Source organism: Rhizobium sp. SG741 (assembly GCF_012275435.1).
Classification (GTDB): domain Bacteria; phylum Pseudomonadota; class Alphaproteobacteria; order Rhizobiales; family Rhizobiaceae; genus Rhizobium; species Rhizobium lusitanum.
Genome location: NZ_JAAZQP010000001.1, coordinates 224590 through 339043, shown reverse-complemented (window position 1 = coordinate 339043; position 114454 = coordinate 224590). Strand labels below are relative to the sequence as shown.

Sequence of the window (114454 nt, the reverse complement as noted above, 5' to 3'; positions counted from 1 at the left end):
CGCGGTATATTCAAACGTCATCATGCCCCCGTGCGGGTGGCACAAGCGCTTGTGGCCGGCCAGCGGCCGCTGCACCTCCTGCCTGGGCCACCAGGCGCGAAACTCCGGGCTATCTCGCATCAAGGTCGTTACCAGCCGCTCGAAATCAGGATCGCCGGCATAGCGGGCGCTATCGGCACGGAACATCGCCAGAGAGGTCGCCGCAACGCTCTCCCAATCGACCAGAAGCTGCCGATGCGTGGGATCGGTGAATACGCGATGTATTGTATTACGGGCATCGCCCTGCAACAGGCCATAATCCCCGAAAATTGCCACAGCAGCCGAATTCCAGGCCAGCACGTCCCAGCGTCGGCCGAGGATATAGGCCGGCTGGCCGCTCAGGCTTGCCAGCATCCGCCGCAAAGATTCGGGAACTTGTTCCGGTCCCTGCGATATCGTCTCTGTCGGCGGTCGATCGCTCAAGGCAAAGAGATGCCGCCGCTCGGCAGCATCAAGCCTCAAAGCGTCGGCGAGCGCCGACAGCACTTCCGCCGATGCGCGTACGTCCCGCCCCTGCTCCAGCCAGGTGTACCAGGTGGCCCCGACGCCGGCGAGAAGCGCCACCTCCTCCCGCCTGAGCCCCGGCGTCCGCCGGCGGAACCCGCCCGGCAGCCCGACGCCGGCCGGCGTCAGCTTCTCCCGGCGCGAGCGCAGGAAAGCACCGAATTCGCGGCGTCTGGCGGTGAGAACCGCCTCGTTCTGATGGATGTTCATCCATGCATCATAGCAGGATCGATACTAGGATAAAGCCGGAACTGTTTATCGCCTTCTCAAGCTGTCAAATATCGTCGCGGAAACGAAATGGAGGCGCCGGCGATGGACATGAGCGACAAGACGATACTGATCACCGGCTCGACTGATGGCGTCGGCAGGCGGGTCGCAGAACGGCTAGCCCTGACGGGCGCGATGGTGCTGGTGCACGGCCGCGACAAGCCGCGCGCAGAGCATCTGCTGTCCACCATTCGCGATGCGGGCGGCAAGGCGGCCTTCTACCCGGCCGACCTTTCGTCGCTGGATGATGTGCGCAGTCTGGCGGATGCGATCGAACGCGACCACACTCGGCTCGACGTTCTGATCAGCAATGCCGGCATCGGCACCGGCGGCGGTAACGCAAAACGCGAGCTCAGCCGCGACGGGCATGAACTGCGCTTTGCGGTGAACTATCTCGCCGGCTTCCTGCTGACACGCCGCTTGTTGCCGCTGTTGAAGGCAAGCGGCCATGCACGCATCGTCAATGTATCCTCCGCAGGACAGCAACCGATAGACTTCCGTGACGTCATGCTGACCCGCGACTACAGCGGCGCGCGTGCCTATTGCCAGAGCAAATTGGCGCAGGTCATGTTCACCCTCGACCTTGCCGAGGAACTGGCCGGCTCGGGCGTTACCGCCAATTGCCTGCACCCGGCAACCTATATGGATACCACCATGGTGCGACAGGCCGGCGCAGCGCCGATCAGCACCGTCGATCAAGGTGCGGACGCCATTCTCAATCTCGTTGCCGGTTCCGACACCGAAGGCTCCTCCGGTCTCTATTACGATGGGCGACGGCCCTCCCGCGCCAATGCCCAAGCCTATGATGCAAGCGCCCGCGAGCGCCTGCGCACCCTCAGCCGGGATCTTACCGGCCTCGCCTGACCTCATCAATTCCATCATCCACATTCAAAAAAGGAAACACGACATGTCACACCAACATGCTGTCATTATCGGCGGCTCGTCCGGTATCGGCCTTGCAACCGCAGCCGATCTTCTCGAAAAGGGCTATCGCGTCACGATCACGGGTCGCGACGAGACCAAACTGCAGACGGCGGCGCAAAGCCTTGCGGGCGAGGTCGCGACCATCGTCATGGATGCCGCTGATCTCGACACTCTTCCCGAAGCCTTCAAGACGATCGGCCCTCTCGATCATCTCGTTCTGGCGCTCGGCGGCGGCAATGGCGGCGGCCCCTTCGCCATGGTCGATCTCGCCGACCTCAGGAAGGGCTTCGAGCAAAAGACATTGGCACATTTTGCCTGCGCTCAGGCCTGCCTTCCCTTTCTTTCGAAGGAAGGCAGCATCACCTTCGTCTCGGCCGTCTCTGCTCAAGCCGCCCTGCCAGGCACGGCTGGACTCGGCGCCGTCAACGCCGCCATTGCCGCGCTTGCGCCCATTCTGGCGGTCGAGCTGAAACCGATCCGGGTGAATTGCGTTTCCCCCGGCGTCGTCGACACGCCCTGGTGGGATTTCATCGGCGAAGATCAGAAGGTGCCGGTTTTTGCCGGCTTTGCCGCGCGCGCCCCGGTTGGGCGCATCGGTCGCCCCGAGGACATTGCCCAGGCCATCGCCTTTCTGATCGGCAACGGTTTCACAACCGGCCACACATTGATCTGCGACGGCGGAATTCGCCTCGGCCAATGATGCCAATCGCGCCATTGTCGATGCCGATCGGCAATGGCCCTCTCATTCCCGACCGACATCCGCCTGAAGCCGTGTCAGGATCTCGATCAGCTTCGGCGCCATGTCGCGGATTTCGACAAGGTGGATGGCGCTCAGGCGGTGGAGGACATCCTCGGATTTTTGCGTCAATTGCAGCGTCTGGCGTCGCTTGTCCGCAGGATCGGTATTCCTCGTGGCATAGCCGGCGTCGATCAGGCGGCCGACCAGTTCGGTGGCGGTATGAGGGGCGATCAGCAGCCGCTCGGCCAGCATGCCGATAGTCATCGCCTCGCCTGAGCGGCTCCCCTTGATGGCAAGCAATGCCTGGTGCTGCTGTGGCGGCAGGCCGGCCTCATGCGCTGCGGACGTGCTGAAATCCGTGAATTTGCGCAGTGTATAACGCAAGGTGGCCAAGGCTTCGTAATCCGCCTGCGACAAGGTCTTTTCCAAACTCTGCACCATCAAATCGTCCTTTTTTGCCGCAGCCGGCGATCTCAGTTGATTTATATCGCATTACGATATATTTGCCATCTCGATCCAGGGAAGCGGCTGAATGATGGCCGTGCACGCTTAGCACAGAAGGCAGCCAATGCAGGACACCGGCACTTTGCAAAATCACAGTCACGATTTCTCCGGAGGAGCCTCCCGCAAGGACAATGGCGATTTCACCACCGATAAGCGCGTCCTGCTGCTGGTGGCCATGGCGGTGGTGGTCGGCACTGGCGGCGCCCTTGCCGCCTGGGCGCTGATCAATCTCATCGCACTTGTCAGCAATGCCGTCTGGCTGTTCAAGATCAGCACGGAGCCATTATCCTTCACCACGGTGGCGCGCTCGCCCTGGATGGTGGCGGCACCCATCCTCGGTGGCCTCGTCATCGGACTGATGGCGCGCTATGGCTCGGAGACGATCCGCGGCCATGGAATTCCGGAAGCCATCGAGGCCATCCTGATCGGCGGCAGCCGAATGTCGCCGAAAGTGGCGGTGCTCAAGCCGCTGTCATCCGCCATCTCCATCGGCTCCGGCGGCCCCTTTGGCGCGGAAGGTCCGATCATCATGACCGGCGGCGCCATCGGCTCGCTCTTCGCCCAGCTGTTCCATCTCAGCGCCGCCGAACGGAAGACGTTGCTTGTCGCCGGCGCCGCTTCAGGCATGACGGCCATCTTCGGAACACCCATCGCCGCCGTGATGCTCGCCGTCGAGCTGCTATTGTTCGAGTGGAAACCGCGCAGCTTCATTCCCGTCGTCGTCGCCGCCTGTGTCTCGATCATCTGGCGTCCGATGCTGATCAGCAGCGGTGCATTGTTTCCGGCGCATTTCGAGATGGCGCTTTCATGGTGGAGCATTCTGTTCGCCGTAGGCCTCGGCATCATCTCCGGCTTGCAGTCCGGCCTGCTGACGACCCTGCTTTATCGGATAGAGGATGCATTCGAGAAACTGCCGATCCATTGGATGTGGTGGCCTGCCCTCGGAGGCTTGGTGGTCGGCCTTGGCGGATTGGTCGAGCCTCGCGCACTCGGCGTCGGCTATGACATCATCGCCGATCTGCTGCACAGCCGCATCTCCGCGGGCGCCGTCCTGGCGATCCTCCTGGTCAAGGCTGGCATCTGGCTGGTTGCTCTTTCCTCGGGCACGTCGGGCGGCGTATTGGCGCCGCTCCTCATTCTCGGCGGCGCGCTCGGCTGGCTGGTGGGTCTCGTCCTGCCGGGCGATCCCGGCTTCTGGGCGTTGCTGGGCATGGCGGCGATGATGGGCGGCACCATGCGTGCGCCGCTGACAGGCACCTTCTTCGCCGTCGAACTAACAGGAGACATGAACGCGCTGGTGCCTCTGCTTGCGGCCACGGTCGCGGCCTATGCCGTCACCGTTCTGCTGTTGCGCCGTTCCATTCTGACAGAGAAGATCGCCCGGCGCGGCCAGCACATCACCCGCGAATACGGCATCGACCCGTTCGAGCTGACGCGTGCCGCCGACATCATGATGTCCAAGGTGGATACCATGCCCGCGACCATCCGCCTGTCCGAAGCTTTGGCTCAGATGACCGAGCGACCGGATGCGCATCGTTTCTATCCCGTCGTCGAGAGCGACGGGCGCTTGGTCGGCATGATCTCGCGCGCCGATGCCCTTCGTTGGCAGAACCGACCGGAACTGGGTGAACAGTCACTTTATGACATGATCTCGGACAGCTCCATTCCGGTGGTGCATGCCGAAGACACGGTCGGTCGCGTTGCCGACGTGATGATACAGGCCGATACCGGGCGCGTTCCCGTTGTGGAAGCGCAAACCGGGAGGCTTGTAGGTCTCATCACCCGGAAGGATCTGTTGCGGCTGCGCAGCGCGGGAAATCGCGCAGAGCTCGAACGCGGAGCCTTTCTGCGTTCAAGAAGCTAAGGGAGGAGGAATGGCGTCGGCGGGGCACCAGAACCTCGCGGCGCCTTCTTTCGCTGACTGCAGAAAATTAAGAGCGATCCACGACGACCGATGGATGTTTACGATCCTGGGTGCCTACAAACGTAGGTGGGCGCCGTGTGTCTAAGCCCAGGGGCCTAGCCAGGGACAGCTCCCTTTGGATCGAGTATGGCCCCAGGGATTGTGGTTCCTGTCGGGAAGCGCAGACCGCACGTCCTATATAAGGCGGATTCCTGCATCGCACCAGTGGGTGTGAGCAGGCGGTTCGAGAAATATGATACTCAATTCGGCTCGGCGCTCGACCGGACCAGCAGTTTTTCGGTGATACCCTGAATCCGCGTCGTCACCTCGTCGATGACAGTGGCCAGCGTTTCATCGGCGCGGGTACTGGCGGCAAGCACGGTGTCGCGGTTGTTGCGCAGGTTCTCAAGTTCGGCTTCCAATGTAGAGACGCGGCGCGTCAGCTCCGACACCTCATCCATGATCATGATGCCTGCCATGACGGTCAGGCGCAGATCGCCAATCTCGCCGAACTGGCTCTTCAAATGCAGAACATAGCGGTCGAAACGATTGGCGAGATCCGTCAGATGCTCTTCCTGCCCCTCTTCGCAGGCCATCCGGTAGGCTTTGCCGTCGATCGTTACCGTTACCTGTGCCATTCGACTTTCCGATCATTGCCGCTGGTGGCGACGGCTGCGCCCCGTGAAGGATCAGCGGTCCAGCACGGCTCTTATGGTTTCCATCGCCGTAACAAGTCGGCGCGACACTTCGCGATTGACCTCCTCGAGCCGGTTCGCGCGGAACTCGGCCTGGTCCAGCTCCTGGGCGAGACGCGAGCGATCGGCATGGACCCGTCGGACCTCGCCTTCTATGTCGCTTTGCGCCCGCTCCCGTTCGAAACGTCCGTCGACAGCGCTTTCCAAAGTCGAAAGCGCCTGGCGCAACTGGGCGAGCGCCGCATCCACCGTTTTGCCTGAAGGTGTCATGCCTTTCGATACTCCGCGCAAGGCCCGAATCAAAACATCCGGCCACTTGTCTGATTTCGCAACAATATTCAACTTGGCGACTGCACGTCAATAAAGGCAGCCCTGCGGCAGGGGGCCTAATCTGTGGATGACTGACCCGTTTGCCGACGATACAGGCTTTGTCGCACGATTGTCGTCTTTTGTAAAAGTGAACGGGCAAATGTCAAAAAAGTGCGGCAGCCGCCCCGGATTGGGGCCTCGATTTATTGACTTGCTCGTCCCAACTGCTATGTCTCAGCCGCCTGAGGTGACGCTGAAAATGGAGTTCGGAGGAACGTCTCCCTTTCGCCCGCCTTTCAACCGGTGGCCTCCCTCCCAAGCGTGCGGCCATCCCCGAACCCGGAACATTGCGGAAAAACCCATGATCTCTCGCGAACAACACGACCGGATGGCAAATGCGATCCGTTTCCTTGCCATGGATGCTGTCGAGAAGGCCAATTCCGGTCACCCCGGTTTGCCGATGGGGATGGCGGATGTCGCCACCGTTCTCTTTAGCAAATATCTGCGCTTCGATCCGAAGAACCCCCATTGGCCGGACCGCGACCGCTTCGTCCTGTCGGCTGGCCACGGCTCGATGCTGCTCTACTCGGTTCTTTATCTGACCGGCTATCCTGACATGACGGTCGAGGAGCTGCAGCGTTTCCGCCAGCTCGGCTCCAAGACGGCCGGCCATCCGGAATATGGCCACGCCACCGGCATCGAAACCACCACCGGCCCCCTCGGCCAGGGCATTGCCAATGCCGTCGGCATGGCGATCGCCGAGCGCAAGCTGCGCGAAGAATTCGGCTCGGAGCTGCAGGATCACTATACCTATGCCATGTGCGGCGACGGCTGCCTGATGGAAGGTATCAGCCATGAGGCGATTGCGCTCGCTGGCCATTTGAAGCTCAACAAGCTCATCCTGTTCTGGGACAACAACTCCATCACCATCGACGGCGCCATCTCGCTTTCGGATTCGACCGATCAGGTCGCCCGCTTCAAGGCCGTTCACTGGAACACCATCGAAGTCGACGGTCACGACCAGGCCGCCATCAGTGCCGCTATCGAAGCCGCCCACAAGTCCGACCGCCCGACGTTCATCGCCTGCAAGACCATCATCGGCTTCGGCGCCCCGAACAAGCAGGGCACCCACAAGGTCCACGGCTCGCCGCTCGGCGCCGAGGAAATCGCCGCGACCCGCGTCGCGCTGAACTGGCCCTATGAGCCCTTCGTCATCCCGAACGACATTCTCGGTGAATGGCGCGCCGCCGGCGAGCGCTCGGTCGGCACCCGCGAAGCCTGGGAAGGCCGCCTTGCCGGTGCGGAAGCGGGCAAGAAGGCTGAATTTACCCGCCGCTTCGCGCATGAACTGCCCGCCGGCTTCGACGCCGCCATCAGCGATTACAAGAAGAAGCTTGCCGAAACCAAGCCGACACTTGCAACCCGCAAGGCATCGGAAGACGCGCTCGAAGTCATCAACGGCTTCATTCCGGAAACGCTTGGCGGCTCCGCCGACCTGACGCCGTCGAACAACACCAAGACCAGCCAGATGAAGTCGATCACCCCGACCGATTTCTCCGGCCGTTACATGCACTGGGGCATCCGCGAGCACGGCATGGCCGCCGCGATGAACGGCATTGCGCTGCATGGCGGTCTGATCCCCTACAGCGGCGGCTTCATGATCTTCTCGGATTATTGCCGCCCGCCGCTGCGCCTCGCTGCCCTGATGGGTATCCGCGCCATCCACGTCCTGACGCATGATTCCATCGGCGTCGGCGAAGACGGCCCGACCCACCAGCCGGTCGAACAGGTCGCCAGCCTGCGCGCCATCCCGAACTTCCAGCTGTTCCGCCCGGCGGACGCAACCGAAACGGCGGAATGCTGGCAGATCGCCATCAAGACGACCAACCGTCCGTCCGGTCTCGCGCTGACCCGCCAGAACCTTTTGGCGGCACGCACGGAATACAGCGAAAAGAACCTTTGCGAACTGGGTGCCTACACGCTGGCCGGTAACGCCGACGCCAAGGTGACGATCTTCGCTTCGGGTTCCGAAGTCGAACTCGCGGTCGCAGCCCGCACGGTCCTCGAAGGCAAGGGCGTCTCCACCCGCGTCGTTTCCGTTCCCTGCACCGAACTCTTCTTCGAACAGCCGGATGCCTACCGCAAGGAAGTGCTCGGCAACTCGCCGGTCAAGATCGCCGTCGAAGCCGGTGTTCGCGAAGGCTGGGACGCATTCATCGGTCCGGAAGGCGCCTTCATCGGCATGAAGAGCTTCGGCGCTTCCGCTCCTTACAAGGATGTCTACAAGCATTTCGGCATCACGACGGAAGCTGTGGTTGCTGCCGCCGAGGCAAAGCTTTCCTGAGGGCGCTGACAAGCGCTCTCAAATCCAATAGATAAACACCCTGAGTGAACGGGAGTGAATTTCAAATGACTGTAAAAGTAGCCATCAACGGCTTTGGCCGTATCGGCCGCAACGTACTGCGCGCCATCGTCGAATCCGGCCGCACCGATATCGAAGTCGTTGCCATCAACGACCTCGGCCCGGTCGAGACCAATGCCCACCTTCTGCGTTACGATTCGATCCATGGCCGTTTCCCGGCCGAGGTGAAGGTCGAGGGCGACACGATCATCGTTGGCGGCGGCAAGCCGATCAAGGTCACGGCGATCAAGGATCCGGCAACGCTGCCGCACCGCGACCTCGGCGTCGATATCGCAATGGAATGCACGGGCATCTTCACTGCCCGCGACAAGGCCGCCGCTCACCTGACGGCCGGTGCCAAGCGCGTCATCGTTTCGGCTCCTGCCGACGGCGCCGACCTGACCGTCGTTTTCGGCGTCAACCACGACCAGCTCACCAAGGAGCACCTGGTCATCTCCAACGCGTCCTGCACCACGAACTGCTTGGTGCCGGTCGTCAAGGTCCTCGACGACGCCATCGGTATCGATCATGGCTTCATGACGACCATCCACTCCTACACCGGCGACCAGCCGACGCTCGACACCATGCACAAGGACCTGTACCGCGCCCGCGCCGCAGCCCTGTCCATGATCCCGACCTCGACGGGCGCCGCAAAGGCTGTTGGTCTCGTTCTGCCGCACCTGAAGGGCAAGCTCGACGGCACGTCGATCCGTGTTCCGACCCCGAACGTTTCGGTTGTCGACTTCAAGTTCGTGTCCAAGAAGGCAACGACGGTCGGTGAAATCAACGAAGCCATCAAGGCTGCGTCGAACGGCAAGCTGAAGGGTATCCTCGGTTACACCGACGAGCCGCTGGTTTCCCGCGACTTCAACCATGATAGCCATTCGTCGATCTTCGCGACCGACCAGACCAAGGTTCTGGAAGGCAACTTCGTGCGCGTCCTGTCCTGGTACGACAACGAATGGGGCTTCTCCAGCCGCATGTCCGACACGGCCGTTGCGTTTGCCAAGCTGATCTGATCGTGCCCTTCCGCCCTCTCCTTCCGACGACAGTCCGCTGGCGTCCGATCGAAGGAGACGGGCTGGAACACGTGACGGTTGCTCCGATCAACGACACAGCCACTGGCGCGACCATTCGCGCCAGTGGCGTCATTATCGGCGGTCGCGGCGGTTCGCCCTACGGCGTCTTCTATCGTATCGACTGCGCGGCCAACTGGGCTGTTCTATCCTTTAGCGTCGAAACCACGGAGGGCCGGCGCCTTGCCCTGCTTTCCGACGGCGAGGGCCATTGGCGCACCGAAGACGGCCTTTCCTTGCCGCAATTCGACGGCTGTATCGACATCGACCTCTATGGTTCGCCCTTCACCAACAGCCTGCCGATCCGCCGGCTCGGGCTGACGCCGGAAGACGGAACGGCGAAGCTTTCCATGCTCTACATCCCCTTCGACAGTTTCGAGCCCGTACGCGACGGCCAGTACTACACCTGCATCGTGCCGGGAGCGCTCTATCGCTACGCCGCCGAGGACAGGGCCTTCACCGTCGACCTGCCCGTCGACGCGGACGGCCTGGTGATCGACTATCCGATCTATTTCAAGCGTGTCGACCTCTGATCCGCAGCCGCGATCGATCCGCGCATCTTCTTAAAAACATTTCGGATTTTTTCGCCTCCTGCCCTGCTATGGTCCAGATTTACCAATAAATTTCTGAACGGAATTCCCCCAGGGCGTTCCAAAGCCGCACGGCCGTTCTGGCGGTGCGCCTCACACCATGATGTCGCAGCCATCGGAGCGGATCTATATCCCAAGACCCTCCCCGAAAGGCATCCGTGTTTGCAAAATTGCATGGCGCGATAGCATGATGGACGATGGGGGAATTTTGAACGATCCGGGCTTTTGGTCCCAGCAGAGGCGCACTGGAAGGGGAAGAACAAGGTGGAGGCATTTTACGTCATCGTGCTGGTCAGCACGGTCCTGATCCTGATCGCGGCTTTCTCGAGCCTGCTCGCCTTCCGCTTCGGCGCCCCACTGCTGTTGCTGTTCCTGATGATCGGGCTTGCCGCCGGCACGGATGGGCTGGGCATCGAATTCTCCAACAATTATCTCGCCTATATCCTCGGCTCGCTTGCGCTTGCCATCATCCTCTTCGATTCCGGCTACGGCACACCGATCCAGGCGTTCAAGCTCGCAGCCGCGCCGGCGTTGACCATCGCCTCCGTCGGCGTACTCGTGACCGCAGGCCTGTTTGCCTTTGCCTCCACCTGGCTTCTCGGCTTTACCTGGCTGCAGGGCCTGCTGCTCGGTTCGATCGTCGCCTCCACCGACGCCGCTGCCGTCTTCTTCCTGCTGCGCATCGGCGGCATCAATATCCGCGACAAGGTGCGCTCCACGCTGGAAGTCGAATCCGGCACCAACGATCCGATGGCCATTTTCCTGACGCTGGCGCTGGTCGAGTTGCTGGCGAGCGGTGAAGGCTATGGCGGTATCAACCTTGCCATGCTGGGGGCGTTCATCCAGCAGATGGGGCTTGGCGTCATCCTCGGCCTGCTCGGCGGCATGATGATCGTACTCATCGTCAGCCGCCTCGAGACCGATCGCGGCCTGACGCCGATCTTCGTGCTGGCGCTGGCGCTCCTCGTCTTCTCCTTTACCGGCGCCGTCGGCGGCAGCGGCTTCCTGGCCGTCTATGTCGCGGGCATCTATGCCGGCAATCGCAAGATGCCCGCCTCGGCCTCCATCAAGCGTTTCCAGGACGGCATGACCTGGCTGGCGCAGATCATCATGTTCCTCGTCCTTGGCCTGCTCGCCACGCCATCGCAATTTCCCGCAATCGCCATCCCCTCGGTGGCGCTGGCCCTGTTCCTCATCTTCGTCGCTCGGCCGATCGCCGTCTGGCTCTGCCTGCTGCCCTTCGATTATACCCAGCGCGAGACCGGCTTCGTCGCCTGGGTCGGCCTGCGTGGCGCCGTCTCCATCCTGCTTGCGATCATACCGATCCTCGGCAATCTCGAGGCAGGCCAGACCTATTTCAACGTGGCTTTCATCGTCGTTCTGGTGTCGCTGCTCGTCCAGGGCTGGACCATCAAGCCCATGGCGCGCAAACTCGGCCTCATCGTGCCGCCTCGCATCGGCGCGATCGACAAGGTCGAGGTCGACCTGCCGGGTACGGCCAGTCACGAGCTGCTTTCCTATCGCGTCGTCAAGGACAGCCCGGTTCTGCGCGGCGAGCGCATTCCGCGCTGGGCCATGCCTTCGCTCGTCGTGCGCGACGGCAAGTCGATGCGCTATCAATATGCCGGCCGCCTGCGCGAAAACGATGTCATCTATCTCTTCATCGCGCCCAGCTATTCGCGCCTGCTCGACCGCCTCTTCGCCAGCCGCGCGGCGGTCGATCCTGATGATGCCGAATTCTTCGGTGCCTTCTCGATCTCGCCGCTGCGCCCCGCCGCCGATCTCGACGCCGCCTATGGGCCGGGGCTGCTCAGCGAACAGGAAAAGGGCCTCACGATTGCCGAACTCATGCGTCAGCGCCTTGGCGGCAAGGCCGATTATGCCGACCGGGTGCGTCTCGGCGAAATCATCCTCATCGTTCGCGATCTCGATGAGAACGACCATATCCAATCCGTCGGGATGTCGTTGGAAGCCTTGGAACCGCCGGTCATCCTGCCGATTTTCATCAATCTGCACGATATTCTGAACGGCATTCGCAGCTTTATGCGCAGACGTCGCGAACGTGTGGGAGAGGCCGTTTCAACCGATTCCAATACCGGCAAAAACGACCCCTGACCGCCTTGCGTCTCCGATCATCCGTAGTATGGTCGGCGCACTTCACGCTACCAACAACATTGGATCCTCCCCATGGCAGCCTTCAAGACCCTCGACAATCTCACCGACATCACCGGCAAGCGCGTGCTCGTGCGCGTCGACTTGAATGTGCCGGTCAAGGACGGCAAGGTCACCGATGCGACCCGCATCGAGCGCGTCGCGCCGACGATTCTCGAATTGTCGGAAAAGGGTGCCAAGGTGATCCTGCTCGCCCATTTCGGCCGCCCGAAGGATGGCCCGTCGCCGGACCTTTCCCTTGGCCTCATCATCCCTGCGGTCGAGGAAGTCCTCGACCACGCTGTTCTCTTCGCCTCCGATTGCATCGGCGCGCCGGCTGCCGACGCGATCGCCAAGATGAACAATGGCGACATCCTGTTGCTGGAAAATACCCGCTTCCATAAGGAGGAAGAGAAGAACGACGCGGCCTTTACCAAGGCGCTTGCCGCCAATGGCGACATCTACGTCAACGATGCCTTCTCCGCTGCCCACCGTGCCCACTCCTCGACCGAAGGTCTCGCCCATCTCCTGCCCGCCTATGCCGGCCGCACCATGCAGGCCGAGCTTGAAGCCCTGGAAAAGGGCCTTGGCAACCCGGTCCGCCCCGTCGTCGCCATCGTCGGCGGCGCCAAGGTCTCGACCAAGATCGATCTGTTGATGAACCTCGTGAAGAGGGTCGATGCGCTGGTGATCGGTGGGGGCATGGCCAATACGTTCCTTGCCGCCCGCGGCACGAATGTCGGCAAGTCGCTTTGCGAGCATGACCTCGCCAACACCGCCAAGCAGATCATGATCGAAGCCGCCACGTCCGGCTGCGCGATCGTCCTGCCGGAAGACGGCGTCGTCGCCCGCGAGTTCAAGGCAGGTGCCGACAACGAGGTCGTCGCCATCGAAGCCATCCCGGCTGACGCCATGGTGCTCGATGTCGGCCCGAAGTCGGTTGAGGCAATCAAGAGCTGGATCGGCCGCGCCACGACGCTGGTCTGGAACGGCCCGCTCGGCGCCTTCGAAATCGCCCCCTTCGATGCCGCAACCGTCGCGGCCGCCAAATACGCCGCCGAATGCACCAAGGCCGGCAAGCTGACCTCCGTCGCCGGCGGTGGCGACACGGTTTCCGCGCTCAATCACGCGGGCGTTGCCGATGATTTCACCTACGTCTCGACCGCAGGCGGCGCCTTCCTCGAATGGATGGAGGGCAAGGTTCTGCCCGGCGTCGCCGTTCTCCAGACGGCTAAGTAAGCGCGTTCGCACAAACGAGTGAAGAGAGCCGCGAAGGCGAAGGCTTTCGCGGCTTTCCTGTGAGTGCTAAGATAGGCTCCGAAACTTTCAAACGGTTGAAATCATTTCAATCGTTTCAATTAGTTAGCCAGCCATTTCCCTCCTTCTATACTTCTGTTATCGCCGATCTATATTGATCTTGTCGCCGACTGAAATCGCCTTGGAGAAACAAAATGAGCGAACGAATTGAAGACATTGCCGTGAAGATGGTTGCCGGTGGCAAGGGTCTCCTGGCGGCGGATGAATCTACCGCCACCAACAAGAAGCGCTTCGACACCATCTCTCTCGTTTCCACGGAAGAGAGCCGCCGCGACTATCGCGAGATGCTCTTCCGCTCCGACGAAGCGATGAAGAAGTACATTTCCGGCGTCATCCTCTATGAGGAAACCCTCTTCCAGAAAGCTGCGAACGGCACGCCTTTCGTCGATGTCATCAGGGCCGCAGACAGCATTCCCGGCATCAAGGTCGATATCGGCGCCAAGCCGCTGGCCGGCTTTCCCGGCGAAACCGTCACCGAGGGCCTCGACGGCCTCGCCGATCGCCTGGCGAAATATTATGACGCCGGCGCCCGCTTCGCCAAATGGCGCGGCGTGATCGCCATTTCCGACACGCTTCCGACCTTTGGCGCCGTCAAGGCGAATGCCCATGCGCTCGCCCGCTATGCCGCCCTTTGCCAGCAGGCGAAGATCGTTCCGATCGTCGAGCCGGAAGTGCTGATGGACGGCGAGCCCGGCACACAGAGCCTCGACCGCAGTGAAGAAGTCACTCGCTGGACGCTGCAGATCGTCTTCCAGGAGCTCGCGGAAGCGCGCATCAAGCTCGAAGGCATGATCCTGAAGCCAAGCATGGTCATCGACGGCAAGAAGGTCCGCAAGGCCTCCGTCGAGCAGGTTGCCGAGCGCACCGTCAAGGTGCTGAAGGAAACCGTGCCTTCGGCCGTTCCCGGCATCGCCTTCCTCTCCGGCGGCCAGTCGACCGAGGAAGCGACCGCCCATCTATCCGCCATCAACTCTGGCTACGATCTGCCCTGGCAGGTGACCTTCTCCTATGGCCGCGCACTGCAGGACGCAGCGCTGAAGGCATGGGGCGGCAAGGCAGAAAATGTCGCCGCCGGCCAGCGCGCCTTCACCCACCGCGCCGAGATGAACTATCTCGCCGCCAAGGGCAGCTGGACGAAGGATCGCGAACAGGCTGCCTGATTTCGGCGAGTACCCGAACGAATCAAAAGCCCCGGTCACGACGTGACCGGGGCTTTTTTGCTTTCGCACAATAGCCAACCGAATGCTCAGAACAGACCAAGTCACATCTGCCGCAATGACAAGAATAGGTTCGCTGTGATATCGGAAAATAACCGTGTCAAACGGCTGTAACGAAAGACCGGCACTAGGTTGCCCCGCTTATAATCAACGGGCTTAATAGAGGGGTTGCCATATGCTTGCCTGGCGCGGTTTTGTTGCTGTTCTTGCCGTCGCCTTAGTAGCCCAAATAGACATTGCTCGTGCCCAGCAGTTGCAGACGGCTGTTCCCGTCTTTTCCCCGACCGGACCAGACGCAGTGGCCTACGGTGAGAAACTCGGTTATCCCGTCGGTCTGCCACTTAGCGAACAACGCAACATGATCGGCAACTTCAGTCACGCCGATCAGCTCGCGCCGACACACACGATCGCCGCCGCCGAGCATCCGCTACCGCTGCTACGCGCCCCTTCCGAGATTTCGGTCAAGTTCACATTCGGCGCCGAAGCCGCCACCTTGTCGAAATATCTCGACACCAATCCGACGACGGGATTGCTGATTGCCCACAACGACACGATTCTGTTCGAACATTATCAATACGGCCGCACCGATCACGATCGCCTTGTCTCCCAATCCATGGCGAAAACATTGACCGGCATGATGATCGGGATCGCGATTTCCGAGGGTGCCATTCACTCCGTTGACGACACCGTGCAGACCTATGTGCCGGAGTTGAAGGGCACCGAGATGGGTAGCACGCCGATCCGCGCCTTGCTTCATATGGCCTCTGGCATTGCCTTCACGGAAAACTTCGGCAATCCCGACGACAACGTTCGGCTCAGCAATTCATTGCTCGGCCCGAAAAAGCTCGACCCCTATGCGGCCGTGTCGCGATTTAACAAGCGTGTCGCCGCTCCCGACACCGTCTGGCACTACAGCAATCTTGATACGGAAGGGCTGAGCCTGGTCCTGACCCACGCCACCCATATGACAATGTCGAACTATCTCCAGTCCCGGATATGGCAGCCGATGGGCGCGGAAGCCAGCGCGAATTGGCAGGTTGACAGCACCGGCCAGGAAGTCGGCTACTGCTGCTTTAGCGCGACGCTTCGCGACTATGCCCGCTTTGGCATGCTGCTTGCCCATGACGGTGCCTTGAACGGCCGACAGATCATACCGCGCCAGTGGCTGCTCGATGCAACGCAGCCGGTTACGCAAGGCTCGTTCCTTGCGGTCAATCATGAGACGAACCCCTGGGGCTACGGTTATCAAGTCTGGCTTATGCCCGGTCCGCGCCGTACGTTTTTTCTGGACGGCAAAGCAGGTCAGCGCATCCTCGTCGATCCAACAACACATCTGGTACTTGTCCATACCGCGGTACGCGCGAAACCGGCCGATGCAGGCGGTGCCGAACTGGTCGAACTCTGGTCTAGCGTGCTCAAGCAGTTCCAGGGCAATTGAGGCGTCCATGCATGCCGCATCCTTGCATGGTGTAGGGTAAGGACCAATTCCCGCAGAAGAGGCCGATAGTGAACTTGTCATGGGCACAAGTTCGCGCCTTCAGCCATGATTGGGCAGCGGCTATATCCCTGGCAGTCCTATCAAAGCATCGGGAGCCGCCATGAACACCGTCGCCTATGTCACCGTCGATGTCTTCACGTCGGAGCGTTTCGTCGGCAATCCACTGGCCGTCATTCCCGACGCGCGCGGCCTCAGCGGCGATGCGATGCAGAAAATCGCGACCGAATTCAACTATTCGGAAACGACCTTCGTGCTGCCGCCGGAAAATCCCGATCATACGGCGCGCGTCCGCATCTTCACGCCGACAGCCGAAATTCCCTTTGCCGGTCACCCCAATGTCGGCACCGCCTTCGTCCTCGGCCGGCAGCGGGAGATCTTCGGAAAGCCCGTTGGCGACGGCTTGACCTTCGAGGAGGACGCCGGTCTCGTGGAGGTAACCCTGCTGCGTAGCGGCGATGACGTCACAGGTGCGAGCATACGCGCGCCGGGCAGCCTCAAGATCGGCGAGACGATCGCCGACGAGCTGATTGCGCGCTGCGTGCAGATCGAGCCGCTGTCGATCCGCAGGACATCGCACGCGCCGATATTTGCCTCCGTCGGCCTGCCCTTCGCCTTTGCCGAATTGGATAGCCTCGAAACACTCGGCAAGGCACGCCCGAATGCCGCTGTTTTCGCCGAGGCGGCCGCGCTGCACAAGGAAGACAAGACCGGATTCTCGCTCTTCCTCTATACGCGATCGGCCGAGAACCCGTGGCACATCCGCGCTCGCATGTTTGCGCCGCTTGACAATGTCATCGAGGACCCTGCAACCGGCAGCGCCTCCGCAGCCCTCGGCGCCTATCTGACCTCGCTGCTGCCGGCGCGCGATGCCGAGGTGAAAATCACCATCGAACAGGGTGTGGAGATGGGCCGGCGCAGTCTGATCGGCGTCGACGTCAGGAAATCTGACGGCATGGTAAATGATGTCTTTCTGTCGGGCAGCTGCGTCAAGATCATGCGCGGCGAAATCCTGCTCTGAAGAGAGGCACATCTGAGCTCGAAAGCCGATATCCGAGCCTGAAGGGCCTTAAAACGTCTCGTTGATGATCAGCGCAACTGTCCAGACGGCGAAGGCGATGATGGCGATCTTCCAGAAATCGACCCGGCGCCTGAGGCCCGGCAGTCCCAGTGGCTTGATGACCTGCACCGCCATGGCGAGCAGCAGCAGCACCGCGATGACTTTTGTCACGCTATTTTTCCCCGTTTGCGCAAGAGTGCGCATAACCGCGACCAAAAACCGCTGCGCAGTTTTCTTGATCATGCTCTAACGTCATAGGACGGACATCTTTCCGCGCCAACAGACTGTTTCTACACGCCGATAGCGGCAATCCGGGACACAATCAATAGCGAAGACGGACAGGAGGGTATTCCTGTCTTATCGGTTCCTTAAACGGATCCGCATGAAGGTGGGGAGCATGAAAAGAAACATTTTGCCCGTATTGGCCCTGCTGTTCGGCACGCTCTTCCTGTTTACGGGAAACGGCCTGCATAGCCTGCTGCTGCCGGTACGCGGCACGGCCGAAGGCTACGCGACCACGACGCTCGGCCTGCTCGGCACGACCTGGGCCACCGGTTTCGTGCTGGGCTGCCTGACCGCGCCGAAGGTGGTCCGGCGCATCGGTCATGTCCGCGCCTTTTCGGGCTTCATCTCCGTCATCGCCATCATCGCGCTTCTGACCGGCATCGTCGTCGATGCGACCTGGTGGGTGGCACTGCGCGCCGTCACCGGCTTCTGCACCGCCGGCACCTCGATGATCATCGAAAGCTGGCTCAACGAGCGGGCGACCAACGAGAGCCGCGGCGCGATCTTTTCGCTCTATATCGGCATCACGCTGATCGGCGCGGTCGCCGGCCAGATGATGGTGCCCTTCGCCGACATCCATACGCCCATTCTCTTCATGATGTGCGGCATCTGCTATTGCATCGCCATGCTGCCGACCACGCTGTCGACCGCCGCCTCGCCGCAGCCGCTGAAAGCCGTCAGCCTCGACCTGAAGGCGCTCTACCGCAATTCGCCGGTGGCCTCGCTCGGCATCCTGCTTGTTGGTATCGCCAACGGTGCCTACGGCACGCTCGGCGCCGTCTTCGGCGCCAATGCCGGCCTTTCGGATCGTGACATCGCGATTATGATGAGTTCGACTATCTTTGCCGGCGCCGTGATGCAGTTTCCGGCCGGACGTCTTTCCGACCGCATCGACCGCCGCTACGTGCTGGCGGGCATGGCCGCCATCGCGGCCCTCGACGGCCTGCTGCTCTTCCTGCTGAAACCGAGCAGCCCCTACTTCCTCATCGGCATGGTGGTGGTCTACGGCGCGGTCGCCAACACGCTCTATCCGATCACCGTCGCCCACGCCAACGACTTCGCCGCGCCGGAGGACTTCGTCAAGGTTTCCGGCGGCCTGTTGCTGCTCTATGGAATCGGCACCATCATCGGCCCGACGATCGGCGGACCGGTCATGTCCTCCGTTGGCCCCTACTCCCTCTTCTTCCTGACAGCCGTCGCCCACCTGCTCATAACAGCCTATTCCATCTTCCGCAGCCGCCGCCGCGCCGCCAGACCCGCGGGCGATCGCGACGCCTACACGACGATGCCATCCGCCAACGCCCAGATGATCACGCCGGAGAGCATGTCACTCGCGCGAAGCGAGACTTCAAAAAAGGACGATATAACTGTAAATTACGGCACCTGATCCCTTTGCGGGAAAAGGAGGAGCCAAAATGAGCATTTTCGACGATGACCATCCGCAGAAACCGTCAGTCCACGAGATCGGCAGCGATCTGTCGCTGCTGTCTGTCGACGAGCTGAAAAATCGCATAGCACTCCTGCAGAGCGAAATCGCCCGGCTGGAGGAGGAAATTGCCACCAAGGCATCCGGCCGCAAGGCGGCGGAGAATCTCTTTCGTTTCTGAAGCCCCGGCAGCGCAAAATCGAGGCGGCAAGATTTTGATCGCGATATGCTCAACAAAATATTAAGCTTTACGACTTATTACTATGATCATCCAGATTCGCTCTGGACTCAGACAGTTTCTCCACTTGGCGAATTGGTCTGATTTTTCTCCCTGTTTTACCTTGAGAGCCGCTTTTGCGGCTCTTCTTTTTTGCCATGTATCGGCCTCTTCGACGAAACTGTGGAGATTAACCCTTTCTTAAGAATCGCCTTGCGAATTTCAGTTAAAACCACCATCTTGAAGTCATAAAAGCAGATGCGGAAAGCTCTTAGGGACTTTACCGGCTTTTCCTGAACAAAAGTGTTGCGTGAAGCAGGGATTTATTCGATGTCGGAACTTGGGTTGAACACGATCAGCTTCGCTGGCCATGCCGCATCTTCGGCACAGTTCAGGGCGCTGTATGCCGAGGGCATGTCGCTGGTCGAGGAAACCGCCGGCTATCTGGACGGTCAGGGCCGGGCCGCCTCCAAGGTTCTGCCGCGCATGGCCTCCGTGCTCTATGCCGCAGAATCCATGCGGCTGACCACCCGCCTCATGCAGATGGCCTCCTGGCTGCTGCTGCAGCGCGCCGTCAACAATGGCGAAATGTCACGAGATCAGGTGCTGGCCGAGAAGAACAAGGTTCGCCTCGACGGCTTCAACGTGGACCGCACCGCACCCGGCTGGAACGACCTGCCGGAATCCTTCCGCGACCTCGTGGAGCGCTCCCTTCGCCTGCAGAACCGCGTCGCCCTGCTCGACCGCGAGATCTACCGCCCGACCGAAGCCCCGATCGTTCCGGACAACCAGAATAGCGTCAAGGCACAGCTTACCCTGCTGCAGACCGCTTTCGGAAACAATTGAACCCATCGAGATATCGGTGACAGATTTGAACCGGTCGCGCCATGCGCGGCCGGTTTTGTTTGACCTGATCCCAAGACGCCCCACCTCAAGCCCAAGCAGCGAAATGGTTGCACTTGACGGATTCGTTGAAGCGTCTGTAAAAATGGCGGTGTGTTCCTCTCACACATGGAGAGGTTCGCAAGCCGAAATCAATCTGGAGGCCCCAATGCGCCGACTCACTTCTCACGAAAATCACATCCGAAATTCTGAGAAGTTGATGACTCATGCGCACTTTGAATTTGGGCATACTTGCCCACGTAGATGCAGGCAAAACTAGCCTTACAGAGCGACTCCTTTTTGACATTGGCGTAATCGATAAACTCGGCAGCGTCGACGGCGGCAATACCCAGACCGACAGTCTCGAACTCGAACGGCAACGTGGCATCACCATTGCGGCCGCAGTGGTGTCGTTTACGCTCGGCGACTTGGTCGTAAATCTAATTGACACGCCCGGTCACCCCGACTTCATCGCCGAGGTTGAGCGTGTCCTGCAATTGCTGGATGCGGCAGTGGTCGTTGTTTCGGCCGTTGAGGGTGTGCAACCCCAGACCCGCGTGCTGGTCCGGGCATTGCGACACCTTGGGGTCCCATTCCTGTTCTTCGTCAATAAGGTCGATCGCCTTGGTGCACGTTACGCCGAAGTCCTTGACGACATTTCGAGCCAATTGTCGGTACGCCCCGTCGCAATGTCGACCATCACCAATGCTGGCAGCAAGCTCGCCGAGGTCGAGGCTACCGATATCGAGCAGGAACCCCATTTATCGGCCCTTTGCGAAGCACTCGCAGCCAGCGACGAAGCCATAATAGACGATTATGTTCTATCGCCTGGCCGGCTGACCGCCCAAAGGCTTAGATGTGCTTTGGCGGATCAGGTCACGAGAGGTTTGGTGCATCCGGCTTTTGCCGGAATGGCAATGAGCGGTGTTGGGATTCCCGCTCTGATTTCGGCCATAGAGAGCTTGTTGCCAAGCCGCCAGCCAGATCCGAATGGACCGGTCAACGGCAAGATCTTCAAGATCGAACGGGGATGGGGCGGAGAAAAACTGGCCTATGTATGCGTGACATCAGGCACGATAGCGGTACGAGATTACCTCTGCCTGCCAAAAGGCCCGGCAAAGGTAAATAGCATCCAGGTTTTCAGCGAAGGCCGGATCGACAAAGTCGCGCATGTAGGTGCGGGACGGATTGCGAGGATTGGCGGTCTGGCCAGCGCTCGGATCGGCGACGGGATTGGCCGCCAAAGCTCTTCACACGGCAACCTATATTTTTCGCCCCCTACCCTGGAAACTCGGGTCCGTCCATCGCGCCCCGCCGAGAATGCGGCGTTGTGGCTGGCGCTTGCTCAACTGTCCGATCAGGACCCGCTCATCAACCTGCGCACCAACGAAGACGCGACCGAGATATACGTCTCGCTCTATGGAGAGGTACAAAAGGAAGTCATCCAGGTAACCCTGGCAGCCGACTTTGGGCTTGACGCTGTATTCGAGGAAAGCACGATCATTTATGCCGAAAGGCTGCTCGGAACCGGGAGCGGGATTGAAATCATATTCAAGGAGCCCAATCCTTTCCTTGCGACGATTGGATTGCGTGTCGAACCACGGCCACAAGGAGCCGGCAACAGCTTCACCCTGGAAGTGGATGTGGGGCAAATGCCCGCGAGCTTCTATCGAGCTGTTGAAGAGACGGTCTTCGATACGCTCAAGGAGGGCATCTTCGGTTGGCAGATCATCGATTGCCATGTCGCCATGACCGCGGCGCGCCAAAGCTCGCCGGCGACCACAGCCGCCGACTTTCGCAAGCTGACGCCATTGGTATTGGCAACCGCCCTCACCTCCGCACGGACAGTCGTGTGCGAACCGGTCGACCGTTTTCATCTCGAAGTGCCCACAGCCACGTTGACCGGGATACTCACCTTGCTTGCGAAATCCGGCGCATCGACGACGGAGTCAGTGATTGCAGCCGGCACAGCCCGGCTCGAAGGCACGGCAGCGTCCGCGATGATCCAGGGCATTCAAAAGCAGCTTCCAGGACTATCGAGCGGAACAGGTATTTTGGATCACTCGTTCGACCACTATGCTCCAACCGCAGGCCCATCGCGTCTGCGCCAACGTTCGGGTGCCAATCCATTCGATCGCGCCAACTACCTGGAGCGGATACGATGATCCGCCGTGAAAACGAAGGCAGGCTGAACCACGCAACAAAAAAGCCCGGCAAAACCGGGCTCTTTCAAAACAACAAATCGCGAAGCGATTAGATGCCAAGACCGCCGAAGCGCTTGTTGAACTTCGAAACGCGGCCGGCGCGGTCAACCATCTGCTGGTTGCCACCCGTCCAGGCCGGATGGGACTTGCTGTCGATTTCGAGATTCATGACAGCGCCTTCAGAACCCCAGGTCGAGCGGGTTTCATATTCGGTGCCGTCGGTCATGACCACTTTGATCGTGTGGTAGTCGGGATGGATGTTTGCCTTCATAACAATCTTCCTGTCATGGCAGGGTCCATTTGTCGCAAGGCATTGCGGCAACCGAACCGATTGAATAAATGAAGCCGCAGTCCGGTTAGGCCACGGCTTCCAATTAAGATGGCGTGCCTATACATGAAGGCTGCAGGGATAACAAGGGGCGAAAACGTCAAGTCCCTTGCTGATACGGGGATTGGAGACGACTTGTCGGAAATTGGCCAGGCAGACAAAAAAACCAACAGGTCTATCCGACCCCTTGGACGACTGGCGCCCTATCTCAGGCGATATCGGGGCATGGTGGCCGGAGCGCTCGTCGCTCTTGTCGTTGCCGCCGTTACGTCGCTCGCTCTGCCGATCGCCGTGCGGCGCGTGATCGATCACGGCTTCGATCAGATCGACCGCGGCCTCATCGACAGCTATTTCATCGCGATCATGGCCATGGCCCTGTTGCTCGCCGCGGCGAGCGCCCTGCGCTACTATTTCGTCATTTCGATCGGCGAGCGCATCGTCTCCGACATGCGCCGCGAAGTCTTCGATCACGTGACGCGGCTGTCGCCCTCCTTCTTCGACGTCAACCAGTCGGGCGAGATCGTCTCGCGGCTGACGGCCGATACGACGCAGATCAAGTCGGCCGTCGGCTCGACGGCCTCGGCGGCGCTGCGCAACCTCATCCTCTGTCTCGGCGCCATGGTGATGATGATCTTCACCAGCCCGAAGCTTTCGAGCATCGTGCTGATCGCGATCCCCCTCATCGTGCTGCCGCTTGTCAGTTTCGGCCGTTCCGTGCGCAAACGCTCGCGCGCTGCGCAGGATAGGCTGGCCAATGCATCGGCCTATGCCAACGAAACCATCGCCGCCAGCCGCACCATACAGGCCTATAACGGCGAAGAGGCAGCCTCCCGGCGCTACGGCGCGGCGGTCGAGGACGCCTATCAGGCGGCGCGTGCGGCGATCAAATCCCGCTCGCTGCTGACAGGTTTTGCCATCGCCATGGTCTTCGGCAGCATCGTTGCCGTTCTCCGGGTCGGCGCGCAGAACGTGCTCGATGGCACGATGTCGGCGGGAACGCTCGGCCAGTTCCTGCTCTATTCCGTGATTGCCGGCTCCTCGCTCGGTTCGCTGTCGGAAGTCTGGGGCGAGCTGTCGCAGGCGGCAGGTGCTGCCGACCGCCTTGGCGAGCTTCTTGCCGAAGTTTCGCCGATCGCCGCACCGGCCGATCCCCAGCCTCTGCCGCAACCGCCACAGGGCCGGGTGGAGTTCTCGGACGTTCACTTCTCCTATCCGTCAAGGCCGAATAGATCGGCGCTGCACGGACTGTCCTTCTCGGTCACATCAGGCGAAACCGTGGCGATCGTCGGCGCATCAGGGGCCGGCAAGAGCACCATCTTCTCGCTGCTGCTGCGCTTTTACGATCCACAGCAGGGCAGCGTCGCCGTCGACGGCGTGGATATCGGCCGCGTTCCGCCGGAGGCATTGCGCGAACGTATCGCCATCGTCCCCCAGGACACGACGATCTTCGCCAGCTCGATCCACGACAATATCGCCTTCGGACGCCCTGGCGCCTCTCGAGACGAAGTGCACGCCGCCGCCATCGCCGCTCAGGCGGACGAATTCATTTCACGCCTGGAGCAGGGTTACGATACGCAGGTGGGCGAGCGCGGCGTCACGCTTTCCGGCGGCCAGCGCCAGCGCATCGCCATTGCCCGCGCCATCTTGAAGAATGCACCGGTTCTCTTGCTCGATGAAGCGACCTCCGCGCTCGATGCCGAGAGCGAAACGCTGGTGCAGAAGGCGCTGGAAGGCCTCATGGAAACGCGCACCACCCTCGTCATCGCCCATCGCCTGGCAACCGTCCTGAAGGCCGATCGCATTCTCGTGCTGGATCAGGGCCGCATCGTCGAGGAGGGCACGCATCAGAGCCTGATCCGCCACGGCGGCATCTATGCGAAGCTCGCACGCCTGCAATTCGATGCCGGGATCGAGGAGCGCATGCTCGTCGCGAAATAGCGCGAACCGGGTTAAGTCGCCCCGCATACAACCTTATGGAAATAACTTTCAAGTTGAGCTAGATTTTCAACGTTATCCCGCGCTGACGCGATTCTAGGAGACGAGAACCATGTATAAATTTGAAGTCTACAAGGACAAGGCCGGCGAGTTTCGCTTCCGCTTCAAAGCCTCGAACGGCGAAACCATGTTCGGGTCCGAAGGCTACAAGGCGAAGGCTTCAGCCCTGCATGCCATCGAATCGATCAAGGCACATGTCGGCGGCGCCGTCATCGACGACCAGACCACCGCTACCGCCTAAGACTTCGCGTCAAGCGCTTGCTGTAAAGACCGGCCGGTCGCCGTTTGGCGTGCCGGCCGTTTTTTTGTTCGACAATAAATTTCGAGAACCCCTTCACGCCTGTCGAATTCGCCGCTGCTCGCGGCTCATTGTATCGAAGCGGCAGAAAGTCGCTTCGCCGGCAGCGCCGCATATTCTACAATTGAATTTTCAGATGCAGCGTCTGCCCGGCACCATCAACAGAGCAAATGGGAGTTGTCTCATGCAATACGCTTTGATCATCCGTGAATCGGCCGAGGACTTTAAGCGCCGCGAGGATCCAGCCTACAAGAACGGCTGGATTGCCTACACTCAGGCACTTGTCCAGGCCGGCATCATGACCGGCGGCGCAGGGTTGACCGCGCCGGAAACAGCGACGGTCGTCCGCCGCCGCGGCGAAGACCACGATGTGCAGGACGGCCCCTTCCCCGAGGGCAAGGAGCAGCTCGGCGGCTTCTACCTGATCGACGTGCCGGATCTCGATGCCGCGCTGGAATGGGCCGTGCGGGTGCCGGTCTCCCAGCAGGGCTCGGTCGAAGTGCGGCCGCGCTTGCAGATGTAATCGTCATGACCTCAGAGGCCCGACGCGCTGCCGAACAGGCGGCGCGTCAATCCTACGGCAAGCTGATTGCTTTTCTCGCCGCGCGCTTCCGCGATGTGCCGGCGGCGGAAGATGCCTTGTCCGACGCGATCACGGCAGCGCTGGCTACCTGGCCGGAACGCGGCATCCCCGACAATCCCGAAGCTTGGCTGCTGGTTTCGGCGAAGCGTAACCTGCTTCGCCGGATCAGGCACGAGAACGTCAAGACCGCCGCCCGTGAGAGGATCATGATGGCCTTCGACGAGGCGGAGGAGCGCATGAATGCCGACAATCCGATATTTCCGGATGAGCGATTGAAGCTCCTCTTCGTCTGCACCCATCCGGCTCTGGATCGATCCGCTCATACGCCGCTGATGCTGCAAACCGTGCTTGCCATCGACGCCGCAACCATCGCCAAGGCTTTCCTCGTCTCGCCGCAGGCCATGAGCCAACGGCTGGTGCGGGCGAAGATCAAGATCCGCGACGCCAATATCCCTTTTGTCGTTCCGGACCGATCCCTGTTGCCAGATCGATTGGAAAGCGTGCTCTCGGCGATCTATGCCGCCTACGGGCTCGGCTGGGACGGGGTTGACGGCGAGACCGGCAAGCAGGGCCATCTCGCCGATGAAGCCATCTGGCTCGGCCGTACGCTGCTGGCGACCCTGCCGGAGGAGCCGGAAGCAGCAGGCCTCTTGTCGCTGATGCTCTACAGCGAATCCCGCCGCGGGGCCCGCCGCGATGTGAATGGGCAGTATGTTCCTCTCGACCAACAGAATACCGCCCTCTGGGATGCCGAAATGATCGTCGAGGCCGACAAGCTGCTGCGACTGGCCGGTACATTCGACCGTCTCGGTCCATTCCAGTGCCAGGCCGCAATTCAATCCGTACACGCCGACCGACGACGCTCCGGCGTGACCGACTGGACGGTACTTGCCAAGCTCTATGACGCGCTTGTGCTCATGAAGCCGACAGCCGGCGCTCGGGTCAGCCACGCAGCAGTGACAGGCAGAGTACAAGGCCCGGCTGCCGGACTGGCTCTGCTGAACCGGATAGCCGAGCGCGACATCGTCAACTATCAGCCTTACTGGGCCGTGCGTGCGCATCTGCTGACCGAGACCGGGGAAACGGCAAGCGCCTCCAGCGCGTATCGCACTGCGATCGGCCTAAGCGACAGCGAAGCCGTGCGGCAGTTTCTCCAAACACGCCTCGATGCCGTCGTGCCACCGGGGCGCTGACGGCTACTTCTCCGTCAGCTTCAACTCGATGCGCCGGTTGGTAGCGCGGGCGTCCGGCGTGTCGCCGGGAGCGATCGGCTGGAATTCGCCGAAGCCGGCCGCGACGAGCCTGTCGGCGGGGACGCCCTGTGCGATCAGGAACTTGACCACGGCGATGGCGCGCGCGGATGACAGCGCCCAGTTATCCGCATAGCGGCCGCTGCCCGAGAGCGGCACGTTGTCGGTATGGCCGTCGACACGCAGCACCCAATTGATCTCCGGCGGGATTTCCTTCGCCAAGTCAATAAGCGCGGCCGCAAGCTTGGCCATCTCCACCTGCCCGGCCGGATTGAGATCCGCCGCACCCGACGGGAACAACACTTCGGACTGGAACACGAAGCGGTCGCCGACGATGCGGATGTTGTCGCGGTCGGAAAGGATTTCACGCAACCGGCCGAAGAAATCGGAGCGATAGCGGTTCAGCTCCTGCACGCGCTGCGCCAGCGCCACGTTCAATCGCCGCCCGAGATCGGCAATCTTGACCTGCGACGACTGATCCTTGGACTCGGACGCCTGAAGCGCCGCCTCCACCGCGGCGATCTGGCTGCGGAGAGCGGCAATCTGCTGATTGAGGAGATCGACCTGGCTCAGCGCCCTGACGCTTGCCTGCTTCTGCTCGTCGAGCTGCTGCGTGAGCGTGCCGACACGCGTCTCGGCCGCCTGACTATTGCCGGAACCGGCGGCGAGCAAGGCCTGCAGGCGCGAGCGCTCACTCTCCGCTGACGAAAGGGATGCCTGCAGGTTGGCGACCGAATCCTCGAGGTCCTGCTTGCCGTTCTTTTCCAACGCCAGTTGCTCGACCAGATCGTTAATACGACTGTTGAGGCGATTGAGCACCTCGTCGCGACCCGATATTTCGCGGCTCAGAATGAATTGGCCGACGACGAAGACCGTGAGCAGGAACATGATGGCCATCAGCAGCGTCGACAGCGCGTCGACAAATCCAGGCCAATAATCGACCGATCTCTGATGGCGTCGGTTGCGGGCGAGCGCCATGGTCTACTTGCTCCCGGTCTTCTCGACATGGCCGATACGATCGGCAAGGCGATCGAGCGTCCGGCGCATCGATTTCGCCTCTTCCTGCTGCGCCTCGATCCAGTCGCGCAGCATCTGCTGCTCGTTGCGCATGTTCTTGACCAGGCCCTGAATGCCCTCGGCGAGGTTCGCCATCGCCGTTACCGAACGCTGGCCACCGCCCTCTTCGGCGATCTTGCGCAGATAATCCGACAGCGCCCGCACATCCTCCGAGGAGGCGCCGGCTGCACCTTCGATAACAGGCGCCATATCGGAACCGACATCGGTGACGGAAGAAAGCCAATTTTCAAGTTCGGTATAAAAGCGGTTTTGCGCGCGGCCGGCCTGGAGGTCGAGAAAGCCGAGGATCAGCGATCCGGAAAGGCCGAGCAGCGAAGACGAGAAGGCCGTGCCCATGCCCACCAGCGGGCCGGACAGGCCGGTCTTCAACGCACCAAGAATATCGCCGCTGTTGCCCGAACCGACGTCGAGACTCTGGATAACATCGTTGATCGAGCCGATCGTGCCGATCAGACCCCAGAATGTGCCGAGCAGGCCGAGAAAGACAAGCAGGCCGATGAGATAACGCGAGGTATCACGCGATTCGTCGAGGCGCGTTGCAATGGAGTCGAGAATGGAGCGCAAGGTCGCGGTCGACAGCTGCATCGCGCGGCGATTGCCGAGCAGCGCCCGCATCGGCGCCAGAAGTCGAGGGCTGCGACCGACCTTGTCGGCGGCATTGCCGACGGCGCGGAAATGATTGAACCAGCGAACCTCTGGTCTCAGCATCAACACATGATTGAAGACAAGCAGGATGCCGACCGCCAGAACACCCAGAATGAGGCCGTTGAGGCCGGGATTATGCAGGAAGGCGACCTGGGCCTGCCGAAACAGGATGGCGACGATAAAACCGACGATGATCAGGAAAAGAATCATCGTCCAGAAGAAGGCCATGGGGCTTGAGAGCTTGTAGGCGTAGCCGCCCGACACGTTGTCGGTCGATCCAAGATCCGCCAGTTTCACATTTTCCATCACACGCTCCGCCGCATTTTCCGCAGGCGGAGACTAGAGCAACATTGTGCCGAATTGAAGAGACGGAAAGCACAAAACAGCCCGTTGGCAACAGACTGTTTCACCGCATGAAAGATGAAGAAAGACGAACTTACTTCGTCGGGATCGGCCGCTTGACGACTTCGGCGAGCGCCTTCTGGATATGCTCGTTGCCGCAGATGATCGAGCTCGTGCCGAGCATATCGGTGCCGCCATCGAAATCGGAGACGAAACCGCCGGCTTCACGGATCAGCAGAATGCCGGCAGCCATGTCCCAGGCAGACAAGCCAACTTCCCAGAAACCGTCGAAGCGGCCGGCCGCCACATAGGCGAGATCGAGCGCTGCCGAGCCGATGCGACGGATGCCGGCGACTTCACCCATGACATGGCGCAACTCGACGAGGAACTTGCCGTGATTGCCGCGACCGAGATGCGGAACGCCGCAGCCGATGACGCAATCAGACAGCACGCGGCGCGAGGCGACACGCAAGCGGCGATCGTTGAGGAAAGCGCCACCGCCGCGCTCTGCGGTGTAGAGCTCGTCCGTCGCCGGATTGAAGATGACGCCGGCCACGATCTCGCCGTTACGCTCAAGGGCGATCGATACCGAGAACATCGGAATGCCATGCAGAAAGTTGGTGGTGCCATCGAGCGGATCGACTATCCAGCGATGCGCGCCGTCGGTGCCCTTGATCTCCTCGTCTTCTTCGCCGAGGAAACCGTAGGTCGGTCGCGCCTTCATCAGCTCATCGCGGATGATCTTCTGCGCCTTGAGATCGGCCTGACTGACGAAATCGCCTGGTCCCTTCACCGAAACCTGCAGGTTCTGCACTTCGCCGAAATCGCGGCTGAGTGACTTGCCTGCCTTGAGGGCAGCCTGAACCATGACATTGAGAAGAGCAGAACGGGCCATCGGATTTCCTTGGATAATGCAGAAGGTGCTGACCGGACCCGAAAATCAGGCCCCGGCGGAGCGGGAGCGTCAGCGCACATAAAAGATTGGCGGCCTCAAGACCATAAAATCGGGGGAATTTCAAGTGGCGAGGCTATGGCGCATGCAAACAGGCGCCGGGCGCCGCCGAATAAGACCGGATTCGGGCCTTCCACTACCGCGCCCGGCGAAATCTATTGGCGGCGTCGATCGCCGCCTTCTGCTGAAAATCCTCGATGCCCTGGTAGAAATCCTCAAGCTCCGGATCCTTCAGGCCGGCGCGGCGGGAAATGACATACCAGGTCGCCGCGGCCACCGGATCCTGCTTCGTACCGATGGCATTGATATAGAGATGAGCCAGCTTGTTCTGCGCGACGACATTGCCGCGATAGGCAGCAACACGCATCCAGTTGAAACCGTTTTCGAGATCCTGCTTGCCGCCCGTACCGTTGATCAGCCAGATGCCCATATCGAGCTGGGCGGTATCGAAGCCGGCATTGGCTGCGCGCGAAAGCCACTCCCGGGCCTGCCCCTTCTTTTCCGGCGGCAGGTCGGGCATATTGAGATAGAGCTGCGAAACTGCGTATTGCGCGTCGGCGATGCCCTGCTCGGCGGACTTCTCATAATAGGGAAGCGCCAGTTGCAGGCCCTTGATTCCGGGGTTTTCGGCCGTCAAAGTCTGCGCCCAGTTGAATTCGGCGGAGGCCTGCCCCGCCTCGGCCGCCTTCTTCATCCACTCATCCGCCTTCTTCTGGTCGCGCGGCACATCGCGCCCTTCCATCAGGATCAGTGCGTATTTGAACATCGATGTCTCATCGCCGCCCGCGGCAGCCTTGCTGTACCAGAAGGCGGCGTCCTTCGCATCGCGCTTGACGCCCAGTCCCTGCGACATCAGTTCGGCAATCAGGGTCTGCGCGGCGGGATCGCCCAACTGCGCTCGCGGCAGGGCCTTCTGGAATGCGGTCAGATAGTAGCCGCGCTGGAACGCGCCGTAGGCATCGTCGACCTTGCCCTTGAAAGGCTTCTCCGGCGGCAGATCGGGCAGATTTGCGCCCATGCGGTCGAACACGCCAACACCCTCGGACGGCTTGACATCACCATTGGCTTTTGGCTCGGCACCCGGCTGGATCTTCTCGGTCTTGAACGTACCGGCTCCGGCATCCATGGGCCGCGTCACGATGCTGTCGTTTCGTTGCGGAGCGGCATCGTCCGGTACAGCCGAACCATCATCGGACTGTCCGTTGTCATCGACCCGCGCACCCTTGTCTGCCGGCGCCGTGACGCCGGGCAAAGAGGTATCCCCGTTTCCCGATTGCGCTGCAGCCAGCAATGGAAATGCCGCGAGCCCTACGGCGAGCGCGGCAAGAAAGACTTGATGGCGGAATCGAGGCTCAAACGACATGAATCGCTATCAATCCTCAAACCGTGGCGCTTTTTCGTCGAGCAGCGCATTCACTTCAGCGACGATTGAGGGGGCAGCAGCGGGATCGGCAAAAACCGCTTCGCGCAGCGCCACGAATTCGGCGCCGGTCAAAGCCACCTCAAGCGCCGATTTCGCATCGGTGCCCCCCATGACGATGCACGGAATCTCGATCATCGACGCCCACCATTCGCCGAGCGCGAGATTTTTCGGATGCGCCTCAGGCTTGATGTCGCCGTCGAGCTTGCCGAAGAAGATATAGTCGGGGCGCAGTTCGCCGACCTCCAGCGCGTGGTGCCTGTCCGCCGCATTGCCGGCGCCGACGATGAGCTTCGGCACGAATTTCTCCACGGCATCCGTAAGCTCCGCGACGTTGCCTGTGATATGCAGCCCGTCGGCCTTGACCCGGCCGGCCACGCGGCTATCGCCGGCGATCAGCGCCGCGCCACCCGCCGCCTGCACGATCGGCACCAGCTTTTCCGCGTGTTTCTGGAAAACGCCGTCATCCAACCCGTATTGAGGGATGATCACCGACGCCACGTCCCCGCCCCTGAGTGCATCGGCCACAACCTTTGCCTGCTCTTCGATATCGGCAATATCGGGAACGATGAGAACGAGGCGGCAGCGATCTTCGGGCGCGGTCATGCGAGCTTCCATGGTTTCGGGTTTCATCGTCAGTGATAACGCACCCGGTTCGATAGTCGTGAGTAAATCCGTTAGCCCGGTCTGACAAGGGGCCGCGGTCGAAACTGGCGGTCTGCGGAAGATGCCATGCGTAATTAGCCGCTTGCGACAGCCGCTTTCTCGCACGACACACACATTCTATCATGCAACGCACAATTGACTTGCCGCCCCTTGGTGTTTGACGTAGCTTTTCGGCATGTCGACCATGGACCCCTTCGCTGCCATCGCGGATCCGAACCGGCGCTATCTGCTGGAGGAGTTGCGTCGCGCACCCAAAACGGTCAACGAGCTGGCGCAGGGCCTGCCGATCAGCCGCCCGGCGGTTTCCCAACATCTCAAGGCGCTTCTCGACAGCAATCTCGTTTCCGTGACCAATGAGGGCACGAAACGCATATACGCCGTCAATAGCCGCGGCTTTGACAAGCTCAATCTATGGCTGGATCAATTCTGGGCCTGAAAGCTGACCCCGGCGACTTTGCGATCGACCGGAAAATTGCGCCAACCCTACACCTAACGCTATGACGCTGGCGCATCCGCTTTTGCCGGTAGTGTTCATCGACCTTGGCCGGGCAATCGCTTCGGGATCTTACGATCCCCCTGTCTTACCCACCAAGATCGATGCTTTTAATCCTTGGAGTTTTGCGTCAGTGAACTGACGAACGTAGACGTTGGATTTCGTCCTTAACACGCAGCTTCCTGCGTTTGATATCGGCTATTTCGGTATCATTGATAGAGGGAGATGTTCGTGCCACATGTAGCTCCTCCTCGAGAGCGACATGCTTCTTTTCGAGCGATTCAAGATGAGCTTGAACAGTCATATGACCCTTCCTTCCTCTTTAAGAGCTCTGACCATCCATTCGCCAGAGCTCTAGGTGTCAACCCCATCACTGTGCCATATTATCGAACCCATGTCGAAGGCGAAAACGTGGCTTATGGGCGGCAAATTCGTGATGAAGGATAACTTCCCGTTATCGCTATTTGGTGATAGGAGCTTGCGGAATTCATGAGGCGGAGCGAATGCGATTCCGCGAGGTGCTGGGGAAATAAGCATGCCCGATCAGGAACAGGCAGAAATCAGGCTGGTCGTGGCGCGACTGCGTCAGGAACACGAGGATTTTGATGTCGCCATCAACGCCATGATCCAGACGGGCTGCGACGCCCTTCGTATCCAGCGCATGAAAAAGAAGAAGCTCGTCATCAAGGACAAGCTGACCAAGCTGGAAGACCAGATCATTCCCGACATCATAGCTTGAGGAGCACAAAGCGACGATGATGACCGAAAGACCGCCTGTCGCCATCATCATGGGAAGCCAGTCAGACTGGGAAACCATGAAGAATGCCGCAGACACTCTGGAAGCCTTGGAGATCACCTATGATGCGCGCATCATCTCCGCGCACCGAACGCCGGACAGGCTGGTGAGTTTTGCCAAGGGTGCGAAGGACGAAGGCTTCAAGGTCATCATTGCCGGCGCCGGTGGCGCGGCTCATCTTCCGGGCATGGCCGCTTCGATGACGCCGCTGCCGGTCTTCGGCGTGCCCGTACAATCGCGCGCTCTGTCCGGCCAGGACAGCCTCCTTTCCATCGTACAGATGCCGGCCGGCATTCCCGTTGGAACGCTGGCGATCGGCAAGGCCGGCGCGGTCAACGCCGCCTTGCTTGCTGCTGCCGTACTGGCGCTCGGTGACGAAGAGATCGCCGATCGCCTTGATGAATGGCGCGCCCGCCAGAGCGCTGCCGTTGCCGAATATCCGATGGACGACCTATGACCGCAAAGACGATCGGCATCATTGGCGGCGGCCAGCTCGGCCGTATGCTGGCCATGGCGGCAGCACGCCTGAATTTCCGCACTATCATTCTCGAACCGCAGGCAGACTGCCCGGCAGCACAGGTCTCCAACGAACAGATCGTTGCCGCCTACGACGATCCGGCGGCACTCTTGGAACTGGCAAAGCGCTGCGACGTCGTGACCTATGAGTTCGAAAACGTTCCGGTCACCGCCGCAGAGAAGCTTGCGCAAGAGGTCCCCGTCTATCCGCCGCCGAAGGCGCTGGAGATGGCGCAGGACAGGTTGACCGAGAAGCGGTTCATCAATGGCTGTGGCATTCCGACCGCACGCTTCCATGCCGTCGACAGCCAGGCCGATCTCGAAGCGGCACTTGCCGACTTCGGCGGTCAGGGTGTGCTGAAGACCCGCCGCCTCGGTTATGACGGCAAGGGCCAGCGTGTCTATCGCTCCGCCGCCGACAGCGCCGAAGGCGGCTATTCGGCGCTCGGCAGCGTGCCACTCATTCTCGAAAGCTTCGTCTCCTTCGAGCGCGAGATTTCCATCATCGCCGCGCGCGGCCTCGACGGTGCGGTTGCGTGCTACGACCCGGCCGAAAACGTCCATCGCGACGGCATCCTCCATACCTCCACGCTGCCCGCTGGTATTTCCGACGCGACGGCAGCCGCGGCACGTGAAGCGGCCGAGAAGATTTTGACGGCACTCGGCTATGTCGGCGTTATCGGCATCGAGTTCTTCGCACTTGCCGACGGCAGCCTGATTGCCAATGAGATGGCGCCGCGCGTCCACAATTCCGGCCACTGGACGGAGGCGGCCTGCGTCATCTCGCAATTCGAGCAGCATATCCGCGCCGTCACCGGCCTCCCGCTCGGCAACCCCGTCCGCCATTCCGATTGCGTGATGACGAATCTGATCGGCGACGACATCCTTTCGGTCCCCGATTGGCTGCGCCGTGACGATGTGCTAGTGCATCTCTATGGCAAGACCGAGTCGCGTCCCGGGCGCAAAATGGGCCATGTGACGCAGCTTCACCGCTAACAACGCAGGGAAAAAGCCCTGACGTGGTTGACAGGGCCCAGGCGACAAGGTATTTGCTCCCCACCCTAAAGAGCGCGCCCTGAGCGCGCTTTTGATTGTTAAAAGACACGGGCGAATGTGACATTCCCCCTCGAACATCGCGGATCAGAAAAATGAAGATCAAGAATTCGCTCAAGTCGCTCAAGGCGCGCCACCGTGACAACCGTCTCGTTCGCCGCAAGGGCCGCATGTACATCATCAACAAGCTGAACCCGCGCTTCAAGGCTCGTCAGGGCTGATAAAGCGCGCGGCCTGATCCCTATGGATCCGGCGCTCAGTTTTAGTTGATCGCATCAAATTTGTTTTGATCTTCGACATTGGCGGGCTACTATGCCCGCCATGCGCGTTTTTGCTTTGTCATATCTAGCCCTGCCTATCCTCCTTGTCCTGAGTGCTGCCGCGCCACATGTGGCGATGGCTGACGATTCGAGTATCGTCGAAAGGAAGGATCCCGGTGATTCCTCAGGCAGCCTCTCGCCGAAACAGCGGCTCGACAATCTCTTCACGGCGTTGAAGCGCCAGCGCGATCCCGATCAGGCAAGCCTTATTGCAGATCAGATCAATACGGAGTTGAGCGATTCCGGTAGCGCGACGATCAATCTCCTGATGCAATGGGCCGACAAGGCCATTCAGGAAAAGCGCAATGCTGCGGCGATGGACTTCCTCGATCAGGTGATCGCGCTGAAGCCCGACTATGTCGAAGGTTGGAATCGCCGCGCGACTCTCAACTACGCCATCGGCGACTACCGCAAGTCGATGGAGGACATCAACCAGGTTCTGCGGATAGAGCCGCGCCATTTCGGCGCGCTGGCTGGCATGGCGGCCATCCTGAGCGAACGTGGCAATGACGAGCTGACCCTGAAGGCTTGGGAACGCTTCCTTGAGATATATCCAGCCAATCGATCCGCGCAGGAACAGGCCGGCAAGCTATCGGAAAAGATTGCCGGCAGCCGGACTTGAGGCGTAGGATGCGGCCGTACCCGTCGCCCGGATGACGCTCGAAAGAGAATGAAAAGCCGCGGGTTTGCGCTAGATTAGTGGCTTTCGATATTTGATGCGTGCCGCAATGATCGATTCTCTGTTTGCCACCGTTGCTGTGTTTCTTGTCTTGGGCGCCGGCTTCTCCGCCTACAAGACGCGTGCCATCGAGCGAGCCTATCCCAATATCGGCGAGCTTACGGATGTTGGCGGCTACCGCTTGAATGCCCTGCATGTGCCGCGCCCGGCCACATCGGATCTGCCGCCGCTGGTTTTCATCCATGGCGCCAGCGGAAACTTGCGCGACCAGTTCGAAGCTTTTGCCGCGCCACTCAAGGGCCGTGCGGAAATGCTGTTCGTCGACCGGCCCGGCCATGGCTATTCCGAGCGTGGGACTGCCGAAAACGCCCTGCCCTCCGGCCAGGCCGATGCTATCGCCAGGCTCATGGACAAACGCGGCATCAAGAGCGCCATCATCATCGGCCATTCCTTCGGCGGCGCGATCGCCGCCGCTTTCGCCATGCGACACCCGGAGAAGACCGAGGGCCTGCTCTTCCTGGCGCCCGCGACTCATCCATGGCCAGGCGGCGTCGACTGGTACTATACCCTCGCCGCCATGCCCTTCTTAGGTTGGCTCTTCACGCACATGTTCGTCATCCCGATTGGCCTGCGCCGTGTCGAGAACGGCACGCTCAGCGTCTTCCACCCGAATGAGCGGCCGGCCGACTATATAGCGAAGACCGCGCCAGAACTGGTGCTGCGCCCGCAAACCTTCCGCAACAACGCGGCCGACGTCGTCAATCTCTTCGGCTATGTCTCCGCCCACGCATCGCGTTATCGCGAGATCAAGGCGCCCACGATCATCATCACCGGTGATAGCGACGATATCGTCCTGGAGAAGCTGCATTCGCGTGGCCTGGCGCGCGATATCCCTGGCTCCGAGCTCATCACCATCCGCAATCTCGGCCATAAACCCGATTACGTGACGACGGATGTCGCGATCGCCGCCATGGAGCAGCTGGCAGGTCAGCCGCGCGACCTGCAGAGATTGGCGGCGCAGGCGGAAATCCGCATCGCCCGCCTCAAGAGCGAGCCTACCCCACCGTCTCAGGCCGTGACGACATCGTAACCGGCGCATCCGCGAAGGTTCGACCCTGCGGCGTGGCTTCAACCGTTTGCCGCACCGCCTGCAGGATGATCGACGCCAATCGATCCGTCGCCGGGCTTGCCTCCGCCTCGGCACGATGCAGCACGAGATCGAGCTTGGGCAGCAGAGGCAAACCGGCCTCGCCTGGGGACAGTTGCCTTACCTTGTCGGGCAGGCCGAGTGGCGTGCGTATCGTCAGGCCGAGGCCGGCCGCCGTTGCCGCCCAAAGCCCTCCGAGGCTCGGGCTGACAAAGGAAATCCGCCAGCCGATGCCGGCACGGTCAAGCATTTTCGTGGCGATGGATCGCAAGAGACAGGGCGCCTCGAGCGATGCAAGGGGCAGAGGTTCGCCGCTGCCGGCGTGCCAATGCACGGCACCATGCACCGGACCGACCCAGCACATTGGCACTTCGGCAATGCGATCCGAATGCGCGGTGCGAAAGCCGTCACTCCATGCAAGCGCCAGATCGAGCTTGCCGGATGTCACCCGTTCGACGAGTTCCGCATTGCGCACCACCCGCGCCTCGATACGCACCTTCGGATGGGCGCGTGCAAAGCGGCCAAGCACATCAGGCAGCAGGGTTTCGCCGAAATCCTCCTGCAGGCCGAGCCGCACCCAGCCCTCCAGTTCAGCGCCGTGGATCGCCGTCGCGGCCTCGTCGTTCAGGTCCAGCAACCGTCGTGCATAGGCAAGCATGGTCTCGCCGGCCTCGGTCAGCGCCAGCCCGCGCCCGGCCTTGCGAAAGATCGGCGTGCCAGCCTGCTCCTCCAGTTTCTTGAGCTGGGCGCTGATCGCCGACGTCGAGCGGCCAAGGCGGTCTGCCGCCTTGGCGAAGCTGCCTAGCTCCATGCCAGTGACGAAGCTGCGCAGGACGTCGAGGTCGAAGATGATCTTCCGCATGGCTAATCGTCCATATTTTTGGGATCATAAGTCCTAAATTATCTGATTTTAAGGATGATTATCTAATGGCATTCTGTGCTCGTCAAGTGACACAGAAACAGGAGCATCCATCCCATGCCTTTCACCCGCATCACCCTCCTCCGCGGCAAGTCGCCCGAATATCTGAAGGCCCTGTCCGATAATTTTCACCGCGCCATGGTCGAAACCTTCGACGTACCGCTCGCGGATCGCTTCCAGGCAATCCATCAGCTGGAGCCACACGAGCTGGTCTTCGACCGGACCTATCTCGTCAACGGCCAGCGCTCGGCCGATTACATCTTTTTCGATATAACCATCGGCAAGCCGCGCAGCACGGAGGTCAAGAAGGCTTTCTATCGCCGGCTCGTCGAGCTTCTCGGCGACGCACCAGGTGTTCGCCCCGAGGACGTCATGATTGCCGTGACATCCACGACGCGCGAGGATCTGTCCTTTGCTGATGGCATCGCGCAGATGATCGAGCAGGTCTGACAACGATGGACCAGACGACGCCTAGCCAATCGCCCGCAATCCATCGCGCCGGCACGGTCGTGCAACGCTCGCCGGATGGCATTGCCAGCGCCCCCTTCTGGGTGGAAATGCTGGTCGAAAACAGCGAGGACGGCGGCCTGACCGCGATGCGCTGCACCATCGAACCCGGCGTTATGACCCGCTGGCATATGCACCCGCACGGACAGATCCTTTACGTTCTGTCCGGCGTCGGGATCGCCGAACGCCATGGCGGTCCCGCTGAGGAACTGCGCGCCGGCGATTGCATCACCTTCTCGCCGAACGAACGCCATCGGCACGGTGCGGCACCGGAAAGCACCTTCGCCTATATCAGCATCCAGGCGGCGCAGGATGGTAGCGCCGTGACCTGGCTGGAGGAATGACGATGATCGCCATGCAATACAACTTCTCCCTGCCCGCGGATTACGACATGGCGATCATCGACCGCCGTATCCGCGACAAAGGCCCCGTGCTCGACAACCTGCCGGGCCTGAAATTCAAGGCCTATCTCGCCGCCAGGAGAGGCGATGCGGTAACGGCGAGCCGGGAAAATCTCTATGCGCCCTTCTATGTCTGGCAAGAAGAAGAGGGTCTGAGCGACTTCATCTGCGGCCCCGGCTTCGTGGCCGTGAGCGAGAGTTTCGGCCGGCCGCAGGTAAACACCTGGGTCGTCTGGCGCGCCGATACGTCATCGGACATCCGCAGTGCCCGCTTCGCCAAGCGCGAGGTGGTCGCAATCGAACCGCACGTGCCGCTTGCCGAGCTTCGCCAGCAAGAGAGTGATGCGGCCTCTGTGGCGATATCGCTGGGAAACGCCCTCGCCTCGGTCGTCGCCTTCGAGCCGACACATTGGACGCTGGTGCGCTTCCGGCTGCTGGCCGAGCCACCCGCGGAGGCATCGCGACCGGGCGTCCAGGCCTATAATGTCGGCCATCTTTCCCTGCCAAGCGCGAGCTGAAGTGTCACGGAGACAATCTCCCTGTTCCAAAGGGAAGCGGGGAGCTTTATGGATGGCGGGTCTTTCTTACAGCAGAAGAGTGATCCCTCCATGGTCGATATTGCAATGATCGAAGCCGCCCGCGTTCGTCTCGGCGGCCGCGCCCGGCGCACGCCGCTTCTCTCCTCGCCCTTCCTCGACGAGATCGCCGGACGCCGACTGTTCGTGAAGGCGGAATGCCTGCAGCATTCCGAATCCTTCAAGTTTCGTGGCGGCTGGTCGGCGGTATCTGCACTGGAGCCATCGGTGCGCGCCAGGGGCGTCATCGCCTTCTCGTCCGGCAACCATGCCCAGGGCGTGGCGCTAGCCGCACGGCTGCACGGCATTCCCGCCGTCATCGTCATGCCGGCGGATGCTCCCAGGCTGAAGATCGCCAATACCCGTGCCTTCGGCGCCGAAGTCGTACTCTATGATCGGATCAAGGAAGACCGGGACGAAATCGGCGCACGCCTCTCCAAGGAGCGCGGCCTGACGTTGATCAAGCCCTTCGACGAACCGCAGGTCATCGCCGGCCAGGGAACGACCGGTCTCGAAATCGCCGAGCAGGCCGCCGAGGAAGGCATCGAGGTCGCGAGCGTGCTCGTCCCTTGCGGCGGCGGCGGTTTGACGTCGGGTATCGCGCTGGCACTCGAATCCCGCGCGCCAAGATTCAAGGTCCGCCCCTGCGAACCGGAGAATTTCGATGATACCACCCGCTCGCTGGCATCGGGCAAAATCGAGCGCAATGCCGCGCTGCAAGGCTCGATCTGCGACGCCATCATCACGCCGCAGCCGGGCAATATCACCTTTCCGATCCTGAAGCGCCTCTGCGGCGCCGGCCTTGTCGTCACGGACGAAGAAGCGCAAAAGGCCATGGCGCTTGCTTTCACACGCCTGAAGATCGTCGTGGAGCCAGGCGGCGCCGTCGCGCTGGCCGCTGCCCTCTTCCACGGCAAGGACATTGATGGCGATGTCGTAATCGCCGTCACCTCGGGCGGCAATGTCGATACCGAGGTGTTCGAGGCGGCCTTGAGCCTTCAGTGACTCAATTAGTAGCGCGGCGATAAAGCGCCAGCGAACCGGCCAAAGCCAGAAGCGCGCCGCCACAGGCGCGCTCGAGCCACTTCGCTCCCTCCGACTTCAGCACCCGTACGGCCTGCGAGCCGAAAACTGCATAGCCGAACATGATTGCGAAATCGAGCGCGGCGAAGATGGCGCCAAGGATCATATACTGCTGCATCTGCGGCGCAGCGGGATCGATGAATTGCGGCAGGAAGGCCGAGAAGAACAGATAACCCTTGGGATTGGTCACCGCGACCATGAAGCTCTTCATGCCGATCGCAAAGGCCGTTCCTCTCGGCTGGTTTGCACTTGCCTGCAAGGTCCCGTCGATCGTCCCCTTCGAGCGAAGCATCATGATGCCGAGAAAGGCGAGATAGGCCGCGCCGACCCATTTCAGGGCCGAAAACCAAAACTCCGAGGCCGCAAGCAATGCACCGAGGCCTACGGCAACGGCGCTGATCAGAACCGCGTCGGAAAGCACGGCACCGACCATGCCCGGCAAGGCGCGTCGCACCCCAAACCGGGTGCCGTTCGTCAGCGCCAGAAGCACGGTCGGGCCTGGCGTCGCGATACCGATGAAGGAGACGGCGGCGAAGGCTAGCAGCGTGGTGAGATGCATGATCTCCTCCTCTTTAAGAGGGGAAGGTTGCATGTGGTGCGGCCCTTATCAAGGGGTTGCTTGAAAGAGACTTTCAGTCTGCCGCGCCTGCAACTGCACGCTCCACAAACTCGGCTACCGACGGCGGTGGCCTTCAGCTCGTTAACTACTCCACCAATCCCGCATCCTTGGCAGCCAGCGCGCCGATCGCCGACCAGTCGAGCTCCTCGCCGCCATGGGCAAGCAAGGTCAGGAACCGGTCGCGCAGCAGGCTCGCAAGCGGCAGCGGCACATTCAGCGCCTCGCCGGCGGCCAATGCCAGCCGGATATCCTTCTGGCCGAGCGGCGCGGCGAAGCCGGCGGGCTTGAACTTGCGGTCGGCAATCAGCCCGCCATAGGTCTTGTAGACAGGCGCGTTAAACAGCGTCGACGTCAGCAGATCGAGGTAGGCATGCCTGTCGACGCCACCCTTCTCGACCAGCGCCATGGCCTCCCCAAGCGACTCGATGACCGAGGCGATGAGGAAATTGCCGCTGAGCTTGACGAGATTGGCAGCCTTCGGCTCTTCGCCAAGAACGAAGGTGCGCTGACCGATGGCCTCGAAAAGCGGCGTGACCGCCTCTATGGCATCGGCTGAGCCGGCGGCGGTAACAAACAATTTCGCCGCGGCTGCAGCTTCCGGCCTGCCGAAAACCGGCGCGGCAACAAAGCGCTGACCGGCAGCGGCATGTTCTTTCGTCAGCCGCTCGGACATGCCGACGCTGATCGTGCTTGCGGAGATATGGACGGCTCCCTTGCCCAGGTTCGCCAACACGCCACCATCGCCATGAACGACGGCCGAGAGCGCATCGTCATGGGCAAGCATCGTAAAGACGGCTTCACCGCTACAGGCATCCGCGACCGTCGCAGCGACCTTCGCGCCTTCCCCGGCCAAAGCCTCGGCCTTGTCCCGCGAGCGGTTATAAACCGTCACCTCATGGCCAGCCGTCAAAAGATTGGCTGCCATGGCGCTGCCCATCTGCCCTAATCCGATAAATCCGACTTTCATTGGCATATCTCCTTATCAATCTGCCTGCCTTGGGGTGATTGCAGGCAATTTGGCTTAAAGAAAAAACCCGCCGTCTTGCGACAGCGGGTTTCGGATGTTTCAGGTGCTGCCGTGATCGGATGCCGGCGATCACACGCCGGACTGGCCGTCCGAACCGATATAGGCAATGCGTAGCATGTTGGTGGCGCCGGGCGTGCCGAGCGGCACGCCGGCCGAAATAATGATGCGGTCGCCAGGCTTGCCGAAGCCTTCTTCGGCAACGATGCGGCAGGCATTGTTGACCATATCGTCGAGATCGGTCGCGTCATGGGTGACGACGCAGTGCATGCCCCAGACCACGGAGAGGCGGCGGGCAGTCTGGATGATCGGCGACAGCGCCAGGATCGGAACCTGCGGGCGCTCGCGCGAGGCGCGCAAACCGGTGGTGCCGGACGACGTGTAACAGACGATGGCGGCGAGCTTCAGCGTTTCGGCGATCTGGCGGGCGGCGAGCGAGATCGCATCGGCGCCGGTCGCTTCCGGCTGGGCGCGCTGGGCGTAGATGATACCCGGATAATGCGGTTCGCGCTCGATGGTGCGGGCGATGGAGGCCATCGTCGTCACGGCTTCGACAGGATAATCGCCGGATGCGGATTCGGCCGAGAGCATGACGGCATCGGCACCTTCGAAGACGGCCGTTGCAACGTCGGATACTTCGGCGCGGGTCGGAACCGGCGAGGAGATCATGGATTCCAGCATCTGCGTCGCGACGACCACGGGTTTGCCGGAGCGCCGGCAGGCGCGGATGAGTTGCTTCTGGATGCCCGGAACGGCTTCGAGCGGCATTTCGACGCCAAGGTCGCCGCGTGCCACCATCAGTGCGTCCGAAAGCTCGATGATTTCCTCGATGCGCTCGACAGCCTGCGGCTTTTCGATCTTCGACATCAGGCCGACGCGGCCATGCGAGATCTTGCGCACTTCCGTCAGGTCTTCCGGGCGTTGGATGAACGACAAGGCAACCCAGTCGACTTCGTTGGTGGCGAGAACAGCGTCGAGGTCGATACGGTCCTTCTCGGTCAGAGCGCCAACGCCAAGCAGCGTATCGGGCAGGCTGACGCCCTTGCGGTCGGAAATCTTCGTGCCGGAAATGACGGTCGTGACGATGCTCTTGCCGTCGCATTTTTCAGCGCGCAGCGCCAGCTTGCCGTCGTCGATCAGCAGGCGATGGCCGGGCTGGACCGATTCCAGGATTTCCGGGTGTGGAAGGAATACGCGAGTGTTGTCACCGGGCGTATCCTGATTGTCGAGCGTGAAGGTCTGGCCGGGCGTGAGGTCGACCTTGCCATCAGCAAACTTGCCGACGCGCAGCTTGGGACCCTGCAAGTCAGCAAGAATGCCGATCGGACGGCCGCAACGGCTCTCTACGGCGCGAATGCGCTGGATCAGCATGCGCATCACGTCATGGCTCGCATGGCTCATGTTGATACGGAATAGATCTGCGCCTGCCTCATGAAGCTTCTGGATCATCTCCTCGGAAGAAGAGGCCGGACCGAGCGTGGCGAGGATTTTGACTTTTCGGTTGCGTCTCATCAGTTCTGGCTTTCTTGGCTGCCCGGGGGCTCGGAGAGCTGAACCATCCAGCTCGCCTGGCGTCCCGTGTCGTATTCCTTGAATCCCATCTTCTGGTAGCCACGAGCGTAGCAGTCCTTCACGCCTGGGATTTTAAATTCATTTTCCGCTACGCACATTTCGACGTCGCCAACCCAGCGACCGCCGCGAGCCGCGTCTTCTGCGTAGAGGTAATAATAGCGGGATTGAAGCGGTCCTTCGACCAAGGTGGCGCAGGTGGTTGCCGGAACCTGCCACCATCCCTCGGTCACCCAGCCCTCCTTCGCGCGATAACCGATCGCCACACCCACGAGATTCTGCGTACCATTACAAACGCGGAAGTCTGCATGAGCCGCACTCGGCATAAAGAAAAACGGCGCGGCGACGGCGAGGATGAGAAACGCGATTCGGGCGAGCGGCCCTGACCGCTTAACGAAACGTGGCGCTACTTGGCTGGACACGGCTTCCAATTGGCTCCCGGTTATTCGTTGTTGCGTCTTCTTGCGCCGCCATCCCATGAATGTCAACGCAACTCTAATCGATTATATTTTCTTCACGGGATGGTGACGGCACCCTGCGCCCTCTTCATCCGATCGAAGCCGCGAACCTTGCACCTTCCATCCGCGCATGCAATCAAACAAAGAGTTGAAAATATAATAAACGACAATCTTCATGACCGATTTCAAGTCTTTTGAATTCATATCCGGCAATCGTGACAAAGGCATGGTCATTCTCGGCGATCATGCCATGCGGCATCTGCCCGCGCGCTATGGCCGGCTGGGATTGCCGGAAACCGCGTTTTCCCGACACATAGCCTATGACATCGGCATCGAGGGTCTTTGCCGTCATCTCTGTCAAAGGCTGGACGTACCGGGCGTCCTCGGCGGCTTTTCCCGCCTGCTGATCGATCCGAACCGCGGTGAGGACGACCCGACCCTGATCATGAAAATCTCCGACGGCGCGATCATTCCAGGCAATCATCCGATCACGGACGAAGAATGGAACTACCGCATCGAGGCTTTCCATCGGCCCTATCACCGCGCCGTCGACGAGACGATCACGTCGGTGGCCGAGGCGACCGGCAAGGCACCGCTGGTGCTGTCGATGCATTCCTTCACACCCGCCTGGAAGGGCGTCGCGAGACCCTGGCATGCGAGCGTGCTCTGGGACAGCGACGATCGCGCCGTCACCCCGCTTCTTGCAAAGCTCGGCGCCGATACCAATCTCGTTATTGGCGACAACGAACCCTACGACGGCGCATTGCGGAACGATACCATGTTCCGCCATTGCATGATGACCGGTATTCCGCATGCTTTGCTGGAGGTCCGCCAGGATCTGATCGGCGATGAGGCCGGTATCGTCGAATGGGCCGATCGGCTGGCACGGATCTTTGCCGAGATGAATGCCGATCCGGCGCTGCACGAATACAAGCGATATCAGTCGCGCACTGGTCCTTACGAGGCATGACGCAGCGAGCGAATCGAGGAGAAAAGAGATGAGCGCACTCACCAAGGAACAGCAGACGGAACTCGAAGCCGCCGCCTTCCGCCACCTCGTGGCGCACTTACGCGAACGCAGCGACGTTCAGAATATCGACCTGATGAACCTCGCCGGCTTCTGCCGCAATTGCCTCTCCAACTGGTACCGCGAAGCGGCCGAAGAAGCGGGCCTTCCCGTCAGCAAGGACGAGTCGCGCGAGATGGTCTACGGCATGCCTTATGAGGACTGGAAAAAGCTGCATCAAAACGAAGCCTCGGCTGTGCAAAAATCAGCTTTTGAGCAGAACAAGCCGAAAGAATAACGCCGCTTTGGCCAAGACGGCTTGACCTTCAGCTCCATTCGCGGCAGTTCAACTGCCCTATCGAATTCGAAATCCCGCGCAAGCCCTGAAGCGAAGTGCCCTATCGGTGACCTACCGATCCCATTCGCGACCGGCTTCGAGCGACCCTTTAGGACCCTTTAGGAGAAGTGCATGGAAGAGAACAGCGTCGAGAACGTGGCCGCGGCGGAACTGCGTCAATTCATCGAACGGATCGAACGCCTGGAAGAAGAAAAGGCCGCGATCGGCTCGGACATCAAGGATGTGATGGGCGAAGCCAAGGGACGCGGTTACGACACCAAGGCGATCCGCACCATCATCCGCCTTCGCAAGAAGGACGCGAACGAGCGGCTGGAGGAAGAATCGATCCTGCAGACCTACATGGCCGCACTCGGCATGGAATAATCAGGGCTGGTTTCAGCCTGGTGATATGATTTTGGAGCCGGCTTGCCGGCTCCAATGCTTTTTAGGCATACAGATCGCGAAATACGGCATCACTGCGCAAAAAGACGGTCGATCAGCGCGGCAGTGCTTCCCTGCCAAAGATCGCCCTTGCCGGTTCCGGCCCAGAGGGACAGGAAGTCGGCCGATCCTTTCGCCGTCGATGCGCCCCTAATATCCCGCGTGAACTTGTTCTGCGCCGGAAAGGGGAGAATGGCTGCGGCCTTCGTCTCCATTTCATTCATGAAGCGATTTTCAAGGCCGCGGGCAAAACGACCGGAAAAGGCGCGTGTCGTCCGCGTCCTGCGCTCCGATGTTTCCAGAAGTCTGGCGCGATAGGGCGCCGATGTTCCGGCTTCCGTGCAGGTAAGGAAGGCAGTGCCCATCTGCACCGCTTGCGCCCCCGCCTGCAGGGCCACGCGGATATCGCCCGCCGTCATGATGCCGCCGGCTGCGATCAGCGGCACGCGGATCTTTCCGACGTTTTGTGCCAGAAGGTCGCGAAGCCCGATTTCCGGGTCCGGGGCATGCGCATCGAATATGCCCCGATGTCCACCGGCCTCGAAGCCCTGCAGCGTGATCGCGTCGACGCCGCTGTCTTCGAGCGCCCTCGCCTCCGCGAGCGTCGTCGCAGTGCCAATCAGCGGAATCCCGGCCTTCCTTGCCTCCCGGACATGATCGGCAGATAGCAATCCGAAGACGAAGCTGAAACATGCAGGCTTTACCCGCAGCACGGCTTCGAACTGCGCGTCGAAATCCTCTTCGTAAGGGGCGCTAAGCTGCGGCGCAGGCAGCTCCAGCTCCGCGCGATAGTGCGCCGTCGCAGCTGCCGCTCGCTCGACCTGATCCGCGCCGACTTCGGGTATTGAATGAGGAATGAACAGGTTGATGGCGAACGGCTTGTCGGTTTGCTGGCGCACCTGGGCGGCAAATGCCTCGATGGCTGCCGCGTTGTAATAAGCGCCTCCCATGGCCCCAAGCGCGCCCGCAGCGGACGCGGCCGCGACGAGTTCCGGCGACGAAGGACCGCCCGCCATCGGCGCGACGATCAGCGGATGCTTCAATCCGAGTTTGTGAAAAAGATTGCTGTCCATAGGAGCAGACATGTCCATCTTCCTTTCAGCTATGCCCGTTTGAGTCTCAATCCAACATAGGCATCGCGCGGCGGTTTGTTAGGAGCGGCCAAGCACCGCGATGCGGGCCTCGAGCACGGACATCATATCGAGCCGGCCGTTGCCGAGCTCGACACTTGCCACCACAGCCGCGCCTGCTGCCCGCAGCGGATCGGCCGCCGCCGGCGAGCGGTTCCACACGGCGAGCCTCGTCCCGGCCCCTGCAAGATTGAGTGCCATCGGCTGGCCCATGACGCCGAGACCGACAAAGCCGCTCCCCTCGCCTCGCTCGGCGCCGGGATGTTCGCTTTTCGTTGGTCACCGTAGCGACTCCGATGTTTCGGGTGACTATGCGGTCTCACATGTCAGGGCTCGGCGGAATTCCTTCTCCCGCCGAGTATCGATCCAGGGCCTGCTCAGAGCTCGGCACGGATCATGCGGCTACTCCGGCAGCTCAGAACAGCCGGTCCAGCCACTCATGCTTGTCAGGCGCCCGACCGAACTGGATGTCCGTCAGTGCCGCCTTCAGGCGCAGCGTTACAGGGCCGGCATTGCCGTCGCCGATGGTGAAGCCGTGACTGCGGCCCTTCAGCTTGCCGATCGGCGTCACCACCGCTGCAGTACCGCAGGCAAAGGCTTCGCGCAGGCGCCCGCTCTCGGCATCCGCCTGCCATTGATCGATGGCATAAGGCTCCTCGCGAACGGTCAGGCCCATGTCGCGACTGAGCTTGATCAGCGAGTCGCGCGTGATGCCCGGCAGGATCGTGCCGGTCAGCGGCGGCGTCTGCAGCGAACCATCGTCGAAGACGAAGAAGATGTTCATGCCGCCGAGCTCTTCGATCCAGCGCTTTTCGACAGCATCGAGGAAGACGACCTGCTCGCACCCTTCACGCTGGCCTTCGGCGAGCGCGGAAAGGCTTGCGGCGTAGTTGCCGCCGCACTTGGCAGCACCGGTGCCGCCGGGGGCCGCACGGGTGAAATTCTCGGAAAGCCAAAGCGTGACAGCCGACGCGCCGCCCTTGAAATAAGAGGCGACCGGGGAGGCAATGACGCAATAGAGATAGTCGGTCGCGGGCCTTGTGCCGAGCGCGGCCTCCGAGCCGATCATGAATGGCCGGAGATAGAGCGACGCGCCCTCGGCGGTCGGGATCCAGTCACGATCGATCTTGACCAGTTCACGCACGGATTCGACGAACAGATCCTCGGGCAAGGTCGGCATGGCCAGCCGCTCGGCCGAATTGTGGAAACGTCGCGCGTTGGCGCTGGGGCGGAAAAGTGCCGCTCCGCCATCGGGCAGATGGTAGGCCTTCATGCCTTCGAAGATTTCCTGCGCATAGTGAAGCACCACGGTCGCGGGATCGAGAGCCAGCGCCTTGCGCGGCTCGATCTTGGCGCTGTGCCAACCGCGATCCTGCGAATAGCGGATCGTCGCCATGTGATCGGTGAATATGCGCCCAAAGCCCGGATTCTGCAGCAGGGTCTCCCGCTCGCTAGCCGTTGCTGGGCTTGGATTTTTCTGAATGTCGAACGTTAATGCGTCGCCGTTACTCATGGCTCCTCCAATGCTTCATTTGTCGCGACTTTCGCCGCCCATCTCCCGAGAGAAAACCTAAACCAAATCGGGTGGTATTTGATTGCGTTTACGCCTGTTGCCGCGCAAGTTTAAGAGCGCTTCGCATAAATTTGCGAGACGAATCGTTATTTTTCGCTCCGAAGCACCTTACCCCTTCTATCAAGCGGGGATCACAATGCTTTCGCGACCGCTTCGGCCGCGACAACCCCACTTTCATAGGCGCCGTGCGCGGTCGAATATCGCGTCCGCGAGCAGGCCTCCCCTGCGAAGAACAGACGATCGTTGCAGGGCGCGGCCAGAACGCCGCGCAGATCCGAAGCACCGGGTGTCGCATAGGAATAGGAACCGCCGACAAAGGGTTCGCTCGCCCAGGCTGACATGACGAGAGGCGATAGTTTGGCACCGACATCCGCGCCGAAAACGCGCTTCAACTGCTCCACCGAGAAGGCGAAGGCGGCTTCCATGCCCTCTCGTTCGAGATCAAGCGCGAGATCGGCGGCAAAATAGGCTTCGATGACAGGCGCGCCGAACGGCCTCAACTGATAAGCACCCGTGCGCCGGCTCTCCCGCGACCCCATGACATGCGTATCCTCCGGAAACATGCCAGGTTCGGACACATGGATGAAAAGCTTGTCCGCCAATCCGAGAGGCAGGCGCGAGGCCGCTTCGATCTTCTCCGGAAGCGGCGGCCAGAAATCGATCCGCTCGGCGGCAAGGATATTGGTGGAGACGGCCACGATAGCAGCCCTCGCCTTCAGCTCGCCCTTGCCCGTCGAAAGCACGACATGGCCACCGCCGCTGTGGTCGATACGGCTGACTTCTACGCCGAAAATGGTCGGCACGGGTAGTCCATAGGTGGCCACAAGCGTGCCGTAGCCCTGCCGCACGCGCCAATCGGGGCCGGGGCCGGGATCGTAGCGTCCGAGATCGATCACCGAAGACTTGGGCAGTTCCGCCCCGGTCATAAACGCGCCGACCGCATAAAGCCGCTCGATCCACGGATCATCAGGCGCGAGCATGGTCGAGAGATCCGCGTCGGCAACGCCTTTATAGGCATCGACCCGTTCGAAGAATTCGGCAACGGCCTCTGCCGCTGCCTTCACCCCTGGCTCCTTGCCTTCCAGCTGCCGGCTACCGTCGCTCCAGGGTGCGGGCGTGCGATCGACCGTCAGGCCGATCTCCTCGGTAATCTTTGTCCAGGGATTGGTACGCGCGCCGTGCAGCCAGCCGCAGCCGAGATCGAGCCCTGCTCCTTCAGCGCCGAAGGGATGGATCGTTCGCGCGCGACCGCCGACACGATCGGAGGCTTCGAGCAGCAGGACCGAAAGGTCGGGGCGAAGCGATTGCAGCCGCCGGGCAGCTCCCACGCCGGCGGCGCCTGCGCCGATAATGGCAACGTCGACATCGCCACCCCGCCAGGATTCGATGGGCATTCCATTTCCTTTTCGCACAATCACCAGAAGGCGAACCGGCTGCAGAACGATGCACGACGCAGAGCCCCGCCCGTTAGTCGGCTCAGACTTTCCAACCAATCTGTAGCTGACCTTCGCGCGGCATGTAAACGGGCACTGCAGCAGCCATACCAAATTGCCGCATTGAGCTGCGGCGGCGAATGTCGTAGGTGCTTTGGAAAATGATGGGGAGAACCGTGCGGAAGCGAAGCTTTGGGACAACGCAATGGCTGGTGCGTATTCTTTGCGCCGTCGCATTGCTGTCCGTCGGCTTCGCCCATCGTCCGGCTGCTTCCAGCACCGCGGAACCGAGCCCCGTCGAGCTTGCCCAACACCGCCTGCCTGACGGTACCCTGCCCGTCCTCTGCGTCACCGAAAAGACGCCTGACGGCAAGGAGCATAGCAAGGCCTATATGCCGGGATGCGAGGCATGCCGCATTTCCGCCGCCGCCCTGCTTCCCACGCCGCCGACCGATATCTGCGAACATCTCGCCTTCGTCAGAGAAGATGTCGTTGTCCCCAGAAACGAGGCGTTCCGCCGGCAACTCTATCCGCCGAATAGCGGCCCACGCGCTCCCCCTGCTCTCCAAGCCCTTGCCTGAGCCTGCGTTGCGGCCAATGCCGTAACGCTTGTCGTCAACGGCGGCCGAACCACGCACGAGAGCTGCTCGTGCCGGCTGCGGGTGAGATGTCCCCTTGCAGATGTCCCGAAACACGACGGATCTCTTCATTGTCCGCTCCGCAAGCGACATCGGCGCAGGCCACCGCTCCCGCAGACAGGCATCCTTCTCGAAAGGGATCATTCCGTGCCGCCGGATCTTCGGAGAGTTCCTCATGTCTGCCTTCACCGCGGCCGAGCCCGCCCCAACCACATCGGACCATATCTCGCTCTATCGAGCGATCTGGCGCTGGCATTTCTTCGCCGGTCTGCTCGTCATTCCCTTCCTGCTCAACCTGGCGATCACCGGGTCCATCTATCTCTTCAAGGATCAGATCGCAGACACCTTCTATGCCCATCGCAACATCGTTGCCGATACAGGCCCGATGCTGCCGCCGCAAAAGATCGTCGATGCGGCGCTGGCCGCAATGCCGGACGCCACGGCGACATCCTATCGCGAAGCTGCGGCGGGAGATCGATCCGCCGTGGTGACCGTATCGAAAGGCGGCCAATCGACGCTCGTCTACGTCAATCCGCACAATGGCGACGTGCTCGGCTCGGTCGGCTCGAAAGAGGAATTCAGCTGGGTCGTCAAACGCATCCATAGCCTCGAATATTTCGGGACATGGACCAACCGCATCATCGAAATCGTCGGTGGCTTCGCGCTGATCCTCGTCGTGACGGGCATCTATCTCTGGTGGCCGCGTCGCCAGACAGGCGGCGTCCTCACGGTTCGCGGCACGCCGTCCCGCCGCGTCTTCTGGCGCGATCTCCATGCCGTCACCGGCGCGATCGCCGGCATCGTCATCTTCTTCCTCGCCTTCAGCGGCATGCCCTGGTCGGGCTACTGGGGTGCCAATGTCAATGCGTGGCTGACGTCCAACGATCTCGGCTATCCCGCTTCCCTCTGGGACGACGTGCCAAAATCGACGAAGGTTACGCAGGATGTGGTCAACCGCCCCGGCTGGATTGTCGAGAATGCCCCCGTGCCGCTCTCCGGCGTGGCAGCGGCGTCAAAGTCGATCGGGCTGGACAAGGCTGTGGAGATCGCCCGGGGACTGGGCATAGCGCCCGGCTTCAGCATGGCCCTGCCCTCCGACGAAACCGGCGTCTTCACCGCCTCGATCTTCCCCAAAGATCTTTCGAAGGAACGTACCGTTCATATCGACCAATATTCCGGCAAGCCGCTGGTCGATCTTTCCTTCGATCAATATCCGGCGCTCGGCAAGGCAATCGAATGGGGCATCAACGTCCATCAGGGACAGGAATGGGGCCTCTTCAACCAGCTGCTCATGCTGGCGACCTGCATTGCCATTGTTCTCAGCTGTGTGACCGCAGTCGTGATGTGGTGGAAACGCCGGCCCGCCGGTCGTCTCGGCGTACCGCCCATGCCGCCCCAGAGGTCCGTCTACATCGGATTGTGGCTGATCGCGATCGCCTTCGGCGCCGCCTTTCCGCTGACGGGTCTCGCCGTCGTCGCCATGCTGCTGGCCGATCAGACCGTCATCCGCTTTGTGCCGCCGCTGAAACGCTTTTTCTCATGAAAGGCTGCGCGGCAGGGCCTGCCGCGTGACAGCATTCAAATCCCAGGAGGAAACCGATCATGACTCGATTTACCAGCCATTTCGTCGCCGCCAGCCTCTGCCTTGCCGCTCCCGGATTGGCTTTCGCCTCGGAGGTAACGCTTAGAAATCTCAAGATCGCCGCTGCCTATGTGCGAGCCATGGTGCCGGGCGCCGAGGTCGGCGGCGGCTACGTGAGCATCACCAATTCCGGCAGAACCGACGACCGGCTGATCGCAGCCAGCTCGTCGAGAGCTGTCAAAGTCGAGGTCCATGAGATGAAGATGGACAAAGACGTCATGGTCATGCGCCAGCTTGCCGGCGGTCTGCCGCTGCCCGCCGGCAAGACCGTCGACCTGAAGCCCGGCAGCTATCACCTCATGTTCATGGATGTCATCGATCCGTTCAAACAGGGCGAGACGATCAGAGCGAGATTGACCTTCGAAAAAGCCGGCTCCATCGATGTCGATTTCCCTGTGGGTTCGGCGGTCGCCAGCAAGGCGGACAACGGAGGCGAGCATGCCAACGCAGCTGAATGAACGGCGTGGCGGCAGCCGCGCCTCTCTTCGCGCCAAAGAGGAAAAGGCGATGTTCACGAAGGAATGGTCGGTCCCCGCGATCCTGACGGTCTTCCTGCTGAGCGTCTGCGGCTTGATCGCCTACTTCACGTGGAGCCTGATGCCACCGACGAAGGCGGCTGAGGACCATATCGGCGGCGCCTTCAACCTCATCGACGACCGGGGCCAGCCCGTTACCGCACAGGCGCTCAAGGGCCATCCATCGCTCATCTACTTCGGCTACACCCATTGCCCGGACGTCTGCCCGACCACGCTGTTCGAGATGGCCGGCTGGCTGAAGACGCTCGGCCCGGAAGCCGACAAGCTGAAAGCCTATTTCTTCTCCGTGGATCCTCAGCGCGACACGCCGGAGGTCATGCACAAATACACCGGCAATTTCACCGATCGCATCATCGGCGTCACCGGCGACCCGACGGAAATGCAGAAAGCCATCAAGGACTGGCGCATCTATGCCAAAAAGGTGCCTTCGCCCGATGGCGACTACACGATGGATCACACCGCCTCGGTCCTCCTCGTCGATGCCGACGGCAGTCTGCGCGGCCTGATCGCCTACGGAGAGGACAAGGACGTCGCTCTGCAAAAAATCCGCAACCTTCTGAAATGAGCGGCCGCAAGCCGCTCCGCACATTCCCCTAGGCAGCAATCCGAACGGGATATTCCAGGCGACATCAGCCGCCGCCAGAACCTGCCGCGGCCCCTCTGCGGCGCCTCAATGCAAAAGGAAGACCGACATGCACCGGATGAAGAAGCTTCTCCTCATTGCGGCCACGGCCAGCATCGCTCTCGCAGGCCACGCTTTCGCGCACGCCCATCTCAAGTCCTCCGTTCCCGCCGCTGACAGCACCGTCAAGCAGGCACCTTCGGAACTCGACCTCACCTTCAGCGAAGGCTTGAACCTGAAGTTCAGCGGCGTGACCGTGACCGGCCCGGACAAGACGGTCGTCAAGACCGGCGCTGCCACGCTGATGGATGGCGACGCGACGCTGATGGTGCCGGTGAGCGACAAGCTTTCCTCCGGCAAATACACCGTGCAATGGCACGCGCTGTCGACGGATGGTCACAAGACCAACGGCAGCTACAGCTTCACCATAACGCCGTGATCCATTATCCCCGGAGCGATTTGACAGCCCGCTCCGGGGACGAAAGCCAGACACGGCAAATGGACATGATAGACGTTGCCAACTATCCGAACACGCATTTCCTGACGAAATGCAGCCAGCTGTCGTTGCGCCGAACGGTCACCCGCGGCAGGCCGAACGGATCGTCGCTCGGACGCGCCCTGCCTCGCCGCGTCGTGGTCGCCGCATTATAGCCCGCCTCATAGGTCAGCACCCGATCAAGCGGCGTCTCGTCGCCATAGGGAAAGCAGAAGGACGAGACGCCCTCGTCAAGCAGATCCTCAAGCAAACCGCGCGAATGCGAAATCTGGCGACGCGCCTCCTCCATCGGCAATTGCGGAAGATGGACGTGGTCAAGCGTGTGCGAGCCTACTTCGTGCCCGAGACTGCTCCACCGGCGCAGTTGCTCAATCGACATGCAAGGGGCAGGCGCCACGCCAAGCGGCGCGTCCCAGGTATTGCCGCCGCCGATCTGGTTCACGACCACGAAATTCGTGGCAGTGAAGCCGAACTCCTGCAGCACCGGCAGGGCATTCTCATAGACGTTCAGGTAGCTGTCATCGAAGGTGATTGCGGCAACCTTGCCGGCCTTCGCTCCCGTAATGTAAGGCAGCGCCTCACGCAGCGACAATCCCTGAATTCCAAGCCTTTTCAGCCATTCCATCTGGCGATGGAAAGCTTCCGGATGGACGACCATGCTTCTGAACGGCGCCTTGCGCGAAGGCGGCACCGCAATCTGATGATAAGCGAGGATTGGAACGGCCAAGTTGATCTTCTCAGATGGAGCGGCGCGAACGCAGCGCAATTCTTGCACGATATAGCGGCCGCAGCACCTCCCTGGAAAGCCTCTCCATCAACGTCTTGCGGCTCTTGATAGTGCTTCCGCCAAGCTGCGAGGATATCTCATGCACACCACCAGGCAAAACCGCAAGCGGCGATATCTGCGTGAACCAGCTCATCTGCACGGTCGTATCAACCGGCCGGTCGAAATGGGTGGTAGCGCTGAGCAGACGAATAGCCGCATCACGGCTCACAAGCTGCGCCACCATGCCCAGACCGATACGATCGGGCTGGATGACGCTGGTCTGGCCCTGGCTCAGAATGCACTTGCCATGTTCCTTGCCCATCCGGAAAGGGAAGCGGACGAACGCACGCGGCTTGAGACAAGCCTTGGCGGCTGCAAAGGCGGCATGAAAGGAGTCATCGATGTCCACATCGTCTTCGAAGATCAGGCCGGCATCGATGCCCTGCTCGACAATGGCAGTCCATGCCTTCCGATGCGACAGGAAGCATGCGATCTCGCCGATGCTCAGGGCAAAGGGATAATACGGCTTGTGCAGTCGCCGACGATATACCCGCTCTATCTCGGCGTCGGTCAAGGCGCTACCGTCGACCGCCTCTATGATTTCGCTCGGAACCGGAAGCTTCGCCGCGAGGCTTTCGACCTGTGGCATGCGGTCGCGAGCGCGATCAAGATGGATGATGAAGCCGCGGATGACCGGTTGGTTCGGCTCATCCATGATGGCGCCAACCGGATTGGAAACGTGATCGAAGTCGAATCCCGCATGAGATCTTTCGAGCGGCATCGCCGAAGACGGGCTGAATTCGTGAGTTTGCATAAGAGATACCTCGGTGTCGTCTGTCACGAGGCTGTAGCAATCGTGAATGAGCGCGGGCTTAGGCAAACCTGAGGCCAAACTGAAAACTATTATTTTCAATCATTTGCATGGTGAAGGCGCCGCTAGACGAGCAGGCTCACACGGCCGCTTGCGATCCTGTCTTCGACCCAGCTGCGTTCGTTGAGCCAGGCATGGCGTTTCCATCCCTCCCAGCTGAATCCGCACAGTTTCACGTCCCATTCGCGGGCGGGCAACAGCGAAAGAACATATCGGATGCCAAAGAAGCCGGTGCTGGGGAAAACCTCGCACATCCTGCGTTCCGGCACGCCGAGCTCCGAGCAGCCGTCGATGTAGAACTGGGGTGGCATTACCCGAATCTCCTTGCCGGCGGCGCCGACCAATTCGATCGTTCGCATCGTCCAGTCGCTGCGCCTGCCCTTCAGGCGCGAGAGGAAATTAGGCTTTGGGTGATATTTGCGGATGATCTCGGGATGATAGGCAAGCACGACCTCTTTCGCGGCCTTGAATGTGGCGCTTGCCAGAAAATTCGGATCGGTCAGTCGACGCTGCATCGGCTTGCTCGAGGCCGCGAGCATGAGAATATCCGTGCGCGAGCCGCTCATGCCGATAGACGCCTTGGGCTCGTTGAAGCGCATTGCAAATTGCGCACTGTCCACAATCTCAGACAGGTCGCGAGTAAGCTCGCCATTGCCGACGATGATTGCCGTCTTTCGGTTCAATTGTGAATATCCAGCCCTTTTCAGCCTGTCGGCCTAACCTCGCCGAATGACGCGAAACTGAGCAGTGGATGACGCGGGAATGAATAAACTCTGACACGAACCTGAAAATCGACGTACTGTCACCCGCGGGCAACAGCGGCGTTGACTGCAGCTATCTCATCGATAGGTCGGCGCGGGATTGCCCAGCCGATGCCTTGCGTATCGACGGTCCTCGATCTGATGTCATGCTTGAGATGGAATGGAAGCCGAACAGGCTTCCAAGATCGCTGAGCGGAGAGACCTTCGCCTACTCGACCGAGTTGAACTTCTTCACCTGAAGGAAGTTCACAGCCGAACCGCTGAAGCGTTCCGGATCGATGGAAGCCGTCTGCACCTTGAAGCCATCGGTATAGACAGCCGTCGGCTGGGCGCGAAGGGTCGGGCTCACGAAACGCGGCGCCTTGACCGGGCGGTTGATGATTTCGACGCGGGCCTTGGCAATCGCCCACTGGGAAATCATCTTCTCGGTCAGCTTCGGTTCAGTCGTCACCGTGGCCCGGCCGGCATCAGCTTCGGCTGCGTCCTGCTTGTTCGGACGGCCTCCCTTGGCCGCGATACCGACGGCAATCGCGCGCTCCTGCGGCACCGGTTCGAAGCTGTCATTGAAGCGACGGCTGCTGGCCTTGACCTCATTCTGGATCGGCGCCAGCGCGGCCACCTGCATCGGCATGCGTTGCGCCGGCCGCTGCTGCGGCAGAACCGCCGCGATCGCCTGCATGGCATCATTGCCGGCAGCCATACCATTCGCAGGGGCAACCTGATCCTTGGATGCAACATTGTTAAGCGGCGCACTCACCGGGACCGCAGCACTCGGATCCGGCCGATCGGGGCGGCTCTGCTCAAGAGCTGCGATAACGGACGGAGAGAGCGTACCCGCATCTGCCTGATCGTCGATCGCTTCCTGATCGGCATCCGCAGAGGCCAACAGGCTTTCGGCAACTTCGGGGCGCTCTGCCGGGACAGGGACGGCGGCGACCTGGCCACTCATACCGGCGTCGCCGGAGGCCGCCTCGGCATCGCCAGGGACGCGGCGGTCAAGCAAGGACGGCACGGGCACGCGATAGGAACGAAGATCGGCATATTGCTGCGACTGATCGTCCGCAGTCGGCATGGCCGCCGCAAGCGCATCCTGAGCGGCGTTATGCGACGACGACGATACGAGAGCGGAAGCAACGTCGCTGCCAGCAGGCTGATTGCCGAAGGCCGGGCGAACCTGCGGAACCGGTGCGTTTATGCTGGCAACCTGAACCTGGGCGGGCGCAGGGGCCGCGCTATCGTCACCCTCGTCGGCCGCGGACGGAGCCGGCTGGCTCTTTCCGGAAACCGAAGCAACAGCCACCGGCGCCGCGCCCTCATCTGCATTGTCCTCCGCCTCATCCGCACCGCCACCGCCAAAGAGACGGGCGAAGAAACCACGGCGAGACGACGAGGAACTGGCGATCTGGATATCGGACGACATGCGGCGCTTATAATCGGCAACGGCCTCCTGATAGCCCGGCAACGGTCGACCATCAGCAGGGATATGCATGGTCTTGCCATCCGGGAACAGGCGAACGAGATCCTGGCGATCCATGCGCGGCCATGCGCGCACGCCGCCGACGTCCATGTGCACGAAGGGCGAACCCGAGGTAGGATAGTAGCCGACGCCACCCTCCTGGAGCTTCATGCCGAGCTCGCGCAGCTTGGTGAGCTTGACGTCCGGAATATAGAAATCCATCGCGTTGCCGAGCATATGCTGGCTCTTCTTGGCAACGCCCGTATGGGCCGATCGCGTGCGCAGCATCTCGTTGGTGCCCGGCGAACGGAATCCGCAGACGACGTAGATGAATTCGTGCGAACCGCTTTCGCGGTAGACTTCCCAGATCAGGTCGAACAGGCGCGGATTCATCTTGGTCGGCTGGTTCTTACGCCAGTCGCGCAGGATACGGTTCAGCTTTTCCAGACCGTCCGGATCGAACTTGCCGTTGCGCTTGTAGGTGATGACGGCCTTTTCGCCGGTATGGACGTAATAGATCTTCAGGCTGCGGGTTTCGCCCCCTGCCTGGGAAGGAGTGCCGACGAAAACAGGCGTGGAAACAGCCAAAGCAAGGAGGCCAACGGCTACTACCTTGGCCACCTTGCTAAATAGATCAGAGCACGCAGAATGCCAGCTCAAGCTATTGCGCTTGGTATTTCCACTCAGATTCGGCAATTCGATCCCCGTCCGACAGACAATGTCGCATCGTGTTCCAAATGGCTGTCAATTGCGGTGACACGATGGCAAAAATGCCACACATGGTCGCCCTCTTCATACATGGTGAACGATGCACTAACAAGTGCTTTACGACGGGTAACAAAATATGCTTGCCTAAATGTTAAGTCAGTGCTCATGCAGCGTTTTTTTGCGGATCATCAGGATCGATCCCGTAATCCTTCAACTTCCGGTAGAGAGTTGAGCGCCCGATTCCGAGTTTTCTTGCTACCTGACTCATCTGGCCCCGATAGAATTTGAGGGCAAATCGGATCAGCTCCTCTTCGACATCTGCCAGTTTTCTGACGTCTCCGGATATGTTGGTACTGACGATGACGTTGTCTGAAGCAGTGGCGGACTCATCGACCGCAGGAAGCGGTAAGGTTGCAGTTGTAGCCGGTGAAAAGGCGCGCACGCCGCGCTCGCCTCTCTCGCCAACGGCCTCCATCTGCGAATTATCCACAACTAAGGTTGGATGCTCGGCGGCAAAATAACCGGGCAGTTGAGCGGCGATCTGCGGGAAGTCCGTGTCCTGCAGCTCCGATCCTTCGGCCAGGACGACGGCGCGGAAGACGGCGTTTTCGAGCTGGCGGATGTTGCCCGGCCAGTCATAGGCCGTCAGCAGAGCGAGCGCGCTGTTGCTGATCGAAAGCGGATAGTCGAGCTTCTGTTCGAGCGCAAAGCGATCGGCGAATGCGCGCGCGAGATGCGGAATATCCTCCTTGCGACGACGCAGGGCCGGCATGGTGATCGGGAAGACGTTGAGGCGATAATAGAGATCCTCGCGGAAGCGCCCGGCCTTGACCTCTTCGATCAGATCCTTGTTGGTAGCGGAGATCAACCGGACATTGACTTTCTGCGCGACGCGCGCGCCGACCGTCTCGATTTCCCCCTGCTGCACGGCGCGCAGCAGCTTGACCTGGACTTCCAGCGGCAGGTCGCCGATCTCGTCGAGGAACAGTGTGCCGCCGTCCGCTTCCATGAACTTGCCGACATGGCGCTCGGCCGCACCCGTGAACGCGCCCTTTTCATGCCCGAAAAGGATGCTCTCGACCAGATTGTGCGGGATGGCACCGCAATTGACCGTTATGAACGGCTTGCCGGCACGATCGCTGGCGGCCTGGATTGCACGCGCCACGAGCTCCTTGCCAACCCCGGACTCGCCTTCCAGCACGACTGGAATGTTCGATTGCGATGCACGATGCGCAAGATCGATCACCCGCATCATCGCAGGACTTGCCGAGACGATGTCGTCGAACGTGATCGCGCTCGAGCGGGACCTGCGCCCGGCGCGGGCCTTCGCCTCGCGCTGATCGAGCTTCAGTGCATTGACGATCGAAGCCGAGATGCGCTCGGGAGACACGGGCTTTACGACGAAATCGAAAGCGCCGGCCCGCATGGCCTGCACCACGGTGTCGATACCGCCCTGTCCCGTCTGCACGATGACGGGCAGGTCGATACCCATGTCGTTCAGCGCGCCCAGAAACTCGATGCCGTTCATTTCGGGCATCATGAGATCGAGCACGATCACATTGATCTGATCGCTATTGCGCTTCAGAACCTCGAGGCCAAGGCGGCCATTCTCAGCCAGATGAGCAACGTGTCCGTGTCGCTCGATGGCATTCTTCAGCAGACGACGTTGAATCGGATCATCCTCAACAACGAGAACCTGCGCGCCCCCCTTGGCGCTATTATAAACGGTCATTGGTGCCTCACTTCATGCGAAACCTGACGCGAACATTCGCAGAAAGGCTTGAACATGAAGTTTTGCCAAACCATCGCATTTTAATCATTATGACGAATGTACTATCGCCTATGGTTCAACCGTCAGTGCGGGGAAATCAGGCTTGCAGCGTGCTTTCCAGCCGAATAGACACGAACGAACCGGATGTTCCGCAATAAAATGCAGAGGAAATATCGCCCATGAGCCCGACCTCGCGCCATCAATCCCTTAATTTTTCCGCGAGCCAGGCCGCCGCCGGCAGCGCGCTAGGAGACCTGCCCGCCTGGAAGCTCAGCGATCTCTACCCTTCCGCCACGTCGACCGCCTTCACCGGCGACATGGAAAAGGCCGGCAAGATGGCGGTCGCCTTCGAAGAGAAATGGAAGGGCAAGCTTACGGATGCCGCCAGCAAGACCGGCGATGCCGGCATCGGAGCTGCTCTGAAGGAATATGAAGCGCTTGATGATATCATGGGCCGGCTCGGCTCATTTGCCGGCCTTACCTATTTCTCCAACACCAGCGATCCCGCCAACGGCAAGCTCTATGGCGATGTGCAGACGCGGCTGACGGACTACGCCGCCCATCTCCTGTTCTTCCCGCTGGAACTTAACCGCATCGATGATGCCGCGATGGACGCCTGCATGGCGAACGACCCAGCCGCCGGCCACTATCGCCCCTGGATCGTCGACCTGCGCAAGGACAAGCCTCATCAGCTCGAAGACAGGCTGGAGCAGCTGTTCCTGGAGAAGTCCATGACCAGCGCCGCTGCCTTCAACCGGCTGTTCGACGAGACGATGGCGGAGCTGCGCTTCGAGATCGACGGCGAGAAGCAACCGCTCGAAGTCGCGCTGAACATGCTGCAGGAGCAGGATCCGGAAGCGCGCCGCAAGGCGGCCATGGCGCTTGCCGAGACCTTCAAGGCCAACCTGCGCACCTTCACGCTGATCACCAACACGCTCGCCAAGGACAAGGAAATTTCCGACCGCTGGCGCGGCTTCGAGGATATTGCCGACAGCAGGCATCTGGCCAACCGCGTCGAACGCGAAGTGGTGGATGCGCTGGCGGCGGCAGTGCACGAGGCTTATCCGCGCCTCTCCCACCGCTATTACAAGATGAAAGCCAAATGGCTCGGCATGGAGCAGATGAACTTCTGGGACCGCAACGCGCCGCTGCCGGAAACGCCCAACGCTCTGATCCCCTGGAGTGAGGCGAAGGAGACCGTTCTTTCCGCCTACGGCAAATTCGCCCCCGAAATGGCCGCTATCGCCAAGCGCTTCTTCGATGAGGAATGGATCGATGCGCCGGTACGCCCAGGCAAGGCGCCCGGCGCCTTCGCCCATCCAACCGTGCCGTCGGCGCACCCCTACGTGCTCGTCAACTATATGGGCAAGCCGCGCGATGTCATGACGCTGGCGCATGAGCTCGGCCACGGCGTGCATCAGGTGCTGGCGGGCGGCCAGGGCGCGTTGATGTGCCAGACGCCGCTGACGCTGGCGGAAACCGCCTCCGTCTTCGGCGAGATGCTGACCTTCCGCGCCCTGCTCGACAAGACCACAGACAAGCGCGAGCGCAAGGCGATGCTCGCCCAGAAGGTCGAGGACATGATCAATACGGTCGTGCGCCAGATCGCCTTCTACGAATTCGAGCGCAAGGTGCATACCGCCCGCAAGAATGGCGAGCTGACCGCCGAGGACATCGGCGAGCTGTGGCTCTCCATCCAGTCGGAAAGCTTAGGTCCGGCGATCAGGATATCCGAGGGCTACGAGACCTACTGGGCCTATATCCCCCACTTCATTCATTCGCCCTTCTATGTCTATGCCTATGCCTTCGGCGATTGCCTGGTGAACTCGCTCTACGCCGTCTATAGCAATGCCGAAAAGGGCTTCCAGGAGAAGTATTTCGAGTTGCTGAAGGCCGGCGGCACCAAGCATCATTCCGAACTCTTGAAGCCTTTCGGCCTCGACGCCACCGATCCGTCGTTCTGGAGCAAGGGACTGTCGATGATCGAAGGGCTGATCGACGAGCTGGAAGCGCTAGATAAGAACTGAAACTTCGCCTGCTCGCAGGAGCAGGCCAGGCAGGTCTGCCATCGCCGTATCCTCGCGCATGGCCCCTCACCCCGACCCTCTCCCCGCCGATACGGGGAGAGGGAGCTGCGGCAGCAGCCTTCGCATCATTTGGGCACGAATGGTGCGGCAAATGCCGGATCGGTTCCCTCTCCCCGCTTGCGGGGAGAGGGCTAGGGTGAGGGGCCGGGCGCCTGGTTGCGGCACGCACAACCCAGCCTGACAATCGACATAACGAGAGCCCGATAGAAACCCGCCCAATGGCCGATGCCCGACCCTACGTCCTCTTCAGGGACGACAGCACAGGACAGGTGATGGTCTTTGCCGAACCGGCCGAGATCATCACGGCCCGGACGCGCGCGGAATTCTTCCGCGCGCTCGATCGGATGGAAAGGGTCAGGCAACAGGGAAAATGGCTGGCAGGATATATCGCCTATGAAGCCGGCCATCTTTTCGAGGAAAAGCTGGCGCCTTTTGCCGAAGACAACCGGGAAACGCCGCTGCTCTGCTTCGGCGTCTTCGAGGCTCCCGCAGCCGGCGACCATCCTCTCGGCCAGCCGATGCAGCGCCTGGAAAACCAGGAGTTTTTGACCGATCCGAAGGCCGCCTGGGATTTCCCTATATATAAAGAGAGATTCGACAGGCTGCACCGGCATATCCGCCTGGGCGACTGCTATCAGGCGAACCTGACCATGCCGATCCATGCCCGCTGGAACGGCGACGCCAGGGCCGCCTTCTGGTCGCTGATCGAACGACAGCCGGTGAAATATGGCGCGCTCGTCGATCTCGGCGGACCGATCATCCTGTCGCGCTCCCCGGAGCTTTTCTTCCGGACCGACGAAGAGGGCTGGATCGAGACGCATCCGATGAAGGGCACCGCGAAACGCGGCGCCAACGCGGCAGAAGATGCCGAGATCATCAGCGCCATGCTTGCCGACGAGAAGACGCAGGCCGAAAACCGCATGATCGTCGATCTGCTGCGCAACGATATCTCTCGCATCACCGAAGTCGGCACGCTCGATGTGCCCAGGCTCTTCGAAATCGAGACCTATCCGACCGTGCACCAGATGGTCAGCCACGTGCAGGCCAAGCTGCTCCCCGGCATGTCAATCCGCGACATTCTGACCGCACTCTTCCCCTGCGGTTCGATCACCGGCGCGCCGAAAATGCGGGCGATGGAAATCCTGCATGAGCTCGAGGACGGCCCGCGCGATGCCTATTGCGGCGCCATCGGCATGATCTCGCCGACCGGCGCCATGCGCTTTTCGGTGGCGATCCGCACGATCACGCTTTTCGAAGACGGCCGGGCGGTGTTCAATGTCGGCGGAGGTATCGTCTTCGATTCGACAGCGGAAGCGGAATATGAAGAATGCCTCCTGAAGGCGCGTTTCGCCGTGGGGGACCGATGGATCGACCGCTAGAGGACTTTTCCCTGATCGAGACGCTGCGTTACGAACCGGATGCCGGTTTCATCCGCCTGCGTCTGCACCTCGCCCGGCTGCAACGCTCCGCGCGCCGTCTCGGCTTTTCCGCTCCCAAGAGCGTACTCAGCAAACTCGAAGATGCCGTTGCCGGTGCATCCGCGCCCTTGCGGGTGCGACTGACGCTGGATCGCGAGGGGCAGGCGGCGGTAACGACAGCCGCCTTCGCGTCGTTGCCTCCCGAGACGATCTGGCGCGTCCGCATCGCCGTAACGCGGCTCGATTCCACCGACAAGCTGCTGCGCGCCAAAACCACCCGCCGCTCCGTCTATGAGGCCGCACGCGCCGAATATGGGCCCGACGAGGCCGACGAGGTCTTGCTGCTGAATGAGAAGGGCGAGGTTTGCGAGGGTACCATCACCTCCGTCTTCCTCGAGGATGGCCCGGACGCGTTGCGCACGCCGCCCATTTCCTCAGGCCTGCTTGCCGGCGTTTTGCGCACCGAGCTCATCTGCCAGCGCAAGGCCCGTATCGGCCGCATCCGGCCCGAGGACCTGCAAGACCGCACGCTTTATGTCGGAAACTCCCTGCGCGGCCTGATCCGCGCGCAACTTATATGGAATTGATGCATGTTCATTCTCTCGCTCACCTACCTCAAGGGTAACGACGAAGCCGACAAGTACATGGAGCCGCACATGGCCTGGGTGAAGGAGGGATATGCCAAGGGCTGGTTCCTCGCGTCCGGCCGCAAGGTGCCGCGCACCGGCGGCGTCGTTTTTGCCTGCGGCGATCGCGTCGAACTGGAAGCCTATGTGGCCGCCGACCCTTTCACCATCCACGGAATAGCATCCTACGAGGTCCAGGAAATCGCCCTCACCATCGTTGTCGACGGATTGGAGGCCCTGAAGGCCTGATCGACCGAAGGCAACAAACTCGTCGCATATGGCGTGTATGGTGCCCTTATCTTGACTTTGCCCGGCTAACCCCGAACAGCTCTTTATTGTGACATCAAATTATGATTAGAGCCCTTCACCTCGCGTTCTCGCGCAAACTCTGATGAATTTCATGAACCGAACGGCGTCCTGCCTTTCGAAGGAGACAAGAATGACGGAACAGAACTATCCGGTATATGCCGAAATTACCGGTCCGATCGTAATGATCGGCTTTGGCTCCATCGGCCGCGGCACGCTGCCCCTGATCGAGCGCCATTTCAAATTCGACAAGAGCCGGATGGTCGTCATCGACCCGCGTGAAGAACCAGCCGACATGGAAATCCTGGCAAAGCACGGCGTCCGTCATATCAAGGAACATGTCACCAAGGAAAACTACAAGGAACTGCTGAAGCCGCTCCTGACGGAAGGCGGCGGCCAGGGCTTCTGCGTCAATCTCTCGGTCGATACCGGCTCGCTCGATCTGGTCAAGCTGTGCCGCAAGCTCGACGTGCTCTACATCGACACCGTCGTCGAACCCTGGCTCGGCTTCTATTTCGACAAGAGCCTGAAGAATGCCGACCGCACCAACTATGCCCTGCGCGAAACCATGCGCAAGGAAAAGGCGAAGAACCCGGGCGGCACGACGGCCGTTTCCACCTGCGGCGCAAACCCGGGCATGGTGTCCTGGTTCGTCAAGCAGGCGCTCGTCAATCTCGCCAAGGATATCGGCCTGAAGTTCGAAGAGCCGGACCAGCATGACCGCGAAGGCTGGGCCAAGCTGATGAAGAAGGTCGGCGTCAAGGGCATCCATATCGCCGAGCGCGACACGCAGCGCACCAAGCATCCGAAGCCGCTCAACGTCTTCTGGAACACCTGGTCGGTCGAAGGCTTCATTTCCGAAGGCCTGCAGCCGGCCGAGCTCGGCTGGGGCACCCATGAAGAATGGATGCCGAAGAACGCCAAGAAGCACAAGAAGGGCTGCCAGGCCGCCATCTATCTGGAACAGCCGGGCGCCAACACCCGCGTTCGCACCTGGTGCCCGACGCCAGGTCCGCAATATGGCTTCCTAGTGACGCATAACGAATCGATCTCGATCGCCGACTTCTTCACGGTCCGCGACAAGGACGGCGACGTCACCTTCCGCCCGACCTGCCACTATGCCTACCATCCCGCCAACGACGCCGTGCTTTCGCTGCACGAAATGTTCGGCAATGGCGGCACGCCGCAGCCGGTTCATCACGTTCTCGACGAGGACGAACTGGAAGACGGCGTCGATGAACTCGGCGTCCTGCTCTATGGCCACGACAAGAACGCCTACTGGTACGGTTCACGCCTGTCTCTCGAAGAGACCCGCCGCATTGCTCCCTATCAGAACGCGACCGGCCTGCAGGTAACCTCCGCCGTTCTCGCCGGCATGGTCTGGGCGCTGGAAAACCCGACCGCCGGCATCGTCGAAGCCGACGAGATCGACTACAAGCGCTGCCTCGAAGTGCAGCTGCCCTATCTCGGTCCGGTTGAAGGCCACTACACCGACTGGACGCCGCTCGACGGCCGTCCGGGCCTCTTCCCGGAAGACATCGACACCAAGGATCCCTGGCAGTTCAGGAATATCCTGGTTCGCTAACGGAAACAGCGTTCGCAAGGCGCAACGCTCGAATGCCCGCACAGGTCGTGCGGGCATTTTTGTTACGCAAGCGGGATAAATCAAGCAGTTGCGTTCTCAAGCCTTGCTTTAACCCAATAGCCGCGCCATCTTTCTCGCAACCGATACGACAATAGACCGCCTTCATCGCGGGAGATATTTATGAAGATCAGAACCGTGCTTTCCCTCGCAGCCGCTACGGCAGCCTTGTCCGCCTGCGTCGATTTCGGCGGATCGAGGCCGCCGCCGATGGCGATGAACCCCGGCGCGCAGCCACGGGCGAACTCGGTGGAAGGCAGTTGGGCGGATTCGAACGGTCTGAGTTCGACATTTTCGGCCGGCCGTTTCGAGACGCACACGACCGACGGCACAAACCAGCAGATGGCCTCCGGAACCTACACGACCGACGCTTCCGGCGTCGTCCAGATCAATCTCTATTCGAACATCAAGCGCACCAGCTCCAAGGTGAACTGCTTCATGGCCAACCCCGGTCAGCTTAACTGCACTTCCGAGACCGGCGGACACTTCTCCCTCAACCGCCAGGGCTGAACAGGCCCGGCGGACGGATAAGACGTCATGCGCCGTATGATGGTGCTCTATCTGGCCCTCATCGCAGCATTGCCTTTCGCCGTCCTGGCCGCGATTCTCCCCATCAACAGCTACCGGGCTCAAGGTAACGAGGCGCTCGACTGTGACGGGCCGATGAGCGTCCTCATCTTCGCGCTGCCCGTCTTGCTGATCTATGGTGCCGGCGCGATCCAGCTTTATCGGGTCAGGCGTCGGCGTTTTCATCTCGCTGCGGCGCTCTGCTGCCTGCTTGTCTTTTGCGCTGTCGGCTGGAATGCCGCCACGGCATTGCTGGAATCTTACGGAGATGCCTCTATCGAAGCATGCTCTTGATCTGACGGCTCATTTCGTTGCTTTGTAAAATCCTAATGAAGCCCACAGCTTTCGCTTGCGCTCGCTCCGCCATGATGAAAACATCGACGTGGGGGACCGCCTTGGGGCATAGGCGGGCCGGATTGTAAGGACGAACAGGAGAGACAGATGAAGCAGCCCTTCGGAGTGGGTCTTTTGGCCGCCGCGGCATTGGCGCTCAGCACCAGCACAGCCTTCGCGGACTATCAGCTCAACATCCTGCACTTCAACGATTTCCATTCGCGCGTGGAGTCGATCAACAAGTTCGATGCGACATGCTCCGCGGCCGAGGAGGCCAAGAACGAGTGCTTCGGCGGGGCAGCGCGGCTGAAGACAGCCATCGACCAGCGCCGCGCAGCACTTGCCGGCCAGAATGTCGTGGTGCTCGATGCCGGCGACAATTTCCAGGGCTCCTTGTTCTATACGACCTACAAAGGTGCAGCCGAAGTCGAATTCCTCAACGATATGAAGATCGACGCCATGACCGTCGGCAATCATGAGTTCGATGATGGCGAGGGGCCGCTCGCCGCCTTCCTCGACAAGGCGCAATTCCCCGTCGTGACTGCCAATCTGGTAATTGACGATCAGTCGAAGCTCGGCAACCGTATCAAGAAATCGATCGTGCTCACTATCGGCGGCCAGAAGATCGGCATCGTCGGCGCAGTCACGACCGAAACGCCCGAACTCGCCTCGCCCGGTCCGCATGTGAAGATCACCGACGATGCCGCCGCCATCAGCGCCGAAGTGGACGCGCTGAAGTCTCAGGGCGTCAACAAGATCATCGCGCTCACGCATGTCGGCTATCCCCGTGACGTCGAAAAGATCGGCAAGATCGCCGGCGTCAGCGTCGTCGTCGGCGGCCACTCGCATACGCTGCTGTCGAACACGGATCCGAAGGCAGCCGGGCCATATCCGACCATGGTCGACAATCCGGCAGGCTATAAGGTGCCGGTCGTTCAGGCGGCGTCCTACAGCAAGTATCTCGGCGATCTCGTCGTCACCTTCGATGACAACGGCGCCGTCAAGGGCGCCAACGGCGATCCGATCCTGCTCGACTCCTCCATCAAGCCCGATCCGGCGATTGCCGCTCGCGTGCTGGAAATGGCGAAGCCGATCGAAGAGCTGCGCAAGAAGATCATCGGCAGCTCGCAAGGCCCGATCGAAGGCGCTCGGGAAATCTGCCGCGTTCAGGAATGCTCGATGGGCAATCTTGTCGCCGACGCCATGCTCGACCGTACCAAGGGCCAGGGCATCAGCATCGCCATCCAGAACGGCGGCGGCTTGCGTGCCTCGATCGGCGGCGGCGATGTCAGCATGGGTGACGTGCTGACCGTATTGCCCTTCCAGAACACGGTCGCGACTTTCCAGCTCACCGGCGCGAACGTAAAGGCCGCATTGGAAAACGGCCTCAGCCAGATCGACGACGGCGCCGGCCGTTTCCCACAGGTAGCAGGCCTCAAATACAGCTTCGACAAGTCGAAGCCGCCGGGCAGCCGGTTGGTCTCCGTAGAGGTGCAGGAAGGTACTGAATTCAAGCCGCTCGATCCCGAAAAGACCTACGGCGTCGTCAGCAACAATTACATGCGCGCCGGCGGCGACGGCTACACGGTCTTCGCGAAGGACAGCAAGAATGCCTATGACTTCGGTCCCAACCTGGAATCGGTGGTTGCCGACTATCTTGCCGCACACAACCCTTACAGGCCCTACACGGACGGCCGCATAACCCAGATCGCCGCAGCACCGGCTGCCGCCCAGCCCGAAGCGGCCAAGCCGGCCGAAACCCCGCAGCAGGCTGCGCCGGACCAAAAGCCCGCTCCGACACCCGCCGCTAGCAGCGCGGCAGCACCCAGCGCTACGCCGCCGGCCTCCTCGACACCCTCGGCGACAGCGCCCGCCGCCACCACGCCGGCAAAGCCTGCGGACACCCCATCCGCTCCGGCAACCTCGACGCCTGCTGCATCGGCACCTGCGACGGAAGCCCCGGCAACGTCAGCACCGGTGACGACGGCTCCTGCAACCCCCGCGCCGGCGACAGCCGCGCCGGCAGCCGAGGCCAGCGAAAAGCCGAAGACACCGGCAATCCACGTCATCGTCGCCGGCGATACGCTCTGGGATCTCGCCAAGACCTATTACGGAAGCGCCAAGCAATGGCACAAGCTTCTGGCCGCCAACCGCAATCTCAAGCCGCACCATCTCCCGGTCGGCGAAAAGTTGAGAGTTCCAGCCAAGTAAGACGATTTGTCTCGCGTGAGAGAGCCGGTCCGGGCTTTTCCGGGCCGGCTTTTGTTCCTATGTGAAGGACTTCGTTTCGTTAAAAGGAATTCAATCGATGACAGCAGACCTGACCACCTTTCCGCCCGATCACCCCAGCGTGAAATTCGGCAAGGTCGGCGTGCTGCTTGTCAACCTCGGAACACCCGACGGCACGGACTACGCCTCGATGCGTCGCTACCTGCGCGAGTTCCTGACGGATCGTCGGGTCATCGAATGGTCCCGCTGGAAATGGTATCCGATCCTGTTCGGCATCGTCCTCAACACCCGACCGCAGAAGGTCGGCAAGGCCTACGAGACGATCTGGAACAAGGAAAGAGATGAGAGCTTCCTTCGTACCTATACGCGCAATCAATCGGATCAGATGGCCGAACGCCTACAGGATCTACCCAATGTGACCGTCGACTGGGCCATGCGCTACGGCCAACCCTCGATCGGCGACCGCATCCAGGCGCTCAAGGATCGCGGCTGCGAGCGCATCGTACTCTTTCCGCTCTATCCACAATACGCCGCCGCAACGACGGCAACCGTCAATGACAAGGCGTTCGAGAAGCTAGCGAAGATGCGCTGGCAGCCGGCACTCCGCACCGTGCCGCAATACCACGACGACGACACCTACATCGAAGCGCTCGCCAATTCCGTGACCCGGCATCTTTCAACGCTGGATTGGCAGCCCGAGAAGATCCTCGCATCTTTCCACGGCATACCCATGTCCTACTTCAAACTGGGCGATCCCTATTATTGCTTCTGTCAGAAAACAGGTCGCCTGCTGCGCGAGAAACTCGGGCTTACCGAGAATCAGTTCATGGTCACCTTCCAATCCCGCTTCGGTCCGGAGGAATGGCTGCAGCCCTATACCGACAAGACGGTGGAACAGCTTGCCAAGGACGGCACCAAGCGCATCGCCGTGCTCAATCCCGGTTTTGTTTCGGACTGCCTGGAGACATTGGAAGAGATCGCCGAACAGGCCGCCGAATCCTTCCATCACAATGGCGGCGATAAGTTCACGCACATCCCCTGCCTCAACGACAGCGAGGACGGCATGAAGGTGCTGGAGAAGGTTGTGCGGCGGGAACTGCTCGGCTGGGTCTGACCGATCGCCAGGGGAATCCCGGCGATGACCTCTACTGCAGCTGCGGTTTCTTGAGAAAGCTGCCGCGGTCGGCGGATTTGATGCGCAACCAGGCCTCCCGGCCATTGCGCAGCACCCGCATCGGGATCTCGGCGCCGGCAGGCCCACTCTCCCATATCTTCCGATAGAAATCGGCCAGCCCATCCACTTCCGCGTCGCGGATCTCCGAGATGACGTCGCCGCGGCGCAATCCCGCCTTGGCCGCAGGACCGCCTTCGGTCACGCTCATGACAACGACCTCGCCATTGCTTTCGGCCGAGAACGCGCCAAGCCAGGGCCTCGGCGGTTTGTTGACGTGCCCTCGCTTGATCAGATCGTCCAGAATGGGCAGCAGCAGGTTGATCGGCACGACCATGTTGATATCGGCGCCTTCGCCATTCTGGGTCGCCATCTGCAGATGCAGTGAACCGACACCCAGAAGCTTGCCCTCCTCGTCCACCAGCGCGGCGCCGCCCCATGACGGATGCGCCGGCGCAATGAAGATTGCCTCGTCGAGCAGATACTCCCAGTAACCCGCGAACTCCTGTTTGGCGACAATCTTCGCCTCGACGAACTGGCCGACGCCGTCTGCGATCACCACCGGATCGCCGATCTCGGCCTTTTCGGCATCACCGAATTCCAGCGCGGGCACGTCGAGCGGGCCGAGCGCCTGCACCAGGCCAAATCCCGTTTCCTGGTCGTAGGCAAGCGCGTGTGCCGGCACCACACGACCGCTATTCGTCGTCAGCCAGACTTCCTCAGCCTCCGTGATGAGGTAGCCGATCGTCAACACCAGCCCGTTCCCCCGGATGACGACTCCGTTGCCTTCCCTGCGGGTGCCGAGCGTCGTCGCCGTGAAAGCGTCTTCCGGAATTGAGGCATGCACGGCCACGACCGACCGTAAGGTCCTATCCATATTCATAGCTTCACCCTGATGATGCGCAAAGGTTGGGCCCGAAAGGCTGTGTGGCAGCGGAGCCGGAGATTTCCCCATTAAAGTATGAATATCAACCGCCGGAAGCAAGACCCGGATCGCGATTGATTGATCGGGCCAAAACAATCTCAGGCACACCGGATCGTGTTCTTGGGCGACCCATTCCTCCCTTGTCGAGAACATGCTAACCCACCACATCTGATTGAGTTGCCGTCATGCGTTTTCGACCGAACGTACGGAGAACGATGCGGCAGCGCTTTACGTGACGCGAGAGGCCCGCATACCGTGGGCGCCTCCATGGAGGAATTCAATGGTAGTCGGTGGTTTCAGCATCTTCGTGGTTGCCCTGGTGGTCTTGGTCATCCTGGTGCTGTTTGCGGGGATCAAGACGGTGCCACAGGGCTATCGTTATACAATCCAGCGCTTCGGCCGCTACATCCGCACACTGGAGCCGGGCCTCAATCTGATCGTGCCCTTCATCGAGACGATCGGCGTGCGGATGAACGTTATGGAGCAGGTGTTGGCCGTGCCGACTCAGGAGGTCATCACCAAGGACAACGCCAGCGTCTCCGCCGATGCGGTCGCCTTCTTCCAGGTGTTGAACGCGGCGCAGGCCGCCTATCAGATCACCAATCTCGAAAGCGCGATCCTCAACCTCACCAAGACCAATATCCGTTCGGTCATGGGTTCGATGGACCTGGATGAGCTTCTTTCCAACCGCGACGCCATCAACGAGCGGTTGCTGCGCGTGGTCGACGAGGCTGTCGAGCCCTGGGGCATCAAGGTGACGCGTGTCGAAATCAAGGACATCCAGCCGCCGAAGGACCTGGTTGACGCCATGGGCCGACAGATGAAGGCCGAGCGTGAAAAGCGCGCCCAGATTCTCGAAGCGGAAGGGCTCCGTGCCGCGCAGATCCTGCGGGCGGAGGGCGCAAAGCAGTCGGCCGTGCTGCAGGCGGAAGGCCAGCGCGAGGCGGCGTTCCGCAATGCCGAGGCACGCGAACGCCTGGCGGAAGCGGAAGCCAAGGCGACCCGCATGGTTTCCGAAGCCATCGCCGAAGGCAATGTGCAGGCCATCAACTACTTCGTCGCACAAAAATACACCGAAGCCTTGACGGCAATCGGCTCGGCCAGCAATTCGAAGATCGTGTTGATGCCGATGGAGGCCAGCTCCCTCATCGGCTCGCTCGGCGGCATCGGCGCCATTGCCCGCGAAGTCTTCGGCGACAATGGCAACGGCGATGGTGCGCCGCAGCCTTCGCGGCCTCGGTCAGGCGCCGTTCGTACCACGCCTTCGGTCAATCCGCTGACGCCCAGGGAGAGCTGAGATGTTTGACGATCTCGTCGTGGAGCTCGGCCCCTGGAGCTGGTGGCTGCTGGGATTGGTGCTGCTTGCCGCCGAGTTGGTATTGCCGGGCTTCTTCCTCGTCTGGATTGGTCTGGCGGGCATCATTGTCGGGGCGCTGTCGCTGCTGTTCTGGGATGACGCCTTCTGGGTCTGGCAGTTGCAGTGGCTGGTCTTTGCGGCCGTTGCCGTGATCGTCGCCCTGCTCGGGCGCCGCTATTTCTACAACAACAACCAGGTCACGGACGAGCCCTTCCTGAACCAGCGCGGCGCAAGCCTTGTCGGCCGCACGGCAACGCTCGGCGAGCCCATAGCCGAAGGCCGTGGCCGCATCCGCCTCAACGACACCTATTGGACAGTCAAGGGGCCTGATTTGCCGGTTGGCACACGTGTCATTATCGTCGCCAGCAATGGCCGCGAACTTACGGTCGAACCGGTCTGATCAGGCAACCCCGATCCGCAACAGGTCGTGGAAATGGACGATGCCGACCGGGCGGCGCGCATCGTCGATGACGATCAGCGCCGAGATGTTGTGGCGATTGAGCACGGCCATCGCGCTGGTCGCCAGCGTCGTTTCCTTCACCGTCTTCGGATTGCGGGTCATCACCTCGTCGACGAGCATGTCGGCAAGGCTGGTGCCGAGATTGCGGGCGATATCGCCATCGGTGACAATGCCGCAGAGGCAGCCGTTTTCATCGATGACGCCAACGCAGCCGAACCGCATTTGCGACAAGGTCATTGCCGCCTCGGGCATGCCCGTGCCGAGATTGACCAGCGGCACGCGGTCGCCCTTGTGCATGATATCGGCCACATGCGAGAGGCTGGCACCGAGCTTGCCGCCCGGATGGAAAGTGCGGAAATCCTCGGCTGTGAAGCCGCGCGCCTCCAGCAGCGCCACGGTCAGCGCATCGCCGATGGCGAGCTGCAGCAGCGTCGAGGTCGTCGGCGCCAGCCCATGCGGGCAGGCTTCCTGCTCCTTCGGCAGCAACAGAACAACGTCCGACTCGCGCGCCAACGTCGAGGTCTCGCCCGCGGTAATGGCAATCATCGGGATCGAAAAGCGCCGGGAATAGGCGATGATGCCGCGCAATTCGGCGCTCTCGCCGCCCCAGGACATGGCGACGATGACGTCATCATGCGTGATCATGCCGAGATCGCCGTGATTGGCCTCGACAGGATGCACGAAAAAGGCCGGAGTTCCGGTGGAAGCGAGGCTGGCGGCGAGCTTGTTGCCGATATGGCCGCTCTTGCCGACACCGGTGATGATGACGCGGCCGCTGATATCGCCGATGATCTCCACCGCGCGGCTGAACGGACCGGCCAAACCAGCGGCGAGTGCACGTTCCAACGCCTCAAGGCCCCGTCTCTCGGTCTCGATCGTTCGCATCGCGGATTCGATCGCACCGTTCTCGATGAGTCTTACAGCTCTCTTATTCATGAGGGAGGCCTAACGCTTTTCTGCAAATCTGTCCACTGAAGATCGACTTTTGCCACCGCGACCGGCAGGCCGGGCGGCCTCAACAATATTACTGGCGGAATGCTCTCCACGGCCCTTTGGCAACCAAGCGTTAACCACGCAGCTTTACACTTGGGTAAGGATTTAAGGCATTTCCAGTAAGGTCAGATATAGGCAAAATGGGCATCGGCAAGAACAAGGCGGGTAACGGCACCCTCCGGCTGACGGCATGGGCGACATCCGCCATGCTCGGCTGGAGCGTCGCATTCGTCGCGCCGATGTCGGCCGACGCGCAATCGCTGTCCCCAGGCCAAAATCCGGACGACACCCAGACGATATCACCGGGCACGGACGCGACATTCGCGTCACCGACCGACCCGACGGCCGCGTCCTCGAGCAATACGCAACCGACGTCATCGACGAATCAGGCACCCACTGCTGCGGATGCGCCGCCCAATATGCGCCTTCGCCTCGACAGCGTCGATCCGACCACCACAGGTTCCACGCTCGACACCGATCTGCGTCGCGTCAACCTGCCCGAGACCAGCGTCGACGGGCTGAAGGCACGCCAGCATCCGGATCGCGAGGATGCACAGGGCATACCGCTCGGCACATTCACCCTGCGCCCCTCCGTCAACCAGTCGATCAATATCGAGCAAGACCGCACCGGCTCCACCAAGGACGACCGCACCTTCCTGCAAACGGACCTGCGCAGCACGCTGACATCGGATTGGGACCGGCATGCGCTGACCATAACAGGCGAAGGCGTTTGGCAGAGAAACATCAGCGGCACCGGCGAGGAAAAGCCGACGGTCAGCCTCAATGCCGACCTGCGCCTCGATCTTCCCGCCGATACCACCGCCCACATCACCGCCGGCTACCAGTTCTCCCGTGAGGACACCAGCGATCCGAACGCCATTGCCGGCGCCACGAAACAGTCGGCCGTCAACCAGTTCACCACGGGGCTGTCGCTGGAGCGCGACTTCGGCCTGCTGCGCGGCACGACTGCCGTGGAGCTGACCCGCACCGCCTATTCCGATGCCGTGCTCTCGGATGGAACCCAGGTTACGCTCAGCGACCGCGACCAGACCGCCGGCACATGGCGCGGACGCATCGGCTACGAGCTGTCGCCGGCCATCATCCCCTTCGTCGAAGCCGATCTCGGCCGCGCGGTCTACGACCAGACGCGCGACAGCAGCGGATATGCCCGCTCGAACCAGAGTTACGGCGGCAAGGCCGGTGTCGAGCTCGACCTCGGCGATAAGATGAAGGGCGAGCTCGGTTTCGGCTACCAGCACACGCAGTTCGACGATTCGCGCCTCGCCTCGATCGATTCGCCGACAATCGACGGTAATTTCGCCTGGTCGCCGCAGCGCGGCACCGATGTCAGCATCGGTCTTTCGACCACGGTCCAGCCCTCCACCACAGCCGGCGAAAGCGGCTACACCGCCTATCAGATCACCAGCACCCTGAGCCACCAGCTGCGCGACGATCTCACTGCAAAGCTGACGGGCGGAACGATCTGGCGCGACTATCCTTCCATCAGCTCCTTTGCCGACGAGACCGAATACGACGCCGCATTTGGCCTCACCTGGGGGATCAACCGTTACCTCGATCTGACCAGCAATGTCGGCTATCAGCTAACCTCGCGAAAGACCGGCGACGACACCCGCCAGCTACAGGCAGGTGTGGGATTGACAGTGAAGCGCTGATCACCACCTGAACCGTTCGTCGCAGCGTGTCTTGCGTTCACTCCCATCTTGTCATCCGAAACGAAATGAGGCCCGGCACATGCCGAGCCTCAGCTCTTTGTTCTCAACGATTTTGAGAACTTATTTCAGGGCCGTAATCAGCGCCTTCAGCTCATCCTCGATGGTCGGGCGGATATCTGCGCGCGCGAGCGCAAAAGCGACGTTGGCGAGGATGAAGCCATCCTTTGCACCACAGTCGAACGTCTGGCCCTGAAAGTGATAACCGGCGAAATCCTGCTGCTGTGCCAGCTTCAGCATACCGTCGGTCAACTGGATTTCATTGCCGGCGCCACGCTCCTGGCTTTCCAGGATACGGAAGATTTCCGGCTGCAGGATGTAACGGCCGTTGATGAAGAAGTTGGACGGGGCCGTGCCCTTGGCCGGCTTTTCCACCATTTCGGTGATGCGGAAGCCGTTGCCGATCGTTTCGCCGACACCGACGATGCCATACTTGTGGGTCAGATCCGGAGCGCACTCTTCAACGGCGATGACATTGCCGCCGCTGGTCTCATAAAGCTCGATCATGCCCTTCATGCAGCCCTTTTCGGCCCGCATGACCATGTCGGGCAGCAGCAGCGCGAACGGCTCGTCGCCGACGATCTCGCGGGCGCACCACACGGCATGGCCGAGGCCGAGCGGCTCCTGCTGACGCGTGAAGCTGGCCGTGCCGGCTTTCGGCAGCAGGCCGTTCAGCAACGACAGCTCTGCATTCTTGTTGCGTTGGCGCAGCGTATGCTCAAGCTCGAACTGAATGTCGAAGTAGTCCTCGATCACGTGCTTGCTGCGGCCGGTGACGAACACGAAATGCTCGATCCCGGCTTCCATCGCCTCATCGACGACGTACTGGATCACCGGCTTGTCGACGACGGTGAGCATTTCCTTCGGCACCGCCTTGGTCGCCGGCAAGAACCGCGTCCCCAGTCCGGCCACCGGAAATACTGCCTTACGAACTTTTTTATGCTGTCCCACTCATACCTCCTGGGCATTCACTAGCCTGGCGCCAAGCCATTCTCAGGGTCAGTAGAATAAATTTGCTACTGTTTTGCAAATAATGACTGACCCCGGCTTCCATGGTAAAGAATTTGTTGACTTCGTTCTTCTAGTGTCACGCTTGGATGAACGCTAAGAGCTTCGCCGCACCGAAATCCAACGATCGATGGACAAGGCTGTAGATGACCCCAAACCGCAAAAACTCCCTTCGTGGTCTCGCTCTGGCGCTCGCGTTCGCTGCCTTCGCGGGACTTGCTCCCGTTAACGCCAATGCTGACCCGGGGTTCCAAAAATGGATCGCGGGCTTCTACACGACCGCCGCAAAGAGCGGCATTACACCATCGACCTATCGCGATGCATTCGCCGGCGTGACGGACCCTGACCCAACGGTCCTTGAAAAAGCGCAGTACCAACCGGAATTCAAGTCCCAAATCTGGGATTACCTCGACTCCCGTGTCAATCCCTATACCGTGGATATTGGCCGGAAGATGGCGGTTAAATATGCGTCCACGCTCCGCTCGCTCGAGCAGCGCTTCGGCGTGGATCGAAATATCATGCTCGCCATCTGGTCGATGGAGTCGAACTACGGCGCAGTTCTCGCCAAGAACGATCGGCTGCACTACGTGCCCCGCGCGCTGGCGACGCTTGCCTATGCCGATCCGAAGCGCGCCAACTATGCCAAGAAACAGCTCATCGCAGCGCTGAAGATCCTTCAGAAGGGTGACGTGTCGCGCAAGGAGCTGAACGGCTCCTGGGCCGGCGCCATGGGCCATACCCAGTTCATCCCAAGCAGCTACCTGCTCTATGCTGTCGATGCCGACGGCAGCGGCCATGCCGATATTTGGAATTCCATTCCGGATGCGCTGGCGACGACTGCCAACCTGCTTGCCAAGAACGGCTGGGAGACCGGGCGCACATGGGGCTACGAGGTGGTCGTGCCATCTGGCGGCGGCGCACAGGCCGGCAAGACCCACACGATCGCCCAATGGGCCGCTCTCGGTTTCGTCCGCCCCAATGGCAAGGGCTTCCGTCAGACCTCCGACCGCGCGCAGCTGAAGATGCCCGGCGGGCCGGATGGCCCCGGCTTTCTGATGACCGGCAACTTCTTCACCATCAAGCGCTACAACGCATCCGACAGCTATGCAGTAGCCGTTGGCCTGCTTGCCGATCAGATCGCCGGCTATGGCGGCATGCAGCAATCCTGGCCGCGACCGAGCGGTGCGCTGAACGTGCAGCAAAAATTCGAGCTGCAGACGCGGCTGAAGCAGCTCGGCTATTATGACGGCGTCGTCGACGGCAATTTCGGATCCGGCTCGAAGGCGGCCATCGCCGCGGTTCAGCAGCGCATCGGCATGGATGCGGATGGCGAACCGTCCATGAACCTGCTGAACGCGCTGCGCAAATAGGCGGCCGCTATCAGCGCGATCTTGGACCGCTGGACGGAAGATACTTCCTCATGCGACCATGGGGCGTGAGCGGAAAAGAAGCTATGATCAAACGACCTGCCCGCGCAACCATGGCAACCGCAAGGCTTATTCTGACAGCGCTCCTTGCCGCCATCGTCGCACTCGGCTGCCTACCGACGGCGGCTGAAGCGCAGGAGCGGCCGCGCAGAAACCTGTTCGACATGCTGTTCGGCACCCGCGAACCCGACTATACCGACCAGTCCGTCGATCAGCCGCCGCCGCGGCGAAAGATCCAGCCGCGCAAACGGCCGACGCCGCCGCCACGTCAGCCGGTAGCGGTCCAACCGGAAACACCTCCGGCGGCGGAAAAGCTGCCCGATGCCAAAACCATCCTCGTCGTCGGCGACTTTTTCGCCAGCGGTCTCGGAACCGGACTGGAAGATGCCTTTTCGGCCTCGCCCGGTGTCGTCATCCAGACGCGCGGCAATGTCGCCTCGGGTCTCGTTCGGCAGGACTACTACAACTGGCCGCAGCAATTGACAGGCATGATGGACCAGCTGAAGCCCGCAATGGTCATCGTCATGCTCGGCGCCAACGATCGCCAGCAGATCATCGGCGACGGTCTCAACGAAAAATACGGCACGGACCCGTGGTTCCTCGCCTATGAAGAGCGCGTGCAGCAATTTGCCAAGCTGGTGACGAGCCGCCACATTCCGCTGCTCTGGGTCGGTCTGCCCTCCTTCGGCTCGGACCAGCTGACGGCGAGCGCGGTCAAGCTCAACCAGCTCTATCAGAGCCAGACGACAAGCGTCGGCGGAGAGTTCATCGACATCTGGGACGGCTTTACCGACCAAAACGGCGAGTTCATCGTCACCGGCTCCGATATCAACGGCCAGCAGGTGCGCCTCAGAACCGCTGACGGTGTCAACCTGACCGCGGCAGGCAAGCGCAAGGTCGCCTTCTATGTCGAGAAATCGGCACGCCGGCTGCTGGGCGATCAGGCAAGCCCCGATATCACCCGCCTCGATACCGGCAATCCGTTGCCGGCGCAGCAGGCCAACCTGCCTCCGACGGAGATGGAGAAAATCACCCGCATCCCGCCGATGAGCCTTTCCGACCCAGACCTTGACGGCGGCGCGCAGCTCCTGGGCGGCACGCCCGCACCGGCTTCCACGACACCATCGCCGCGGGACCTCCTGGTCGACAAAGGCCAAATGGCGCCGGCGCCTGCAGGCCGCGTGGATGACTACAGGTTGCCGGGATCGGCCGCGCCGTGAGAACCTTCCGTATAAGTGCGTCCACGACTGGGCCTGTTTGACAATATCGCAGCGCACCCCTAAAAAAACGTCATGAGCACCAACCGCGCAGATCATATCGATCAAGACAGCACCTGCTTGCAGGTTGTGGTTTTGCGCGCTTTCTCCGGTCGAGGTCTCCGCGTCCAGTCGTGACGGCCGGAGGCATTGGTCTGTCCGGCGGCTGCTGGACGTAAAGCCCTTGCCCAAAACATCAACGTTGCCCATGGAGAATGGCACGTGCTCAATATCTACAACGTAAATTCGCTCGTTCATTGGGAAGAGCGGGATATCCGGTTGCGCGACGATCTGGTCCGGTTCTTTTCCGATGAAATCAGCAGCTTCCTGCGATCGGTCAACCCCGCCTGGGATGTCCGAAGGGTGGAAGCCCCGACCCTTATGCCGCGCCGCCTCGTTTCAGATGCCTATTCCCAGGAGGACATATGGGTGCAGGAACGGGTCTCAAAGACTGAGACCGAACTGTTGCTGCGGCCGGAGACAACCGCGTCAACCTATGTCTACATGCAGCATCTTCTTGGAAATCACTCCAGAACACGCCTGCCATTATGCATCTGGCAGGCTGGAAAATCCTACCGCCGGGAACAGGATCAACCGACCAAGCATGTGCGGCTCAAGGAATTCTGGCAACTCGAATTCCAATGCGCCTTCACTGCCGACAGCGGCAACGATTACCACGCAGCCTGCCTGGAGCCGGTCCGCCGCATGATCGGATCGGTCATCCATCTGCCGACCAGAATCGTTCCTTCGGATCGCCTGCCGGCCTACTCCGAGGTCACGATGGATATCGAAGTCGACAATGACGATAAATGGATGGAGGTCTGTTCGATCTCGAAGCGCACGGATTTCCCCCAACGCTATCGCAGCCACGCCAGGAAGGGGCCTGCGATAGACCACGATGTGAGAGTACTCGAGATCGCCATCGGGCTCGATCGCTGCATCTACAATTGGAACATTGCGGCAAGCCGATAAGAATGAAGGCCGGGTTCATCGCGAACCCGGCCTTCTGATAGTCGCACCAAAATATCGGTGAGGCTTACCGCGGCAGAACCGTCGAGCCCATCAAGGCCTCATCGATCGCGCGCGCCGCCTGGCGGCCTTCGCGGATCGCCCAGACCACCAGCGACTGGCCGCGGCGAACGTCGCCGGCGGTCCAGAACTTGTCGACGGAGGTCTTGTAGTCCTTGTCGTCGGCGACGACGTTGGTCGAACCGCGCTTGTCGGTGTTCAGCGTCAGCTTGCCGTCGAGCTCCTTGAGCACGCCGTCGGTGAACGGGCCACGGAAACCGATGGCGATGAAGGCAAGATCGGCACGGATGACGAATTCCGTCCCGGCGATCGGCTTGCGGCGCTCATCCACTTCGCAGCACTTCACGCCGGTCAGCACGCCGTCTTCGCCAACGAATTCCAGCGTCGCGACCTGGAATTCGCGAACCGCACCCTCGGCCTGCGAGGAGGAGGTGCGCATCTTCGTCGCCCAGAAGGGCCAGACGGCGAGCTTGTCTTCCTTTTCCGGCGGCTGCGGGCGAATGTCGAGCTGGGTAACCTTGACCGCACCCTGGCGGAATGCAGTGCCGACGCAGTCCGATGCGGTATCACCACCGCCGACGACGACGATATGCTTGCCGCCGGCAAGGATCGGATCGGCAGGCCAGCCGACGCTGTCGATGTTTTCGCGGCCGACGCGGCGGTTCTGCTGCACGAGGTAGGGCATGGCGTCATGCACGCCGGCAAGCTCGACGCCGGGAATGCCGGCCTCGCGCGGCGTTTCCGAGCCGCCGCAATAGAGCACGGCATCATGATCGGCCAGGAGCTGCTCGACCTTGACGTCGACGCCGACATTGACGCCGCAATGGAAAGTGACACCCTCGCCCTTCATCTGCTCGACGCGGCGATCGATGAAGTTCTTCTCCATCTTGAAGTCCGGGATGCCGTAACGCAGCAGACCGCCGGGCTTCGACTCGCGCTCATAGAGATGAACGTCGTGGCCGGCGCGGCCGAGCTGCTGGGCGGCGGCCATGCCGGCAGGGCCGGAGCCGATGACGGCGACCTTCTTGCCGGTATGCACGGTTGCCGGCTGCGGGCGGATGAAGCCGAGCTCATAGGCCTTGTCGGCAATCGCCTGTTCGACGGTCTTGATGGCAACCGGCGCGTCTTCCAGGTTCAGCGTGCACGCTTCCTCGCAAGGGGCGGGGCAGACGCGGCCGGTGAATTCCGGGAAGTTGTTGGTCGAATGCAGGTTGCGGATCGCCTCTTCCCAATTGTTGTTGTAGACGAGGTCATTCCAATCCGGGATCTGGTTGTGCACCGGGCAGCCGGTCGGGCCGTGGCAATAGGGAATGCCACAGTCCATGCAGCGAGCCGCCTGTTTCTGCACTTCCGGGTCCGACATGGGGATCGTGAATTCACGGAAATGCCGGATGCGATCAGACGCCGGCTGATACTTGCCTACCTGCCGGTCGATTTCCAGGAAGCCTGTTACCTTGCCCATGCTTTCGTTTCCTCACTCAAAAAAGTGGAGCCGATGGCTCCCGTGCCTGAGGGTAAGTTCCGTTCCCTGTCCGGCACTGTAATTCAAATCCGATTCCGCTGTTCGACAGTTGCGATCGCCCAAGCGGCGACCGCAATGCGAGGCGAAACCCTCCACTGGCTTAACGAGCCGGGGCGGATTACTCCGCCGCCACGCCCATCCGGCTGCGCTCCATTTCCTCGAGGGCACGGCGATACTCGACCGGCATGACCTTGCGGAATTTCGGGCGGTAGTCGGCCCAGTGATCGAGAATTTCCTTGGCTCGCGTCGAACCGGTGTAGTGGAAATGGTTCGAAATCAACTGGTAGAGACGCTCTTCATCATGGCGCGTCATGTCACCCGAAACGTCGACGCGTCCCTTGTGCATGAGGTCGCCGCCATGATGATGCAGCTTCTCCAGCAGCTCGTCCTCTTCCGGAACCGGTTCCAGCTCGACCATAGCCATGTTGCAGCGGCGCGCGAAATCGCCGATTTCGTCGAGCACATAGGCCACGCCGCCCGACATGCCGGCCGCGAAGTTGCGGCCGGTTTCGCCGAGCACGACGACGACGCCGCCGGTCATGTATTCGCAGCCATGGTCGCCCACGCCTTCGACGACGGCGATCGCACCGGAGTTTCTGACCGCGAAGCGCTCGCCCGCGACACCGCGGAAGTAGCACTCTCCTTCGGTTGCGCCGTAAAGCACGGTGTTGCCGACGATGATCGAGTGCTCGGCCAGGATCTTCGAATTCTCCGGCGGACGGATGATGATGCGGCCGCCCGAAAGACCCTTGCCGACATAGTCGTTACCGTCGCCGATGAGGTTGAAAGTCACGCCGCGCGCCAGGAACGCGCCGAACGACTGGCCGGCGGTGCCTCTCAGCGTGACGTTGATCGTGTCTTCCTTCAGGCCGCGATGGCCATAGCGCTTGGCAACCGCGCCCGACAGCATGGCGCCGGCCGAACGGTCGACATTCTTGATGCCGACCTCAAAGGCGACCGGCGTCTTGGAAGACAGAGCGGGCTCGGCCTTCTCGATCAGCGTGCGGTCGAGAACATTGTCGATCGGATGCTTCTGCGCTGATGTCCAGTAGGTCTCTTCCTTCGGCGCGTCGACCTTGTGGAAGATGCGGCTGAAGTCGAGGCCCCTCGCCTTCCAGTGGGCGAGCATGTCGTCCTTCTCCAGAAGCTCGGAAGCGCCGATGATGTCGTCCAGCTTGGTCACACCGAGCGAGGCGAGAATTTCGCGCACTTCCTCGGCGACGAAGAAGAAGTAGTTGATGACATGCTCCGGCGCGCCCTTGAAGCGCTTGCGCAGCACCGGATCCTGGGTGGCGACGCCGACCGGACAGGTGTTGAGATGGCACTTGCGCATCATGATGCAGCCGGCCGCGATCAACGGCGCGGTGGCGAAGCCGAATTCGTCCGCGCCGAGCATCGCGCCGACGATGACGTCGCGACCGGTCTTCAGGCCGCCATCCACCTGCAGGGCGATGCGCGAGCGCAGCCCGTTCAGCACCAGCGTCTGCTGGGTTTCGGCAAGGCCGATTTCCCACGGGCTGCCGGCATGCTTCAGCGAGGTCAGTGGCGAAGCGCCGGTGCCGCCGTCGAAGCCGGCGATGGTGATATGGTCGGCGCGCGCCTTGGCAACGCCGGCGGCAACCGTGCCGACGCCGACTTCCGAGACGAGCTTGACCGACACCGCCGAGGTCGGGTTGACGTTCTTCAGGTCGAAGATGAGCTGCGCCAGGTCTTCGATCGAGTAGATGTCATGGTGAGGCGGCGGCGAGATCAGGCCGACGCCCGGCGTCGAATGCCGGGTCTTGGCGACGGTCGCATCGACCTTGTGACCGGGCAGCTGGCCGCCCTCGCCGGGCTTGGCACCCTGCGCCACCTTGATCTGCAGCACGTCGGCATTGACCAGATATTCGGTGGTCACGCCGAAGCGGCCGGAGGCGATCTGCTTGATCGCGGAGCGTTCCGGGTTCGGCGAGCCGTCGAAGAGCGGCATGTAACGATCAGACTCCTCGCCGCCTTCGCCGGTGTTCGACTTGCCGCCGATCCGGTTCATGGCGATCGCCAGCGTCGTATGTGCCTCGCGGCTGATGGAGCCGAAGGACATGGCGCCCGTCGAGAAGCGCTTGACGATATCGATAGCGGGCTCGACTTCGTCGACCGAAATCGGCTTGCGGCCGAGCGTTTCCGCACCCTTGATCTTGAAGAGGCCGCGGATGGTGTTCATCCGGAGGGCCGACTGGTTGACCATCTCGGCGAACTCGCGATAGCGATCCTCGGCATTGCCGCGCACGGCATGCTGAAGTGCTGCCACCGCATCCGGCGTCCAGGCATGGCTTTCACCGCGCATGCGGAAGGCATATTCGCCGCCGATCTCAAGCGTGCTCGCCAGCAGCGGATCACGACCGAAAGCGGAGTTGTGGCGAGCGACGGTTTCCTCGGCGATGGTTTCAAGGCCGATGCCCTCGATCATCGTCGCCGTGCCGAAGAAGTACTTGTCGACCAATTCCTGCTGCAGGCCGATCGCATCGAAGATCTGCGCGCCGCAATAGGACTGGTAGGTCGAAATGCCCATCTTCGACATGACCTTGAGGATGCCTTTACCGACCGCCTTGATGTAGCGGTAGACGACTTCCGTGGCGTCCACTTCCTTCGGGAATTCGCCGCGCTGATGCATGTCGAGCAGCGTGTCGAAAGCGAGATAGGGGTTGATCGCCTCGGCGCCATAGCCGGCGAGCAGGCAGAAATGATGCACTTCGCGCGGCTCGCCGGTTTCGACGACGAGGCCGACCGAGGTGCGCAGCCCCTTGCGGATCAGGTGATGGTGCACGGCGGCCGTGGCCAGCAGCGCCGGGATCGCGATGCGGTCCGGCCCGATCTGCCGGTCGGAAAGCACGATGATGTTGTAGCCGCCGCGAACGGCGGCTTCTGCCCGCTCGCAGAGACGGTCGAGCATCTCGGGCATGCCTTCGGCGCCGCGCTCGACGTCATAGGTGAAATCGAGGGTCTTGGTGTCGAAACGGTCTTCCGTATGGCCGATCGAGCGGATCTTTTCGAGGTCACCGTTGGTCAGGATCGGCTGGCGGACTTCCAGGCGCTTGGCGTTGGCCATGCCGGTATGGTCAAGCAGGTTCGGACGTGGACCGATGAAGGAGACGAGGCTCATGACAAGCTCCTCGCGGATCGGGTCGATCGGCGGGTTCGTCACCTGCGCGAAGTTCTGCTTGAAATAGGTGTAGAGCAGCTTCGGCTTGTCGGACATGGCCGAGATCGGCGTATCCGTGCCCATGGAGCCGATCGCCTCCTGCCCGGTCGTCGCCATCGGCGACATCAGGAGCTTGGTGTCCTCGAGCGTATAGCCGAAGGCCTGCTGGCGGTCGAGCAGCGACACGTCGCGGCGAAGCGCGCGCGGCTCCACCGGCTTCAGGTCTTCGAGGATCAGCTGCGTGCGCTTGAGCCAGCTCTGATAGGGATGCTTGGTGGCGAGCTCCAACTTCACTTCCTCGTCGGAAATGATACAGCCCTTTTCCATGTCGATCAGCAGCATCTTGCCCGGCTGGAGGCGCCACTTCTGGATGATCTTTTCTTCGTCGACCGGCAGCACGCCGGCTTCCGACGCCATGATGACGCGATCGTCATTGGTGACGAGGTAACGGGCCGGACGCAGGCCGTTGCGGTCGAGCGTCGCGCCGATCTGCTTCCCGTCGGTGAAGGCGACGGCGGCCGGGCCATCCCACGGCTCCATCAGAGCGGCATGATATTCGTAGAACGCCTTGCGCTCCGGCGCCATCAGCTGGTTGCCGGCCCAGGCTTCCGGGATGAGCATCATCACCGCATGCGCCATGGAGTAGCCGCCGCGCACGAGGAATTCGAGCGCGTTGTCGAAGCAGGCGGTATCCGACTGTCCCTCATAGGAAATCGGCCAGAGCTTGGAGATATCATCACCGAACAGCGGCGAGGATACCGACGCCTGGCGCGCCGCCATCCAGTTGACGTTGCCGCGTAGCGTGTTGATTTCACCGTTATGGGCGACCATGCGGTAGGGATGCGCCAGCTTCCACGACGGGAAGGTGTTGGTCGAGAAGCGCTGGTGCACGAGGGCGACCGCCGACTCGAAGCGCGGATCGGCTAGGTCCTTATAATAGGCGCCGACCTGATAGGCGAGGAACATGCCCTTGTAGACGATGGTCGAGCTCGACAGCGAGACGGGGTAGAAGTTGCTCTCCTCGCCCTCGTATTCCGCATAGATGCGGTTGGAGATCACCTTGCGCAGCGTGAACAGGCGACGCTCGAACTCCTCGTTCGTGCCGGCATCGCGACCGGCGCCGATGAAGACCTGTACATGATGCGGCTCGGTGCCGGCGATATCGGGCGCCTTCGAGAGCGAGGAATTGTCGACCGGCACGTCGCGGAAACCGATCAGCTCCTGACCTTCCTCGGTGACGACCTGTCTGATGGCATTCTTGAAATGCTCGATCAGCGTCTCGTCGCGCGGCAGGAAGAAATGGCCGACGCCATATTCGCCCGCCTTCGGCAGGGTGATGCCCTGCAGGGCCATTTCCTCGCGGAAGAAACGGTCGGGAATCTGCACGAGAATGCCCGCGCCGTCGCCCATCAGCGGATCGGCACCGACGGCGCCGCGATGCGTCAGGTTTTCAAGGATGAACAGGCCGTCGCGCACGATCTGATGCGACTTCTCGCCCTTCATATGCGCAACAAAACCGACGCCGCAGGCATCGTGCTCGTTGCGCGGATCGTAGAGGCCTTGCTTCCGTGGGATGCCGGCGGCGCGTTTCGACGTTTTGGCCGTAGCGACAGCATTGGCTGCAGCGGTCTGGTCAAAAGTCATGGACGGCGTCCTGTTCGTCATCGTCTTCCCTCCGGTAAGGCCCGCGTCGCGGGCGCTCCTTCGTCCCGCGCGGTCCGTTTCCGGGGCCGAGGCGCGACAGCGCTGTTGCATTGTGAAGATCCGGTCGCGAACACCGGGCCTCGTGGTGGAGCCCGTCGTCAGCGTTCCGCGCCTTGCTATTCCACCGCCGCCCTGCCCGCCGCCTCGAAGGCTTGAAAAGGCATGCTCCCGATAACTATAGCTCTAAATCCCGACATCGTCAGGACCCTCCGGCGCATCTTCGGCCTCGGCGGCCAAAATAGGACAGCAACCCTGTCCTAATTCATCAGCTCTATGCCAGAAAGCTTAAGCCTTCGCAAGAGCAAAACGGCAAAAATTCGTCAGCGAACGACGTAAGATTGCCTTTGTTGCATAATTAGAGCAATAAAGTTTCGCTGCAGCGCATCATTTTATTTGTTGATTGCGTAGATCAATTTCTGTGATGCATTCTTCAAAAGGACGCTCTTGATAGGCCGTTGCATTGGCGTAATGTCCGCCCGGCCTCATTTATCCTTCCTTCAATTCAATCCTTCATCTGGTGCACATCCATGTTCTTTGCCTCCGATAATTGGGCTGGCGCCCATTCCAAGATCGCCGAACGCCTCCTTGCCGAGTCGGGAGGTTTCGCTTCCGCCTACGGCACGAGCGACCTCGATCAGCGGGTAGAGGCCAAATTCGCGGAGATCTTCGAGCGCGAGGTAGCCGTCTTCTTCGTCGCGACCGGCTCTGCCGCCAATTCATTATCACTCGCCAGCGTCCAGAAGCCGGGCGGTATCACCTTTTGCCACAGTGAGGCGCATGTCGCCGAAGACGAATGCGGTTCCCCTGATTTCTTCAGCGCCGCACGGCTCGCAACGGTCAAGGGTGCTGCCGGCAAGATCGACCCCGAGGCGCTTGCCGCCAAGATTGCCCGTTTCCCGCAGGATGCCGTTCATCACGGCCGCGCCGCGGCGGTGACGATCACCCAGGCAACGGAAATCGGCACGGTCTATTCGCTCGCCGAGATCGATGCCATCGCCTCGGTCGCCAAGGCGAACGGCCTGCCGCTGCATATGGATGGCGCACGCTTCGCCAACGCCTTGGTTGCGCTCGACGCCAGCCCGGCTGAGATGACATGGAAGCGCGGCGTCGACATCCTCTCCTTTGGCGGCACCAAGAACGGCTGCTGGTGCGCCGAAGCGATCGTCTTCTTCAATCCAGAAAAGGCGAAGGAGATGCATTTCATCCGCAAGCGCGCCGCCCAGCTCTTCTCGAAATCGCGCTTCATCGCCGCTCAGTTCGATGGCTACTTCAAGGACAATCTCTGGCTCGACCTGGCCCGTCATTCCAACGGCATGGCCGACCGCCTGCGCGCCGGCATCGAAAAGGCGCCTGCGGCACGCCTCGCCTGGCCGACGATTTCGAACGAGGTCTTCGCGATCGTGGCCAAGTCAGCCGCCAAGACTGCCGAGGACAAGGGTGCGAAATTCTACGAATGGCCGATCCCGGAATCGCAGCCCGAACTGGTCGGCAAGGATGAGACGCTGATCCGCCTCGTCACCAGCTTCGCCACAACTGAGACCGACGTGACGGATTTCCTCGCCTGCCTCGCTTGACGGCGGGACAAAGAAGAGCGCCGGAGCCGGCCTCGGGCCGTGCGGCGCTCAACAGGGCGCCTGAAGCTTAGTTCCGATTCCGATGCGCGAACATCGTAAGGGTCGGCGGATCGTCGCGATCGGACCTCGCGGCACGATGGACGACCGCCGTCATTGCCATGACGCAAGCGACAAGTCCGGAAATGAAGATAACACCATATAGCGGACGGGCTGATGTCCTTGTCCGCTGCCACTTACAGTGGCGACGGAAGCTGACGTTGGTCTGAACCGGCGTGGCTCAGGGACAGGGCATGCAGGAAGAGACGCAACAGCCGGCGAAATAAACCCAGCAAAGGCTTGATCTTATCCGCATGATCGGCCGCGGCTTTTACGATTGTGCCGGTAATGTCGCGATCGTCACGTCGATCTGAGTCCCCTCACCTTCGCCAGAATATCCTCCGACAAAGCATTGACCAGAAGTTGATTCGCACCCTTGCGCGGCACAAGCACGAACTCCACATCCTCCAGGGCCGGCAACCAACCCGGGGCAATCTCGGTCAATCCGGCCGGCGCCATGCTGCGGGGCTGAACGAGAACGCCCATTCCGGCGCGGGCCGCCGCCGTCAGGCCGCTGAGGCTGCCGCAGGTGACGACGATCCGCCAGGGCACCTGCTGCCGGCGCAGTGCTTCCAATGCCACTGCGCGCGTGACGCTCGGCGCAGGAAAGGCGATGAGCGGCAGCGGTGCCGCAAGCTTGCGAATGCGCTCGGGATCGCGCGCCAGCCAGATCAGCGGCTCGCGATAGACGAGCTTGCCCCTGACATCGCCGAGACGACGCTTGGCAAGCACCAGATCGAGATCGCCATTGTCCTGCATTTCATAGAGCGTGCCGCTAAGCGCGACCGTCAATTCCAGATCGACCGAGGGATGCGAGCGGACGAACTCCTCCAATACGTCGGGAAGCTGGCTGGTGACGAAATCCTCGGAAACGCCGAGCCGAAGGCTGCCGCGCAGGCTGTTGCCGGCGAAAAGCTGGCGCACGTCCCCTTCGATCGACAGCATCTGACGCGCATGCCCAAGCAGCGCCTCACCATCGCCGGTCAGGACCACGCGATGCGTATCGCGGGCCAGCAGCTTGCGGCCGAGCTCTGCTTCGAGCCTCTGGATATGCTGGCTGACCGTCGACTGGCCGAGCCCGAGCCTTTCCGCCGCCAGCGTGAAGCTGCCCATTTGCTCCACGGCAACGAAACTGCGCAACTGCGTAAGGTCGAGCATCTCGCTTATCCCATATTGCGATAACTGTTATTCCTTGCATCGTGGATCACAATAGGTCTATCTGCAAGGACTAATCATTAAGACTTGCAATTGCGATCGGGGTTGGCACGATGCGCCGCTTTCTTCCAGACACCTTCACCATGCTGCTCGTCCTGACGGTCGTGACCGCATCCTTCCTTCCCGTGCATGGGGCGAGCGCCCACTATTTCGGCATCGCCACCAACTTTGCCATCGGCCTGCTGTTCTTCCTGCACGGCGCGCGCCTTTCGCGCGATGTCGTCATCGCCGGTCTGCTGCATTGGCGGCTGCATCTCGTCATCTTGCTGACGACCTTCGGCATTTTCCCGCTGCTGGTGCTCGCCATAGGCCAGGTCGTACCGAACAGCATTCTGCCGGTATCGCTCTACACCGGCATGCTGTTTCTGAGCGTGCTGCCCTCGACCGTGCAGTCGTCCATCGCCTTCACGTCGATTGCCGGCGGCAACGTGCCGGCCGCCATCTGCTCCGCGTCCGCCTCGAACATCTTCGGCATGTTTCTGACGCCACTGCTCGTCGGCCTGCTGTTTTCGGTGGGTGGCCAGGGCGGCTTTTCCTGGGATGTGCTGTGGCAGATCATGTTGCAGCTGCTCGCCCCCTTCATCGCCGGCCAGTTGCTGCAGCCGTGGATCGGCGATTGGATCCGCTCGAAGAAGAAGATCCTGATGCCGGTCGATCGCGGCTCGATCCTGATGGTGGTCTATTCGGCCTTCAGCGAGGCCGTGGTCGAGGGGTTGTGGCATACCTTCTCTGTGCTCGACATCGCCACCGTCATCGTCGCCAATATGCTGCTGCTGACTACGGTGCTCTGCATCACCATGTTCGGCAGTCGCGCACTCGGCTTCTCCAAGGCCGATGAGATTACCATCACCTTCTGCGGCTCGAAGAAGTCGCTGGCGAGCGGCGTGCCGATGGCCAACGTCATCTTTGCCGGCCAGGGTATCGGCGCCATCGTCCTGCCGCTGATGCTGTTCCATCAGATCCAGCTGATGACCTGCGCCTTCCTCGCCCAGAAATATGCCGATGCGGCCAAGCGGCGCGAGACCGCGAAGGCCGAGGCAACGGGGGCGACGAACGCCGCCTGACGTCCCCCATATCACTCCAAAACAAAAGCGGCGCCCCGATGGAGCGCCGCTTCTTTTTTGATCTTGGGAGGATCAAAGGCATGCCGGCTCAAGTCCGTCAGCCCGGACATGACGGTCGACGACCGTCAGCCTGTTTTAGTTGATGTGAGCCTCGATGGCCTTCGGAGTTTCCACCGGATCGGCCGCAATCGAGATACGACGGGGTTTCATCGTTTCCGGAAGGTTGCGCAACAGATCGATGTGCAGCAAACCATTCTTCAGCGAAGCCGCCTTGACCTCGACATGATCGGCGAGCTGGAAGCGACGCTCGAAGGCGCGCTTGGCGATGCCGCGATAGAGATATTCGCTGGCTTCAGCCGGCTCTTCGCTCTTTTCGCCCTTGACATGAAGGACGTGGGCATGAGCCTCGATGCTCAGTTCCTTTTCATCGAAACCGGCAACGGCCATGGTGATGCGATAGGTGTTTTCACCGGTGCGCTCGATATTGTAGGGCGGATAGGTCTGAGCCTGATCCGGCTGGGCAAGAGTATCGAGCATGGTGAACAGGCGGTCGAAACCGACGGTGGAACGGTAAAGGGGAGAAAAGTCTACGTGACGCATGGAGTCCTCCTGTGAGCGACAATTGCGATTCTGAACTTGCCCCATGGCCCCGCTTCTGGCGGCCTCGGGACGGTTTTGCGAGCCCGTTTGGCACCCGCAGACTGGAGATGGTGATCGCCTCTCGGGAGTTCAAGACCCCGCTCAGCCGCCCGAATCTTGGCAAAAAACCGTCGTGAACCGCAGATGAACACCCGGTTCGGAACCCGTTCAGGCAGGCGAGCCTATCAATAACACCGTCGGATACACCATCATCCGATGACTGAAGTGTATCGTCCCTTCTTCTTCAGTCCTTGCTCGGCCGGCGCTGCGGATCTCTCTATCCCGCAAGCCGGCCTTTTTTCTTTCCACCACTACCGCAACAGCTTCAGCGAACCCGTCAGCGATTTCACCCATTTCGATGGACCGGCTATTCCCAGGCCATCGATGGTCTCCCCGGCAAGGTCACGACCGGGAAACGTTGCCTCATATTCCCTGTAATCGTGAAGCGACCGTGCGAAGGCTGGAAAGGGAACGATTGCCCGTTCTTCCTGCTGAGTGAGCGCCTTCAGCAGCAGCGACCGGATTGTATCGGCATCCGCCTGCAGCATCGGTACAGGCATGTTTGAGCTAATGTCGATGGTGCGATCCTCGCTATCGGTCAGAGATTGCGCCGCGAGACCGGGAAACCTTGCCCCCAGGCCGATCGCGATGGCGCTGGCGGTATTGGCGATCAGCCCGAGCGGCAGATCCGGGTTGATGACGATGGCGATACGGATATCGGGAAGCATTGGTACCCTGCTGTTGTTGGCGGTGTCTGCTCGCAGAATATCTCGTCTATCGCGGATAATCTTACCTTTCATTGCTAAAAATTGGCTTTATGTGGTACATCCTACCTATACCGACAGACTTTAAGGTGGCCTATGCCTTCTACGCTTGAACCCATCGACCTGCGAATCCTCGGCGCGCTACAGAAAGACGGACGTCTGACGAACCAGGCACTCTCATCCGAAGTCGGGCTTTCCACATCGCCCTGCTGGCGGCGCGTGCGCCAGCTTGAGGAAACCGGAGTGATCCAGGGCTACACGGCGACCCTCGACAGGCGACAGATCGGCCTCGGCGTCCTGGCTTTCATCAGAGTGAAGATCGACAGCCACAGCGAGGCCGAAGCCGAGGAATTCTCGCGCGACGTCCTGAAGCTGAGCGAAGTCGTGGCATGCTACAGCATCGCCGGAGACGCGGATTTTCTGCTGCAGGTCGTCGCCGCTGACCTCGACGGCTACGCGGATTTCGCCATGGCGGTCGTCCGCCGGCTGCCGCGCATCAAGGAGATGCAGACGACGTTCGTGCTCAAGGAAATCAAGCCTTTCAGGGGGTTTCCACTGGATGTCGGGCAGCAATAAAGGCCCAAGACATGGAATGCTGGGCGCCGCAGGGAGGCGATCGCTCGTCATGCCGGGAAAAGCAAAAATCTATCGCAATTCCCCGAACTACTCGCGCTGCCTCATGATCGCCGGAACCGGCATAGTCTTGCGCGATTCCAAAGAATGTCCGAAGCGATCGAAATCTGATTGAAAAGACAGCCACAATTGCTTGTTTCACTGGCCAGGACTTGGCTGCTGTGCATGTCCCGCCAGCCCTTTACGTTTGGACCGAAGCCATCCTATTCTAGAAAAGTGGCAGCCCACCCGGGGTATTGAATGTCGGCGCTCCGTTTCTCGAAGATTTCCGCATCGCTGAACGCGCTGTTCGTTGCAATCGGTCTGTTGACCGTGGCTGCACTTACGTTGCCGAACATAACGGGACAGACCAGGCTCATCTTGGAAGTCCTGCTCGCCGGCATCTGGGCTGCCTATGTACTGCAATTGATCGAGACGCTGATCATGCAGCGGATGAGAGACGTTCGCGGCAGGGCATTGGAAATCGCGGTCGACGTGCTTGCCGTTTTAGTCCCTGTGGCCGCATTCTTTTTCGTCGGCGGCCGCGACCAAAGCCTCTATTGTGCCATCTGGCTGCTGAAGCCGCTGCGCGGCTCAACCTTCTTCCGACTGCTGGGCAGGGTCCTCACCAAAGAAGCGCGCAATCTGATCGGCGTTACCTCGATCTTCGGCATCGTTCTGTTCGGCGCGGCGCTCGCAGCCTATATCATCGAGCGCGACGTCCAGCCTGACAAGTTCGGCAGCATCCCCCTAGCGATGTGGTGGGCGGTGGTCACGCTGTCGACCACCGGCTATGGCGACGAGATTCCGCAAAGTTTCGCCGGTCGCGTCCTTGCCGGGCTGGTCATGATGAGTGGAATCGGCATCTTTGCGCTGTGGGCCGGCATCCTCGCCACCGGCTTTTATGAAGAAGTGCGTCGCCAGGACTTCGTGCGCAATTGGCAGCTGGTTGCGGCAGTGCCGCTGTTCCAGAAGCTTGGTTCGGGCGCACTCATCGAGATCGTGCGAGCGCTGAGACCTCGCGTCGTGCCGGCCGGCGCCATAATCTGCCGCAAGGGCGAGACTGGCGACCAGATGTTCTTCATCGTCGAGGGCCGGGTCAGCGTCGCCACACCGAACCCTGTGGAGCTCGGCACCGGCAGTTTCTTCGGCGAGATGGCGCTGATCAGCGGCGAGCCCCGCTCGGCGACCGTCAGCGCCGCGACTGAAGTCTCATTGCTGTCGCTCTATTCATCGGACTTCCAGATGCTGTCGAGCAGCAGCCCGGAGATCGCAGACATCATCCACAAAACCGCTCTCGAACGACGCGGTGCGACACCGAAAACCTGATGCAGACGACGTTGTGACAAAAACGTAGTTGCAAGCGTCGTAGGTGCCAACACCCGAGAAATTTCGAGCAACGGATAGCCCGGACCCACCGTTGACTTTTTGCGATCATTTCGTGACGTGTTGACGCTGACACAAGCGATATGGCAGCGTCGTCTGTATTGCGCCTCTCGTCATTTGATGGCGCCTGTTCCGACCTTAATTGGGCACGGCTCGATGCATCCTAGACTACTCAAGACATTCCTCGCGGTCGCCCGGAACCGGAGTTTCACTCGCACAGCCGAGGAGGTCCATCTCGCCCAATCGAGTGTGAGCGATCAGATCCAGTCGCTCGAAACCGAACTTGGCGCGGCGCTCTTTATCCGGTCGAGATCGGGCTTGGAGCTGACAGCGGCGGGCGAAACATTAAGACGCTATGCCGAAGAAATTCTGACGGTTGCGGACGAGGCGCGCGCGGCCGTCGAGGCAGCCGCCGGGGTTGCAGCTGGGACGGTGACGATCGGCGCGCTGGAGACGGTTGCTTCCATGAGGCTTCCGCAATGGTTATCGACTTTTCAGAACGGTCATCCTGATATCAATCTACGAGTGAAGGTCGCCGGCAGCGGCGATCTGTTGCGAAAGCTCGAAGACGGCGAGATCGACATCGTCTTCTGTTTTGACAAGGACGGTCTCGATGAAGGCCTGGCGAAGCGAACTATATCGGCAGAGCCGTTGATCCTCATCATGCCTCCCCAGAAGGAAGCCGCGCCGAAAAGAGGCGACTTGTCCACGCTTGCCTCCATGAGCTTTGTGGCAACAGAGGTCGGCTGCGTCTATCGACACCTGCTCGACAAGGCATTTGACGCGGCAGGGATGGCGGCACCGAAGCTCGCTGCGGAAGTCGGCAGCATCGGCACGATTGCGCGGCTCGTTGCTGCCGGAACCGGCGTCAGCCTGGTTCCGCGACTTGCCGTCGCCGACGCACTCGATCGTGGCGAAATCAGCGAAATGCCTTGGCCGGGTCCAATGCGGGCAGCGTCGCTTGTGATGATCTGGCGGCGCAGGCGTATTCAGCCGCCGATCCTGAAACTGCTGCTGGCGACCGCAAGCGACAGTTTCGCGCCGGCTAAACCAGCCGATGCCCGCCCTCGACATGCAGTATCGTGCCCGTTGTAAAGGCATTGCCCATCAGGAAGCTGATGGCATCGGCGATGTCTTCCGGTTGTCCCACCCGCCCAACCGGCAGTCGTTTTGCCATGGCGCTCAGTGTCTCGTCTTTCTTGTCGCCGGCAACGAACGTCCAGATGGGCGTGTCGACCCAGCCAGGCGAAACAGCATTCACGCGGATCGGCGCCACCTCGACGGCGAGCGCGCGAACCAATCCTTCCAGGCCCGCATTGACCGCGGCAACGACCGATCCCCGCGCCGCGGGACGATAGGCCGCGATACCGGATGTGAAGGTGATGGAACCGGCAGGGGAGAGCACTGGTACGCCATATTTCGCGAGCAATAGCGGTCCGTAGAATTTACTTTCCACGACCTTTTGCGCTGCCCTGAGATCCAGTGAAGGCAGCAACTCATAAGCACCTTCGATATCGGCGGCTGTGCTGACGATGTGATCGAGTCGACCGACCCGCTCAAATAGATCGGCGACTTGGCCCTCTTGCGTGATATCGGCGGCGACAGTGGAGAGCGCCGCACTTTGCAGTTCCGCGCCGGTGCGTTTAAGTTTGTCCTCGTTCCGTCCGACGATGATGACCTCGGCGCCGATGGCGAGCGTGCGTCTTGCCAGCGCCAGGCCCATTCCGGAGCTGCCGCCGACAATAAGAATTCTTGAATTCGCGATTTCAGCAATTGCCATGGCTTTCATTCCCACAGGTGATGACTATGGCTGAGAATTCGCAGAGAGGCGCAAGGAGAGGAAACGGAGAAAAACGATAGTATCATCGGAAACGCCGATGGAGGGATATCGCGGCCAACAAACCTGTTGCAATTCCCCCAACCTGCGCTATCCCCTTGAGGTGAGCCATTTGTCAGCGAGGCGCGACATCGCAATGGATTCGATCCTCTATTCCACGGCAGACAATCCGGTGCCGGAGAACCGCACCGAGGGGTTCTTCGAGAGTTTCGACGGGCGCAAGCTGCGCTACGCCGTTTTCCGCTGCGAGCAGCCGGTCGCCAAGGGCACCGTCGTGCTGCTTCAAGGACGCAACGAGTTCATCGAGAAATATTTCGAGACGATCCGCGATCTCACGGCCAAGGGCCTATGGGTGGCAACCTTCGATCTTCGCGGCCAGGGCGGCTCGGAGCGGTTGTTGAAGGATCCGCTGCGCGGCCATATCAGGCGATTTTCGGATTACGAACACGATCTCACTGCCTTCCTCGACAAAATCGTTCTGCCGGATACGCGCCTGCCCTTCTTTCTTCTCGCGCATTCGACCGGTGGCCTGATCGCCCTGTCCGCAGCGCCAAGGCTCGCAACCCGTATTGAACGCATGGTGCTGTCGGCTCCCTTTATCGGGTTGACCGGCCACGGCGTCTCTCCGGGCCTTATCCGCTTTCTTTCCGGTGCGGTCAGCGGCGTCGGGCTCGGACGGATGCAATTCAGCAAGAAATTCAAGGAACGGCCTTTCGGCGAGAATCCGCTGACCACCGACGAGCAGCGCTATCGGCGCAACGTCGGCATTGGCGAGGCCTATCCGCAACTCAGCCTCGGCCCGCCGACGGCGCGCTGGCTGTCGCAAGCCTTCCATGCAATCGAGCGCGTCAACAGGCCCGAACACCTGTTTTCGATCCCCATTCCGACCGTGCTGATCGCGCCGACGCGAGACGGCGTCGTGCCTTATGTCGATCAGGAGCGGCTGTCGCGCTATTTTCGCGCAGCACAGCTTGTGCCCATTCACGGCGCCAAGCATGAAATCCTGCAGGAGCGGGATATCTATCGCAATCAGGCCCTTGCGGCCATCCATGCGTTCATTCCCGGCAGCGATGCGGAAACCACTGCCTATGAGGTGGAGGCGGAAGCCTAGCGCTTATCGAGACAGGATAGCGCGCGCCTGGTCATACACGGCGCGGCTGCCTGCCGCGATGATCGTGCCGCCCATTTCCGGCCGGCCGCCATCCCAGGTGGTGATGATGCCGCCAGCCTGCTCGATGACGGGAATGATGCCGCCGACATCATAGGGCTTCAACGAATTTTCGATGACGAGATCGACGTGACCGGCGGCGAGCAACGCATAGGCGTAGCAATCCGTGCCGTAGCGGAAAAGGCGGACCTGGCTCTCGATCTCGCGATATCTGGCAAGCTCCTCGCCGACGAAGAGATGCGGCGAAGTCGTGAACAGGATCGCGTTCGACAGGCTGCCGCAATCGCGGACCTCGAGTCGCCTTTCGCCGTCGGGGCCTGAGTAAGTCGAGCTGTTGCCATCGGCGAAATAACGCTCGCCGGTAAAGGGCTGGTCGATCAGGCCCATGATGGCGCGGCCGTTCTTCTGCAAGCCGATCAGCGTTCCCCAGACGGGCACGCCCGAGATGAAGGCGCGCGTGCCGTCGATCGGATCGATCACCCACACATACTCGCGATCGAGACCGATACTGCCGTGTTCCTCGCCCAGGATGCCATGATCGGGAAACTCAGCCTCGATCAGCGAACGAATCGCCACTTCGGCGGCACGATCCCCTTCGGTCACCGGATCGAAGCCCTTGGCTTCCTTGTTGACCACATCGACGCCGGCGCGGAAGCGCGGCAGGGTTTCGGCCTTGGCCGCCTCGGCCAGACGAGAGAAGAACGTGTGATCGGGAAGCATGGTCAATCCGATTAAGTGACGGGATGAGCGATCCATAGCGCATATAGCTCCTGAAGCAAACCGGATGATGACGCAGTGGGCGCAATGCCTGTCAATCGGGCAAAATTTCAGAATTTGCCTAAATATTTTGCACCGCAATAAAATGCTTGACATTTGTGCAGTGCGGGATCAATATCCAGCTACAGTCTTTTGACTGTAAATACCCTCCTTGGGTGTTTCCTCCCTAGACTTAGCCGCGCCACGAGCGCGGTTCTTTTTTTGTCGGGGTTATTTTGTCTCATGGGAACGGCGCGACCAACGCGGGGCGATATCTTGCCATCCTTAGCGTGCCGAATGGGCGGGAGAGATGCCCCTATTCCGCCGCCAGCGCCGGATCGCCCGTGTAGGATTCCACATGCTCGGCCATGCGCTTCATGAAAAGCGTGATGGCGGATGCGACCTGATCGAAATCCGGGCGCTTCTCCAGCGTCACCTCGTCGACGTAGAGCGAGCGGTTGACCTCGATCTGCAGGGCATGGAGCCCGCGGGAGGGACGGCCGTAATGCTCGGTGATAAAGCCACCGGCATAGGGCTTGTTGCGCACGGCATTGAAGCCGAGTTCTTCGAGGATCTGCATGGCGGCGCGCGAAAGTTCCGCCGATGCGCTGGTGCCGTAGCGGTCACCGAGAATGAAATCCGGCCGCGCATTGCTGCCGGCGATGCGGATATTGCCCGGCATGGAATGGCAATCGACCAACACGCCGAAGCCGAACTTGACATGCGTGCGCGCGATCAGTCGCCGAAGGGTGGAATGATAAGGCTTGTAGATGGTGTCGATGCGCTTCAGCGCATCCTCCACCGGCACCCGCCGGGCATAGATCTCCATATTTTCCGCGACGATTCGCGGGATCGTGCCGAGACCGCCGGCAACCCGCAGCGAATTGATGTTGGCATAGGATGGCAATGCGCCGTCGAACATGCGCGGATCGAGCTCGTAGGGCTCGCGATTGACGTCGATATAGGCGCGCGGAAAATTGGCGAACAGCAGCGGTGCGCCGAGAGAGCTCGCCGCCGAAAAAAGCTCATCGACGTAGTGATCCTCCGAGCGGCGGATGGCGATGCCCTGCAGGCGGGATTGAGCGATGAAATCGGGGGGGTAGATGCGGCCGCTATGTGGCGAGCTATAGACAAACGGTATCGTCTGGGAGACGGGCTCCAATACTTCGTAAATCTCGAAACTGCGCATTTCTGCGGACATCAACGTCTTTACCATGTCAACAACTTGTCGCAGTAATCATGTTGCCAGTTGCATGCCTGCAAGTCCATAGTAACTTGAGCAAAATGGCCTTAATCCAAAGCGCCGTAACCGAAATCTCCGAATGCCCGACCAGCGGAAACGCAAAGCGTTTTCGTGGGATGCACTCACGCCTCGAATAAACAGGGAATGCCGCATCCGGCCGGTATTCACGGCTTGTTTACGGCAGAGCGCTAACCTAAACGCTGGACGAGTCCAACAAGACAAGATTGATTAGCGAAGAGATGATGACCCAAAAGATACTTCTTGCCGAAGACGATAACGACATGCGTCGCTTCCTTGTGAAGGCGCTCGAAAAAGCCGGCTACAAGGTCTTGTCCTTTGACAATGGAGCAAGCGCATACGACCGGCTGCGCGAAGAGCCGTTTTCGCTGCTTTTGACCGATATCGTCATGCCGGAAATGGACGGCATCGAGCTGGCCCGCCGCGCCACCGAGCTCGATCCCGACCTGAAGGTGATGTTCATCACCGGCTTTGCCGCCGTGGCGCTGAACCCTGATTCGAAGGCTCCGAAGGATGCGAAGGTGCTTTCCAAGCCTTTCCACCTCCGCGAACTGGTCGACGAAGTCAACAAACTCCTTGCCGCCTAAGGCTTCCGGCGGTCGCGTCACAAAACCGAAAAAAAGCCTATTGACGGCAACCAAGGTTTTGTGATCTATGCGCCGCCATCGGATGGGCGTGTAGCTCAGCGGGAGAGCACTACGTTGACATCGTAGGGGTCACAAGTTCGATCCTTGTCACGCCCACCATCCTAATTCGCTGAAAAGCAAGGCCTTTCGAGCAATCGAAAGGCCTTTTTAGTTTCGCTTTGTCGAGCTGCGCTCATCTGGTCGCGGCGCCTGCTTGTCCCAAGCAATGTTCCGCGAGCCGAATTGACCTGTCGGCCGTCAGCGATCCAGAAAATTCCGGAATACCGCCGTCGTCGGATAGGCATAGGCGCCGCGATCCACGAAGCTGTGGCGATAGAGGCAATCTCTCAGCGCCAGCCAGTAGAGGGTGCTGTTCGGGTCCGGCGACCCGCGGTGCCAGGAATAGGCCTCGGGCTCGCAATAGTTGAGAGCCTTGTTGTATTTTGCCAGCAGCACCGGATCACTGTCGACTCGGACGCCGTGGTATGTCTGATAATTAGAAGGCGCCTCGCCCGCGGAGACGCATGCCAGGCTCAAAATCGCCCCCAGCGCTAACATCATTCTCATGTGCTTTAATCTCCTGCTTTTCGCGTCTCGAATATTCGAGCGCAAGCCCGAGAATAATCACCTTTTTACAGATAGCCAATCACATGCTGCTGTCCGTCATGGTTGCGGTCACCCGGGATCCGTCGGGGCGATTTCCCGCCATAAGCCGCTTGACTTCCGGCCGCGCCGTCATCCTACTGTCACACTAACGCATCGATCATACGGGAGGATGAGATGACGGTGGTGAAGCGGCAGTTCTATAAGAACCACAAGCCTAATGGCGACGAATATATGTTCCACCTTGCCCGCGACTCCGAAAGCGGCGAAGTCTTCGTGATCCGCCAGGCCGACTACACCGTCGATGGTGGCAGCGAGAAAGCCATGAGCCTCTACGAGTTCCTGGCCGGCGGCGGTAATCGGCAGAAAGCCCTGCTGCAGCTGATCGGCTCACTCGTGCCGGAATGACGGCAAGCGCGCCTGCGCATCGCGGCTTTGGGTTGACTGCCACATTTTGATCGGCAAACCTATAGGGGCTTAAAAGGAGCCGCTTATGCGATTCGCATGCATTGCTTTTGGATTGACGGCGCTGGCCGCTACGTCGGCTGCGGCCGTGGAAAATTTTCCGGCTCAGGGCGTCACCGCGGTCAGCGGAAAATGTTCCAAGCTCGTGGTTGGCAAGCTCGACGTCAGCAAAGGCTGTAAGACCGAGGTCGCCAGCGTGACGGGGCCGGACGGCATAGTGACCTTCATTTTCACATCCGGCGGCAAGATGCTCGGCTTCCAGGGCAACGGCGGCGGCATCAAGCCCGGCAGTCAGAAGGGCACGGCGCAGTTGCCGATCGAGGTCATCTCCACCGGCGCCGGCAACAAGATGTCAGGCCAAGTCGAAGCCAAGGGCACCTGCACCTTCGGCAATCCCTATTCGGGCAAGCCGGTCACCATCGAATGCTCGGCAAAATCGACTGAAATGAGCTTCAACGGCAGCTTTACGTCCGACGGCAAGACGCCACGTCACAAATAAACAGTCGGCGGCGGCCTATTAGTGCGAACCGCCTTTTCGCCTGTTGCCGTGATTGGCATCGGCTGGCGCTTCGCGCGAGAGATCGGCGCCGTTGACATGGGCGGGAACATGCACGTCCTCTTGCGTCACGGGGTGCAGCGTCAGATCGACCTGGTGCGGCGGCAATACCTGCGCCTGACGCAGCGTATTCGACCGCGCCTTCTTCTGCCGTTCCGTCAGTTCCGGCTTCGGCTCCCGTGCATTTCGTTGGATGGGATTGGGACTCATGGACGTTTCTCCTGTCGGTCGCTGTTATCCAGACACTAGAAGCCGCCTGGCAGATGGGACAAACATGCCCGAAGGTCAAACGCCGCCTTTCCCGTTTGGTTCCCCGAATTCTCAATTAGTGGGAGCAATGGTCTCGACCGCGATTTCAACCCTTGACGTGCGTCGCGACTTCACTAACTATGGGTCATCTCCGCGCCTTCTGACATCGGCGACGGATTGAACTTTGGTGCCGGGCCCCTCTGGCGAGAGTTTTTACGGCGCTCTCGCGATGTCGGTACCGCCTGCAGATGAGCCGGCGGATTTCTTCTTATGAACAGCTTTACCATGCGTTATCCGCATGCCGTCTCCGGCATGTGGTTGCGCGCTCGATCCGGATATCGTCATTTCGTCTGCCGCGAGGTGCGCCCATGACGCCGCCCGCAGCCTCCAAATCCGTGCTCAGCTATTTCGGCTGGGCTTTCGCCGTCACCTTGGGCGGCCTTGCTCTCGGCGGCCTGCTGGGCTGGAACGCCACCGGGACGTTCGGCGGCCTTGCCACGGCCTTCTTCATCTGCGCGGTGCTGGCCGTATTGGAGATTTCGCTCTCCTTCGACAATGCCATCGTCAACGCCAACAAGCTGAAGGAAATGACCCCGGTCTGGCAGCATCGCTTCCTGACCTGGGGTATCATTATTGCCGTCTTCGGCATGCGCATCGTCTTTCCGCTGGCAATCGTCGCCATCGCGGCCCACATCAACCCGTGGGAAGCGCTGAAACTTGCGGCCGCCGAACCGGAACAATATGCGCGGATCATGCAGGATGCGCATCTCGCCATCGCCGCCTTCGGCGGCACCTTCCTGATGATGGTTGGCCTCACCTACTTCTTCAACCATGAAAAGGACGTGCATTGGATCAGCTTCCTGGAGAAGCGGATGGCGCATTTCGCTACCATCAAGGGCGTCGAAATCGCCTTCGTGCTGATCCTTGTTCTCATCTTCAGCTCCCTGCTCGACGGCAATGAGTCGACGACATTCCTTCATGCCTCGATCTACGGTCTCCTGACCTTCCTGCTGGTCGAGGTTCTCGCCGGATTTCTCGATGCCTCCCAAAAAACGATGAGCGCAGCCGCAAAGGGCGGTTTCGGTGCTTTTCTTTATCTGGAAATCCTCGACGCGAGTTTCTCGTTCGACGGAGTGATCGGAGCCTTCGCACTCACCCAGAACCTGTTCGTCATCGCCATCGGTCTCGGCATCGGCGCGATGTATGTTCGCTCCATGACGATCATGCTGGTGGAGAAGGGCACGCTCGCCCACTATCGCTACCTCGAGCATGGCGCCTTCTATGCCATCCTGATCCTGTCGGTGATCATGTACATGCAGACGCTGATGCATATCCCCGAAGTCATCACCGGCCTTGGTGGTGCTGCCTTGATCGGTGTCTCTCTCTGGTCGTCGATCCGCTACAACAAGCATAACGGCGTTGCGCATGATGAACGGAGCCACAGGGCGAAGGCGTAAGCGCGCAAGCGATGGCCGCCGCCGCATCTCGAGCCGGTTGGCGGCCATATTTCGCAACGTCGAAGCCCTTTCGAGGGCTTTCGTCTCGATATCCGGGACCATGGTCCTGCGTGCGTTCATCAGAATTTCCACACGAAGATCGCCGAATGTTTGCGATCACAGCAGATAGGCCTAGCGTTTTCTGCAAAAATATCGCAATGGCGATAGAAGTTGTCCAAGAAGCGTGAGCGAGGAACGCAAAAGTTGCGATCTGTCGCGATAAGCTCCCGAATGAAGTGTCTAGGAGAGGCAGAGCATGGCAGCCAAAATCGTTCCGGTGATCATGGCAGGTGGCAAGGGCACGCGTCTGTGGCCGCTCTCGCGCGCCTCCGCCCCGAAGCAATTCATCCAGTTCATCGGCGACAGAACGCTGTTTCAGAATACGCTGGAACGCGTTTCGGATCCGGAACTCTACGAGGCGCCGATCGTCCTCACCAACGAGGAGTTCCGCTTCCTCGTCGCCGAGCAGGCACGCGAACTGGACCTTAAGCTGGCCGCCGTGCTGTTGGAGCCGGTCGCCCGCAATACGGCTGCCGCCGTCGCCGCCGCCGCCGCACTCATCACCGATCTTTTCGGCAAGGACGCGATCATGCACGTCCTCGGCTCCGACTATGAGATCCACGCCAACGCGACCTACTACGACTGCGTGCGTCTGGCTCGCGATACGGCACTCCAAGGCAAGCTCGTCACCTTCGGCATCACACCGACCGAGCCCGCGACCGGTTACGGCTACATCGAAAGCGGCAAGGCGCTGCCGACCGGTGCCCATGCCGTCAAGCGCTTCGTCGAGAAGCCGGCGCTGGAAAAAGCCCAGGAGATGGTTGCAAACGGCAGCTTCTACTGGAACTCGGGCATGTTCATGTTCTCGGCTGCCCAGCTTCTTGCCGAGATGAAGGAATATGCACCCGATGTCGAAAAGGCCGCCAGCAAGGCCGTTTCCAAATCGACACGCGATCTCGATTTCACCCGCCTGGATGCAGATCATTTCTCCAAGAGCCCCGATATCTCCATCGACTATGCGCTGATGGAAAAGACGGCCAATGCAGCCGTCGTACCCTCGCCCTTCACCTGGTCCGATCTCGGCAGCTGGGATGCGGTCTGGAAGGTCGGCAATCGCGATGAAAGCGGCAATGTCTCTGCCGGTTCCACGACGCTGGTCAACACCAAGAACTCACTCGTGATGTCGCACAGCCTCCATATTGCCGTGCAAGGCCTTGAGGACGTCGCCGTTATCGCCAGCGAAGACGCCGTCTATGTCGGCCATCTCAAGGATAGCCAGGAAGTCGGCAAGCTCGTGAAGCTCTTGGCGAGCGAGAAGAAGACCGCCAAGCTCACCGAGACGCATCCGACATCCTATCGCCCCTGGGGCGGCTATACCTCGGTGCTGAACGGCGAGCGCTTCCAGGTCAAGCGCATCTTCGTGCTGCCAGGCAAGAAGCTGTCGTTGCAGAAGCATCACCATCGCTCCGAGCACTGGATCGTCGTCAAGGGCACGGCGGAAGTGACTGTTGGCGAGAACGTGCAGATGCTGCGCGAAAACGAATCGATCTATATCCCGCTTGGCGAAGTGCACCGTCTCTCCAACCCCGGCAAGATCCTGCTCGAACTGATCGAAGTGCAGACGGGCTCCTATCTCGGTGAAGACGATATCATCCGCCTAGTCGACGAATTCGGCAGAAGCTGAATTCCCGCAGTAAAACAAAGATTTCGAAACGGCGGGCGCAAACCCGCCGTTTTTATTTTGGTATTGTGCGACAAGACTTTGGCAGTCCACCGAGATGTCTTGCATTCTCTCGCTGCATTGCACACACTGCCTTTGGGAACAGCAACCACCGCACAACGATGCGGGCAAGGCAAAGAGACATATGGCGATCAAGGCAAGCATCTATCATCTCACCCATTACAAATACGACAATCCGATCCGCCTCGGCCCTCAGATCATTCGCCTGAAACCTGCATCTCATTCCAAGACCCGCGTTCTCAGCCACTCGCTGAAGGTCACGCCGTCAAATCATTTCGTGAACCTGCAACAGGATCCCTACGGCAATTACCTCGCCCGTTTCGTCTTTCCCGATCCGGTGACCGAGCTGAAGATCGAGGTCGACCTCGTTGCCGATATGACCGTTTACAATCCCTTCGACTTCTTCGTCGAAGAGGAGGCCACCAAATGGCCCTTCGCCTATCCCGAGACGGTCCGCGAGGATCTGTCGATCTATATGACGCCGGAAGAAACCGGCCCCCGCCTGCAGGCCTTCCTCGACACGCTCGACCGCTCCGAACAGCCGACCGTCGACATGATCGTCGGCATCAATGCAAGACTGCAAAGAGAAATCGGCTACGTCATCCGCATGGAAGCAGGCGTCCAGACGCCGGAGGAGACCCTGGAAACGGCGAGAGGGTCCTGTCGCGACTCAAGCTGGCTGTTCGTTCAGGTTCTCCGCCATCTCGGCCTCGCCGCCCGCTTCGTTTCCGGCTACCTCATACAGCTCAGGCCGGACCTTAAAGCGCTCGACGGCCCCTCCGGCACCGAAGTCGATTTCACCGATCTGCATGCCTGGACGGAAGTCTATCTTCCCGGCGCCGGCTGGGTCGGCCTAGACCCGACCTCGGGGCTGCTCACCGGCGAGAGCCATATTCCGCTCGCCGCCACGCCGCATTACCGCAATGCCGCTCCGATCTCCGGCGGCTATTTCGGCGAAGCCAACACCGAATTCGATTTCGACATGAAGGTCGTGCGCGTCGCCGAGCATCCGCGCATCACCAAACCATTCTCCGACGAAAGCTGGGATGCGTTGAATGCGCTCGGCAACCAAGTCGATCGCATTTTCAAGGAAGACGACGTGCGCCTGACCATGGGCGGCGAGCCGACTTTCGTCTCGATCGACGATTTCCAATCGGAGGAATGGAACACAGCCGCCGTCGGCCCGACCAAGCGCGACAGGGCGGATCAGCTGATCCGCCGCCTGCGCGATCGCTTCGCGCCCGGTGGCTTCCTGCATTACGGCCAGGGCAAATGGTATCCGGGCGAAAGCCTGCCGCGCTGGACCTTCTCGCTCTACTGGCGCAAGGACGGCAAGCCCGTCTGGCAAAACCCGGCCTTGATCGCGCAAGAGACCGCCAAGACCGGCGCAACTGCGGACGATGCTGGAAAGCTTCTGAGCGCAATTGCCAAGGAGTTGGCGATCGACCCCGACATGGTGCTGCCGGCCTATGAAGACCCCGCCGAATGGATCATCAAGGAAGGCAGCCTGCCGGAAAACGTCGACCCGTCCAATTCCAAACTGAAGGACCCGGAGGAGCGCAGCCGCATCGCCCGCGTCTTCGAGCGCGGCCTGACGACGGCGACCGGCTATGTTCTTCCCGTGCAAGCCTGGAATGCACGGGCCTCGGGCACGCGTTGGGTCAGCGAGAAATGGCGTACGCGCCGCGGCAAGATCTACCTGGTGCCGGGCGACTCGCCGATCGGCTACCGCCTGCCGCTCGGCACCCTGCCCTATGTGCCGCCATCGCGCTATCCCTATATCCATACCGTCGATCCCTCCATTCCGCGCACGCCCTTGCCCGACGTCATCGTGCCGGCGGGCCGCGCCATGCCGGAAGCCTCGTTCCAGGCCGACGAAAGCGGGCAATCGCGCGTCGAACAGACGCTCGGCGATATCCGAGGTGCTGTACGCACGGCCATCTCGGTCGAGCCGCGCGACGGCCGGCTGTGTGTCTTCATGCCGCCGACCGAGGGGATAGAGCAGTATCTCGAACTTTTGGCCGCCGCCGAGAATGCGGCTGCTGAGCTCGGGCTGCCGGTGCATATCGAAGGCTATCCGCCGCCACAGGACGAGCGCATCAACGTCATCCGCGTCGCACCCGATCCCGGCGTGATCGAGGTCAACGTCCATCCCGCATCGAGCTGGCAGGAATGCGTCGACATCACGACGGCGGTTTACGAAGAGGCCCGTCAGACGCGTCTCGGCACCGACAAGTTCCTGATCGACGGCCGCCACACCGGCACCGGCGGCGGTAACCATGTCGTGGTCGGCGGTGCCAATCCGAACGACAGCCCGTTCCTGCGCCGTCCTGACCTGCTGAAGAGCCTGGTGCTGCACTGGCAGCGACATCCCTCGCTCTCCTACCTCTTTTCCGGCCTGTTCATAGGCCCGACCAGCCAGGCCCCGCGCATCGACGAAGCGCGTCACGACAGCCTCTACGAGCTGGAAATCGCGATAGCCCAGGTGCCGGCGCCCGGTCATGGCATTCCGCCCCTGCCCTGGCTTGTCGACCGCCTGTTTCGCAATCTTCTGACCGATTCCAGCGGCAACACCCATCGCTCGGAAATCTGCATCGACAAGCTGTTTTCGCCGGACGGACCGACAGGGCGCCTCGGTCTGGTCGAGTTCCGCGGCTTTGAAATGCCGCCCAATGCCCGCATGAGCCTTGCCCAGCAATTGCTGGTGCGCGCCCTCATCGCCCGCTTCTGGCGCAATCCGATCGACGGCAAGTTCGTGCGCTGGGGCACGACGCTGCACGATCGTTTCATGCTGCCGCACTATGTCTGGCAGGATTTCCTCGATGTGCTCGCCGATCTCCGTGAAAACGGCTTCGATCTGCGTTCCGAATGGTTCCAGGCGCAGCTGGAATTCCGCTTTCCCTTCTGCGGCGAGGTCGAATACGAAGGCAACAAGCTGGAACTGCGCCAGGCGCTCGAGCCTTGGCATGTGCTGGGCGAGGAGGGCGCGATTGGAGGTACAGTCCGATACGTCGACTCGTCGGTGGAGCGCTTGCAGGTACGGCTCGAAACCAGCAACCCCACGCGCTACACAGTGTCCTGCAACGGGCGCCCGATGCCGTTGACGTCGACAGGCGCCTCGGGCGTTTCTGTCGCCGGCGTGCGCTACAAGGCATGGCATCCGGCTTCGGGCCTGCATCCGGTTTTGCCCACCGATACGCCACTGACCTTCGACATTTATGATACATGGTCACGCCGTTCGATCGGCGGCTGCATCTATCATGTTGCCCATCCGGGTGGCCGGAACTATGACGTTTTTCCCGTCAACGGCAACGAGGCCGAAGCGCGACGCCTTGCGCGATTCGAACCTTGGGGGCATACGGCTGGCGGCTACGGCCTGCGGCCGGAGGCGGTATCGGCGGAATTCCCGCTGACGCTCGACCTCAGACGGCCGGCGGGAATTTGAAGCGGAAATATGCATGGCTAGAAAACCGGCAGCGGAACGGCGCAACGAGGTAAAGGCTGGCATCGGCAACGATCCGGCCTTTGCCTATAGCGCGCTGCCCGGCGTTGCCGACGAGATGGTCGACAATACCGGCGCCGTGCGGCCGGTCTGGCAGAACCTGCTGTCAGCGCTGAGCCGCATGTCGGAACAGGAGCTGATGGAGCGTTTCGCCCGCGCCGATCGCTACCTGCGCGATGCCGGCGTTTTCTATCGCGCCTATGGAGCGACAGGCGTCAGCGAGCGCGAATGGCCTATTTCCCATATCCCGGTGCTGATCGACGAGCGCGAATGGCAGACGCTCTCCGAGGGCCTGCGCCAGCGCGCCGACCTGCTTGAAGAGGTCATTGCCGACATCTACGGCGACAACCGATTGGTAAACGAAGGTCTGTTGCCGCCGGCCCTGATCGCCGGCAATCCGGAATTCCTGCGGCCGCTGGTCGGCGTCACGCCTGCGAACGGTCACTATCTGCACTTCCTGGCCTTCGAGATCGGCCGCGGTCCTGACGGCAACTGGTGGGTGCTGGCCGATCGAACCCAGGCGCCGTCCGGCGCCGGCTTTGCGCTCGAAACCCGCGTTGCCACGACCCGCGCCTTCTCGGACATCTATGCCGAAACCAGGGTGCACCGCCTCGCCTCCTTCTTCGGCGCCTTTCGCGATGCCTTGCTTGGCGACAAGCACGGCACTGAAGGACGCGTCGCCGTTCTGACGCCGGGCCCGGCCAACGAAACCTATTACGAACACGCCTATATCGCCCGTTATCTCGGCTTCATGCTGCTCGAGGGCGAAGACATCACCGTCGTCAACGACCAGCTGATGGTGCGCACCGTGGCCGGGCTGCGGCCGATCAGCGTACTCTGGCGCCGCCTCGACGCCTCCTACGCCGATCCGCTGGAGCTCAATCAGCACTCCCATATCGGCACGCCGGGTTTGGTGGAGGCGCTGCGGGCGCAGACCGTCTCAATCGTCAACGCCCTCGGCTCCGGCATTCTCGAAACCCGCGCCCTACTTGCCTTCATGCCCACCATCTGTCGGCATCTGCGCGGCGAAGAGCTGAAACTACCATCGATCGCCACCTGGTGGTGCGGCCAGAAGAGCGAGCGCCAGCATGTCGCGACCAATATCGAGAAGATGGTGATCGGCCCGGCCTATTCCCGCATGCCCTTCTTCGACGACAGCGGCCAATCGGTGCTGGGCTCGACGCTGCGCAGCACCGCCCGCGACTCGATCGCCGACTGGCTGGCGACCGACGGTCACAAGCTGGTCGGCCAGGAAGTCGTCACCCTTTCGACGACGCCGGCCTGGGTCAACGGCAAGCTGATACCGCGGCCGATGAGCTTGCGCGTCTTCGCCGCCCGCACGGACAACGGCTGGCAGATCATGCCGGGCGGATTTGCCCGCATCGGCAGTGGTGATGATGTCGCCGCCATTGCCATGCAGGCGGGCGGCTCGGCCGCCGACGTCTGGATCGTCTCCGACAAGCCTGTGGAAGCCCACACGCTGCTGCCGGCGGAAGAGACCTTCACCCGCAACATGCCGGGCAGCCTGCCGAGCCGCGCAGCCGACAATCTTTTCTGGCTCGGCCGCTATATCGAGCGGGCCGAGGGGGCCTTGCGCATCCTGCGCGCCTGGCATGGGCGCTTCGCCGAAGCCGCCGATCCCAACCAGCCGCTGCTCGCCGACGTCACCGCGTATCTGGCCGCCATCGACATAGACACCGAGAAAGCCGTACCGGAAAGCCTGCTGCGCAACATCGACAGCGCCGTCTACTCGGCCAGCAACATTCGCGACCGCTTTTCCCCGGACGGCTGGCTGGCGCTGACCGATCTTGCCAAGACCGCCCGCCGTTTCAAGGAGAGGGTGAAGCACGGCGACGACGCCAGCCACGCCATGACGATCCTCTTGCGCAAGCTTGCGGGTTTTGCCGGCCTCGTGCACGAGAACATGTATCGCTTCACCGGCTGGCGCTTCCTGTCGCTCGGGCGCTATATCGAGCGCGGGCTGCACATGACGCGGCTTCTCGGCCATATGTCCGGTCCCGAGGCGCCCGATGGCGCGCTCGACATGCTGCTCGAAATCGGTGACAGCGTCATGACCCACCGCCGCCGCTACAACGTCAACACAGCGCGCCTGACGGTGACCGACCTTCTGGCGCTCGATCCGCTCAACCCACGCTCGATCCTCTTCCAGATGAACGAGATCCACCGCGAAGTGGAGCAATTGCCGAACGCCTTCGTCAACGGTCAGATGTCGCCCTTCTATCGCGAAGCCATGCGGCTGCATTCGGGCCTTGCGGTCATGACGCCGGAAACGATGACCGGCGAGGTCTATCAGCGGCTGGAACGCGAGCTGGAACGCCTCTCGGACCTGCTGGCCCGAACTTATCTCGGATGATGTGATGCTATACGACCTGTCGCTGCACATGGGCTATATCTACGACGCGCCGGCCAGCGGCGCACGTCACATCGTGCGTTTGCTGCCGCTGTCGCTGACCAACCGTCAGCGGCTGATCGCCGGCTCGCTGAAGGTTACGCCGCATCCGGACGAGCAATCGAATTTCACCGATTTCTTCCAGCATTCGGCAACATCGATCCTGGTGCGCGATCCGCACGAGAAGCTTGATATCCGCATGCAGGCGCGCGTTCAGGTGGAGAGCCAGCCCGTCGCGGCCGACTTCTCGCCCTTGCTCGCCAAACTGCCCGATGAGGTCAGCGACTGCTGGTCGGTCGACCCCTCCTCGCCGCACCATTTCCTCGCCAGCAGCCCCCGCCTGCCCGAAACAGGCGAAATCGCCAGCTACAGCAGGCAATGGAAGACGACGAACCTGACGACCATGCAGATCGCCCATGCGATCTGCTCCCAGATCCACAAGGATTTCGTCTACGATGCGAAGGCGACCACCGTCGATACCACGCCCAAGGAGGCCTTCCGCCTGAAACGCGGCGTCTGCCAGGATTTCTCGCATGTGATGATCATCGCGCTGCGCAGCCTGGGCATCCCGGCCGGCTACGTCAGCGGCTTCCTGCGCACCATCCCGCCGCCGGGCAAGGAGCGGCTGGAGGGAGCAGACGCCATGCATGCCTGGGTGCGCGTCTGGTGCGGAGAAACCGCGGGCTGGATCGAGCTCGATCCGACGAACAATATTCCCGCCGGAACCGATCATATCGTCGTCGCCTATGGCCGCGATTATTCCGATGTCGCGCCGGTCATCGGCGTGCTCAAGGGCTATGGCAGCCAGAAAACCGTCCAGGCCGTGGATGTCGTTCCGGTAAAACAGTAATAAACCAAGCCAAAATGAGACCGATCCGGCAGTTTGTTAAATTTCGAACTGCCGCTTAAACGGTCGCCTAATATTTGTGACCGATAGTCCCGCCCATTCTTGAGGCCTTTAACTCTCTCCAACAGGCGGACATGATGATCTCCGGTTCGGATAAACTTCGCACCTTAAAACAACTTCTACGTGATAAGGCGGGAAACTTCGGCATCCTTACAGCGATTGCGGTGCCGGTGTTGGCCGCTGCAGGTGGCGTCGCGATCGATGTCACAAACATGTCGCTATCGCACAGCCAGCTCCAGGAAGCTACGGATTCCGCCGCGCTTGCCGCTGCAACGGCGCTTGCCGAAGGCAGCGCCACGACGACGACCGCCAAGGATCTCGCTAACAATTTCGTCCTCGGCCAGATGTCGAACTATCTTGCCGGGGATACGAACACCACGAATGCCCTCAAGGCAGGGACTTCGACCACCATTACGTCGAGCAGCAACTCATCCGGTGGCACCAGCTATTCCGTTGCCGTCAACGCATCCTACAATTTGTCAGTGAACGGCATGAGCCAATTGCTCGGCCTGCATGCGATGACCATTTCCGCATCGAGCTCTACAACCAGCGGAACTGCAGTTGAGAAAACCGCATTGTCGATGGAGATCGCGCTCGACAAGTCCGGCTCGATGCTGCTGAACACCAACGTCATCGATACAACACAGACCAGCTGTATCCAATATTATACTGACGGAATCTACCTATATCAGTATTCGAAGCCCAAAAGCCCTTGCTATATCAAGAAGATCGCAGCTTTGAAGACGGCGGTCGGCACTCTGCTCGACCAGCTCGATGCGGCCGACCCCAGTTCGCGATATGTCCGCACGGCGGCCATAGCATGGAGCAGCCAGGTCGATAGCTCCAGCACACTTGCCTGGGGGACGAAGTCGACCCGCAACAATGTCATTAGCGGGCTGAATGCCGATGGCGGCACCGAGTCCAGTGCACCGATGACATTGGCGTATAACAGCCTCATTGCACCCGCCGAAGCAACCGAACAAGCCAAGAAGGGCAATACGAAATTTCAGAAATTCATCGTCTTGATGACCGATGGAGAAAACAATGCCACCAGTTCGGATCAGAAGACACTAGACACATGCACGACGGCAAAAGCTGCCGGCGTACAAATCTATACCGTCGCCTTCATGGCGCCGACTCGTGGTCAAGATCTCTTGCGGAGTTGTGCATCGAACTCCTCCAATTACTTTGATGCACAACAAATGTCCGATCTCCTCGCGGCCTTCAAAACCATCGGCGCGCAGGCATCGAAACAAACTACGCTCCTAACGAAGTAATAGGTGCGCCGCTTGATTCACAAGAAAGCCGCTCCAGATTGCTCTGGAGCGGCTTTTTCTTGTCGATCAATCTGTCGATAAGAGCCGGAAAAACAATCGAAATCAAGTCCTTTCACCGCCCCGGAAGCGTTGGCTCGCTATTTTCGCATCCGCGTCATTCACCTGTTGCAACTGCTTTACATCGGTGCGTAAAGTGATAGTGAAACGGAAAGGCAATTTGCTTTATTCAGACATAACACTCTGAATATAAAACACAAATGGCGAGAGTTGATAGTATGAATAACTTGACGAAGGCCGATCTCCCCGTTCCAGCGCCCCGCAGTTCCCGCCCTGAAATCCTCGCGGAAGAAATCATCGAACGCCTGACCTACCGCATCGGCAAGGATGCGAAAGTTGCCAAGCCGCACGATTGGCTGACCGCGACGATCCTCGTCATTCGCGACCGCGTTATCGACAGATGGATGGAATCGACCCGCAAGGTCTATGAGACCGGTGCCAAGCGCGTGTACTATCTATCTCTCGAATTCCTGATCGGCCGCCTGATGCGCGATGCCGTCTCCAATCTCGGCCTGATGGAAGAAATCACCAACGCGCTGGCTTCTCTCGGCGTCGATGTCCGCGTCATCGCCGGCCTTGAGCCGGACGCAGCGCTCGGCAATGGCGGCCTTGGCCGTCTGGCCGCCTGTTTCATGGAATCCATGGCGACCGTCGAAGTGCCGGCCTATGGCTATGGCATTCGTTACGTGCACGGCCTGTTCCGTCAGCAGATGGCCGACGGCTGGCAGGTGGAATTGCCGGAAACATGGCTCGCCCACGGCAATCCCTGGGAATTCGAACGCCAGGAAAGCTCGTATGAAATCGGCTTCGGCGGCGGTGTCGAAACAGTCAGCGGCCATGACGATCAGCCTCGCTATGTGTGGAAGCCGGCCGAACGCGTGATTGCTGCTGCATTCGATACGCCCGTCGTCGGCTGGCGTGCTAAGCGCGTCAACACGTTGCGTCTCTGGTCGGCTCAACCGATCGATCCGATCCTGCTCGACGCCTTCAATGCCGGCGACCACATCGGCGCGCTCCGGGAGAGCAACAAGGCCGAGAGTCTGACGCGTGTTCTCTATCCGGCCGATGGGACGCCCGCCGGCCAGGAGTTGCGCCTGCGCCAGGAGTTTTTCTTCTCG

Annotated in this window: 107 protein-coding genes, 1 tRNA gene, 1 other RNA gene and 1 pseudogene (2 of these 110 running past the window's edge); 70 read left to right on the top strand and 40 right to left on the bottom strand. The window is 60.9% G+C overall.

Annotated elements, in window-relative coordinates; translation table 11 throughout:
• Window positions 1-753 carry the 5' portion of a helix-turn-helix transcriptional regulator gene (locus FHT29_RS01705; RefSeq protein WP_047555366.1) on the bottom strand. The gene continues 108 nt to the left of window position 1, outside the view, so 753 of the gene's 861 nt are visible here — the first part of the coding sequence; its start codon is at window positions 751-753; its stop codon lies off the left edge, out of view.
• A gap of 102 nt (window positions 754-855) precedes the next feature.
• Here FHT29_RS01705 and FHT29_RS01700 point away from each other — a divergent pair, with 102 nt between their 5' ends.
• Both FHT29_RS01700 and FHT29_RS01695 read left to right on the top strand, forming a co-directional pair.
• Complete coding sequence (locus tag FHT29_RS01700; protein WP_047555447.1) at window positions 856-1674, top strand: SDR family NAD(P)-dependent oxidoreductase; 819 nt, start codon at window positions 856-858, stop codon at window positions 1672-1674.
• A gap of 43 nt (window positions 1675-1717) precedes the next feature.
• Complete coding sequence (locus FHT29_RS01695; protein WP_047555365.1) at window positions 1718-2434, top strand: SDR family oxidoreductase; 717 nt, start codon at window positions 1718-1720, stop codon at window positions 2432-2434.
• A gap of 42 nt (window positions 2435-2476) precedes the next feature.
• Here the strand turns inward: FHT29_RS01695 and FHT29_RS01690 are convergent, their stop codons facing one another.
• Window positions 2477-2914 (bottom strand): helix-turn-helix domain-containing protein, encoded by a 438-nt coding sequence (locus FHT29_RS01690; protein WP_047555364.1) that lies wholly within the window; start codon window positions 2912-2914, stop codon window positions 2477-2479.
• Between the two features lie 127 nt (window positions 2915-3041).
• On the opposite strand from FHT29_RS01690, the gene FHT29_RS01685 reads away from it, so the two are divergent.
• Window positions 3042-4841: a chloride channel protein gene (locus FHT29_RS01685; protein ID WP_168599042.1), complete on the top strand. Its 1800-nt coding sequence runs from the start codon at window positions 3042-3044 to the stop codon at window positions 4839-4841.
• A 71-nt stretch (window positions 4842-4912) separates the two neighbouring features.
• Here the strand turns inward: FHT29_RS01685 and ssrS are convergent.
• The 3 genes from ssrS to FHT29_RS01670 all read right to left on the bottom strand — a co-directional run bounded on the left by ssrS (window position 4913) and on the right by FHT29_RS01670 (window position 5845).
• Window positions 4913-5071: non-coding RNA, 6S RNA (gene ssrS, locus FHT29_RS01680), on the bottom strand.
• Window positions 5072-5140: 69 nt separating this feature from the next.
• Window positions 5141-5518 (bottom strand): cell division protein ZapA, encoded by a 378-nt coding sequence (locus tag FHT29_RS01675; RefSeq protein ID WP_037196472.1) that lies wholly within the window; start codon window positions 5516-5518, stop codon window positions 5141-5143.
• A gap of 51 nt (window positions 5519-5569) precedes the next feature.
• Complete coding sequence (locus tag FHT29_RS01670) at window positions 5570-5845, bottom strand: DUF4164 domain-containing protein (protein WP_015341018.1); 276 nt, start codon at window positions 5843-5845, stop codon at window positions 5570-5572.
• A gap of 400 nt (window positions 5846-6245) precedes the next feature.
• Here FHT29_RS01670 and tkt point away from each other — a divergent pair, with 400 nt between their 5' ends.
• The 8 genes from tkt (at window position 6246) to FHT29_RS01630 (ending at window position 17152) form a co-directional block, all read left to right on the top strand.
• Window positions 6246-8228 (top strand): transketolase, encoded by a 1983-nt coding sequence (tkt, locus tag FHT29_RS01665; protein ID WP_047555362.1) that lies wholly within the window; start codon window positions 6246-6248, stop codon window positions 8226-8228.
• Window positions 8229-8293: 65 nt separating this feature from the next.
• Window positions 8294-9304: a type I glyceraldehyde-3-phosphate dehydrogenase gene (gene gap, locus FHT29_RS01660; protein ID WP_037196468.1), complete on the top strand. Its 1011-nt coding sequence runs from the start codon at window positions 8294-8296 to the stop codon at window positions 9302-9304.
• A 2-nt stretch (window positions 9305-9306) separates the two neighbouring features.
• On the top strand, window positions 9307-9894 hold the full coding sequence (locus FHT29_RS01655; RefSeq protein ID WP_168599041.1) for a putative glycolipid-binding domain-containing protein: 588 nt from the start codon (window positions 9307-9309) through the stop codon (window positions 9892-9894).
• 321 nt (window positions 9895-10215) lie between these two features.
• Window positions 10216-12066: a potassium/proton antiporter gene (locus FHT29_RS01650; protein WP_037196465.1), complete on the top strand. Its 1851-nt coding sequence runs from the start codon at window positions 10216-10218 to the stop codon at window positions 12064-12066.
• Window positions 12067-12138: 72 nt separating this feature from the next.
• On the top strand, window positions 12139-13341 hold the full coding sequence (locus FHT29_RS01645; RefSeq protein ID WP_037196464.1) for a phosphoglycerate kinase: 1203 nt from the start codon (window positions 12139-12141) through the stop codon (window positions 13339-13341).
• A gap of 212 nt (window positions 13342-13553) precedes the next feature.
• The gene (locus tag FHT29_RS01640; protein ID WP_037196462.1) at window positions 13554-14579 is read left to right on the top strand and encodes a class I fructose-bisphosphate aldolase; all 1026 of its coding nucleotides are present in this window, start codon (window positions 13554-13556) and stop codon (window positions 14577-14579) included.
• A gap of 232 nt (window positions 14580-14811) precedes the next feature.
• Window positions 14812-16074, top strand: coding sequence for a serine hydrolase (locus FHT29_RS01635; RefSeq protein WP_168599040.1), 1263 nt, complete (start codon window positions 14812-14814; stop codon window positions 16072-16074).
• Window positions 16075-16234: 160 nt separating this feature from the next.
• On the top strand, window positions 16235-17152 hold the full coding sequence (locus FHT29_RS01630; protein WP_168599039.1) for a PhzF family phenazine biosynthesis protein: 918 nt from the start codon (window positions 16235-16237) through the stop codon (window positions 17150-17152).
• A 48-nt stretch (window positions 17153-17200) separates the two neighbouring features.
• Here the strand turns inward: FHT29_RS01630 and FHT29_RS01625 are convergent, their stop codons facing one another.
• The gene (locus tag FHT29_RS01625; protein WP_092573544.1) at window positions 17201-17362 is read right to left on the bottom strand and encodes a hypothetical protein; all 162 of its coding nucleotides are present in this window, start codon (window positions 17360-17362) and stop codon (window positions 17201-17203) included.
• Between the two features lie 226 nt (window positions 17363-17588).
• Here FHT29_RS01625 and FHT29_RS01620 point away from each other — a divergent pair, with 226 nt between their 5' ends.
• The 4 genes from FHT29_RS01620 to FHT29_RS01605 all read left to right on the top strand — a co-directional run bounded on the left by FHT29_RS01620 (window position 17589) and on the right by FHT29_RS01605 (window position 22166).
• On the top strand, window positions 17589-18863 hold the full coding sequence (locus FHT29_RS01620) for an MFS transporter (protein ID WP_037196456.1): 1275 nt from the start codon (window positions 17589-17591) through the stop codon (window positions 18861-18863).
• A 28-nt stretch (window positions 18864-18891) separates the two neighbouring features.
• Window positions 18892-19083 (top strand): DUF1192 domain-containing protein, encoded by a 192-nt coding sequence (locus tag FHT29_RS01615; RefSeq protein WP_047555358.1) that lies wholly within the window; start codon window positions 18892-18894, stop codon window positions 19081-19083.
• 366 nt (window positions 19084-19449) lie between these two features.
• A complete protein-coding gene (locus tag FHT29_RS01610; protein WP_037196454.1) occupies window positions 19450-19965 on the top strand; it encodes a DUF1465 family protein in 516 nt (171 codons plus the stop codon).
• A 263-nt stretch (window positions 19966-20228) separates the two neighbouring features.
• Window positions 20229-22166 (top strand): TetM/TetW/TetO/TetS family tetracycline resistance ribosomal protection protein, encoded by a 1938-nt coding sequence (locus FHT29_RS01605; RefSeq protein ID WP_047555357.1) that lies wholly within the window; start codon window positions 20229-20231, stop codon window positions 22164-22166.
• Between the two features lie 88 nt (window positions 22167-22254).
• On the opposite strand, the gene rpmE is transcribed toward FHT29_RS01605, so the two are convergent.
• Window positions 22255-22476: a 50S ribosomal protein L31 gene (gene rpmE, locus FHT29_RS01600; RefSeq protein WP_037196451.1), complete on the bottom strand. Its 222-nt coding sequence runs from the start codon at window positions 22474-22476 to the stop codon at window positions 22255-22257.
• Window positions 22477-22668: 192 nt separating this feature from the next.
• On the opposite strand from rpmE, the gene FHT29_RS01595 reads away from it, so the two are divergent.
• The 4 genes from FHT29_RS01595 (at window position 22669) to FHT29_RS01580 (ending at window position 26602) form a co-directional block, all read left to right on the top strand.
• On the top strand, window positions 22669-24471 hold the full coding sequence (locus FHT29_RS01595) for an ABC transporter transmembrane domain-containing protein (RefSeq protein WP_047555445.1): 1803 nt from the start codon (window positions 22669-22671) through the stop codon (window positions 24469-24471).
• A gap of 109 nt (window positions 24472-24580) precedes the next feature.
• Complete coding sequence (locus FHT29_RS01590; RefSeq protein WP_015341032.1) at window positions 24581-24769, top strand: YegP family protein; 189 nt, start codon at window positions 24581-24583, stop codon at window positions 24767-24769.
• A 241-nt stretch (window positions 24770-25010) separates the two neighbouring features.
• Entirely contained in the window at window positions 25011-25349 is a 339-nt protein-coding gene (locus FHT29_RS01585; protein WP_037196447.1) for a YciI family protein, read from the top strand.
• A 5-nt stretch (window positions 25350-25354) separates the two neighbouring features.
• Window positions 25355-26602, top strand: coding sequence for a DUF6596 domain-containing protein (locus FHT29_RS01580; protein ID WP_047555356.1), 1248 nt, complete (start codon window positions 25355-25357; stop codon window positions 26600-26602).
• A 3-nt stretch (window positions 26603-26605) separates the two neighbouring features.
• Here the strand turns inward: FHT29_RS01580 and FHT29_RS01575 are convergent, their stop codons facing one another.
• From FHT29_RS01575 to FHT29_RS01555, 5 genes are all read right to left on the bottom strand, one after another.
• A complete protein-coding gene (locus FHT29_RS01575) occupies window positions 26606-27637 on the bottom strand; it encodes a peptidoglycan -binding protein (RefSeq protein WP_037196444.1) in 1032 nt (343 codons plus the stop codon).
• Between the two features lie 3 nt (window positions 27638-27640).
• A complete protein-coding gene (locus FHT29_RS01570) occupies window positions 27641-28687 on the bottom strand; it encodes a MotA/TolQ/ExbB proton channel family protein (protein WP_037196443.1) in 1047 nt (348 codons plus the stop codon).
• A gap of 130 nt (window positions 28688-28817) precedes the next feature.
• Window positions 28818-29618, bottom strand: coding sequence for an inositol monophosphatase family protein (locus tag FHT29_RS01565; RefSeq protein WP_037196442.1), 801 nt, complete (start codon window positions 29616-29618; stop codon window positions 28818-28820).
• Between the two features lie 193 nt (window positions 29619-29811).
• The gene (locus FHT29_RS01560; RefSeq protein ID WP_168599038.1) at window positions 29812-31038 is read right to left on the bottom strand and encodes a tetratricopeptide repeat protein; all 1227 of its coding nucleotides are present in this window, start codon (window positions 31036-31038) and stop codon (window positions 29812-29814) included.
• Between the two features lie 9 nt (window positions 31039-31047).
• The gene (locus FHT29_RS01555) at window positions 31048-31701 is read right to left on the bottom strand and encodes a thiamine phosphate synthase (RefSeq protein WP_037196598.1); all 654 of its coding nucleotides are present in this window, start codon (window positions 31699-31701) and stop codon (window positions 31048-31050) included.
• A 235-nt stretch (window positions 31702-31936) separates the two neighbouring features.
• On the opposite strand from FHT29_RS01555, the gene FHT29_RS01550 reads away from it, so the two are divergent.
• Window positions 31937-32197 (top strand): metalloregulator ArsR/SmtB family transcription factor, encoded by a 261-nt coding sequence (locus FHT29_RS01550; RefSeq protein WP_004117412.1) that lies wholly within the window; start codon window positions 31937-31939, stop codon window positions 32195-32197.
• 187 nt (window positions 32198-32384) lie between these two features.
• Here FHT29_RS01550 and FHT29_RS01545 read toward each other — a convergent pair whose 3' ends face one another.
• Window positions 32385-32558 carry a DUF465 domain-containing protein gene (locus FHT29_RS01545; protein ID WP_034503556.1) on the bottom strand — a complete coding sequence of 58 codons (174 nt, stop codon included), beginning with the start codon at window positions 32556-32558 and terminating at the stop codon, window positions 32385-32387.
• A 231-nt stretch (window positions 32559-32789) separates the two neighbouring features.
• Between FHT29_RS01545 and FHT29_RS01540 the strand changes: the two genes are divergently transcribed.
• The 6 genes from FHT29_RS01540 to FHT29_RS01515 all read left to right on the top strand — a co-directional run bounded on the left by FHT29_RS01540 (window position 32790) and on the right by FHT29_RS01515 (window position 36708).
• Window positions 32790-32993 (top strand): YdcH family protein, encoded by a 204-nt coding sequence (locus tag FHT29_RS01540; protein ID WP_037196437.1) that lies wholly within the window; start codon window positions 32790-32792, stop codon window positions 32991-32993.
• A 19-nt stretch (window positions 32994-33012) separates the two neighbouring features.
• Entirely contained in the window at window positions 33013-33507 is a 495-nt protein-coding gene (gene purE / locus FHT29_RS01535) for a 5-(carboxyamino)imidazole ribonucleotide mutase (RefSeq protein ID WP_037196597.1), read from the top strand.
• A complete protein-coding gene (locus FHT29_RS01530; protein WP_168599037.1) occupies window positions 33504-34562 on the top strand; it encodes a 5-(carboxyamino)imidazole ribonucleotide synthase in 1059 nt (352 codons plus the stop codon). Before purE ends, FHT29_RS01530 begins: the two co-directional genes overlap by 4 nt.
• A gap of 152 nt (window positions 34563-34714) precedes the next feature.
• On the top strand, window positions 34715-34840 hold the full coding sequence (gene ykgO / locus FHT29_RS01525; protein ID WP_003542835.1) for a type B 50S ribosomal protein L36: 126 nt from the start codon (window positions 34715-34717) through the stop codon (window positions 34838-34840).
• 91 nt (window positions 34841-34931) lie between these two features.
• Window positions 34932-35561: a hypothetical protein gene (locus tag FHT29_RS01520; protein WP_047638954.1), complete on the top strand. Its 630-nt coding sequence runs from the start codon at window positions 34932-34934 to the stop codon at window positions 35559-35561.
• 106 nt (window positions 35562-35667) lie between these two features.
• Entirely contained in the window at window positions 35668-36708 is a 1041-nt protein-coding gene (locus FHT29_RS01515; protein ID WP_168599036.1) for an alpha/beta hydrolase, read from the top strand.
• On the opposite strand, the gene FHT29_RS01510 is transcribed toward FHT29_RS01515, so the two are convergent.
• Window positions 36674-37627 carry a LysR substrate-binding domain-containing protein gene (locus tag FHT29_RS01510; protein ID WP_051963444.1) on the bottom strand — a complete coding sequence of 318 codons (954 nt, stop codon included), beginning with the start codon at window positions 37625-37627 and terminating at the stop codon, window positions 36674-36676. The genes FHT29_RS01515 and FHT29_RS01510 overlap by 35 nt on opposite strands.
• A gap of 114 nt (window positions 37628-37741) precedes the next feature.
• Here FHT29_RS01510 and FHT29_RS01505 point away from each other — a divergent pair, with 114 nt between their 5' ends.
• The 4 genes from FHT29_RS01505 (at window position 37742) to FHT29_RS01490 (ending at window position 40172) form a co-directional block, all read left to right on the top strand.
• Window positions 37742-38134 carry a tautomerase family protein gene (locus FHT29_RS01505; RefSeq protein WP_168599035.1) on the top strand — a complete coding sequence of 131 codons (393 nt, stop codon included), beginning with the start codon at window positions 37742-37744 and terminating at the stop codon, window positions 38132-38134.
• A gap of 5 nt (window positions 38135-38139) precedes the next feature.
• Window positions 38140-38535, top strand: coding sequence for a cupin domain-containing protein (locus FHT29_RS01500; RefSeq protein WP_168599034.1), 396 nt, complete (start codon window positions 38140-38142; stop codon window positions 38533-38535).
• A gap of 2 nt (window positions 38536-38537) precedes the next feature.
• The gene (locus FHT29_RS01495) at window positions 38538-39110 is read left to right on the top strand and encodes a DUF4865 family protein (RefSeq protein ID WP_168599033.1); all 573 of its coding nucleotides are present in this window, start codon (window positions 38538-38540) and stop codon (window positions 39108-39110) included.
• A gap of 90 nt (window positions 39111-39200) precedes the next feature.
• Entirely contained in the window at window positions 39201-40172 is a 972-nt protein-coding gene (locus FHT29_RS01490; protein WP_168599032.1) for a threonine/serine dehydratase, read from the top strand.
• A gap of 1 nt (window position 40173) precedes the next feature.
• On the opposite strand, the gene FHT29_RS01485 is transcribed toward FHT29_RS01490, so the two are convergent.
• The 4 genes from FHT29_RS01485 to FHT29_RS01470 form a co-directional block, all read right to left on the bottom strand.
• Window positions 40174-40809: a LysE family translocator gene (locus tag FHT29_RS01485; protein ID WP_168599031.1), complete on the bottom strand. Its 636-nt coding sequence runs from the start codon at window positions 40807-40809 to the stop codon at window positions 40174-40176.
• Between the two features lie 145 nt (window positions 40810-40954).
• Window positions 40955-41836: an NAD(P)-dependent oxidoreductase gene (locus FHT29_RS01480; protein WP_168599030.1), complete on the bottom strand. Its 882-nt coding sequence runs from the start codon at window positions 41834-41836 to the stop codon at window positions 40955-40957.
• Window positions 41837-41965: 129 nt separating this feature from the next.
• Window positions 41966-43405, bottom strand: a complete 1440-nt coding sequence (gene pyk / locus FHT29_RS01475) for a pyruvate kinase (RefSeq protein ID WP_047638960.1) — start codon at window positions 43403-43405, stop codon at window positions 41966-41968.
• Window positions 43405-43893, bottom strand: a complete 489-nt coding sequence (locus FHT29_RS01470; RefSeq protein WP_037196594.1) for a DUF1036 domain-containing protein — start codon at window positions 43891-43893, stop codon at window positions 43405-43407. The genes pyk and FHT29_RS01470 overlap by 1 nt, the downstream gene beginning before the upstream one ends.
• Before the next feature lie 202 nt (window positions 43894-44095).
• Between FHT29_RS01470 and FHT29_RS01465 the strand changes: the two genes are divergently transcribed.
• The 3 genes from FHT29_RS01465 (at window position 44096) to FHT29_RS01455 (ending at window position 45647) form a co-directional block, all read left to right on the top strand.
• Window positions 44096-44890, top strand: coding sequence for an N-formylglutamate amidohydrolase (locus FHT29_RS01465; RefSeq protein WP_047555349.1), 795 nt, complete (start codon window positions 44096-44098; stop codon window positions 44888-44890).
• Between the two features lie 28 nt (window positions 44891-44918).
• Entirely contained in the window at window positions 44919-45224 is a 306-nt protein-coding gene (locus FHT29_RS01460) for a DUF1244 domain-containing protein (RefSeq protein WP_037196416.1), read from the top strand.
• A gap of 171 nt (window positions 45225-45395) precedes the next feature.
• Window positions 45396-45647, top strand: coding sequence for a DUF2312 domain-containing protein (locus tag FHT29_RS01455; RefSeq protein WP_015341059.1), 252 nt, complete (start codon window positions 45396-45398; stop codon window positions 45645-45647).
• Window positions 45648-45736: 89 nt separating this feature from the next.
• On the opposite strand, the gene FHT29_RS01450 is transcribed toward FHT29_RS01455, so the two are convergent.
• From FHT29_RS01450 to FHT29_RS01435, 4 genes and pseudogenes are all read right to left on the bottom strand, one after another.
• Window positions 45737-46789: a nitronate monooxygenase gene (locus FHT29_RS01450; RefSeq protein ID WP_052211994.1), complete on the bottom strand. Its 1053-nt coding sequence runs from the start codon at window positions 46787-46789 to the stop codon at window positions 45737-45739.
• 66 nt (window positions 46790-46855) lie between these two features.
• A pseudogene (locus FHT29_RS35035) lies at window positions 46856-47056 on the bottom strand (NAD(P)-binding domain-containing protein); the annotation flags it as partial.
• A 193-nt stretch (window positions 47057-47249) separates the two neighbouring features.
• The gene (locus FHT29_RS01440) at window positions 47250-48347 is read right to left on the bottom strand and encodes a branched-chain amino acid aminotransferase (RefSeq protein ID WP_047555346.1); all 1098 of its coding nucleotides are present in this window, start codon (window positions 48345-48347) and stop codon (window positions 47250-47252) included.
• Window positions 48348-48538: 191 nt separating this feature from the next.
• Window positions 48539-49801 carry an NAD(P)/FAD-dependent oxidoreductase gene (locus FHT29_RS01435; protein ID WP_047555345.1) on the bottom strand — a complete coding sequence of 421 codons (1263 nt, stop codon included), beginning with the start codon at window positions 49799-49801 and terminating at the stop codon, window positions 48539-48541.
• A 203-nt stretch (window positions 49802-50004) separates the two neighbouring features.
• Between FHT29_RS01435 and FHT29_RS01430 the strand changes: the two genes are divergently transcribed.
• The 5 genes from FHT29_RS01430 (at window position 50005) to copC (ending at window position 53717) form a co-directional block, all read left to right on the top strand.
• Window positions 50005-50421 (top strand): hypothetical protein, encoded by a 417-nt coding sequence (locus FHT29_RS01430; RefSeq protein ID WP_168599284.1) that lies wholly within the window; start codon window positions 50005-50007, stop codon window positions 50419-50421.
• Window positions 50422-50653: 232 nt separating this feature from the next.
• Window positions 50654-52021, top strand: coding sequence for a PepSY domain-containing protein (locus FHT29_RS01425; RefSeq protein WP_037196592.1), 1368 nt, complete (start codon window positions 50654-50656; stop codon window positions 52019-52021).
• A 59-nt stretch (window positions 52022-52080) separates the two neighbouring features.
• Window positions 52081-52578 carry a copper chaperone PCu(A)C gene (locus FHT29_RS01420; RefSeq protein ID WP_168599029.1) on the top strand — a complete coding sequence of 166 codons (498 nt, stop codon included), beginning with the start codon at window positions 52081-52083 and terminating at the stop codon, window positions 52576-52578.
• A 49-nt stretch (window positions 52579-52627) separates the two neighbouring features.
• Window positions 52628-53221, top strand: a complete 594-nt coding sequence (locus FHT29_RS01415) for an SCO family protein (RefSeq protein WP_037196590.1) — start codon at window positions 52628-52630, stop codon at window positions 53219-53221.
• Window positions 53222-53348: 127 nt separating this feature from the next.
• Window positions 53349-53717, top strand: a complete 369-nt coding sequence (gene copC, locus FHT29_RS01410) for a copper homeostasis periplasmic binding protein CopC (RefSeq protein ID WP_037196411.1) — start codon at window positions 53349-53351, stop codon at window positions 53715-53717.
• Between the two features lie 82 nt (window positions 53718-53799).
• Here copC and FHT29_RS01405 read toward each other — a convergent pair whose 3' ends face one another.
• The 5 genes from FHT29_RS01405 to FHT29_RS01385 form a co-directional block, all read right to left on the bottom strand.
• A complete protein-coding gene (locus FHT29_RS01405) occupies window positions 53800-54501 on the bottom strand; it encodes a polysaccharide deacetylase family protein (protein WP_037196410.1) in 702 nt (233 codons plus the stop codon).
• A gap of 10 nt (window positions 54502-54511) precedes the next feature.
• Window positions 54512-55255 (bottom strand): glycosyltransferase family 25 protein, encoded by a 744-nt coding sequence (locus FHT29_RS01400; protein WP_246702984.1) that lies wholly within the window; start codon window positions 55253-55255, stop codon window positions 54512-54514.
• A gap of 221 nt (window positions 55256-55476) precedes the next feature.
• Window positions 55477-56094, bottom strand: a complete 618-nt coding sequence (locus FHT29_RS01395) for a hypothetical protein (protein WP_052211981.1) — start codon at window positions 56092-56094, stop codon at window positions 55477-55479.
• Between the two features lie 286 nt (window positions 56095-56380).
• Window positions 56381-58324, bottom strand: a complete 1944-nt coding sequence (locus tag FHT29_RS01390; protein WP_047555341.1) for a DUF882 domain-containing protein — start codon at window positions 58322-58324, stop codon at window positions 56381-56383.
• Between the two features lie 175 nt (window positions 58325-58499).
• A complete protein-coding gene (locus FHT29_RS01385; protein ID WP_037196404.1) occupies window positions 58500-60068 on the bottom strand; it encodes a sigma-54 dependent transcriptional regulator in 1569 nt (522 codons plus the stop codon).
• Window positions 60069-60286: 218 nt separating this feature from the next.
• Between FHT29_RS01385 and FHT29_RS01380 the strand changes: the two genes are divergently transcribed.
• The 9 genes from FHT29_RS01380 (at window position 60287) to hemH (ending at window position 70429) form a co-directional block, all read left to right on the top strand.
• Complete coding sequence (locus FHT29_RS01380) at window positions 60287-62134, top strand: M3 family oligoendopeptidase (RefSeq protein WP_168599027.1); 1848 nt, start codon at window positions 60287-60289, stop codon at window positions 62132-62134.
• A 278-nt stretch (window positions 62135-62412) separates the two neighbouring features.
• Window positions 62413-63573 carry an aminodeoxychorismate synthase component I gene (locus FHT29_RS01375; RefSeq protein WP_047555338.1) on the top strand — a complete coding sequence of 387 codons (1161 nt, stop codon included), beginning with the start codon at window positions 62413-62415 and terminating at the stop codon, window positions 63571-63573.
• Window positions 63558-64199: an aminotransferase class IV family protein gene (locus FHT29_RS01370; protein WP_168599026.1), complete on the top strand. Its 642-nt coding sequence runs from the start codon at window positions 63558-63560 to the stop codon at window positions 64197-64199. The genes FHT29_RS01375 and FHT29_RS01370 overlap by 16 nt, the downstream gene beginning before the upstream one ends.
• Before the next feature lie 3 nt (window positions 64200-64202).
• Window positions 64203-64487, top strand: a complete 285-nt coding sequence (locus FHT29_RS01365) for a YciI family protein (RefSeq protein ID WP_168599025.1) — start codon at window positions 64203-64205, stop codon at window positions 64485-64487.
• 190 nt (window positions 64488-64677) lie between these two features.
• Complete coding sequence (locus tag FHT29_RS01360) at window positions 64678-66129, top strand: homospermidine synthase (RefSeq protein ID WP_168599024.1); 1452 nt, start codon at window positions 64678-64680, stop codon at window positions 66127-66129.
• Between the two features lie 180 nt (window positions 66130-66309).
• Window positions 66310-66696, top strand: a complete 387-nt coding sequence (locus tag FHT29_RS01355; protein WP_037196397.1) for a hypothetical protein — start codon at window positions 66310-66312, stop codon at window positions 66694-66696.
• Between the two features lie 27 nt (window positions 66697-66723).
• Complete coding sequence (locus tag FHT29_RS01350; RefSeq protein WP_168599023.1) at window positions 66724-67047, top strand: hypothetical protein; 324 nt, start codon at window positions 66724-66726, stop codon at window positions 67045-67047.
• A 147-nt stretch (window positions 67048-67194) separates the two neighbouring features.
• Complete coding sequence (locus tag FHT29_RS01345) at window positions 67195-69297, top strand: 5'-nucleotidase C-terminal domain-containing protein (protein WP_168599022.1); 2103 nt, start codon at window positions 67195-67197, stop codon at window positions 69295-69297.
• A gap of 97 nt (window positions 69298-69394) precedes the next feature.
• Window positions 69395-70429 carry a ferrochelatase gene (hemH, locus tag FHT29_RS01340; RefSeq protein WP_047555335.1) on the top strand — a complete coding sequence of 345 codons (1035 nt, stop codon included), beginning with the start codon at window positions 69395-69397 and terminating at the stop codon, window positions 70427-70429.
• Window positions 70430-70460: 31 nt separating this feature from the next.
• On the opposite strand, the gene FHT29_RS01335 is transcribed toward hemH, so the two are convergent.
• Window positions 70461-71369 (bottom strand): S1C family serine protease, encoded by a 909-nt coding sequence (locus tag FHT29_RS01335; protein ID WP_047555444.1) that lies wholly within the window; start codon window positions 71367-71369, stop codon window positions 70461-70463.
• Between the two features lie 322 nt (window positions 71370-71691).
• On the opposite strand from FHT29_RS01335, the gene FHT29_RS01330 reads away from it, so the two are divergent.
• Window positions 71692-72708 carry an SPFH domain-containing protein gene (locus FHT29_RS01330; protein ID WP_037196393.1) on the top strand — a complete coding sequence of 339 codons (1017 nt, stop codon included), beginning with the start codon at window positions 71692-71694 and terminating at the stop codon, window positions 72706-72708.
• Window position 72709: 1 nt separating this feature from the next.
• Entirely contained in the window at window positions 72710-73168 is a 459-nt protein-coding gene (locus tag FHT29_RS01325; RefSeq protein ID WP_037196392.1) for an NfeD family protein, read from the top strand.
• On the opposite strand, the gene FHT29_RS01320 is transcribed toward FHT29_RS01325, so the two are convergent.
• Window positions 73169-74164, bottom strand: coding sequence for a KpsF/GutQ family sugar-phosphate isomerase (locus tag FHT29_RS01320; protein ID WP_037196391.1), 996 nt, complete (start codon window positions 74162-74164; stop codon window positions 73169-73171). It abuts the gene before it with no gap.
• 197 nt (window positions 74165-74361) lie between these two features.
• Between FHT29_RS01320 and FHT29_RS01315 the strand changes: the two genes are divergently transcribed.
• Window positions 74362-75894: an outer membrane beta-barrel protein gene (locus tag FHT29_RS01315; RefSeq protein ID WP_168599021.1), complete on the top strand. Its 1533-nt coding sequence runs from the start codon at window positions 74362-74364 to the stop codon at window positions 75892-75894.
• A 120-nt stretch (window positions 75895-76014) separates the two neighbouring features.
• Here FHT29_RS01315 and galU read toward each other — a convergent pair whose 3' ends face one another.
• Window positions 76015-76902: a UTP--glucose-1-phosphate uridylyltransferase GalU gene (gene galU / locus FHT29_RS01310; protein WP_168599020.1), complete on the bottom strand. Its 888-nt coding sequence runs from the start codon at window positions 76900-76902 to the stop codon at window positions 76015-76017.
• 203 nt (window positions 76903-77105) lie between these two features.
• On the opposite strand from galU, the gene FHT29_RS01305 reads away from it, so the two are divergent.
• The 3 genes from FHT29_RS01305 to FHT29_RS01295 all read left to right on the top strand — a co-directional run bounded on the left by FHT29_RS01305 (window position 77106) and on the right by FHT29_RS01295 (window position 80614).
• Window positions 77106-78329, top strand: a complete 1224-nt coding sequence (locus tag FHT29_RS01305; RefSeq protein WP_047555333.1) for a lytic murein transglycosylase — start codon at window positions 77106-77108, stop codon at window positions 78327-78329.
• A gap of 83 nt (window positions 78330-78412) precedes the next feature.
• A complete protein-coding gene (locus FHT29_RS01300; protein WP_168599019.1) occupies window positions 78413-79606 on the top strand; it encodes a DUF459 domain-containing protein in 1194 nt (397 codons plus the stop codon).
• Window positions 79607-79864: 258 nt separating this feature from the next.
• The gene (locus FHT29_RS01295; RefSeq protein ID WP_037196384.1) at window positions 79865-80614 is read left to right on the top strand and encodes an aminoacyl--tRNA ligase-related protein; all 750 of its coding nucleotides are present in this window, start codon (window positions 79865-79867) and stop codon (window positions 80612-80614) included.
• Window positions 80615-80678: 64 nt separating this feature from the next.
• Here FHT29_RS01295 and FHT29_RS01290 read toward each other — a convergent pair whose 3' ends face one another.
• Both FHT29_RS01290 and gltB read right to left on the bottom strand, forming a co-directional pair.
• Window positions 80679-82133, bottom strand: coding sequence for a glutamate synthase subunit beta (locus FHT29_RS01290; protein WP_037196383.1), 1455 nt, complete (start codon window positions 82131-82133; stop codon window positions 80679-80681).
• A gap of 178 nt (window positions 82134-82311) precedes the next feature.
• The gene (gene gltB / locus FHT29_RS01285) at window positions 82312-87036 is read right to left on the bottom strand and encodes a glutamate synthase large subunit (protein ID WP_047555328.1); all 4725 of its coding nucleotides are present in this window, start codon (window positions 87034-87036) and stop codon (window positions 82312-82314) included.
• A gap of 566 nt (window positions 87037-87602) precedes the next feature.
• Between gltB and FHT29_RS01280 the strand changes: the two genes are divergently transcribed.
• Window positions 87603-88649 carry a low specificity L-threonine aldolase gene (locus FHT29_RS01280; protein ID WP_168595359.1) on the top strand — a complete coding sequence of 349 codons (1047 nt, stop codon included), beginning with the start codon at window positions 87603-87605 and terminating at the stop codon, window positions 88647-88649.
• 396 nt (window positions 88650-89045) lie between these two features.
• Here FHT29_RS01280 and FHT29_RS01275 read toward each other — a convergent pair whose 3' ends face one another.
• A complete protein-coding gene (locus FHT29_RS01275; protein WP_047555326.1) occupies window positions 89046-89903 on the bottom strand; it encodes a LysR family transcriptional regulator in 858 nt (285 codons plus the stop codon).
• 110 nt (window positions 89904-90013) lie between these two features.
• Here FHT29_RS01275 and FHT29_RS01270 point away from each other — a divergent pair, with 110 nt between their 5' ends.
• Window positions 90014-91024: a bile acid:sodium symporter family protein gene (locus tag FHT29_RS01270; protein ID WP_047555325.1), complete on the top strand. Its 1011-nt coding sequence runs from the start codon at window positions 90014-90016 to the stop codon at window positions 91022-91024.
• A gap of 135 nt (window positions 91025-91159) precedes the next feature.
• Here FHT29_RS01270 and FHT29_RS01265 read toward each other — a convergent pair whose 3' ends face one another.
• A complete protein-coding gene (locus FHT29_RS01265; RefSeq protein WP_037196378.1) occupies window positions 91160-91624 on the bottom strand; it encodes an Hsp20 family protein in 465 nt (154 codons plus the stop codon).
• Between the two features lie 350 nt (window positions 91625-91974).
• Window positions 91975-92391 (bottom strand): DUF2000 domain-containing protein, encoded by a 417-nt coding sequence (locus FHT29_RS01260; protein WP_047555443.1) that lies wholly within the window; start codon window positions 92389-92391, stop codon window positions 91975-91977.
• Window positions 92392-92523: 132 nt separating this feature from the next.
• On the opposite strand from FHT29_RS01260, the gene FHT29_RS01255 reads away from it, so the two are divergent.
• The 3 genes from FHT29_RS01255 (at window position 92524) to FHT29_RS01245 (ending at window position 95520) form a co-directional block, all read left to right on the top strand.
• Window positions 92524-93003 (top strand): Lrp/AsnC family transcriptional regulator, encoded by a 480-nt coding sequence (locus FHT29_RS01255; protein WP_168599018.1) that lies wholly within the window; start codon window positions 92524-92526, stop codon window positions 93001-93003.
• 297 nt (window positions 93004-93300) lie between these two features.
• Window positions 93301-94368, top strand: coding sequence for a cyclic nucleotide-gated ion channel (locus FHT29_RS01250; RefSeq protein WP_047555323.1), 1068 nt, complete (start codon window positions 93301-93303; stop codon window positions 94366-94368).
• Between the two features lie 213 nt (window positions 94369-94581).
• Window positions 94582-95520, top strand: coding sequence for a LysR family transcriptional regulator (locus FHT29_RS01245; protein WP_168599017.1), 939 nt, complete (start codon window positions 94582-94584; stop codon window positions 95518-95520).
• Here the strand turns inward: FHT29_RS01245 and FHT29_RS01240 are convergent.
• Window positions 95471-96205, bottom strand: a complete 735-nt coding sequence (locus tag FHT29_RS01240; protein WP_047555442.1) for an SDR family oxidoreductase — start codon at window positions 96203-96205, stop codon at window positions 95471-95473. The two genes, FHT29_RS01245 and FHT29_RS01240, sit on opposite strands and share 50 nt — an antisense overlap.
• A gap of 193 nt (window positions 96206-96398) precedes the next feature.
• Here FHT29_RS01240 and FHT29_RS01235 point away from each other — a divergent pair, with 193 nt between their 5' ends.
• A complete protein-coding gene (locus tag FHT29_RS01235) occupies window positions 96399-97373 on the top strand; it encodes an alpha/beta hydrolase (protein ID WP_168595354.1) in 975 nt (324 codons plus the stop codon).
• A gap of 3 nt (window positions 97374-97376) precedes the next feature.
• Here the strand turns inward: FHT29_RS01235 and hisN are convergent, their stop codons facing one another.
• Together hisN and FHT29_RS01225 are read right to left on the bottom strand one after the other, a co-directional pair.
• On the bottom strand, window positions 97377-98150 hold the full coding sequence (gene hisN / locus FHT29_RS01230; protein WP_168599283.1) for a histidinol-phosphatase: 774 nt from the start codon (window positions 98148-98150) through the stop codon (window positions 97377-97379).
• Between the two features lie 352 nt (window positions 98151-98502).
• On the bottom strand, window positions 98503-99402 hold the full coding sequence (locus FHT29_RS01225; protein WP_246702969.1) for an N-formylglutamate amidohydrolase: 900 nt from the start codon (window positions 99400-99402) through the stop codon (window positions 98503-98505).
• A 269-nt stretch (window positions 99403-99671) separates the two neighbouring features.
• Between FHT29_RS01225 and cpdR1 the strand changes: the two genes are divergently transcribed.
• Window positions 99672-100034 carry a response regulator CpdR1 gene (cpdR1, locus tag FHT29_RS01220; RefSeq protein WP_004117561.1) on the top strand — a complete coding sequence of 121 codons (363 nt, stop codon included), beginning with the start codon at window positions 99672-99674 and terminating at the stop codon, window positions 100032-100034.
• Between the two features lie 84 nt (window positions 100035-100118).
• Window positions 100119-100193: transfer RNA gene (locus FHT29_RS01215), tRNA-Val, on the top strand.
• Between the two features lie 138 nt (window positions 100194-100331).
• Here FHT29_RS01215 and FHT29_RS01210 read toward each other — a convergent pair.
• Window positions 100332-100640 (bottom strand): hypothetical protein, encoded by a 309-nt coding sequence (locus FHT29_RS01210; protein ID WP_037196369.1) that lies wholly within the window; start codon window positions 100638-100640, stop codon window positions 100332-100334.
• 213 nt (window positions 100641-100853) lie between these two features.
• Here FHT29_RS01210 and FHT29_RS01205 point away from each other — a divergent pair, with 213 nt between their 5' ends.
• Together FHT29_RS01205 and FHT29_RS01200 are read left to right on the top strand one after the other, a co-directional pair.
• On the top strand, window positions 100854-101084 hold the full coding sequence (locus FHT29_RS01205; protein ID WP_037196367.1) for a hypothetical protein: 231 nt from the start codon (window positions 100854-100856) through the stop codon (window positions 101082-101084).
• Between the two features lie 85 nt (window positions 101085-101169).
• Window positions 101170-101640 carry a hypothetical protein gene (locus FHT29_RS01200; RefSeq protein ID WP_037196365.1) on the top strand — a complete coding sequence of 157 codons (471 nt, stop codon included), beginning with the start codon at window positions 101170-101172 and terminating at the stop codon, window positions 101638-101640.
• Between the two features lie 18 nt (window positions 101641-101658).
• Here the strand turns inward: FHT29_RS01200 and FHT29_RS01195 are convergent, their stop codons facing one another.
• A complete protein-coding gene (locus FHT29_RS01195; protein ID WP_168599016.1) occupies window positions 101659-101907 on the bottom strand; it encodes a hypothetical protein in 249 nt (82 codons plus the stop codon).
• 407 nt (window positions 101908-102314) lie between these two features.
• Here FHT29_RS01195 and FHT29_RS01190 point away from each other — a divergent pair, with 407 nt between their 5' ends.
• The 7 genes from FHT29_RS01190 to FHT29_RS01160 form a co-directional block, all read left to right on the top strand.
• Entirely contained in the window at window positions 102315-103403 is a 1089-nt protein-coding gene (locus FHT29_RS01190) for a DUF475 domain-containing protein (RefSeq protein ID WP_168599015.1), read from the top strand.
• A gap of 295 nt (window positions 103404-103698) precedes the next feature.
• Window positions 103699-105126, top strand: a complete 1428-nt coding sequence (locus FHT29_RS01185; RefSeq protein ID WP_037196362.1) for a mannose-1-phosphate guanylyltransferase/mannose-6-phosphate isomerase — start codon at window positions 103699-103701, stop codon at window positions 105124-105126.
• Window positions 105127-105307: 181 nt separating this feature from the next.
• Window positions 105308-108628, top strand: coding sequence for a transglutaminase family protein (locus FHT29_RS01180; RefSeq protein ID WP_168599014.1), 3321 nt, complete (start codon window positions 105308-105310; stop codon window positions 108626-108628).
• Between the two features lie 13 nt (window positions 108629-108641).
• On the top strand, window positions 108642-111059 hold the full coding sequence (locus FHT29_RS01175) for a circularly permuted type 2 ATP-grasp protein (RefSeq protein WP_047555317.1): 2418 nt from the start codon (window positions 108642-108644) through the stop codon (window positions 111057-111059).
• A 4-nt stretch (window positions 111060-111063) separates the two neighbouring features.
• Window positions 111064-111945 (top strand): transglutaminase family protein, encoded by an 882-nt coding sequence (locus FHT29_RS01170; RefSeq protein WP_037196359.1) that lies wholly within the window; start codon window positions 111064-111066, stop codon window positions 111943-111945.
• A 134-nt stretch (window positions 111946-112079) separates the two neighbouring features.
• Window positions 112080-113279, top strand: coding sequence for a pilus assembly protein TadG-related protein (locus tag FHT29_RS01165; protein ID WP_037196358.1), 1200 nt, complete (start codon window positions 112080-112082; stop codon window positions 113277-113279).
• Window positions 113280-113554: 275 nt separating this feature from the next.
• Window positions 113555-114454, top strand: partial view of a glycogen/starch/alpha-glucan phosphorylase gene (locus FHT29_RS01160; protein ID WP_037196357.1) — the 5' end (the start) only. It continues 1563 nt past the right edge of the window; the window shows 900 of its 2463 coding nt (coding positions 1-900); its start codon is at window positions 113555-113557; its stop codon lies beyond the right edge, outside the window.

Bases quoted from the DNA above. Each gene is read 5' to 3' on its own strand.
- FHT29_RS01700 (WP_047555447.1), top strand. From the start codon at position 856: ATGGACATGAGCGACAAGACGATACTGATCACCGGCTCGACTGATGGC.
- FHT29_RS01695 (WP_047555365.1), top strand. From the start codon at position 1,718: ATGTCACACCAACATGCTGTCATTATCGGCGGCTCGTCCGGTATCGGC.
- FHT29_RS01690 (WP_047555364.1), bottom strand. From the start codon at position 2,914: ATGGTGCAGAGTTTGGAAAAGACCTTGTCGCAGGCGGATTACGAAGCC.
- FHT29_RS01685 (WP_168599042.1), top strand. From the start codon at position 3,042: ATGCAGGACACCGGCACTTTGCAAAATCACAGTCACGATTTCTCCGGA.
- FHT29_RS01675 (WP_037196472.1), bottom strand. From the start codon at position 5,518: ATGGCACAGGTAACGGTAACGATCGACGGCAAAGCCTACCGGATGGCC.
- FHT29_RS01670 (WP_015341018.1), bottom strand. From the start codon at position 5,845: ATGACACCTTCAGGCAAAACGGTGGATGCGGCGCTCGCCCAGTTGCGC.
- tkt (WP_047555362.1), top strand. From the start codon at position 6,246: ATGATCTCTCGCGAACAACACGACCGGATGGCAAATGCGATCCGTTTC.
- gap (WP_037196468.1), top strand. From the start codon at position 8,294: ATGACTGTAAAAGTAGCCATCAACGGCTTTGGCCGTATCGGCCGCAAC.
- FHT29_RS01645 (WP_037196464.1), top strand. From the start codon at position 12,139: ATGGCAGCCTTCAAGACCCTCGACAATCTCACCGACATCACCGGCAAG.
- FHT29_RS01640 (WP_037196462.1), top strand. From the start codon at position 13,554: ATGAGCGAACGAATTGAAGACATTGCCGTGAAGATGGTTGCCGGTGGC.
- FHT29_RS01635 (WP_168599040.1), top strand. From the start codon at position 14,812: ATGCTTGCCTGGCGCGGTTTTGTTGCTGTTCTTGCCGTCGCCTTAGTA.
- FHT29_RS01630 (WP_168599039.1), top strand. From the start codon at position 16,235: ATGAACACCGTCGCCTATGTCACCGTCGATGTCTTCACGTCGGAGCGT.
- FHT29_RS01620 (WP_037196456.1), top strand. From the start codon at position 17,589: ATGAAAAGAAACATTTTGCCCGTATTGGCCCTGCTGTTCGGCACGCTC.
- FHT29_RS01615 (WP_047555358.1), top strand. From the start codon at position 18,892: ATGAGCATTTTCGACGATGACCATCCGCAGAAACCGTCAGTCCACGAG.
- FHT29_RS01610 (WP_037196454.1), top strand. From the start codon at position 19,450: ATGTCGGAACTTGGGTTGAACACGATCAGCTTCGCTGGCCATGCCGCA.
- FHT29_RS01605 (WP_047555357.1), top strand. From the start codon at position 20,229: ATGCGCACTTTGAATTTGGGCATACTTGCCCACGTAGATGCAGGCAAA.
- rpmE (WP_037196451.1), bottom strand. From the start codon at position 22,476: ATGAAGGCAAACATCCATCCCGACTACCACACGATCAAAGTGGTCATG.
- FHT29_RS01590 (WP_015341032.1), top strand. From the start codon at position 24,581: ATGTATAAATTTGAAGTCTACAAGGACAAGGCCGGCGAGTTTCGCTTC.
- FHT29_RS01585 (WP_037196447.1), top strand. From the start codon at position 25,011: ATGCAATACGCTTTGATCATCCGTGAATCGGCCGAGGACTTTAAGCGC.
- FHT29_RS01580 (WP_047555356.1), top strand. From the start codon at position 25,355: ATGACCTCAGAGGCCCGACGCGCTGCCGAACAGGCGGCGCGTCAATCC.
- FHT29_RS01575 (WP_037196444.1), bottom strand. From the start codon at position 27,637: ATGGCGCTCGCCCGCAACCGACGCCATCAGAGATCGGTCGATTATTGG.
- FHT29_RS01570 (WP_037196443.1), bottom strand. From the start codon at position 28,687: ATGGAAAATGTGAAACTGGCGGATCTTGGATCGACCGACAACGTGTCG.
- FHT29_RS01565 (WP_037196442.1), bottom strand. From the start codon at position 29,618: ATGGCCCGTTCTGCTCTTCTCAATGTCATGGTTCAGGCTGCCCTCAAG.
- FHT29_RS01560 (WP_168599038.1), bottom strand. From the start codon at position 31,038: ATGTCGTTTGAGCCTCGATTCCGCCATCAAGTCTTTCTTGCCGCGCTC.
- FHT29_RS01555 (WP_037196598.1), bottom strand. From the start codon at position 31,701: ATGACCGCGCCCGAAGATCGCTGCCGCCTCGTTCTCATCGTTCCCGAT.
- FHT29_RS01550 (WP_004117412.1), top strand. From the start codon at position 31,937: ATGTCGACCATGGACCCCTTCGCTGCCATCGCGGATCCGAACCGGCGC.
- FHT29_RS01545 (WP_034503556.1), bottom strand. From the start codon at position 32,558: ATGACTGTTCAAGCTCATCTTGAATCGCTCGAAAAGAAGCATGTCGCT.
- FHT29_RS01540 (WP_037196437.1), top strand. From the start codon at position 32,790: ATGCCCGATCAGGAACAGGCAGAAATCAGGCTGGTCGTGGCGCGACTG.
- purE (WP_037196597.1), top strand. From the start codon at position 33,013: ATGACCGAAAGACCGCCTGTCGCCATCATCATGGGAAGCCAGTCAGAC.
- FHT29_RS01530 (WP_168599037.1), top strand. From the start codon at position 33,504: ATGACCGCAAAGACGATCGGCATCATTGGCGGCGGCCAGCTCGGCCGT.
- ykgO (WP_003542835.1), top strand. From the start codon at position 34,715: ATGAAGATCAAGAATTCGCTCAAGTCGCTCAAGGCGCGCCACCGTGAC.
- FHT29_RS01520 (WP_047638954.1), top strand. From the start codon at position 34,932: ATGCCCGCCATGCGCGTTTTTGCTTTGTCATATCTAGCCCTGCCTATC.
- FHT29_RS01515 (WP_168599036.1), top strand. From the start codon at position 35,668: ATGATCGATTCTCTGTTTGCCACCGTTGCTGTGTTTCTTGTCTTGGGC.
- FHT29_RS01510 (WP_051963444.1), bottom strand. From the start codon at position 37,627: ATGCGGAAGATCATCTTCGACCTCGACGTCCTGCGCAGCTTCGTCACT.
- FHT29_RS01505 (WP_168599035.1), top strand. From the start codon at position 37,742: ATGCCTTTCACCCGCATCACCCTCCTCCGCGGCAAGTCGCCCGAATAT.
- FHT29_RS01500 (WP_168599034.1), top strand. From the start codon at position 38,140: ATGGACCAGACGACGCCTAGCCAATCGCCCGCAATCCATCGCGCCGGC.
- FHT29_RS01495 (WP_168599033.1), top strand. From the start codon at position 38,538: ATGATCGCCATGCAATACAACTTCTCCCTGCCCGCGGATTACGACATG.
- FHT29_RS01490 (WP_168599032.1), top strand. From the start codon at position 39,201: ATGGTCGATATTGCAATGATCGAAGCCGCCCGCGTTCGTCTCGGCGGC.
- FHT29_RS01485 (WP_168599031.1), bottom strand. From the start codon at position 40,809: ATGCATCTCACCACGCTGCTAGCCTTCGCCGCCGTCTCCTTCATCGGT.
- FHT29_RS01480 (WP_168599030.1), bottom strand. From the start codon at position 41,836: ATGAAAGTCGGATTTATCGGATTAGGGCAGATGGGCAGCGCCATGGCA.
- pyk (WP_047638960.1), bottom strand. From the start codon at position 43,405: ATGAGACGCAACCGAAAAGTCAAAATCCTCGCCACGCTCGGTCCGGCC.
- FHT29_RS01465 (WP_047555349.1), top strand. From the start codon at position 44,096: ATGACCGATTTCAAGTCTTTTGAATTCATATCCGGCAATCGTGACAAA.
- FHT29_RS01460 (WP_037196416.1), top strand. From the start codon at position 44,919: ATGAGCGCACTCACCAAGGAACAGCAGACGGAACTCGAAGCCGCCGCC.
- FHT29_RS01455 (WP_015341059.1), top strand. From the start codon at position 45,396: ATGGAAGAGAACAGCGTCGAGAACGTGGCCGCGGCGGAACTGCGTCAA.
- FHT29_RS01450 (WP_052211994.1), bottom strand. From the start codon at position 46,789: ATGTCTGCTCCTATGGACAGCAATCTTTTTCACAAACTCGGATTGAAG.
- FHT29_RS01440 (WP_047555346.1), bottom strand. From the start codon at position 48,347: ATGAGTAACGGCGACGCATTAACGTTCGACATTCAGAAAAATCCAAGC.
- FHT29_RS01435 (WP_047555345.1), bottom strand. From the start codon at position 49,801: ATGCCCATCGAATCCTGGCGGGGTGGCGATGTCGACGTTGCCATTATC.
- FHT29_RS01430 (WP_168599284.1), top strand. From the start codon at position 50,005: ATGGGGAGAACCGTGCGGAAGCGAAGCTTTGGGACAACGCAATGGCTG.
- FHT29_RS01425 (WP_037196592.1), top strand. From the start codon at position 50,654: ATGTCTGCCTTCACCGCGGCCGAGCCCGCCCCAACCACATCGGACCAT.
- FHT29_RS01420 (WP_168599029.1), top strand. From the start codon at position 52,081: ATGACTCGATTTACCAGCCATTTCGTCGCCGCCAGCCTCTGCCTTGCC.
- FHT29_RS01415 (WP_037196590.1), top strand. From the start codon at position 52,628: ATGTTCACGAAGGAATGGTCGGTCCCCGCGATCCTGACGGTCTTCCTG.
- copC (WP_037196411.1), top strand. From the start codon at position 53,349: ATGCACCGGATGAAGAAGCTTCTCCTCATTGCGGCCACGGCCAGCATC.
- FHT29_RS01400 (WP_246702984.1), bottom strand. From the start codon at position 55,255: ATGGATGAGCCGAACCAACCGGTCATCCGCGGCTTCATCATCCATCTT.
- FHT29_RS01385 (WP_037196404.1), bottom strand. From the start codon at position 60,068: ATGACCGTTTATAATAGCGCCAAGGGGGGCGCGCAGGTTCTCGTTGTT.
- FHT29_RS01380 (WP_168599027.1), top strand. From the start codon at position 60,287: ATGAGCCCGACCTCGCGCCATCAATCCCTTAATTTTTCCGCGAGCCAG.
- FHT29_RS01375 (WP_047555338.1), top strand. From the start codon at position 62,413: ATGGCCGATGCCCGACCCTACGTCCTCTTCAGGGACGACAGCACAGGA.
- FHT29_RS01370 (WP_168599026.1), top strand. From the start codon at position 63,558: ATGGATCGACCGCTAGAGGACTTTTCCCTGATCGAGACGCTGCGTTAC.
- FHT29_RS01365 (WP_168599025.1), top strand. From the start codon at position 64,203: ATGTTCATTCTCTCGCTCACCTACCTCAAGGGTAACGACGAAGCCGAC.
- FHT29_RS01360 (WP_168599024.1), top strand. From the start codon at position 64,678: ATGACGGAACAGAACTATCCGGTATATGCCGAAATTACCGGTCCGATC.
- FHT29_RS01355 (WP_037196397.1), top strand. From the start codon at position 66,310: ATGAAGATCAGAACCGTGCTTTCCCTCGCAGCCGCTACGGCAGCCTTG.
- FHT29_RS01350 (WP_168599023.1), top strand. From the start codon at position 66,724: ATGCGCCGTATGATGGTGCTCTATCTGGCCCTCATCGCAGCATTGCCT.
- FHT29_RS01345 (WP_168599022.1), top strand. From the start codon at position 67,195: ATGAAGCAGCCCTTCGGAGTGGGTCTTTTGGCCGCCGCGGCATTGGCG.
- hemH (WP_047555335.1), top strand. From the start codon at position 69,395: ATGACAGCAGACCTGACCACCTTTCCGCCCGATCACCCCAGCGTGAAA.
- FHT29_RS01335 (WP_047555444.1), bottom strand. From the start codon at position 71,369: ATGAATATGGATAGGACCTTACGGTCGGTCGTGGCCGTGCATGCCTCA.
- FHT29_RS01330 (WP_037196393.1), top strand. From the start codon at position 71,692: ATGGTAGTCGGTGGTTTCAGCATCTTCGTGGTTGCCCTGGTGGTCTTG.
- FHT29_RS01325 (WP_037196392.1), top strand. From the start codon at position 72,710: ATGTTTGACGATCTCGTCGTGGAGCTCGGCCCCTGGAGCTGGTGGCTG.
- FHT29_RS01320 (WP_037196391.1), bottom strand. From the start codon at position 74,164: ATGAATAAGAGAGCTGTAAGACTCATCGAGAACGGTGCGATCGAATCC.
- FHT29_RS01315 (WP_168599021.1), top strand. From the start codon at position 74,362: ATGGGCATCGGCAAGAACAAGGCGGGTAACGGCACCCTCCGGCTGACG.
- FHT29_RS01305 (WP_047555333.1), top strand. From the start codon at position 77,106: ATGACCCCAAACCGCAAAAACTCCCTTCGTGGTCTCGCTCTGGCGCTC.
- FHT29_RS01300 (WP_168599019.1), top strand. From the start codon at position 78,413: ATGATCAAACGACCTGCCCGCGCAACCATGGCAACCGCAAGGCTTATT.
- FHT29_RS01290 (WP_037196383.1), bottom strand. From the start codon at position 82,133: ATGGGCAAGGTAACAGGCTTCCTGGAAATCGACCGGCAGGTAGGCAAG.
- gltB (WP_047555328.1), bottom strand. From the start codon at position 87,036: ATGACGAACAGGACGCCGTCCATGACTTTTGACCAGACCGCTGCAGCC.
- FHT29_RS01280 (WP_168595359.1), top strand. From the start codon at position 87,603: ATGTTCTTTGCCTCCGATAATTGGGCTGGCGCCCATTCCAAGATCGCC.
- FHT29_RS01275 (WP_047555326.1), bottom strand. From the start codon at position 89,903: ATGCTCGACCTTACGCAGTTGCGCAGTTTCGTTGCCGTGGAGCAAATG.
- FHT29_RS01270 (WP_047555325.1), top strand. From the start codon at position 90,014: ATGCGCCGCTTTCTTCCAGACACCTTCACCATGCTGCTCGTCCTGACG.
- FHT29_RS01265 (WP_037196378.1), bottom strand. From the start codon at position 91,624: ATGCGTCACGTAGACTTTTCTCCCCTTTACCGTTCCACCGTCGGTTTC.
- FHT29_RS01260 (WP_047555443.1), bottom strand. From the start codon at position 92,391: ATGCTTCCCGATATCCGTATCGCCATCGTCATCAACCCGGATCTGCCG.
- FHT29_RS01255 (WP_168599018.1), top strand. From the start codon at position 92,524: ATGCCTTCTACGCTTGAACCCATCGACCTGCGAATCCTCGGCGCGCTA.
- FHT29_RS01250 (WP_047555323.1), top strand. From the start codon at position 93,301: ATGTCGGCGCTCCGTTTCTCGAAGATTTCCGCATCGCTGAACGCGCTG.
- FHT29_RS01245 (WP_168599017.1), top strand. From the start codon at position 94,582: ATGCATCCTAGACTACTCAAGACATTCCTCGCGGTCGCCCGGAACCGG.
- FHT29_RS01240 (WP_047555442.1), bottom strand. From the start codon at position 96,205: ATGGCAATTGCTGAAATCGCGAATTCAAGAATTCTTATTGTCGGCGGC.
- FHT29_RS01235 (WP_168595354.1), top strand. From the start codon at position 96,399: ATGGATTCGATCCTCTATTCCACGGCAGACAATCCGGTGCCGGAGAAC.
- hisN (WP_168599283.1), bottom strand. From the start codon at position 98,150: ATGCTTCCCGATCACACGTTCTTCTCTCGTCTGGCCGAGGCGGCCAAG.
- FHT29_RS01225 (WP_246702969.1), bottom strand. From the start codon at position 99,402: ATGGTAAAGACGTTGATGTCCGCAGAAATGCGCAGTTTCGAGATTTAC.
- cpdR1 (WP_004117561.1), top strand. From the start codon at position 99,672: ATGACCCAAAAGATACTTCTTGCCGAAGACGATAACGACATGCGTCGC.
- FHT29_RS01210 (WP_037196369.1), bottom strand. From the start codon at position 100,640: ATGAGAATGATGTTAGCGCTGGGGGCGATTTTGAGCCTGGCATGCGTC.
- FHT29_RS01205 (WP_037196367.1), top strand. From the start codon at position 100,854: ATGACGGTGGTGAAGCGGCAGTTCTATAAGAACCACAAGCCTAATGGC.
- FHT29_RS01200 (WP_037196365.1), top strand. From the start codon at position 101,170: ATGCGATTCGCATGCATTGCTTTTGGATTGACGGCGCTGGCCGCTACG.
- FHT29_RS01195 (WP_168599016.1), bottom strand. From the start codon at position 101,907: ATGAGTCCCAATCCCATCCAACGAAATGCACGGGAGCCGAAGCCGGAA.
- FHT29_RS01190 (WP_168599015.1), top strand. From the start codon at position 102,315: ATGACGCCGCCCGCAGCCTCCAAATCCGTGCTCAGCTATTTCGGCTGG.
- FHT29_RS01185 (WP_037196362.1), top strand. From the start codon at position 103,699: ATGGCAGCCAAAATCGTTCCGGTGATCATGGCAGGTGGCAAGGGCACG.
- FHT29_RS01180 (WP_168599014.1), top strand. From the start codon at position 105,308: ATGGCGATCAAGGCAAGCATCTATCATCTCACCCATTACAAATACGAC.
- FHT29_RS01175 (WP_047555317.1), top strand. From the start codon at position 108,642: ATGGCTAGAAAACCGGCAGCGGAACGGCGCAACGAGGTAAAGGCTGGC.
- FHT29_RS01170 (WP_037196359.1), top strand. From the start codon at position 111,064: ATGCTATACGACCTGTCGCTGCACATGGGCTATATCTACGACGCGCCG.
- FHT29_RS01165 (WP_037196358.1), top strand. From the start codon at position 112,080: ATGATCTCCGGTTCGGATAAACTTCGCACCTTAAAACAACTTCTACGT.